Below are 111485 nucleotides of genomic sequence, written 5' to 3'. Positions count from 1 at the left end.
CGGCCTGGAGAACGCCTTCCTCGCCGCGATGACCGACCTCTTCGGGATGGTGGCGACGCTGTACGTCGTCGGCTCGGTGCTGCGGCTGCACGGCGAAGAGACCTCCGGGCGCGCCGAGCCGATCCTCGCGAACGCCGTGAGTCGCCTGCGCTGGGCGGCGGGCCACCTGCTCGTCGCCTTCGGCGGCGCGGTGCTGCTCATGGTCGCGGCGGCGACCGGGCTGACCCTCTCCTACGGTCGGGACGCCGGGCCCGTCCTGGGAGCCGCGCTCGCGCAGCTCCCGGCGGTGTGGGCCCTCGGGGGCGTGGCGGTGCTGCTGTACGGCGCCCTGCCGAAGGCAACCCCGACGGCGTGGGCGGCCGCCGGGCTGTGCCTGGCGCTGGGCTGGATCGGCCCGGCGCTGGACCTGCCGCAACCCGTCCTGAACGTCTCGCCGTTCGGTCACCTCCCGAAGCTTCCCGGCGCGGCCGTGTCCTGGCCGCCGCTGCTGATCCTCGGAGCGCTGACGGGCACGTTGGTGGCCGCGGGGCTGACCGGCCTGCGGCGACGGGACCTGGTGACCTGAACCACGGCCGTGTCACCGTTCCGCGCGCGGCTCCGGCAGGCAGAAGTCTTCTGCCCGATCGAGCCAAACCGTGTCCACACCGCGTGGTCGATGCGCTGGAGCCGCGAGCGCAGGCCACATGGCCGCGTCCGTGCGCGCCCCACGGCATGGGACACCACCGCGCCGGCCGGTCTGAAGCGCCCGCCTGCGCCTTGCCCTTGTTATCGGCTGCTGCCTACGTGATCGACCGGAGGACACCTCTAGGCACAGTCGTACTGCTTGGCCAGGTTGCCGACGCTCTCAAGGAGGATCGTGCGGGAGGAGGCGATCAGCGAGGTGGTGTTCCAGTCCTCCTCGACGAGGACGGCCGGTGAGATTTTGAGGGTCAGGGTGACGTACCGGGCGGTCGTTCCCATCTCCTTACCGCAGGCGGCCGGGAGCTGCACCTCGCTCTGCCGCGGGCCCACCCAGCCCGAGCGCCCGCCCCCGATCGGGGTGGTGTCCTTCGTCGCGGCGTTGCGCGCGTCCGCGGGCCGTACGTCCAGGGTGTACTGGATCCGGGTCGTCGCAGCGCCGGCGTTCTGACGGCCGACGAAGCAGATCGTGGAGAAGACCGGGTCTGCAGGCTTGTTGGCTTCGGCCCCCGATGCGCCACCAGTATCCTCGTCGACGACGACACGGCCGCCCTTGCCATCGTGGAGCAGACCGGCCGTCGCCTCGCTGAGCATGCCCAGGCACAGGTTGCGCGCGCGGAGCTCCTTGCGCTCCGTCGGCCAGAGGTTGACCGCGGTGATGACGGCCGCCGCGACGACGACCGCCACGGCCAGCAGCAGGTACTTCTTGTTCATCAGTACCGCTCGCCCATTTTCATGTCGGCGTCCTTGATGCCGTTCTGGTACCACTGCTCGGCAGTCGGCTGGAGGCCGTCCTCGTACTCCCCCGGGCTCAGGTCCAGCTCGCTTTCCTTGAGACCCTTCTCCATCGCCATCCTGCGCATCATGGCGTACATCTGGTTCTCGCCGTTTTCGTAGTGGTTGACCATGTTGTTGCGGGTCTCCGCGTCAACCTTGGCGTTGAGTTCGTTCATGTACGTGGCCGTACCGACGTCCACCGAGCGCTGGATCGCGTCGCCGGCGATGGGGATGGCCGTCAAGGGGGCGCCAATGATGTGGTAGTTCATCATCTTGTTCCAGCCGTTGGCGTCCTTCTGCGCCTGGCCGAGGTCGTAGATGACGTCGCCGCGCACGCCGTCGAGGTGGCCCAGTACCGACGCCGACTGCTTGACCCAGGCACGAAGCTCAGGGTCCTCCTTGCGGAACGAGTCGTCCGGAAACCGGTTCAGCCCGTCGGCGATGACCACGCTCTGTGAATGGTGGATGACACCGAACGCCCTGGGGTCCTCTGCGACGCCGCGAATGACGCGGGTGAGGTCGCCCCGGTCGATGTTGAGGTTGTTGAAGTCGGTGCGCCCGTCCATGTTCTTGCCGAGGATCTGGTGCACGTCCGAGGCGTAGTCCCCGATCATGTTGCCCATGCTCGTCCGCATGGACAAGGGCACGGCGCTCTGGTTCTTCTGTGCCTCGTCGCCGCTGTACTCCTTGACGATCCGCTCGAAGATCGCGGTCTGCGCGCCGTCGTGGTGGGCGGGGACGGGGTGCAGCGGGCTGCCCGGTTCGCGGCCGGTGGCCGCGGCCTCCAGCGCGGCGCCGAACTCCGTGCGGGCCGAGGTCTGCTTCAGCTCGTCGGGCATCTTGTCCTCGACGGCACCACCCGGCCAGTCGCGGTCCTCCAGGAAGTACGTGAGGTTGTCCGTGGTGTTCGGGTCGAAGTAGTGGGTGGCCGCGGAGGGGTTGCGGCCCATGGCGTTCATCAGACCCTTCATCGGGTCCTCCTGCGTGCCCTGCCAGTTCTTCATGACGCCGTCGTAGGCGTCCTCGTTGTTCGTCTCCCACTCGCGGATGGTGTCGCCGACCTCGGTCAGGAAGGCTTCGCTGTAGCGCGGGTCGTCCTTGTCCTTGTCGTACGCGGACGACTTCTTGTCGTTCGCGTCGTACGCCTTGTCTCCGACGTCCGCGGCCATCAGGTCCGTGAGATTCTTCAGGCTTGCGGCGCCGCCCCCGATGTACCCGGGGTGGCGGTTGGGAAGGCCGTTGCCGTCGCGGGCCGTGGTGATGAGCTTGTCGGTCCAGGCCGAGGTGACGCCGCCAGGAGAGCCGATCGAGGAGTCGGGTCCGGTGGCGGTGGCGAGGGAGCCGGAGAGGGCCTTGTAGAGGCGGGCGTCGGCACTGGAGACTTGGCCGTCGCGGCCGCCGGCCTCCAGGCTGCCCGCGAGCAGGAGCACCGCCTCCTGCTGGTCGCGGCCGCGGTAGCTGAGGTTCGTCATCAGCTGCTCGGCGAAGGCGGGCGAGTCCTTGCCGCCCTCGGCGAGCCGCAGCAGCCGCTCGCGCTCCTCGTCGTCGAGGTGGTCCCAGCGGGCATAGAGCTTGGCGGCCTCACGGCCGTTCGCGGCCTGCTGCTGCTCCTCCGCGCGCATCCGCTTGGCGTCGGCGACGCCGCCGAGGTCGGTGCTGCCGAAGTCGTTGGGGTGGTTCTTGATCAGGGCACGCAGTCCCCAGGCGCACATCTCGTCCGCTTCGGCGGCCCGCTTGAGGATGCCCTCCAGCTTCTGGCGCAGGGCGTCGAACTGCGCCTCAGTGGCCACAGGCTCGGTGCTGTCCTTCGCCCGGCGATCGGGGTGGACGCGGTGACTGATCACCCCGTCGGGGTGGATCGTGATACCCGGCGGCGGGTTCTCGTACACCGCCTTGAGGTCGTCCTGTGCGGTCTTGAACAGGGTGTGGGCGTCCTTGAGGAGGTCGCGTACGGACTCGGCCTCGGTGACGGCGTCGTCGAACTCCTTGGCCGTCTTGGTGACGAACTCCTTGGTGACGGTGGCGTTCTCGCCCTTCCAGGTGGACTTGTCGGCCTTCGACTTCATGGCCTTGGCGTCGGTCTGGAGCTGCGTCAGCTTGGTGATCATCTCGGTCCACTGGGTGACCGCGGTGCCGAGAGGCGTGAGCTTCGCGTTGAGGAGCTGCTCGAACGTGGGCATGTCGGTGCTGCTCCTTACCGGAAGTACTTGCTGATCTGCGAGGCGGGCACGGCACCGTCATCACCCGGCACCACCGGCCCGACGATGCGCATCTGGGCGCCGATCCACTCATCGTCCGCCTTGCGGGACGCCCTGGTGTAATCCAGGTGGTTGGAGATGTGCGCGCACGCCTGCAGCAGGCTCTTCACCTGGGTCTCCCAGGTGGTGTTCACCTCGCTCAGCTCAGCGCCGCACCCGTGACGAACCCGTCACCCTTCAGGCTGGATCCCGCCGTCTCGCTGGCCGCCCGCGCGTGCTTCCCGCCCGACTCCAGGCCGTTGAAGAGCCCGTGGGCCGCATGGCCGATGGCACCCAGTTCGTCATCGTGAACCACATAATCTGCGGATCCCGGCTTGGCCGACCCGCCCGGCGCCCCGTTCAGGCGCATGACAGCCGCCGCCTTCGCCTGGGCCCACTCGTCGTCGAAAGACATCTACGACTCCCCCGTTGCATTGCTCGTACATGACAGCTTTGCGCTCGCCACGCTACACAGACGAGCAGGGAATGACCACGCTCGATCTTTGGTGTGGGTGAGTCGCCGAGGGATTGGCGCTGATCACTGTGGGTTCCGCCAAGTCCCCTCAGATCTCGGGCTCTTCGCATCCGTGGTCTTCCACGGACACGTCGAGATGTACCTCCCGGGAGACGGCGTCGGTCTTGGGTCCCGGTATCTCCGTAATCGTCATGCAGTGGATGCCTTCGGTGTCGTCCGAGCCGATCTCGTACAGGTGCGTTTTATCGCCCACCTCGGACACCCGGGCCCCGAAACGCGGCCCCACACCGGTCTTCCTGATCGCGTCGTCGATGAGTGAGCTGTAGTCGCTGTGCCCGGTCCAGTCGTACTTCCGCTGCGGGGATCCGTCCAGTGTCCCGGCCGCCCGGTGGACGGCGTCGCGCAGCTCGTCCTCGCTCCATTGGGAGGAGGCCCTCAGGGAGTACATCGCGCCGGCGGCGAAGAGCAGCGAGAGCACGATGAGCGCGACGCCGACCGGGTTGCGCGGGTTGTAGACGTAGCGATTGGTTCCCCACTTGGAGCGGACGAAGACCGGCTCGTGATCGTTTTCGGTGCTCATGGCCAGATCCTCCCGTGGGGTCATGCGTCCGGGCTGTCGCGCCCTTCGCCGGCGCTCAGGATGCCGCGCAGTCCGACGCGAGCGAGCATCTTGGCCACTTGCGGGGATGCGTTGGTCACTTTCAGGTGCGTGCCGCGCGAGCGGGCCGCTCTCAGGCCGGCGAGGAACGCGCCCGCCCCGTCGGCACTCAGGTGCTCGACGCCCGAGAGATCGATCCGCAGTGTCGTCGGAGAGGCGTGGAGTGCGTCCAGCAGGGTGCGGATCGCGCGTCCGACGTTCCGTGCGTCGATCTGGCCGCGCAGCGTGACGACGACGGCGTCCGGCGCGGAGGGTGTTCCGCGGAGAAGCCTGGTCATCGACGCGACCTTCGCGGAGGTGGCGAGTGCGGCATCGGGCGGCTCCAGGGCAGGGGTGACCGTCTTGCCGACCAGGCTTCCCGGCACACCTGTCCGCAGCCTATGGGTCATCGGCAGGGATCGCCTTCCGGGCGGGCCGCATGTCGGCCGCGCGGGCGCTTCAGCCACTGGCGTGGATGCGTAGCGCGCGTGATGGCGGTGACCCGGTCGGTCGGCAGGCTGTGCGTGGAGACCGCCCGGCCAAGGAGGCCTCACCTCCGCCGCCCAGAGCTTGGGCGCCATGGCCTCGCCCTGCGGGCCCTCCGCCGACCGCATCGTGGCGCGGGCGTCCCTGTCGGCGGCCTCGTGGCGGGCCTCTGCCGCCGTCAGCTCCTCCGACGCGCGGTGGACCGCGGCCCGCTCGGCGGCCTCCACGGCCTTGCTGGGAAACACCTCAGCCAGCGGGCGTACCAGCCCCCGGGTCACACGCCACGATCCAAAGAGTGAGGCCAACAGCAGGGTGGCGCCCAGCATGTGCACCAGAGCCTCGGGCCATCCTGTACGGGCGAGAAGGATCGAAGCGGTCACGGAGAGGAACCACGACGAAGCGATCAGCAGGGACGCCGTCACCGAGACGGGGGCTCCACCGAGGCCGAACTCGTCGGTATTCACATCCGTGCCGAAGGTATCGCGGTCGGCCATGCCCAGCGGGACCAGCAACCAGAAGCCGGTGACGACCACGAGGGACGCGGTGAACATCGCGCTGGGGAGCATGGCGATGACACACAGGAACTCGTCCATGACTCTCCCCTCTCCCGTGGCATGGATGTGTTGATTTCCGGTCTCCGGCATCCTTCTCGGGCGCCTGGCCGACAGGCTCGATGATGGAGGCGCGGCACGCTTGTTCGCATTGCCGCCGACCGGCAGTCTTGACGGGCTTTTGATGCCGGTAGCCGAACCTCGGTACCCACATGCGACCCTTGTCGTCCACGGCGTCAGAGAGGCGTCATCAGTGCGTCAAGACGGGGAGGGGCCATGGCGGAGCGCGGCACAGCCGAGGGATATATGGACGGGTACGCCCAGATCCTTGCCGACTCCTGCGCCACCGGCAGACGCCTGAACCGCGACGAGCTGGAAGCGCTCCGCACGCAAGGAGAGCGGGCCGCCGAGGCGGGCATCGGCCTGCGCCTCTTGGTGCGCGCCCACCTCTCCGCCGCCCAGGACGTACGCGCGCGGCTGCGCGGCACGGCCGCCGACCACCTGCTCGCAGCGGTGGAGCAGGCCGTGGACGCCTTCGCCGAAGGACACGAGCGGGCGCAGCGGCTCGCGATCCGCCAAGAGGAGGCGGCGCGTCGCGAGTTCATCGACGACCTGCTTCACGGCCGCAGCAGCGACCTCGGCCGCCTCGCCGAACGAGCCGAGCGGTTCGGGCTGTTGCTGTCCCACGCCCACGCGGTCGCCGTGGCTCAGGGCCCGGAGCCGTACGACGACGGCTACGCGGTCACACGCGGTATCGAGGCGTTCCTCGGAGCCCGCTTCGGGAACCGCCGGATCCTGCTGACCACGAAGAACGGCCGCCTCATCTGCGTCGCGCCCGGCGACCAGGCCGACGTACTGGCCTTCTTCGCCAAGCAGGCGTACGCAGCGACCGACGGCGGCCGCGTCGCCATCGGGCGCCCCCACCCCGGCGTCGGCGGAGTCGTCCACTCCTACGAAGAGGCGCTCAATGCCCTTGATCTGGCCGAGCGCATGCAGTTGGAGGACCCGGTGCTGCACGCCGCCGACCTCCTCGTGTACCCCGTCCTCACCCGCGACCGCCAGGCCATGGCCGACCTCGTACGCACGGTCCTCGGCCCGCTGCAGCAGGCCCGCGGCGGCCCGCAGCCGCTCCTCGACACCCTCACCGCGTACTTCGACACCGGCTGCGTGGCCGCCGAGGCCGCCCGGCGCCTCTCCCTGAGCGTCCGGGCGATGACGTACCGGCTGGAGCGCATCCACAAGCTGACCGGTTCGGATCCCGCGGACCCCGTCCACCGCTACACGCTCCAGACCGCTGTCATCGGCGCCCGCCTGCTGGACTGGCCGAACCAGGAGCTCTGAGGGCAAGCGGGTAGCGGGCTTCCTGCGGGCTGATCGACTCATTCCCGCTGCCGGCCCGCGAGGTGCGTTGCTCCGAGCCAGAGCATCGACGAGGAGAGATGAAGAAGCGCGACAGCAGCACCCTCTCGCTGTACGGCTGCGGGCTTGTTCACCCGATCAATCCGAGAGCGGGCCGCTGCCCCGCCGGTGACCACCCTTGCGCTGGCTCACCATCATCACGATAAGGCCGGCCAGCAGAAGCGCGCTGCCCGTCAGGGTTCCCCACTGCCGGGTGCCGGGTGCGCTGATCAGCAGCCCGAAGAGCGCCTGACAGCAAAGGGCGAACGCGACTGTCAGCTGGCCCCAGCCGTACAGGCGAGGGCGGTGGACCGCTTTCCGGTTCGTGGGGAGCACCCAGCCGCGGGTCACTGCTGCGACACCGGAGGCGGCGATGAGCAGTGCCAGCAGAACAAGAGGTATGGCGAGGTAGAGCACCATGGCTCCTTCCCTGTGCGGCGGGCCTGTAGGCCACCGAGTCGTCCGCCAGCGACTTCCCTCTCGAGGAAGCCGGTGTCGAGTGGGGAACACCTTGGCGGCCCCTCGGACCACTTCGGCATCCCCACCCATGCACCAGCCAACGACCAGCAGCGGCTCGTCACCACGACCGCTCTTGCGGTTCCTAGTCGGTGATCTCGATCTTTCCGTTGGGTGATGCGGCTTGCTCGGGGGTCGGCGTCGTACCGCCGCCTCGGTTGGTGATGCCCTTGAGGAGCTGGGCGAGGTCAACACCTGTGGTGGAGCCGAGCAGTTCCAGGCCCTGGGCGACGTTGTCGGCGACCGCGCGGGGCAGCTTTCCCGCTCCGTCGGTGGAGATGACGGTCATCTTGTCGATGGCGCTCAGCGGTTCGGCCGCCTTGCCGACGACCTGCGGGAGCACCTCGACCAGCATCTGGAGCACGGCCGCGTCCCCGTACTGGGCGAAGGCGTCGGCCTTCTTCCGCATGGCCTCGGCCTCGGCCGCCCCCTTGGCGGCGATCGCGGCGGCCTCGGCCTCGCCCTCGATCCGTACGGCGTCGGCGAGCGCCGCCCGGTGCGCCTTCTCACCCTCACCGGTCAGCCGGGCGCGCTGCGCTTCCGCCTCGGCCTCCTTGACCTGGGCGATACGACGGGCCTCGGCCTCCTGCTCGGCCTGGTAGCGGGCGGCGTCGGCGGGCTTGCGGACCTTGGTGTCGAGCTCGCGGTCGGTGAGCGCGGCCTGCCGCTCGGCGACCTTCTCCTGCTGGCTGAGGATCTCCTGCTGCCGGTCCGCCTCGGCGAGCGGCCCGGCGGCCGCTGCCTTCGCCGCGGCCTCGTCCGTCTCGGCCTTGATCTCGGCCTGCTTGAGCGCGAACGTCCGCTGGGCGATCGCGATCTCCTCCTCGGCCTTCAGCCGGGCCTGCTCGGAGGCCCGGCGGGCGACCGCCTCGGCGATGTCGGCCTCCTGCTTGGCCCGCGCGGCCTCGGGCCGGCCGAGGTCTTCGAGGTAGGAGCCCTCGGTGGTGATGTCCTGGATCTGGAAGGCGTCCAGGACCAGGCCCTGCCCCGACAGGCTGGCCTCGGCCTCCTCGGCGACCTGCCCTGCGAACGCGGCCCGGTCGCGGATGATGTCCTCCACCGACATCCGGCCCACGATGGAGCGCAGCGCACCCGACAGCACTTCCTGGGTGAATCCGACGATGCCGTCCTGCTGCATGAGGAACCGCTGGGCGGCCGCTCGGATCGAGTCCTCACCGCCACCGACCTTGACGATGGCGACACCTTCGAGGTTGGCCTTCACCCCGCGCAGGGTGACGGCGCCGCGCACGGCGACGGGGATGTGCCGGGACGACAGGTCCAGGGTGAACTTCTGCTGGACGAAGGGCACGACGAAGACGCCGCCGCCGACCACGACCTTCTGGCCGCTGTTGTCGGTGAAGACGCGCCCCGTCTCCGGGTCGGTGGACTTCTTCCCCCGGCGGCCCGTGATGATGAACGCCTCGCTCGGACCGGCGACCTTGTATCGCGTGATCACGACGAGGGCGAGCAGTACGAGGAGTACGACGACTCCCACCACTGCGATGACGACTGGACTCATGGCGTATCCCTCCTGCCTTCCCGAGGAGGGCAGATTGAGTGGGGTGTCTAGAGGGAGGGAGGGGACGGGCCGGTCAGCGCTCGACGAGACGTACGCGAACCGAACTGGGCGACAGCGCTTCCTCGACCCAGACCTCGGCGCCCCGCTGAACGGGATCGTCCGACTTGGCGGCGAACTTCACCGGCTGGCCGGCCACCCTGAGCAGCACCTCGCCGTAGCCGTCCGCCGGGATGGCCGTGACCACGGATCCAGCGGTGCCGATGAGGTCGTCGCCACGCGGGGCGGCCGCGCTCCGATCGTTCATGAGGGCGCGGCTCAGCTTCCAGGTCAGCCATCCGGCGCCGATGCCGGTGAGCGCTCCGGCCGCCGTGGCCGGGCCCGCCCCCAGACCGGTGCTGCCGAGAACGATCGCGCCCGTGAAGCCGAGCATCGAGACGAACCCGGCGATGACCGGCAGCGACAGCCAGCCATCGAAGAGCCCGTCCAAGGCCCCGTCGAAGAAACCTTCCAGCACTCCGTCCAGGACGAGCGAGGCAGCGAGCAGCACGATCCCCGCTATGCCGAGACCGAGAAACAAGCCCATGCGCCCACCTCCCTACCGCGGGAGCTCCCCGAGGTAACCGAATGATCCCACCTGCACCCGCCCGCGTTCACTGCCATCCACCGGCAGTCTTTACGCCTCCTTGATGCCGACCTCGTGCGCCGTGGGCGCTTGTTGCGGTGAGGTCGGGCTCAGCCCTCACCGTCAGATCGACATGGCCGACGCGGTGCTCTTCATGCTCGCGGTCATCAACATCATTGGCCTGCACCTCCTCACCCTGGTCGTCAAGCGCGAGCTCGCCTCCTTCCTGGAGTTCGTCCGCGCCCGCGACGCCGGTGAGATCACCGAGGACGACGGGTCCGACGAGGACCGGGAGTCGGTGAAGACCACCGTCTGACCGCCCCCGCGGCCCGGCTCCTGAGCGGGCCCGGACACACCTCGCGCCTTGGTGTGGACGGGCCCGCTCGTCATGCCCGCACACGGCATTTCAGCACGTGAAACGGGGTCTGGCGGTATACGGAGGACGCCGTTAGTGTGTGAACAACGCGTCAACGCCCGCCACATGGGCTCGAGTGGACGCGCGGTGTGCCGGGAAGTCTGGTCGGCGTCCCAGGGGCTCGTATGCCCTCAAGCCGATCTCCCGGAGGTTCACCGATGGCTGCTGCCCCGCGCGAGCGTTCGCCCTTCCTCGGCCTGCTGCCTTTGCCGGAACGCAACGCTGTCGTGCAGGCCCTGAGGACGGAGACGGTTGGCGGGCTCGTCCTCCTCGCCGCAGCCGTGGTGGCCCTGATATGGGTCAACTCCCCGTGGGGAGACACCTACGAGCGAATACGCGACTTCCACTTCGGGATACCCGCGCTCGGCTTGGACCTCTCCGTCGGCCACTGGGCCTCCGACGGACTGCTCACCATCTTCTTCCTCGTCGCCGGCATCGAGCTCAAGCGCGAACTGGTAGTCGGCGAACTGCGCACCCCAGCCACCGCAGCCCTGCCCGTTGTCGCCGCCGTCTGCGGCATGGTCGTCCCCGCCGCCTTCTACGCCACCACCGCAGCGGCGGGCGGCGGCAGCCTGAATGGATGGGCGGTGCCCATGGCGACCGACATCGCCTTCGCCCTGGCCGTCCTCGCGGTCCTCGGCAGCCACCTGCCCGCCGCGCTGCGCGCCTTCCTGCTCACCCTCGCCGTCGTCGACGACCTGGGCGGCATCCTCGTCATCGCCGTGTTCTTCACAAGCGACCTGGACTTCGCGGCCCTCGGGGGCGCGTTGGCGGGCCTGATCGTCTTCTACATACTGCAGCGTCTGCGCGTGCGCGGCTGGTGGTGGTACGTCCCGCTCGGCCTCGCGATCTGGGTGCTGATGTACAACGGGGGCGTCCACGCCACCGTCGCGGGCGTCGCCATGGGCCTGATCCTGCGCACCACCCGCGATAAGGACGAGACCGCCTCCCCGGCCGAGCGCACCTCGCACCTCCTCCACCCTGTGTCCGCGGGTGCCGCTGTGCCGCTGTTCGCGCTCTTCGCCTCCGGAGTCAGCGTCACGGCCGCGTCTCTGGGGCACGTCTTCACCGACCCGGAGCCACTCGGGGTGGTCCTGGGCCTGGTCGCCGGCAAGACCCTCGGCATCTACGCCGGCACCTACCTCGCCGCCCGCTTCACCCGCGCCCGCCTCAACCCCGACCTCGCCTGGGCCGACGTCTTCGCCCTCGCCGTACTCGCGGGAATCGGCTTCACCGTCGCCCTGCTCATCGGCGAACTCGCCTTCCCCGACCCGGCTGCCGCTGAACACATCAAGGCCGCAGTCCTCGTCGGCTCGCTCATCGCCGCCTGCCTCGCCGCTCTCCAGATCAAGCGCCGCAACGGTATCTACCGGCGGCTGTACGAGGAGGAGACGCGCGACGACGACCACGACGGCATCCCCGACATCTACCAGCGGACCGCGGCCACCGAGCGCTGACGGGGATGCCATGGACCCCTCCGTGGTGACGGTCGCGGTTATCGCCGCCGCTCTGGTCGTCAGAACCACCGTTGCGGAGCTACGGGAACCAGGTAGCGCTCGGCGGGAATGGGCCTTCGTCACCAACTCCCACGCGATGGCGGCGGGTACGGTGGCAGCGCTCCTTCTCGGCATCGTGGGATGGCTGGCGATGGGCTACGCGGCGGTCGCGTGGTCGACGCTCGCCTGTGTACTCGTCGCCTCCATCGTGAACCGCCGCCCGCCTCAGGACTGAGCGCCGCCCGGAGGGAGCGGGTCATTAGCTGTCGGACTGGAGGAGCCGCCGGGACCGTCGCCGGAATCGAGCCCTGCCGCCTCCCCGGGTTCCGGTGAGGAACCGTGCTCCTGCCCGTGTGCATCGCCCTGCTGGTAGATGTCCGGGATACCGTCCTCGTTCTCGTCGACCGTCTCCGCCTCGTACAACCGCCGGTACTTGTTGTTCCGCAGCCTCAGCAACAGGCACGCCACGACGGCGGAGGTCAGCGACCCGAGGAGGACGCCGGCCTTGATGGGCTCCAGCTCCGCCGGGTCGGGATAGGCGAGTTCGCCGATCAGCAGGGAAACGGTGAATCCGATGCCGGCCAGCATGGCCACGGCCACGACGTCGGCCCAAGCGAGGTCCGCGCTGAGGCGGGCTCGGGTGAAGCGCACAGCCAGATAGGAGCCGCCGGCGATGCCCACGACCTTGCCGACGGTCAGGCCGAGTGCGACTCCCAGGGGTTCGGGGCGACCGACGACCTGGCCCAGGGTGTCGCCGGAGATGCTCACTCCGGCCGCGAAGAGAGCGAAGAGCGGGACCGCCACTCCCGCGGACACGGGACGTATCAGGTGGGCGATCCGTTCAGCCGGACGCCTGCCACTCTCGCCGTCCCTGGCCACGCGCAGGAGCAGCCCCATGGCGACTCCGGCCACGGTGGCGTGCACGCCGCTGGCGTGCGTCAGCCCCCAGATGACCAGCGCCAGGGGCAGGTACCAGTACCAGCCGTGCACGCGCCTCCGGTCGTGGAGGTGGAAGAACAGCCCGAGGCCGAGTACGGCGCCGATGAGTGCGGGCAGGTGGATCGTCGACGTGAAGAAAATGGCGACGACGACGATGGCCCCGAGGTCGTCGACCACCGCGAGGGTCAGCAGAAAGGCGCGCAGGGCGGAGGGCAGGTGCGTGCTGATCACCGCGAGCACGCCCAGCGCGAAGGCGATGTCCGTGGCCATGGGGACGGCCCAGCCGTTCCACGTACCGCCCACGGAGGTGGCGACGAGCCCGTAGACCAGTGCCGGTACGAGCATGCCGCTGGCGGCCGCGACGACGGGCAGAAGGGCGGTCTCCCGATGGCGCAGTTCTCCGATGACGAGCTCCCGCTTGAGTTCGGCACCGGCGACGAAGAAGAAGATGGTCAACAGCCCGTCCGCCGTCCAATGGGCCACGGAGAGGTCCAGGCCCAGTGCCTCGATGCCGAAGTGAAAGTCCCGTACCGACTCGTACGCACCGCTCAGCGGCGTGTTCGCCCACACCAGCGCGACGGCCGCCGCGGCGAGCAGGACCGTGCCACCGACGGTCTCCGTCCGCAGAGCGTCTGCCACGAAGGTGCGCTCCGGCAGAGGGAGCCGCCCGAGGAAGGTGCGGGTCTTACGGTCGTCCCGGGGCATGCGGCTGACCTCTCGGTGGCCGGGAAGCGGTCTTCCGACGCTCAGGCCGGCAGATGGCCGACAGCGGGGCGGCGCGCGTCGCGGACCCGGTCGGGACCCCAGACTTTTGGGAAGGCCGGCCAGGGCTCAGTCCGTTCGTGCCACCCGCTGCGATCCGGTCTCTCACCGCGGGGCGGCAGCCGGTGAAGCGGCGACCAGGATCAGAAAGCCGCCCACGGCGTGGAAGAGCCCGGCTCCGGCGGCGAAGACGCGGGCCTGGGCCTTGGTGGCCTCGTGGGACTCGTCCTCCGTGATCGCGACCCGTTCGCTGCGCCGCTCCATGTTGTTCCACCGGGTGTAGTAGTGCTCGTCGGTGCCGGTGTCCCGCGCCGCGCCCCCGGTCGCCAGGGCCAGCAGCAGCGCGGCGAGCACCACCGCGTAGGAGCACCTCAGACCGGTCGACAGGCTCCATGCGAACCGGCCCAGCAGGCCGATGTTCGCCTTGTCGAGCAGCGTCCTGCCGCCCTCGGATATCAGGACCCGCAACAGGGCGGCGCCGAAGAGAGGGAAGATCGAGACGAGCACGACACCCACAGCAGCGAAGGGGACCTTGCTGGGGCCGGGCAACCAGGTAGCCGCCGTGAGCAGCACCGCGAGTGCGCACAGTGCCCAGGCCAAGACGAAGTGGACACGGTGGGCACGCGGCAGCCCGGACAGCTCCACCCGGTTCATGCGTGATTCCTCCCCTGTGTGTGCCGTCACCCTCTGCTCTCGCGGCGGCCCACACAGCATCGTGTGGCTGGGCGGCAGGCGGAACATCCCGCTCTGGCAGCCTGCGGACGCGGATCCTGCGAGGCCCCGGCAACCGGACGGCATCCCGGCCCCCCGCACCGCTGCTGCCTCCGGTAGCCGGTCGGCCCCTGCCGGTCAGGCGTGCGAGGTGGTGGACGCCGGGCTCACCGGGGTCTCGACAGGAACTCGTGGAGTCGCCGGCGTCGGCCCATACGAGCGCGGAGATCCACCCCGACCCGTACGACGGATCAGCGGGGCGCGCCGTGGCGGTGGGGCTCGTGCGCCGCCGCCTCATCGGTGTGCCCGCCGCGGTGCTGCGCCGGCCTTGTACCGAGTGGGCCGGAGTGATGCCGTTCGGCGGGCCCTCGTTGTCGTCTGGTGGAGCCTGGCGGCTGAAGATCGCCGTGAGAATCATGCCGACCACCGCCACGATGGCGAAGGCGATGGCCAGCTTCCAGTGCCGGTCGTGCTGGGTCTTGTTGTCGCCACGCTCCTCGTCACCGTCGTCGGAGAGCTGGTGGTTGAGGGCGTCGATCAGCGAGGCGAGCTCGGGGTCGTCCCGGGCGAGATGCCTTTCCATTTCCGCGAGGATGTGCCGGTCGTCCATCGACGGGTTCATGTCGACCTCTCACGCATTCATGCCTGTACGGGGCGCGGTGCCTCCTGTCGGCCGTCGGGCGGCCGGAGCATGTCGACCAGGCGCAGAATCTCCATGGGCAGCGGGAAGATGAGCGTGGAGTTCCGCTCGGAGGAGACCTCCGCCATGGTGGAGAGGATCCGCAGGTGCATGGCGGCCGGGTGGCCTTCGATCCGTTCGGCGGCGTGCGCGAGGTTCTCCGCGGCCTCGAACTCGCCCTTGGCGTGAATGACTTTGGCGCGCCGGTCGCGTTCGGCCTCGGCCTGCCGGGCCATCGCGCGGCGCATGGCTTCGGGCAGCTCGACGTCCTTCACCTCGACCAGGGTGACCTTGACGCCCCACGGGTTGGTGACGTCGTCGATGATCTGCTGGAGCCGCTGGTTGATCTCGTCGCGGTTGATCAGGAGCTCGTCCAGGTCCACCTGCCCGAGGATGCTGCGCAGCGTGGTCTGGGCTATCTGCGAGGTGCCCTTGATGTGGTCCTCGATCGCCAGGACCGAGCGGTTGGGGTCGACGACGTTGAAGTACGTCACGGCGTTCACCCGCACCGTGACGTTGTCCTTGGTGATGACGTCCTGCGGCGGGATGTCCATCGTCACGGTCCGCAGCGAGACGCGCACCATACGGTCCACCACGGGAATGATGACGAACAGGCCCGGCCCCTTGGCGCCGATGATCCGTCCGAGGCGGAAGATCACCCCGCGCTCGTACTCCGGTACCACCTTCACGGCGGCCATCAGCAGCAGGAGCAGGACGGCTGCGCCAAGGATGATGCCGATCAGTCCTGAGTTCATGATCCATTCTCCTGTTCGGTGTCCCGGCCCTCCTCGGGGTCGGCGCGTTCGACGATCAGGTCGAGCCCTTCGCGGTCCACGACACGGACGCGCTGACCCGGGGTGATGGGGGACTCGCGGCCACGGACTGTCCACCAGGCGCCTTCGAGCAGCACCTGGCCGGTCCCCGTGCGGGCATCGACACGGCGCACAACGGCTTCGAGGTCCAGCAGCCCCTCGTGTCCGGTGGTGGCGGGGGCCCGGCGGGCATGCCACGCCAGCCGGCCGGCGAGCACTGCTCCGCCTCCCACCACCACGGCGGTGGGCCACAGCACGGCGGGATCCACACCCAGCTCTCCTCGGAAGAGCAGCACGCCGGCGAACACCAGCGACACGGTCCCCCCGGCGGCGAAGATCCCGACCCCTGGTGTGAGCACTTCCGCGACGAACAGCGCGGCGGCCAGCCCAAGGAGCAGCAGGCCCCCGACATTGAACGGCAGCACGCTAAGCGCGACGAACCCGAGGACCAGGAGGATCGCCCCCGTGACGCCCCCGAGGCCCATGCCGGGGCTGGCCAGCTCGTAGATCACGGCCAGCGTGCCGATCGACAGGAAGAGGAACGCCAGCTCGGGGCTGGCCAGCAGCTGCCGCAGCTCACCGAAGAACCCGAGGTCGTCCTCCACCACCTGGGCCCCGGCCGTGTGCAGGACGACCTCGTGCGCCGCATCCGCCGGACCCACGACGACCCGGCGGCCGTCCAGCTCGGCGAGGAGGGCGTCCCGGGACGGCGCCACCAGGTCGACCACGTCCGTCCGTACGGCCTCCTGGTCGGACACCGCCGTCCCCTCGCGCACCATGTCCTCGGCGAACCGCGTGCTGCGCCCTCGCTGCTCGGCGATCGACACCGCGAAGGCGACCGAGTCGTTGACGACCTTGTCGCTCGCCTCCTCGCCCTGGCCTGTCACCGGCGTGCCGGCCCCGATGTGGGTGCCGGGCGCCATGGCGGCGACGTGCGCGGCCATGGCGATGTAGGCGCCCGCGGACGCTGCTCGCGCTCCCGGCGGCGTGACGTGGACGACGACGGGGACGTCCGACGCGAGGAAGTCCTGGACGATCTCCCTGGTGGACTGCAGCAACCCGCCTGGCGTATCCACCTCGACCACATACGCCGCGTGCCGCTCCCGCTCGGCGGTACGCAGCCCTTCGGCGAGGTGATCGGCGACCACAGGGGTGATGGTGTCGTCGACCCGCGTGACGAGCACCGTCGGCGCCTGCGCCGCGCTGAAGGCCGGTGCGGCGAACAGGCAGGCCGTGACCAGCAGGAGGACCTGGGCCAGCCTCCGCATCGGGGCTGGGGAGCGGCTTCGAGGCACGGCGCGGTACCCCCTTAAGTCCGGGGCGCGGACCTCGTAGGGTGCGCGTTGTACCTCGCTGACTACCCGTGCCGGTCGGGGGGACGCCTGCCGAAGGCGCACAAGGACGGCCGTCTCGTACCGCCATATCTTGCCGACCTACGGCAAAATGGCCCTATGCCGACAGGCAAGCGACGCCTCGATCCACGTACGGCCGCAGCGCAGGATCGTCTGCCACCGACCGATGCGCTGGACCGCTACGTGGAGCAGCTCGCCGGGATCTCCCTGAGCAGACGACGACTGCGTGACGCGGACCTCGCGCCCCTCAAGGACCTGGCGGCGACTGCGGCGGCCGACAACGTGCCCCTGCGGACCCTCGTCGGCACCTACCTCACCTCGGCCTGCCGCATCTGGGCGGGGCTGCCTGGTGCGCAGCAGGCGCGGGACCTTGAAGCCCTGCAAGAGGTGGTGTCCGCACTCCTGTGGGCAGTCGGCGATACGACGGTGGCACTGACCGAGGGGTACGAGACCGCTCACCGAGCCGCCATCCGAGGGGAGGAGGCGACGCGGCGCGAGTTCGTCGACGACCTCCTGGAGGGTCGCACCGACCTCGGCCGGCTCGCCGAGCGAGCCGAGCGCTTCGGTCTCCGCCTGCTCGGCCCCCACGTCGTCGCGGTCGTGCGCGCCCGGGACGCCTTCGGAGCGGGCGATGCGGCCACCCGTTACGTCGAGGAGGCGCTGACCACCCGGTTCAGCGCCCGAGATGTGCTCACCACCACCAAGGACGACCTGCTGGTGTGCGTGTCACCGGGCGCGACGGCGGAGGTTCCGCCGTTCCTCGCCGCAGCCGTACGGAACGCGGTCGGCGAGCAGTACCGGATCGCCGTCAGCCGGCCCCGGCCCGGCCCCAGCGGCATCGTCCGCTCCTACCAGGAGGCCCGCAGCACCCTCCACCTCGCCGCCACACTCGGCCTGGGCCCCCAGGTGGTGGACGCCTCGGACGTCCTGGTCTACCAAGTGCTCGGCAGGGACCGCGCAGCCATCACCGACCTGGTCGACACGGTGCTGGGCGGGCTGGAAGACGCCCGCGGCGGCCCCCAGCCGCTTCTGGAGACACTGACCGCCTACTTCACCAGCGGTTGCCTGAACACCACCACGGCACGGCTGCTGGGGCTGAGCGTACGAGCCGTCAGCTACCGGCTCGGCCGGATCCGGCAGCTCACCGGCCACGACCCGACCGACCCCGAACAACGCTACGTGCTGCAGACCGCCGCACTCGGCGCCCGTCTCCTCGACTGGCCGTCACGCCCGCTCCAGCCTGCCGACTGACCCGGGCTCCTCCCGGCCGAAGACATCACCGGTGGAGAAGTTCTGCCGCGGTGAAGAGCACGGCGGCCAGCGGGAGCGCCCACCAGGCGAACGCCCCGCCCGTCACAGCCCGGCCAGCGTGGCCCTTGGGGCGCAGGTCGGAGCGTCTGGACAGCACCGTCAGCGTGTCCGCCGCCTGCGTGCCGACGCTGGAGCGGCGGAGCGGACGGCTCGCCCACAGGGGCAAGAAGAAGCCGGCCATGGGCGCCGTACCGGGTCCGAAGAACTCGAGGAATCCGTCGCGACGAAGCTCGACGCGACCGATCACCGACCACTGCAGGTACCGCACCGTCCAGAACCTGCGGATATGCACCCCGTCCAGGCCGGCGGTGATGCGCCACATGCCCAAGCGGCAGCACACCCACGCGGCGACCACCGAGGTCCATACAGCGAAGAACAACGGGCCGGGCTGCGGATCGGCCAGGAACCCACCGGCCGGACGATCGCCGAACGCCACGAACACGACACACCACCCCGCGGCTGCGATCCTGCCGATCCGTCCCGCGCGCCAGACGAGCGGCCCGGACGGTGCTTCCATGCCGACCGCCAGTTCCTCGATGCGCAGCCGCCGCTCCCGCCGCTTCCGCCGCTGTGCGCTGCGCCGGTCCACGGTCGTCACCGTCTATCGCCGAACAGGCCCAGGATCGCGGCGATGAGCAGAAGCACCGCTCCAGCGCCCAGCAGGGGCGAGCCCGGCCCCGGGAGTACGTACATCACGCTCCCGGCAACCAGGAGAACCACACCGGCCACGGCCAACCACCGACGGGCCGCGCGCCTCGGCCGCTCTGTCACGACGCACCGCCCTGTCTGCCGGACGTGACAGCCGACCAGGGCGTGGGAACGGCGGCCGAGGCCGCCCGCTCCGACTCCCGGCGGTTGAAGCCATCGCAGAGGGTCGCCCCCACGATGAGTCCTTGCGCCACGAAGATGGCCATGGGTACCAGGGCCATGCGCAGGAGGTTCGCGCTCTCGGCTGGCATTCCGGCCAGAGCCGTCAGGGGCGGAACCAGCAGGCCCAGGTACAGAACGAGTGCCGCGATCCCTTTCACCTTGAGCCCGCCGAGCGTGGACTGCCGCCGGATCCACCCCGGCCCACGCCCCGCCAGGAACGCCGCGGCGAGAGGCAGCATGATGGCCGACCAGAAGGCCATCCACAGCCAATAGAACATTCTTCACTCCTAAGGACACGCCGAACCAAGAGGCTGTGGGGGAACCACCGTCGCGCCTACCGTGGTGCGGCGATGGTGACACCGATTCCGCCCCCGGTCATTGCCTGTGCACGGCAGTCCTGTCCGCGGCTGGCTGCCGGACCGGTGCCTCGTCCCGGCTCTCCGGAATTCCGGCGAGGTCATCGACATGGAACAGCCGGGCGATGGGCACGTCGGTGCTGCTGTGGGCGATGATCGAGAAGGCGATGCAGACGGCGATGAGGGTGTACGCCTGCTCGCCCTGGGGAATCCCGGCTTGCAGCACCAGCAGCCCGTAGACGACCGACGCGAACCCCTTGGGCCCGAACCAGGCGGCGACCAGCCTCTCGCGGCGATCGAAGCGCGTGCCGATGAGCGACAGGAGCAGCGACGCTGGGCGGATGAGCACGATCGCGAGGAACACAGCGACGTACCCGCCGAAAGACAGATCACCGAAGAGCTGCGGCGTCAGCAACGCGCCGAAAACCAGGAGGGCGGCGAACTTCGCCAGCTCCGCCAGCGCCTCACCGAGCGGCTCGAACGCCGTCTTGGCCTCCGGTGATACGGCGACGATCACCGCGCCCGCGGAGAACGCCGCCAGGTAGGGGTTGGCGTGGGTCAGGTGGCACAGGGCGTACAGGATGATCCCGGTGGCTAGCGGCAGCAGCGGCTGCAGCTTCGGCTCCGCACCCAGCAGGCGGAAGCGGACCAGCCCGTTGACCAGCAACGGCAGCAGGACCCCGAAGGCGAGCCCGAGCCCCAGCTCCAGCGCGATCTTCCCGAAGGACGCCTCGGCGTGCCCGCTGGTCGGGCCGGCGGCGGCGATGAGAATCAGCACGACCGGAAGTGCGAGCCCGTCATTGATACCGCTCTCCACGTTCAGCAGCTGCCGCAGCTTGGCGGGGACCTCCTTGCGGCTCACGATCGCCGAGGCGAACACCGGGTCTGTCGGTGCCAGGACCGCACCGACGAGGAAGGACGTCGTCCAGTCCAGGCCGACCAAGTAGTGGGTCACCAGGGCCATGCCGACGAAGGCGAGCGGCATGCCGAGGCCCAGAGCGCGGGCCGGGTTCTTCCAGTTGGCACGCAGCTTGGGGAACGAGACGTGCATGCCGTCCGTGAACAGCACCGCGAACAGCGCCAGGTCGGCGGTGACCGCCACGATCTCGCTGTCCGGCGTGATGTGGATCAGCCCGAGGAACCCGTCGCTGACGAGCGCGCCGCCGACGAGGAAAAGGAAGGATGTGGATAGCACAGTTCGGGCCGCGAGCCCGGAGAGCAGAACCGCGACGAGCAGAGCAGCACCGAAGACGGCAACGAGCACCATGAGCAGGATCTCCCGATCGGCAAAGACAACTGTCCCTTGTTCGCCGACCAGGCTTCCCGGCACACCAGCTGCGACCTTACACGTTCCCTACGCGCTGTTGACAGGTCCTTGACGGTGCGAGGCAGCAACCTCAGCCGCCACCGCCCGTTCCCAACTGGGCCCGTCGCTCGACATTCCCGACTGAGCGCCACGATGCATGCGCCAGGACGGTAACGACGCGGTTCGTGCTGCTCCCGCCATGGGTCGATCACAGCAGTCGTCTCCCGTTCGGATGGAGACGTGGAGTCCCGCACCAATCGAGCCGACGTCGATGCCGGGGCACCAGCGGAGGAAGGGGCAGGGACGGCGTGGGCACGGCGGACCAAGCCTTTGGCGTCGATCCTTAACCCATGAATCCCTCGGACGACCACCTCGCATAATCGATTTTTCTACCATGTGTCGGCAGCCCTCACGGGGATTGGGCGGACTTCACTCAGACGCAACACACGGAAAATGGGAAACCATTTTCGATCCACCCAATAACATGCTATAGACCGTGCCACTTTGCACGACCGATCCACAATCAGCCATCTTCACCCCACTCCCGACTAGAGCCGATATAAGTCATCTGACGGCTATCCGGTTGTTACGCAGGGCTTCCTTCCCGAACAGACGCTCCATCCGCTTGCCGACCGGCCGTTTTGCGATGCGTGAGGCTCGATCATTTCCAGCCGAAGATAAAGTTTCGATTGCCTGATGATTTCATCGCTCGCACGCTGAGCTATCCAATTCATCGGACGAAGTCAGGAGGGGGACGGGCAATGGCAGACGCGCTTAACGTCCTGGACGTGGCGACCAGTGGAGCGGGCGGTCACCGGCGGGAGGGGCGAGAACACCGGCGGCCACCGCGCCTTCTTGGCTCTCCTCGACCCACACGGCGACCCCTTCCTGCTGCAGGTCATGCTGGAGGCTGCCCACAACGACAAGGAAGTCGAGGAGGCCCTGGTCAATGGCTGGAGCGCGGCGCTGGACAACACGTCGGTGCACGCCGAATGCCGTCGCCTGATCGACGGCTGGGCACATGCCAGAGCTGAAAATCTCGTACGCCCCGACCAGGTCATCGCGATCCTCAATCAGGTCATCAGGCGACACCTGATGAGCGTGCCCATCTCCGCGCTGCTCTTTGGGGATCCCGCAGCGGCCGATGGCGAGGCGGTGATCACGCTTCGCCGAGACCTGATTCTGCCGGCGCAGCTCAGGCGCTTCCAGGTCGAGTCGTCCATGGAGTCATGATCGTGAAGCCGAGCGACCAGCTCCCGAGGAAGGTCCGCAGACAGCTACGCAAGGGGTTGGCCCGGATCGAGGGCCGCGCCGGGAGCCGCCACGAAGGCATCGGCTTTCACGTGGCAATGGCTGCCACCGTACACAGTGCGCCGTCGGCCGAGCTAGACGCCACGGACATCGCGCGCGAGATCCGTATCGCACTGCGCCGTGCGGCGGCGGACGCGCTCCAGTACTGCGAGGCATTCGACTTGTCCGAAGCACAGGATGTGTGCGCCCGGGAACTGAGCCGGCGGAGATTCCTGCCAACGGACCCACCTGTGGAGTACAGCGCCTTCGACGTCCAAGTCACGCTGCTCCCGTCGGACCGAGCAGCTGCGGAGAAGCTGCTGGCGGTGAAACGCGCCCGAACAGCACAGGACGCGGTGCGCCGTCAGGAATGGGAGGCGCGCATCGCGGAGCTGTCCGATCCGGCCTCGGTGTTCCTGCTGTGGCTGGACCAGCAGACCGGGGACTGGGCGGACGAAAAGAAGGCTCCGGACGACAAGCGGCTCACGGCCATTGCGGATCTGTTCGCTCGATACCGGCCGACCGAGCGCAACGGTGCGGAGTACGCCCTGGTCGAGGTGGTCCGTCAATTCCTCGACTCCTTCGACGACCCGGCGCAGAAGAAGATGTTGTACGGCCTACTGGCCGGCGGCATGGAGGCCGCAGGTCGCCCCCTGCACGCTGACCGGGCGAGATCGCTGTACCAGCACTTCCCCGCTGAAGCGGCAGGTGTACATGAGTAACGGAACCGCGCGGTGATGGCCATGAAGACCGTCGTGTGGCGTTGGCTGCTCTCTCCCCGCACCAGCTGGCTCGCCTGGCTCCTCTCCCGGCGCAGTGACGGCAACATCCCGTTCGACACAGCCTGGCGAAGCGTCCGTGTGCGCCTCCACCCCGACGAGGCCATCTACCGCGCGGCAGGCCACCAAGGCCATGAGCAACCCAATGGCCAGCTGGCCGTCAGTCCGCCCACCTCCACGGGTACCGACACGACAATCACTCCAAAGGCCACCGCCCGCCCATGGAGGAAACCGGGCAAACAGCGTTGAACCCCTAAGCCAGCCTGTCTGCGCATCCCTGCTCTGCCAGTACAACGCGGTTCACAGCAGGCACCCAGGGTGACTGCTGTGAACCGTCCGACGAGCACGGATGGGCATGTCGCGGTGAGAACCGGCTGGTTCAGGATCGCCACGCACTCCATGTGGTGCGTCATCGGGAACGGGTGGATAGGCTGCCGCTGAGCTTCGCCCCGGCGGCACCGGCGCTAGAACTCAGCCAGGGTGCGGACAGCCGGAATGATGTCGGAGCCGTACGCGTCGATCGTCGCTTCCTTCGCGTCGTGCATGGCGTACACGGCGAACTGGTCGACGCCCAGGTCCCGCAGCGCCTTCAGTTTCGCGATGTGGGCGGCTGGCGGGCCGAGCAGGCAGAAGCGGTCGACGATCTCGTCCGGGACGAAGTCCGTGGACGGGTTTCCGGCGCGGCCGTGGTGGCTGTAGTCGTAGCCCTGGCGCTGCTTGATGTACGAGGTGAGGGCCTCGGGGACCATGGACGAGTGCTCGCCGTACCGGCCGACCAGGTCGGCGACGTGGTTGCCGACCATGCCACCGAACCAGCGGCACTGGTCGCGCGCGTGCGCCAGGTCGTCGCCGACGTACGCGGGTGCGGCGACGCAGATGGTGACCGAGGACGGGTCACGGCCGGCCTCCTCGGCGGCCCTGCGCACCGCCGCGACCATCCACTCGGTGAGGAAGGGGTCGGCGAGCTGGAGGATGAAGCCGTCCGCCTTCTGCCCGGCGAGGGCCAGCGCCTTCGGGCCGTACGCCGCCATCCACACCGGGAGCTTGCCGTTCTTGATCCACGGGATGCGGACCGGCTTGCCGTCGACGAGCGCCTCCCGCCCCTCCGCCAGGTCGCGGATGACGTCGATCGCCTCACCGAGCCGGGCCAGGGTGTTGGGCTTGCGGCCCGCGACACGCATCGCGGAGTCGCCCCGGCCGATGCCGCACACGGTCCGGTTGCCGAACATGTCGTTGAGGGTGGCGAAGGTGGAGGCGGTCACCTCCCAGGTCCGGGTGCCCGGGTTGGTGACCATCGGGCCGACGCGGAGCTTCGTCGTGTGTTCGAGGATCTGGCTGTAGACGACGAAGGGCTCCTGCCAGAGCACGGCGGAGTCGAAGGTCCAGCCGTAGCGGAAGCCGTTGCGCTCCGCGCGCCGCATGAGTCCCACGACCTGCGACGCGGGCGGGTCGGTCTGCAGGACGAGTCCGAAGTCCACGGCGGGGCCTCCTAGTCGAGGTACTGGCAGGTGGAGCGGGGGGTGTACAGGCCGTGCCCCGCCCGGCCGACGAAGCGGCGGTCCTCCAGGACCGGTTCGCCGCGGGAGAGGACGGTCTCGACGCGTCCGGTGACCCGTTTGCCCTCGTACGCCGAGTAGTCGACGCTCATGTGGTGGGTCTCGGCGGAGATGACCTGCTCGGTGTGCGGGTCGTAGATCACGATGTCGGCGTCGGCGCCGGGGGCGATCGTGCCCTTCTTCGGGTAGAGGCCGAACATGCGGGCCGGGGTGGCGCAGGCGATCTCGATCCAGCGGCGGCGGGTGAGGTGTCCGTCGACCACGCCCTGGTGCAGAAGGTCCATCCGGTTCTCGATGCCCGGCAGGCCGTTGGGGATCTTCGAGAAGTCGCCGCGGCCCAGCTCCTTCTGGCCGTTGAAGCAGAAGGGGCAGTGGTCGGTGGAGACGACCTGGAGGTCGTTGGTGCGCAGCCCGCGCCAGAGCGCCGCCTGGTGCTCGCGCGGCCTCAGCGGCGTACTGCACACGTACTTGGCGCCCTCGAAGCCCGGCTCGGCGAGGTTGTCGGTGGAGAGGAAGAGGTACTGCGGGCAGGTCTCGCCGAACACCGGCAGACCCTTGTCGCGGGCGGCGGCGAGCTCGGCGACGGCTTCCTCGGCCGATACGTGGACGACGTAGAGCGGCGCTCCGGCGACGCGCGCGAGCTGGATGGCGCGGTGCGTGGCCTCCGCCTCCAGCAGGACCTTGCGGACCTCGCCGTGGTAGCGGGGGTCGGTCTCGCCGCGGGCGAGGGCCTGTTCGACGAGGACGTCTATGGCGATGCCGTTCTCGGCGTGCATCATGATCAGGCCGCCGTTGGTGGACGCCCGCTGCATGGCGCGGAGGATCTTGCCGTCGTCGGAGTACAGGACCCCCGGGTACGCCATGAACAGTTTGAACGAGCTCACGCCTTCCTCGATCAACAGGTCCATTTCCTTGAGCGACGCGTCGTTCACGTCGGAGACGATCATGTGGAAGGCGTAGTCGATCGCGCACTTGCCGTCGGCCTTGGCGTGCCAGGCGTCCAGTCCCTCGCGCAGCGCGTGGCCCGCTGTCTGGACGGCGAAGTCCACGATGGTGGTGGTGCCGCCCCAGGCGGCGGCGCGCGTGCCGCTCTCGAAGTCGTCGGAGGAGAAGGTGCCGCCGAAGGGGAAGTCGAGGTGGGTGTGGGCGTCGACGCCGCCCGGGATGACGTACTTGCCGGTCGCGTCGATCACGCGCTCGGCGGACGCCGTCCAGGAGGCGGCGATGTCCGTGCCGTGGGCGGCGAGGGCGGCGATGCGGCCGTCCTCGATCAGGATGTCGGCGTGGGTCTCGTCGGAGGCGGTGATGACGAGGCCGTTGCGGATGAGGGTGCGGGTGGTGCTCATGGTGCGGCCCCCTTCGGCGGCTGGTTCGGCTCAGACGGAGCGCAGGGCCCGTTCGAGGATGGCGGCGCCCTCCTCGGCCTCGGCGACGGTGAGGGAGAGGGGCGGGGCGATGCGGAGCGCGGTGGTGTGGTGGCCGCCGCCCTTGCCGATGAGCAGCCCGCCCTCGCGGGCCGCTTCCAGGACGGCGGCGGCCGCCTCGGGGTGGGGCTCGTCCGTACCCGGCTTCACCAGGTCGATGCCGATCATCAGGCCCCGGCCGCGTACTTCCCGTACGCACGCGACGCCGGCGCCGATCGCGCGCAGCCGCTCGATGAGCAGGCCGCCGACGCGCCGGGCGTTACCCTGGAGGTCGTGTTCCAGGAGGTAGGAGAGGTTGGCGAGGCCGGCCGCCATGGTGATGGGCGAGCCGCCGAAGGTCGAGATGGAGTTGGCGGTCAGGCAGTTCATGACCTCGGCGCGGGCGACGACACCGCCGATGGACATGCCGTTGCCGATGCCCTTGGCGAAGGTGAGGATGTCGGGCGGGCCGCTCGCGGCGTGCGCCTGCCAGCCCCAGAAGTGCTCCCCGGTGCGGCCCCAGCCGGTCTGCACCTCGTCGGCGATCCACAGGGCGCCGTGCCGGGCGAGCACCTCGCGGAAGGCGGCGTACAGCCCGTCGGGCGGAGAGGTGAAGCCGCCGACGCCCTGGATGGGTTCGGCGATCAGCGCGGCGACGTCGCCGGTGTGCCCGAACAGGTCCTCCAGGTCGGCGACGCACGCCTCGATGAACCGCGCGTCCGTGAGGTGGGCGTACGGGCCGCGGCTGCGGACGGCGCCGTGTACGTACAGCGTCTGGAGCGGGGAGAGGGTCGTCGGGGTCCAGGCGCGGTTGCCGGTGATGGAGACGGTGGAGAAGGAGCGGCCGTGGTAGCTGTTGCGCATCGCCAGGATCTGGTTGGTGCGGCGGTACGCGGTGGCCAGGAGCAGCGCCGTGTCGTTCGCCTCCGTACCGGAGGTGGTGAAGAAGACGCGGGCGTCGGGGATGCCGGAAAGGTGAGCGACGCGCTCGGCGAGCTCCACCATGGGGCGGTTGAGGTAGAGGGTGGAGGAGTGGAGGATCCGGCCGGCCTGCTCGGTGACGGCCTTGGTGACCTCGGGGAGGGCGTGGGCGGTCATGGTGGTGAGGATGCCGCCGAAGAAGTCGAGGTAGCGCTTGCCGCTCGCGTCCCAGACGTACCGGCCCTCGCCGTGGGTGATCTCGATCGGCTCGGCGTAGTAGAGCGCGAGCCAGTCGGGGAGGACGGCCCTGTGGCGGGCGTGGAGATCGTGGCCGTTGCCCGTCGTGTTCATGGCTTCACCAGCCCGTCGTAGGCGTCGGGGCGGCGGTCGCGGTAGAACGCCCAGGTCTGGCGTACGTCGTCGATGAGGCGGAAGTCGAGGTCGCGGACGACCAGTTCCTCCACCTTGTCGGAGGCGACGTCGCCGACGAACTGGCCGCGCGGGTCGACGAAGTAGCTGCTGCCGTAGAAGTCGTTGTCGCCGTACTCCTCCTGGCCGACGCGGTTGATGGCGGCGACGTAGTAGAGGTTGGCGACGGCGGCCGCGGGCTGTTCCAGCTGCCAGAGGTGGGAGGAGAGGCCGCGGTGGGTGGCGGAGGGGTTGTAGACCAACTGCGCGCCGTTCAGCCCGAGTTGGCGCCAGCCCTCCGGGAAGTGGCGGTCGTAGCAGATGTAGACGCCGACCCGGCCGACGGCTGTGTCGAAGACCGGCCAGCCGAGGTTGCCGGGGCGGAAGTAGTACTTCTCCCAGAAGCCTTTGACCTGGGGGATGTGGTGCTTGCGGTACTTGCCGAGGTACGAGCCGTCGGCATCGATGACGGCGGCGGTGTTGTAGTAGAAGCCGGGGCCCTCGATCTCGAAGACCGGGACGACGATCACCATGCCGGTCTCGCGGGCGAGGTCCCGCATCCGGCGGACGGTCGGCCCGTCGGGGACGGGCTCGGCCCAGCGGTAGTGCTCCGGCTCCTGCACCTGGCAGAAGTACGGGGCGTTGAACACTTCTTGGAAGCCGATGACCTTGGCGCCCTGCCGGGCAGCCTCGCGGGCGTGCGCCTCATGCTTGGCGATCATGGATTCGGTGTCGCCGGTCCAGGTCGCCTGGACGAGGGCGGCGCGCACGATGTGGGACATGAGCTGCTCCTTCGGCACGGCGTCGACGAGCCTCTGTGAGTCTCTACGCACGTAGACGCGGTGCGTAGACAGTGAACGTAAGCCTCGTCACATCGCGGAGCAAGACCGCCGCCGTGAACCAACGGAGTCGATCACGTTTCGCACCCGAGTGGTCGACACCCGGTGCTTCTCGGGCGTTTTCAGGTGCGCAGCTCATGGCGGCATTGCAGCCGCCGGGCCTGGCGGACGGCCCAGTCGGGCCGCCGCTCTCCCTAGGACCCATAGCTTGTAACTAAGACCCCTAGGAAGAGACGGCCGACCATGGCCCACCCGACCGTCGGCAGTCTGCGCTTGGACGGCGCCACCCTGCTACGAAGTGGGCGGCCGGGGCCCCGCCCCTCCCGCTGACCCCTACCGCACGCCGGGCCGTGCCCTACGCGCTCGGCCACCAGGCCGCCAGGCCACCGCCGGCATTCCATCCGCGCGCATCTCTTGACGCGACCCTCGCGGGGTCCCAATACTGACCGCCACATCGATTGGCCAAATCGATTTGGCCCCCGTCCGGGCCGGACCTCAGCCGAAGTCGGAGTGCGCCGAACGGAGCTCGCCCGTGTCCAGTCCCCGCCCCACGCCCCCCGTCCCCTCGCCACCGGAGGCCACCGCCCCCGCCACCGCCTCCACCCCCGGTCCCGCCCCCTCCCCCGCCGACGCGCCCCCGACCGCGACCACGACCGCAACCGCGACCGCGAGCGCCGTGCATCCGGTGGACGAGTCGCGGCCCCTCGGCCGCATCCTGCTCTTCGGGGTGCAGCACGTGCTCGTCATGGCCGCGACCCCCATCTCGGCCATCTTCCTGATGAGCGCCACGCTGCGGCTCGACGCCGCCCTGACCGTCAACCTGCTCTCGGCCGCCTTCGTGCTCTCCGGGATCGGGTCCCTGATCCAGTCGCTCGGCCCCTGGAAGTTCGGCCCCAAGCTTCCGTTCGTCATGCTGCCGGGCGGCGCGCCGCTCATCCTCTTCCTGGCCATCGCCGAGCAGCACGGCCTGCCCACCGCCACCGGTGCGGTGATCCTCACCGCCGCGTTCTACTTCGTCGTCCTGCCCGTCTTCTCGCGCCTGCTCGCGTTCTTCCCCGCGCTCGTCATCGGCACGATGATCGTGATCGTCGGCGTCAACCTGGTGAAGGTCGGCGCCGTACTCGTCACCGGCCGCCCCGGTACCCCCGGCTTCGCCGACCCCACCAACCTGCTCCTCGGCATGGCGACGATCGGCTTCACCGTCGCCTTCTACGCCCTCTTCAGCGGCGTGCTGCGCCAGCTCGCCGTCATGCTGGGCCTGATCGCCGGCACGGTCCTCGCCTTCGCCCTCGGCAGCGTCGACTTCAGCAGGGCCGCCGAGGGCGGACTGGTGAGCCTGCCCCAGGCGCTGCCCTTCGGCTCCCCCGAGTTCAACCTGATCGCGGCGCTCCCGCTGATGCTGTACAGCCTCGCCTCCATGGCGGAGGCCACCGGCCAGACGGTGATCAACGCGGAGGCGGTCGGCAAGGAGATCGACAAGAGGGCCGACGTGCCGAAGACCATCCGCGGTGACGCGGCCACCTCCTTCATCGGCGGGTTCTTCGGCCTGCCGCTGATGGTGACGAGCGGCGAGAACATCGGCATCGTCCGCGTCACCGGCGTACGCAGCCGGTTCGTCACCGCCGCCGCGGGCGTGGTCCTCATCCTCATCGGCGTCCTGGCGCCGGTCACCCGCGCCATCAGCCTCATCCCGTCGGCCGTCGTCGGCGGCACGGCCATGGTGGTCTTCGCCGTGATCACCGTGCTGGGCGTGCAGATGCTCGGCCGGGCCGGGGAGCTGGACCGCCACACCAACACCTTCATCTGCGCCGTCGCCCTCGCGCTCGGACTGCTGCCCATCCTCATCCCCGGCGTGTACGGCGGCTTCCCGCCGAACGCCCGGATCCTCCTCGAGAGCGGCGTCGCCGTCGGCGCCACCGTCGCCGCCGTCCTCAACGTCCTGTTCCACCACGTCCGGCTGCCCCTCCCCCGTACTCGTACGCGTACCGAAAGCGACCGATGAGAGACCTGACCCCCGACCGTCTGAGCACCGACGGCACCCGCGGACTGCTGCTCGCGCCCGACGCCGTCCTCACGCCCGACGGGCTGATGGACCACTACGCGGCCGTCGTCGAGGGCGACACCTTCCGTGCCGTCGGGCCCGTACAGCAGGTGGAGCGGACGCATCCGCACCTGCGGCCGGTCCGGCTGCCCGGGTACGTCCTGATGCCCGGGTTCGTCGACACCCACCACCACCTCACGCAGAGCTTCGGCGCGGCGCTCGCCTTCGGTGAACCGTCGGAGATCTTCCGGCGCGTGTGGGTGCCGCTCGAAGGGGCGCTGGACGAGGAGGCCGTGTACGTGGCGGCGAAGCTGGCCGCCCTCGAAGCGCTGCGCGGCGGCTTCACCACCGTCGCCGAGGCGGGCACCCGCGCGTCCGTGGACGTGGAGCTGGTCGCGGCGGCGGCCCGGGACGCCGGCATCCGCTGCGTCCTCGGGCTGGTCTGCAACGACCTCGACGGCGACACCGACACCACGCTGGCGGCGGCCGAGAAGCACCTGGCGCGGTACAGCACCGAGGAGTTGGTCCACCCGTCCCTCGCGATCTCCGTGCCCGAGGCGGCGACGGAGCGCGCCCTGGCCCGTACCGCCCGGCTGGCCGCCGAGGCGGGGGCGGTCGTCCAGATCCACGTCAACGAACACCTGGCGGCCGTGGAGCGCTCGCTCGTCCAGCACGGGCTGCGGCCGCTGGAGTACCTGCACGAAGTCGGCGCCCTGGGACCGCAGTTGCTGGCCGCGCACGCCACCCTGCTGACGCCCCGCGAGGTCACCCTCCTCGCGGACAGCGGGGCGGCGGTCAGCTACAACCCGGTCGCCAGCGCCTGGAAGGGCAACGCCGTCGCCCCGGCGACGACGATGGCGGAGCGCGGCATACGCTTCGGGCTCGGCACGGACGGCACGCGCGGCGACGCGTTCCGGCTTGCGGAGGCGGCCGAGTTCGCGCAGCGCCTCACGTACGGGCTCGCCACCGGCGACTCGTCGTGCGGCGGCGGCTGGACGTGGCTGGACCGCGCCAACCGGGGCGGCGCCGACGCCGTCGGCCTCTCCGCCCGTACGGGCACGGTCACCGAGGGCGCCGCGGCCGACTTCCTGCTGGTCGACGTGGACACGCCCGAGCTGCGGCTGAGCTGGGACCTGCCGTGGGAGCTCGTGCGGCGCGGCAACCGCGACCAGATCGACGCGGTGTTCGTGGCCGGGCGGCTGCGGCTGTGGCGCGGCCGGCCGGTGGACTGGGACGGCCCGGCGCTGGTGCGGCGGGCGGCCGAGCTGGCCCAGGAGGTGCTGCTCCGGGCGCCGGTGACCCGCGTCCACCCAACGGCCGCCGAGGGGTGGGCGGCCCGGCCGTGAGCACGGAGACACTGATCGTCCTCGCCGTCACGGTGGCCGTCGCGGCGTTCGTCCAGGGAGCCAGCGGCCTGGGCTTCGCGCTGATCGTCGCGCCGGTCGCCGGGCTGCTGGACCCGGGGCTGGTCCCCGTGTTCGTCCTGGCGTCGATGATCCCGCTCAACCTGTACGTGGCGTGGCGCGAGCGCGCCTCGCTCGACCTGCGCGGCGCGGGCTGGATCACGGCGGCCCGGCTCGCGGCCACGCCCGGCGGGCTGATGCTGCTGTGGGTGATCCCGGACCGGCGGCTCGGCCTGTTCGTCGGGGCGGCGACCGTGCTGGCGGCGGTGGTGAGCCTCGCCGCGCCCGCCTTCACGCCCGGCCGGGGCGCGTACGTCGGCGCGGGCCTGGTCACCGGCCTGACGGAGACCGCGACCGGGGTCGGCGGGCCGCCGCTCGCGCTGGTGTACCAGCACCGGCCGCCGGCGGAGCTGCGCGCCACGGTCGCCGTCTGCTTCCTCGTCGGGGAAGTGGCGTCGCTGGCGCTGCTGTTCGCGACGGGCGGCGGCGACGTCGGCCAGCTGGGGTGGGCGGCCGCGCTGCTGCCCGCGCTGGCCGCCGGGGCGTGGCTGAGCCGGCTGGTGCACCACCGGCTCGACGCCCGCCGGATGCGGCTGTTCGTGCTGGTCTTCGCGCTCGTCTCCGGCGCGGTGCTCATGCTGGGGGTGTGACGCCCGGCGTGCGGCGGAGGGACGACGCGCGAGGCACCACGCGCGGCTCCGGGGGCGTGGCGACGGACGCCGTGGCCTCGCCGCGCAGCCGGCCGAGCAGCAGCTCGACGGCGTCGTCGGCGGCCCGGTCCAGGTGCAGGTCGACGGCGGTCAACGGCGGTTCGCAGGTGCGGGCGCGCAGGCCGTCGTAGCGGGTGACGACCATGATGTCGTCGGGGACGCGGCGCCCGGCGTCCCGGATGGCCCGTACGGCTCCGACGGCGAAGACGTCCACCAGCGCGCAGACGGCGTCGACGTCCGGGTGCGCGGCGAGCAGGGCGGCGCAGGCGGCGTACCCCGCCTCCTCGCCGCCCTGCTCGGACGCGGTCGCCACGACCGGCGCCCAGCCGTGCTCGGCGGCGGCGCGTTCGTACGCGGCGCGGGCGTCCACGGTGGAGTGCCGCGCGCCCGCGCCGACGATGAGGGCCGGGTGGCGCGCGCCCTGCTCGCGCAGGTGGGCGAGGAGCAGGTCGACGACGAGCCCGGCGCGCAGGTCGACGTACGGCGCCTCGTCACCGGCCGCGACGGGCCGGCCGAGCGCCACGTACGGCAGGCCGCGCTCGCGCAGCTGCGCCACGGCCACGTCGTCCTGGTCGGGCTCGACGACGATGGCGCCGTCGATGTCGACGGAGTACAGCGGGGAGCCCGTCCGCACGGGCGGGACCAGGACGAGCGCGTAGCCGTGGACGAGCGCCCGCTCGGCGGCCGCGGCGGCGACCTCCATGTAGAACCCGAGGCGCGAGGGGCCGCCCGCCACCGCGAACGGCATGGAGGAGGCGAGTGCGATCGCCTTGGCCTCGCCGCGGCGCAGCCGCTGGGCCCGTAGGTTCGGCCGGTAGCCCAGCTCCGCGGCGACCTTCTTGATGCGCTCCCGGGTCCGGGGATCGACCTTGCCCACCCCGTTGAGGGCGTGCGAGACGGTCGTGCGGGACACGGCGGCCGCCTTGGCGACGTCGGCGATCGTCGGCGGCCGGGAGACGGCCGGGCCGGCGACAGGGTCGGGAGCGGATCCGGAGGGGGGCATCTGGGTGGGGGCTCCTCGCTCAAGGTGGATGCTGCCCACATCTTCCCCGACCTCCTCCGCCACGGAAAGGCTCGCCCGAAGGCCGGCCCACAGGCTCGCCCCCGGCCGGTGCACCGGCCGGGGGCGAGAGCGTGGCGCGTCAGCGCCTCACGGGCGACGCCTCACGGGCAGCTGGCGATGGTGCTGCGCGCGCGGTCCGGGGAGGCGTGCTCGACCTTGCACTTGTCGACGTCGAGGCCGCCGTCCACGACGCCCCAGCCGGGACCGGCGGACAGGACGCCGTCGTTCGTGCCCCGGATGGTGTCGACGCCGGGGCCGCCCTGGATGGTGCCGCCCGCCTCGGGGCCGACGGCCTTGGCCTCGATGAGGTCGTTCTCCGAGCCGCCGAGGACCCGGCCGCCGAAGTCGATGGTCCCGCTGGTGATGCGGTCCGTGCCGTCGTTGCCGAAGACCTGGCCGCCGCCGCGGGCGTAGTCGCCGGGGGCGCCGTGGACGCTGCCGACGGTGATGCGGTCGTTGCCCATGTCGCCGTAGACGGTGGCGCCGTGTTCGGCCGTGCCGCGCACGGTGGCGACGATGATGGTGTCGTTGCCGCTGTTGCCGCGGACGGACGACGAGCCGTGGCGCGGCATCAGGTGGCTGGTCTGGAGGGTGTCGTCGCCGTCGCCGCCGAGCACCTGGGAGTCGAGGATGAGGCCCTTGACCCGGATGTTGTCGTCGCCACCACCGCCCCAGATGATGACGTTCTCGATGTCGTTCTCGCACTCGATCTTGTCGTCCCGGCTGGTGCCGTTGACGCGCTCGCCGGGCTCCACGGCCTTGCCGTTGACCGTGCACTGGTGGCTGGGGAGCGCGCTGTGCTGCGCGTCCTCGGCGTGGGCGGGGAAGGCCGTCAGGGACGTGGCGATGACGGAGGCGGCGAACGCTCCGCGCACGGCGACGCGGGACTTGCGGGAAGTTCTGGGCATTCCTGGATCTCCTGTGGCTGCTGGTGCCGACGAGCTCGTCCTTGCCCGGTCGGCTCGCCCGTCCCACGGCGATCCGACACACAGTCACCCGTTCATACGATCAAGTGTGTTTATTTTCCCTTTGGTCCGTCCGGGGGGAGCCGACGGGGTGCGGCGGGGCGCCCCGGCCCGGCCGGGAACACATGTCTCCGGCCTGAACGGACCTAACCGACCTACGGGAAACCGACCTACGGGAAAGCGAGCACCGGGATGACACAGACCACCACGGCGGAGACCCCGCCCGCGCGCTTCTGGGCGATCGACGACCTGCCCGGCCTGGAGTTCGACCCGCTGCTGGAGGAGTTGCTGCGCGAGGAGCCCGTGGCCCGTATCCGCCTGCCGTACGGCGAGGGCGAGGCGTGGCTCGTGACGCGGTACGAGGACGTCCGGCTGGTGACGTCGGACCCCCGCTTCAGCCGGCGGGCGCTGGTGGAGCGCACGGCGAAGGCGACCGGGATGACGGCGCACCAGATCGCCTCCAGCGCGGGCTTCAACTACGTCGACCCGCCGGACCACTCCCGGCTGCGGAAGGTCGTCGCCCGGGCGTTCACCGTGCAGGGCATGAAGCGGCTGCGCCCGCTGGCGCAGCAGACCGCGGACCGCCTGCTCGACGAGGTGGAGCGGCACGGACCGCCCGCGGACCTCATGGCGATGCTCCACGGGCCGCTGCCGCTGTCGGTGGTCAGCGACCTCCTCGGCGTACCGGAGGAGGACCGGCCGCGGCTGGCCGGCTGGCCCGACCTGATCATGTCGACCGGGCCGGGCCCGGAGCGCAGCCGCCAGGTGAAGGCGGAGCTCACGGCGTACATCGTCGAACTGCTGGAGCGGCGCCGCCGCGAGCCCCGGGAGGACCTGGCGACGGTGCTGGCGGACGCCCTGGACCGCGGGGAGCTCAACCAGGAGGAGGCCGTCTCCGTCACCACCGCGATCCAGGTCAGCGGCGCGCACGCGGTCCGCAACAACAGCGCCAACATGGTGTACGCGCTGCTCACGCACCCCGCGCACCTGGCCCGGCTGCGCGCCGAGCCGGAGCTGCTGCCGCGGGCGGTGGACGAGCTGCTGCGGTTCATCCCGCACCGCAACGGCGTGGGCCTGCCGCGCGTGGCCACGGAGGACCTCGAGGTCGGCGGTGTCCTGATCCGCGCCGGCGAGGTGGTCTACGCCTCGTACCTCGCGGCCAACCGCGACCCGGAGGTCTTCGACGACCCCGACGCGCTCGACTTCGACCGCGGCGAGCTGGGCCACCTGGCGTTCGGCCACGGACCGCACCACTGCATGGGCGCCCAGCTCACCCGGATGGAGTCGGAGGTGATGCTCTCCGGCCTGCTGAACCGCTTCCCCGGCCTCCGGCTCGCGGTGGAGCCGGAGGACATGGTGTGGCAGAGCAAGGGCCTGATCCGGGGGCCGCAGACGCTGCCCGTGGCGTGGTGAGCTTTACGACGCAGGCCTGACCACCATCGCCGAGCCGCCGCCGCGCCGGGTCTTCTCCGCGGCGGCGAGCCAGCGGCCGTCGGGCAGGCGCTGGATGCCGGTGGCCGCGCCGATCTCCGGGTTCTCGCGGAAGCGGTGGCCCAGCGCCTCCAGTTCGGCGCGCACCGGGCTGTCGTAGAGGGCGGGTTCGAGCTCGGTCGTCGTCTGGTTGCGCTGGCTGGCGCGCGGCGCCGCGATCGCCTCGACCAGTGGCAGGTCACGGTCGACCACGCCCGTCAGGGTCTGCAGGACGGTGGTGATGATGGTGGCGCCGCCCGGGGAGCCCAGGGCCAGGACCGGCCGGGCGTGGCCGTCGAGGACGATCGTCGGGGACATGGAGGAGCGCGGGCGCTTGCCGGGGCCGGGGAGGTTCGGGTCGTGGACCGCCGGGTTCGCCGGGGCGAAGGAGAAGTCCGTCAGCTCGTTGTTGAGCAGGAAGCCGCGCCCCGGCACGGTGATGCCGCTGCCGCCCGTGGACTCGAGGGTCAGGGTGTACGCGACGACGTTGCCCCACTTGTCGGACGCCGTCAGATGGGTGGTGTTCTCGCCCTCGTACGTCGTCGGGGCCGCGGTCCCGCCCGCCGCGCACGGCTCCGGGTCGCGCGGGTCGCCCGGCGCGAGGGGGCTGGTCAGTACGGCGTCGTCGCGGATGAGGCAGGCGCGCGCGTCGGCGAACCGCTGCGACAGCAGGCCGCGCACGGGGACGTCCTCGAACGCCGGGTCGCCGACCCACCGCCCCCGGTCCGCGAACGCGATGCGGCTCGCCTCGATGAACCGGTGCAGGTACTGGGCCTTGGAGAGGGACGACAGGTCGGCGCGCTCCAGGATGTTGAGCGCCTCGCCGACGGTGGTGCCGCCCGACGAGGACGGCGCCATCCCGTAGACGTCCAGGCCGCGGTAGGACATCTTCGTGGGCTTGCGCCACACCGTCTCGTACCGCGCGAGGTCACGCTCCGTCAGGTCCCCGGCCCGTACGGTGCGCTGGGCGCCCTCCCGTACCGGCGGGTCCTGCACGCTGCGGACGATGTCGCGGGCGAGGTCGCCCCGGTACAGCGCGCCGATGCCGTGCCGGCCCAGCTTCTCGTACGTCCGCGCCAGGTCGGGGTTCTTGAACGTCGAGCCGACCTCCGGCAGGCGGCCGCCCGGCAGGAAGAGCTCGGCGGAGGCGGGGAAGTCGCGGAACCGGGCCTCGTTGGCGGCGGTCTGCGCGCGGAACGTGGCGTCGACGGTGAAGCCGTCGCGGGCCAGCCGCTCGGCGGGCTTCAGCAGGTCGCGCAGGGGCTTGGTGCCCCAGGCGTCGAGCGCGGTCTTCCAGGTGGCGGGCGTGCCGGGGGTGCCGACGCTCAGCCCGCTGGTCATGGCCTCGGCGAAGGGCAGGGGCTTGCCGTCCTCGCCGAGGAAGAGGGAGGCGTCGGCGGAGAGGGGCGCGGTCTCGCGTCCGTCGATGGTGCGCACCGCGCGGGTCTTCGCGTCGTAGTGGACGAAGTAGCCGCCCCCGCCGATGCCCGCCGAGTACGGCTCGGTGACGCCGAGCGCGGCGGCCGTGGCCACGGCGGCGTCCACGGCGTTGCCCCCGCGCCGCAGGACCTCGATGCCGGCGGCCGAGGCGTCGGGGTCGACGCTGGCGACGGCGCCGCCGTACCCCACGGCCACCGGTGACTTGGCGGGAGGGGTGGTGGTGCTCTGCGTCGGCGGCGCGGCCGCGCCCACCGTGAGGGCCGTCGCGGTGACCGCGACGAGCGAGAGGTTCCGTACCGTGGGGCGACGCATCCGTACCTCCAGTCAGACGACCGTCGAACGACCGTCCGGCGAGCGTAACTTCGGGGAGGGCACCTCGCCAGGACCCCGCCGACACGGTGTCACCGGCGGGGCACCCGCTAGCATGCGCGCCCATGTATGACGACCTGCTCAACATCGTGCTCGGCGTGATAGCCACCGGGGTCAGCGCGGCGCTCGGCTGGCTGGCCCGCACGGCCCTGTGGCGTCGCGGACTGCGCCGCCAACAGGCCTTCTTCGGGCTGCCGGGGAACGCCGAGTGCCTGCTCGTCGTCAACCGCGACGCCGGCACCGACGGCGCTGTCCGGCGCTTCGACGTGTTCGCGCTGCTCGAACTGTCGGCGCTCATCAAGGACTGCGGGGCCCACGCGCGCATCGTGTCGCACGACGCGGCGCAGCAGGGCTTCGGGGAGCGCACGGAGTTCTGCCTCGGCGGGCCCTCCTCGAATCGCCGTATGGAGGCGCACCTGCGCATCCTGCTGCCGGGGGTGGCGGTCAACACGGAGAGGGAGCCGGCCGAGGAGCGCACCGCCTTCGTGATCGGTACCGAGCGCTACCGCATCGACCCGGGCTTGTGCGAGTACGTGATCCTGGCGCGGCTGACGGCGGGCGAGGGCCGGCGGCCGGTGTTCCTCTTCTGCGGGCAGCGCGCGATCAACAACCAGGCTGCCGCCCGCTACCTGGTCCGCCACCACGAGAAGCTGGCCCGCGCGTACGGCGCCGACGGCTCCTTCGTCCTCCTGCTGAAGGTGGTCAATTCGCAGGCGTACGGCCCCGACGTGGTGGAGCTGGTCGCGGATGTGACGCGGGAGGCGCGGACCGCCGTCGAAACCGCGGCATAAGTCACATCCGGCACGGGCGGAAATCTTCCGATTTAACGCAACCGGTCACCTCCGATCACCCTCTCTCTCGGCGACGAATGATCGCATCGGAGGTTTTCCCGTTGAGCCTGCTCCGCCGCACCCGCCCGCGCCGCCCCTTCCGTACCGCCGCCCTGGCCGGTACCGCGGGCCTCGCCATGGCCGCACTGACCGCGTGCTCGGGCGGCTCCGGCGCCGCCCAGGCCGCCGACGGGGGCGGCAAGGGGGCCAAGCCCGAGACCCGCATCTCGGTGAACCTCTCCGGTGAGCAGGCCCGGGCGGGCGAGCCGGTCCGGGTCACGCTCGCCGAGGGCACCCTGAAGCAGGTCACGGTCACCGACTCGCAGGGCGCCACCCTGTCGGGCACGCTCTCCGCCGACGGGAAGTCCTGGACGTCGGCGCGGAAGGCCGCCCCCGGCACCGGCTACACGGTCCAGGCGCGGGACGCGAACGGCGGTACGGCCACGGCGGGCTTCACCACCGCCGCCGCCGGCAAGGTCAACAAGCTGACGCTGGCGCCGGGCAAGAACACCACGGTCGGCGTCGGCCAGCCGCTGTCGATCGTCTTCGACCACCCGGTGAAGAACAAGGCCGAGGTGGAGAAGCACCTCAAGGTGACGACGTCGAACAGCACCGTCGGCTCCTGGGGCTGGATGCGGGACTGGTCGGGCAAGGACCGGGTCGACTGGCGCCCGAAGCAGTACTGGCAGCCCGGCACCAAGGTCACCCTGAACGCGGAGCTGAACGGCATCGACACCGGTGAGGCCGGCGGCTGGTTCGTACGCGACTACACGACGACCTTCACCATCGGCAGGAACCAGGTGGTCAAGGCGGACCTCGACACCCACCGGCTGAAGCTGCTGCGGGACGGCGAGGTGGTCGAGGACCTGCCCATGTCGGGCGGCACGCCGGGCGGCGAGAAGGCGTCGTGGCGCGGGAAGACGGTACTGATGTCGAAGGAGGGCACGATCAACATGCGCTCCGAGACGGTCGGTCTCGGGGACGCGTACGACAAGATGGTCGACTACTCGATGCGGCTGACCTGGTCGGGAATGTACGCGCACGCCGCGCCGTGGAACGCCCGCTACATGGGCAACGCCAACAAGAGCTCCGGCTGCCTCGGCATGACGACCGCCGACGCCCGGTCGCTGTACGAGAAGGTGCAGGTCGGCGACCCGTTCGAGGTGACGGGCGGCGACGCCAAGGGCACGCAGGCGCTGAACAACGGCTACGGCGAGTGGAACCTGTCCTGGGCCGACTGGCAGGCGAAGAGCGCCCTGCGCTGACCCCTCGTTGACGCGGCGTCCAACAATCGTTACCGGTGCGTAACTTACCGATGGGTTACTTCCGGTAAGTGACACGTGCTTTCCTTCGGTTCACCTTTCAATCGATGAGGGAGTGAACCGTGGGAAAGCCGCGCACAGCCCTGCGTACGACGACGACCGGCGCCGTCTCGGCCGCCCTGCTGGCCGGAACGGCCCTGGGGTTCGCCCCCACCGCCGCCGCCGGCGAGACGAGCGCCGCGACGACCGCCGGTATACGTTTCGTCGACATCACCGGTGACGGCGGCACCGTGCTCAAGGCCAACGTGGTCACACCCGCGGGCGCCGGTGCGGACGGCCGCCGCTACCCGGTGATCGTGCTCCCCACCAGCTGGTCCACCCCCCAGATCGAGTACCTCGCCCAGGCGAAGAAGCTCGCCGACGCGGGCTATGTGGTGGTCAGCTACAATTCGCGCGGTTTCTGGCAGTCGGGCGGGCACATCGAGGTGGCGGGCCCGCCGGACGTCGCCGACGCCTCCAAGGTCATCGACTGGGCGCTCGCCCACACCCCCGCCGACCCCGAGCGCGTCGGCATGGCGGGCGTCAGCTACGGCGCGGGCATCAGCCTGCTCGCCGCCGCCCACGACGAGCGCGTCAAGGCCGTGGTGGCGATGAGCGGCTGGGCCGACCTCATCGACTCCATCTACAGCGGCCGCACGCAGCACCTCCAGGCCGCCGCGATGCTCGGCGGCACCGGCTACCTCACCGGCCGCCCGAGCGCCGAACTCCAGCAGACGCTCAAGGACTTCCTCGGCTCCAACCTCGACAAGGAGGACGAGATGATCGCCTGGGGAGCGCAGCGCTCCCCCGTCACCTACCTCGACCGGCTCAACGCCCACGGCACGGCCGTCATGCTCGGCAACGCCTGGGGCGACACCATCTTCCCGCCCAACCAGTACGCCTCCTTCTACGAGAAGCTCACCGGCCCCAAGCGCCTGGAGCTGCGCCCCGGCGACCACGCCACCGCCGAGGCCACCGGCCTGCTCGGGCTGCCCAACGACACCTGGACCAACGCCCACCGCTGGTTCGACCACCACCTCAAGGGCGCGGCCAACGGCATCGACCGCGAGCGGCCGGTCCAGCTGAAGTCCCGCTCCGGCGGCGGCTACGAGGGCTACCCCGACTGGAAGTCGGTCGGCGCGACCGAGCGCAAGATCGCCCTGGCGGACGATCAGAAGGTGTACGCGAACGTCGACTCGGGAGCCAACGGCGGCGTCGTCATGCTCTCCAACGCCCTCGACCAGTTCCTCAAGCTCCCCCCGGTCGCCTCCATCCCGCTCCTCCCCCGCTCCTTCGCCGCCGTGTGGCAGTCCGAGCGGTACGACTCCGCCCAGCGCGTCCGGGGCACGGCGAAGCTGCACACCACGGTCACCAGCACCGCGTCGAGCGGCACCCTCGTCGCGTACCTCTACGACGTGGGCCCGCTCGGCGTGGGCAAGCTGGTCAGCAACGCGCCGTACACCTTCCACGACAAGGTGCCCGGCGAGCCGTTCGCCGTGGACCTGGAGTTGTTCTCCACGGCGTACGACGTGCCGGCCGGCCACCGTCTCGCGCTGGTCGTCGACACGGTCGACCCGCTGTACATCGAGCACAACCCGTCCGGCGCGCGGCTGACCTTCTCCTCACCGGCGTCCGACCCGTCGTACGTGTCGGTGCCGCTGCGCGAGGAGTGATCTCCGGCCGCCGCCGGGCGGGATTGGCCCTCTGTGCTAGGGCTTGGTGGGACCCCCGGGCAGCAGTGGCCCCGGTTCGTCCGGGGCTGCCACCTCCAGGCCCTTGGTCTTGGGGCTGCGGCGCTCCTTCCTGGCCACCCAGGTGGCGCACCAGGAGAGCAGCATGCACATCCCGATGTAGATCGGCGAGATCACCATCACCACGGGGATGAACGGCAGATCGTAGTCGAGGTTGGACGCGATCAGCTTGCCCGCGTGGAGGAACTCCTCGTAGGTGATGAGGAAGCCGAGCGAGGTGTCCTTCAGGGCGACCACCAGCTGGCTGATGATCGCGGGCAGCATGGCGCGCACGCCCTGCGGCACCAGGACGTAGGTCATGACCTGCGTCTTGCGCATGCCGAGCGAGTACGCGGCCTCCCGCTGCCCGCGCGCCACGGAGTTGACGCCGGTGCGGAACACCTCGGCGAGGACCGAGCCGTTGTAGAGCGTCAGTCCGGCGACGAGCGCGGGCAGCGGGTGCACCCGCAGCGCCACGAAGATGAAGAAGATCATCACCAGGACGGGCATCGCGCGGAAGAACTCGACCACGAGCGTGGCCGCCCAGCGGAGGACCCGGTGCTCGGAGAGGCGTCCGAGGGCGAGCACCGCGCCCAGCGCGAGCGACAGCACCGCCGCGAGCGCGAACGCCTTGAGCGTGTTGCCCAGCCCGCGCAGCAGCAGCTCCTGGATGCCCTCGTACGCGAAGGGGTTCCACTTGGCGTACGTGAACTGCTCGGTGTCGAACAGCAGGTGGACGACCCAGCCGACGAGGGCGAGGATCGCGGCGGTCGCCACCAGCCCGTAGGTGAGGTGCCGCCGCCGGGCCCTGGGGCCCGGGATGTCGTAGAGGGCGGTGGTGGTCATCGGGCGACTCCCCAGCGCTTCTCCAGCACGTTGAAGAGCGCGCTGATGGTGAGGGTGACGATCAGGTACCCCACGGCGATCCAGATGAAGGTCCAGATGATGCTGTAGCCCAGTTCGTTGAGGGTGCGGTACGTGCCCAGGAGCTCGACGACGCTGAACGCGCCCGCGATCGCGGAGTTCTTGGCGAGGGCGATGAGAGTGGAGCCGACGGGCGGGATGACCGCGCGGAAGGCCTGCGGCAGGACGACGTTTCCCAGCGTCTGGCCGAAGGTCATGCCGAGGCTCCGGGCCGCCTCCCCTTGCCCCGTCGGCACGGTGTTGATGCCGGAGCGCAGCGCCTCGCACATGAAGGCGGAGGTGTAGCAGCCGAGCGCGATGACCGCGAAGAGCGTGAAGGGAAGGACCAGCCCGAAGCGCGGCAGCCCGAGCAGGACGGCGAAGAAGAGCAGCGTGAGCGGGGTGTTGCGCAGGACGGTCACCCACGCGGCGCCGAAGACGCGCAGCGCGCGGACCGGCGCGACGCGGAACGACGCCATGACGAAGCCGAGCGCGAGGGCGAGGAGCGAGGAGTAGACGGTGAGTTCGACGGTGCCGAGGAGCCCCTCGCCGTAGACGGACCAGTTCTCTGTCAGTACGTCCATGACTGCTGCCTCCTCAGCTCGCCGGGTAGCGGTCGATGGCCGGCGGCTTCGGCGCCGGGACGCCGGAGAGGCCGAGCGTGGCGTCGTACGCCTTCTTCCAGTTGCCGTTCCTCTCGTTGGCCGCGAGGGCGTCGTCGATGGCGAACCGCAGCGCGTTGTCGGAGCGCGGGACGCCGATGCCGTACGGCTCCTGCGAGAAGGGCTTGCCGACCACCTTGAGCTCGTCGGGGGCCTTGGCGGCGAAGCCGAGGAGGATGGTGTCGTCGGTGGTGACGGCGTCGACCTGGAAGGTCAGCAGGTTGTCGACGCAGACGGCGTACGTGTCGTACGCGACGAGGTCGGCGTCCGAGTACTCGGCGGCGATGCGCTGGTAGGGGGTGGAGCCGGCGGCCGAGCAGACGCGCTTGCCCGCGAGGTCCTGGGGGCCCTTGATGTCGTCCTCGTCGGTGCGGACGAGGAGGGACTGGCCGGCCATGTAGTAGGGCCCGGCGAAGCCGACGAGCTTCTTGCGGTTGTCGTTGATGGTGTACGTACCGACGTAGTAGTCGACCTGGCCGTTCTGGAGGGCGGTCTCGCGGTTGGCGGAGGCGATGGTCCGGAACTCGATGGTGTCCGGGTCGAAGCCGAGGTGGGCGGCGGTCATCCGGGCGATCTCGATGTCGAAGCCGAAGTAGCGGCCGGTGGCCGGGTCCTTCTCCCCCAGGTACGGCTGGTCCTCCTTGGCGCCGACGACCAGGTGGCCGCGGCGCTTGGCGCGGTTCCAGGTCGGCGAGTCGGGCAGCCGGAAGCCGGTGGCCACCCGGTAGACGGGCAGTTCGTCCGGCTGGGGCCCCTTGACCGGCGGGCTGCCGTCCTTGCCGCAGGCGGTGGCCGCGGTGGCGAGCAGCACCAGCACGAGGGCCACGAGAGCGTGTCTTGCGCGCGTCATCGTCGTACTCCCTCTCAGTGCTTGAGGATCTTGGAGAGGAAGTCCCTGGCGCGCTCGCTGCTCGGGGCGGTGAAGAACTCCTCGGGGGTGCGGTCCTCGACGATCCTGCCGTCGGCCATGAAGACGACGCGGTTCGCGGCGGAGCGGGCGAAGCCCATCTCGTGGGTGACGACGACCATGGTCATGCCGTCGCGGGCGAGCTGCTGCATGACCTCCAGGACCTCGTTGATCATCTCGGGGTCGAGGGCGGAGGTCGGCTCGTCGAAGAGCATCACCTTGGGGTCCATGGCGAGGGCCCGGGCGATGGCCACCCGCTGCTGCTGGCCGCCGGAGAGCTGGGCCGGGTACTTCTCGGCGTGGGCCGACAGGCCGACGCGGTCCAGCAGTTCGCGGGAGCGGCGGTCGGCGTCCTCCTTCTTGCGCCTGCGGACCTTTATCGGGGCGAGGGAGACGTTCTCCAGCACGGTCTTGTGCGCGAAGAGATTGAACGACTGGAAGACCATGCCGACATCGGCGCGCAGCGCGGCCAGCGCCTTGCCCTCTTCGGGGAGTTTCTCCCCGTCGAGGGTGATGGTGCCCGACTCGATGGGCTCCAGCCGGTTGATGGTCCGGCACAGGGTCGACTTGCCCGAGCCGGACGGGCCGATGACGACCACCACCTCCCCGCGGCCGACGGTGAGATTGATGTCCTGCAGGACGTGCAACTGTCCGTAGTACTTGTTGACGTCCCGCAGCTCGATCAACGGATCGACGGCCATGCGCTGCCCTGCCCCTTGCTCGCTGTGTCGAGGTCAGCGCAAACTATCCAGCCCTGAAAGGGACTTAACACCACCGACACGCATAAAGGCCGCGTAAGCTACATAAGCCGTATTTACCGAAATTGTTGCCCGTCAGGCCTCGGCCGCTTCGGCGTACACCTGGGACAGCTGGGGCGAACCGCTCATCGCCCACTCCAGACCGGCCTCGACGACGTGGAGCTCTCGGCCCGAGGCGAGTCTGACCACCGGGTAGCCGGCCGGCGTCAGGTGCCAGGCCGCGCCCGGGACCGTCCGCACGATGACCGTACCGAGGTACAGGCCCGCGTCGTTGCCGAGCCAGGGCAGCTCCTCCGGGTCGTCGCGCCAGCGCGGCGGCAGCTGGTCGATCGCCTCCAGGGAGCGCGGGGTGTCGTCGAGCCGCACCCCCAACTCCTTGATCCTGGCGCGCAGCAGCGCGCACTCGGCGAACATGTTCGCCACGCCGTCCGGGTCGCCGCCGCCCACGGCGGAGGGGGCGCGCGCATCGCCACGCTCATCGCCGCGCCGCTTGCGCCAGGTGTCCAGGAAGGGGATGTTCATACCGCCCAGCGTCGCACCGAACGGGTCGGCGGCACTACAGGGCGCGCGCTACACGTGCGTGTGCGCGTCGCGCTGTACGTCGCGCTACACGTCGAGGTCGACGACGACCGGCGCGTGGTCGGACGCGCCCTTGCCCTTGCGCTCCTCGCGGTCGACGTAGCTGTCCTTGACCGCGTCGGCGAACGGCTTGTTGCCGTACACCAGGTCGATGCGCATGCCGCGGTTCTTCGGGAAGCAGAGCTGGCGGTAGTCCCAGTACGTGAACGGGTGGTTGTACTTGAGCGGGCGCGGCACGATGTCGCCGAGCCCGGTCTCGCGCAGCCCGGCGAGCGCGGCGCGCTCCGGCGGGGTGACGTGCGTGGAGCCCTCGAAGGCGGCGGCGTCGAAGACGTCGTCGTCCGTCGGGGCGATGTTGAAGTCGCCGAGCACCGCGAAGGGACGCGGGCCCGCCGCGTCCTCGGCGACCGCCGCCTGGAGCGCCTCCAGCCAGCGCAGCTTGTACGCGTAGTGGTCGTGGGCGACCTCGCGGCCGTTCGGCACGTACACCGACCAGACCCGCACGGGGCCGCAGGTGCCGGAGATCGCGCGGGGCTCGGCGACGCCCTCGTACTCCGGACCGCCCGGCAGGCCGTGGACGACGTCCTCCAGGCCGACCCGGGAGACCAGGGCCACGCCGTTCCACCGGCCGGTCGCGTGCACCGACGACTCGTAGCCGAGGGCGCGCAGCTCCTCGGTGGGGAACTGCTCGGCGGTGCACTTGGTCTCCTGGATGCACAGCACGTCCGTGCCGCTGCTCTCCAGCCAGGCCAGCAGCCGGGGCAGCCGGGCGGTGATCGAATTGACGTTCCAGGTGGCGATGCGCATGACGGCAAGCCTAACCGGGGCCACCGACAGTCGGCGGTGGCCGTCGGGTGGTGGGCGTCAGAGGTCGGTGGAGTCCCCGGGGGCGAGCCGGCCGTGGACCGTGCCGCCGAGGGCGCCGATCTGGCGGTCGTAGATCGGGCGGGCGAGGTCGGTGAGGAGGGCGTCGTGGATGTCGATGGCGCGCTGCGGGTTGACCTCGCGGACGTAGTCGATGACCTCGGAGATCTTGTTCCAGGGGGCCATGACCGGCAGCATCAGCGTCTCGACCGGCCGGTCGGGCACGGTGAGCGCGTCGCCGGGGTGGAAGAGGGAGTCCTCGACCAGGAACCCGATGTTGGTGATCCGCGGGATGTCCGGGTGGATCACGGCGTGCAGCTCGCCGTGCACCTGCACGTCGAAGCCGGCCGCGGTGAAGGTGTCGCCGTGGCCGACGGTGTGGACGCGGCCCGGGAAGGCCGCCGAGAGCTGCTCCGCCACGCTGCGCAGCGTCCAGATCTCGGCGCCCGGGTGGAACTCCAGGGCCGCGCGGAGGCGGTCCTCGTCGAAGTGGTCCGGGTGCTCATGGGTGACGAGGATCGCGTCGGCGCCGAGCGCGGCGTCGTGTTCGCTGAACCCGCCCGGGTCGATGACGAGGGTCCGCCCGTCCTTCTCCAGCCGGACGCAGGCGTGGGACTTCTTGGTCAGCTTGAGCTTCGTCTCCATGAGGGCATCCTCTTACGCCACGGAGGGTTACGCCTCGGGGGGCGTCGTCTCCTCGCGGATCACCTGCTGGGCGACCTTGAAGGCCGAGTTGGCCGCCGGGACGCCGCAGTAGACGGCGGTCTGGAGGAGCACCTCCATGATCTCGGCGGGCGACAGGCCGTTGCGCAGGGCGGCGCGGGTGTGGAAGGCGAGCTCCTCCAGGTGGCCGCCCGCGACCAGCGCGGTGAGGGTGACGACGCTGCGGGTGCGGCGGTCGAGGCCCTCGCGGGTCCACACCTCGCCCCACGCGTAGCGGGTGATCAGCTCCTGGAAGTCGCGGGTGAAGTCGTCGGCGGCGGCCGTGGCGCGGTCCACGTGCGCGTCCCCGAGGACCTCGCGGCGCACCTTCATGCCGGCGTCGTACGGGTCGGGCCGCCCGGCGGGTGCCGCTTCCGGCGACGACACGGCGGGAGCGGCGGGCGCGGCCGCGACGGGGGGCGCGACGACGGGCGCGGTGGCGACCGGGGCGGCCGGCGCGGCGGGCGCCACGACGGGTGCGGCGGTGACCGGGGCGGCGGGCGCTCCCGGTGCGGCGGCGACGGGGCCGGGCGCGGCGGGCACGGTGACGGGGGCGGGCGGCGCGAGGGGCCCGGGATGCGGGGCCGCGGGGGCGATGGCGGGCATCACGGGAGGCGCCGCGAGCGCGGCCATGGTGTCCTGCCACGAGGTCGAGAAGTGGCGCACCAGCAGGTCCGTGACGGCGGCGGGCTGCTCGACGGGCGCCAGGTGCGACGCTCCGGGCACCACCGCGAGGCGGGCGTCCGGGATGCCGGCGACCAGGGTCCGGGCCTCGGCGGGGCCGGTGACGGTGTCCTCCGAGCCGACCAGCACGAGCGTGGGCACGCCGACGCGGCCGAGTTCGGCGCGTACGTCGAAGGAGGCGAGTGCTTCGCAGGCGGCGACGTAGCAGCCCGGGTCGGTCGTACGGACCATCTGCACGGCCCACTCGACGATGGCGGGCTGGGCGGCGGCGAAGCCGGGGGTGAACCAGCGTTCGGGCGCCGTGCGGGCCATCGGGTCGAGGCCGTTGGTGCGGACGATCACGCCGCGCCGGCGGAACTCGTCGGCGGTGCCGAACCGGGGCGAGGAGGCGACCAGCGCGAGCGAGGCGAGCCGGTGCGGGGCCCGCAGGGCGAGGTCCGTGCCGATGGCGCCGCCGATGGAGCAGCCCACGTAACCGAAGCGGTGGACGCCGAGCCCGTCGAGCGTGGCGAGGAGCCGGTCGGTCAGCTCGGAGACGGCGGACGCCGGTTCGGCGGGCGCGCCGCCGTGCCCGGGCAGGTCGAACCGGAGGACCCTCCACTGGCGGGTGAGCTCGGGTATCTGCCGGTCCCACATGTGCCAGGTGGTACCGAGGGATGACCCCATGATCAGCACAGGGGCGTCTTCTGGCCCGTCAAAGCGGTATTGCAGGGTTTCGGTCTTCGTCGTACTCACCCGCTAACGCTCCCACATCTCACGATCTCCCTCGGCCGGGGGTGGGGCATCACCCGCCCGACCTCGCAGAATGCCCTGGCATGGTACAAGCGGGCCCGCGGCGGCCGTTCCGCGAAGGGCGCGTCAGTCCGCGTCCGCGCGGGACAGGGCTCCGGTGATCAGCCGGGTGGCGAAGTCGTGGTCGTCGGTGATCCGGTTGATGTGCTCCGCGAGCAGGACGGCAGTGGCTTCCAGAGGGGTCATCTCCTCCTGGGGCCACTCTCCGTACTGCTTGCGCCAGAGGCTGGGGCTCAGGTCGGTGCCCGCCGCGATGACCAGGCCCGCCATGGTGGGGATGGCCTCGGGAGGGAAGCTCTTGGGCATGTTGCGCATCGTGGCCACGAGGCTCGGCACCACGTACTCGAAGACGTCCCGGCCGTGGTCCTCGTAGGCCATCCGCAGCCACCTCATGAACATGTAGATCAGCGTGCACGCGCCGTCCAGCAGGTCCCGGAGCTCCCTGCGGCTCAAGGACGCGGTGTACTGGTTGATCAACTCGCGCTGCTCGGCGTCGATCTCGGTCCTGCCGGCGTAGATGGCCTTGAGCTGGGAGTCGATCACCATGAGCGCCGCACCCACGTCACCGGCGGGGGCGTTCTGGGGGTCGCAGGGCGATGACACAGGACGGTTCCTCCTCACGTGACCGCGGCAGGCGGCGCGGCATGCCCGTACGGTAGACCGCCGGACGGACGCGGGTCCGGCGAATCCCGAGAGACCCCCCTTCCGGGGAGTACGCCCGGCAGGACGCCGTAGGCGCAGGCACCAGATCACGCCAATCACGGGAGTCCCGGCTCCCTTCCCCTTGCCAGTGCGGGGTGCTCCGGATACACATGGCCGCCAACAACGCGGGGCTGCCGGGTCGTATGGGGCTTCGGGCCGCGAGGACGGGGGAAGTGGTGACGTACGAGCGCCTCCTCGCCCGCGTCGTCTCCGGGCTGCTGATGGAGCCGCGGAACCGGCCGAGCGTGGGCAGCAGGCTGCGGCGCAAGGGCGGGCCGCCCGTCATCGAGGTCGTGGGGCTCGACCGGACGCAGCAGAACGACCTCCTGTGGAGCCTGCGCCACACGTACGCGGAGCGGCTGCCGGTGAACGTTCCCGAGGTGCCGGTCGAGAACGGGGTCGCGGATTCCTTCTGGTACCTGTCGACGCGGATGTCCGGGCTGGGCGGGCCGGCCGGACGGCGCGCCCCGGCCTTCCCGCGCTTCCACCTCGGGCTCCTCGCCCACACCTGGGCCGCCGACCACGCCGACCTGGGCCTGGACCGGCTGCAGTACGCGCACCGCGCCCTCGTCCGCGATCTGAGCCGGCGGCGGCAGGAGGAACCTCCCCGCCGCGACCAGCTGCTGCGCGAGCTCGAGGTGCCGCTGGCGGGGACCGGCACGCTCGGCAGCCTCCTGGCGATGCTCTCCACTCTGGTGCGCTTCCTGACCGGGCGTCCCCGGCCCGACCGGGTGGCCCTGCGCTGGTGGGGGCGGGCTCTGAGGGTGCAGAAGGGAGGCGCGTTCTCCAACCGGGAGGCGATCGCCATCAGGCTGTTCTACTTCTTCCGGCCGCGCCCGCCGCGCCCCGACGACCCGGAGGACGTCCGCGAGGAGGCGGCCCGGGCGGAGGCGGCCCGCGTGGACAACCGGAACGAGTTCCTCATCGCCGCCTTCCTCGCGGACATCGACGCGCACTACGGCCTGCTGCGCCGGCTCAACAGGAACCAGCCCCCGCTGATGCTCCTGCGGGTGCACAACGCGCGGGGCCGGGCCGTCCTCGACACCTACCTCGCCGCCTACCGGACCCTGCGCCGCGTCGTGGGGCGGCGTACGGCCACCCATCCCGTGGTCCTGGTGGTCAGCGACGACGACGCGGGCGCCCGGCTCACGGCGGCGCCCCTCGACGAGCTCGAAGCCCTCCTCAACACCTGGACCCTGCGGCTGGAAGGCGACGTGCGCGAGCGGCGGCTGCTGCGGGTGACGGTGCGGGAGGCGGCATCTGCGGCACGGCCGCCCACCTCAGGGGAGGGGCAGTGACAGACACTCCGGACAGGCCCGGGCCCGGGCACGGCCCGGTGACCATGGTGGCGCTCGCCCTGGGCGTGGTCTTCGCCCTGGTGGCCGGCTGGATCCTGTGGGACCGGTACGGCCCCGAGGACCCCGACCCGTGCGGCCCGGGCCTGCACACCACCCACGGCGAGTGCATCGGGGTCAGCGACGGCGGCGGCACGCCCTTCATGGACGACCTCGCCGAGGTCATGAAGCGCGTCAAGGAGGAGAACGACCGCATCGACGGCCAACCGCACGTCACCATCGCCCTGATGATCCCGATGACCTCCGATCACGAACCGGTCAGGCGGCAGATCCTGCACGAGGTCCAGGGCGCCTACATCGCGCAGTACTTCGCCAACGGCGCCACCGCGTCCGAGAAGCAGAGCGGTGGCGAGCAGCCCAAGATCCGCCTCGTCCTCGCCAACCCCGGCAAGAACCGCGATCGGTGGCGGCCGGTCGCCGACCAGCTCGCCGCCCTCTCCCGGGACAAGAAGCACAACCTCCGCACCGTCTTCGGCTTCGACCTCAGCGTGCGGCCGACCGCCGAGGCCATCGCGTATCTGACGAAGGAGAAGAAGATACCGGTGGTCGGCGGCCCCATCACGGGCGACGAGTTCACCGGCTATCCCCTGTTCGCCCGGGTCGCGCCCACCAACAGCGACCAGGCGGACGCCCTGGTGCACTTCGACAGGAACCTGGACCTGGAGCACGCCATCCTGGTCAAGGACACCAGGCCGTCGGACCCGTACAACGAGTCCCTCCTGCAGGCCTACGAGGGGAAGCTGCGCCGGTCACCGCACGAGCCGATGCCCTTCGAGTCCGAGGGGACGGACGCCGAGGGCGCGCTGGCCGGCGAGTTCAAGCGGATGGCCACGGACATCTGCGTACTGCGGCCGCAGGTCAACACCGTCTACTTCGCCGGCCGGCCCACCCACCTGCGGCAGTTCCTCAACGAGCTGGCCCGGAACCGCCCGTGCAAGAACGAGGCCTTCACGGTGGTCAGCGGATCCGGCGCGTCCACCCTGTACGCGGACACGAAGCTGGACTGGGACGCCCTGCGCGGCCTGCGCGGAGACGGGGGCAAGTGGGAGGGCAAGGTGACCGTCCTCTACACCTCCGTCTCGCACCCCGACGGCTGGCTCAGCAAGCGGCCGCGGCCGCCGGAGACGGGTGGCTCACCGGCCGTGGTCCGCGAGCTGATGCAGAGGCTGGCGGCGCCTCCCCCCGTCGGGCCCATCGGGCCCGCCGACATCTACGACTCGCGCACGGTCTCCGTCCACGACTCCGCCAAGACCGCCATCGCGGGGATCAGGCTGCACGCGGAGGGCCGCAAGAGCGGCTACATCCCCACCCTGCGGGAGATCGGCACCGACTGGAACGCCCTCCGGGGGGTGCACAAGGTCGACGGGGCCAGCGGCTGGATCTGCATCGACAACAAGGGAAACGCCTACAACAAGGCCGTCGCCGTGGTCCGGCTCGACCCGGAAGTGCGCGGTGAGCGGCCGACGTTCGTCGGCCTCGCCTGGCCGAAGGCCTCCCCGCCGCCCATGGGCCAGGAAGGCAGCGGAGCCTGCCAGATTCCCCGGTCGTAGGCCTTGTCAGGGTGTCGCGGTGGAGACGACGTACACGCGGGGGGCCGCCGGGTCGGTGAGGTCGACCGTGATGTCGCGGGTGGGCCTCGGGTCGGGTCGCCGGTGCGTGGTTCCGGCCCAGTCGTGCGTGTCGGGGAAGTGCCAGCCGACCGTGCGGGCGTCGCGCTCGCCGATCGTGATCTGGTCCGCGACCAGTTCGGAGCGGCTGGTGCCGACGTCCTGGAGGAAGTCGTCGAGCCCCGAGGCGTCCGTCGTGAACTGCACGTACAGCCGGCTCGACTTCCAGTTGCTGGTCTCGAAGTAGGCCACGTCGGTGGCCGCGCCGGGGATCGGCACCTCGAAGACGCGGCGCTTCATCTTGGACGGCCAGCTGTCGCGCAGGCCGGAGGCGGAGGACTCGGCCTGCTTGTCGCGGCCGCTGCTTCGGCTCTGCTCGGCGGAGATGACGAGGTAGCCGGCCGGGATGCCGATGAGCAGGGCGATGACGACCGCGGTCAGCCAGCGGCGGCGGATCATGTGCCGCCGGTCCTCCCCGGGCTCGGGTGCGGGCTGGTGGGGCACGGTCATGGCTGCGGTTCCTCGGTGGAGCGGGCGCCGCGGGGGGTGCGCAGCGCCTGGGCGTAGCGTTCGTACCGCTCGTGGCGCTCGACGCGGCGGCGGTTGGCGCGGCGGAAGCGGCGGGCGACGAGCCGGGCGAGGTCGGCGGCGCCGACCATGCCGGCCTCGGGGCCGAGCTGCGCCTTGGCGATCCGGGCCTCGGGGCGGTAGCCGCGGCCGGTGAGGTGGCGGCGGAAGGCGTCCCGGGCGGGGCCGATGAGCAGGTCGTCGGCGGCGCTGACGCCTCCGCCGATGACGAAGCAGGACGGGTCGAGGGCGGCCGCGAGGTTGGCGATGCCGACGCCGAGCCACTGGCCGATGTCCTGGAACAGCTCCACGCACATGGCGTCGCCCTCGCGGGCGAGCTCGGTGATGAGCGGTCCGGTGATGTCGGGGATGGAGCCCTTGACGCGCTCGATGATGTTGTACGCGACCGGCGAGTCGGCCGCCGCGAGCTCGCGGGCCTCGCGGACCAGGGCGTTGCCGGAGCTGTACTGCTCCCAGCAGCCGCGGTTGCCGCACGGGCAGCGGTGGCCGCCGGGGACGACCTGCATGTGCCCGAACTCGCCGGCGACCCCGTACTTGCCGCGCTTGACGCGGCCGTCCTCCAGGATGGCGCCGCCGATGCCGGTGCCGAGCGTGATCATGACGAGGTGGTCCTCGCCGCGGCCGGCGCCGAAGCGCCATTCGGCCCAGGCGGCGGTGTTGGCGTCGTTGTCGACCATGACCGGGACGGCGAGGCGGGCCTGGAGGGCGTCGCGCAGCGGCTCGTTGCGCCAGGCGAGGTGCGGGGCGAACAGGACGCGGCTGCGGTCGGCGTCGACCCAGCCGGCGGCGCCGATGCCGACGGCGTGGACGTCGTGCCGGTCGGAGAGGTCGAGGACGAGCTCGGTGATGGTGTCCTCGACGACCTTGGGGCTCTTGGACTTGTCCGGGGTCTCGGTCCTGAGCTGCTCGAGGATGGTGCCGTCGGCGTCGACGACGCCCGCCATCACCTTCGTACCGCCGATGTCGATGCCGACGGTGGGCACGCGGGGGGCGGTGAGGTGGGAGCGGCGTTCGCGGGCGGAGATGGTGCGCAGGACGGTGGCGCGGGCGGAGCCGCGGTGTGCGGGGTCGCGGTACGTGCTCACGTGTCCTGTCGTCCCTGGTGGGGGGTGGGCCGGGCGGTGCGCGGGGCTCCGGAGCCGGCGGCGGACGGCGCCCGCCGCCCCCGATTCTGCCAGGTACGGGCGCGGGGGCGGCGGTGCGGCGGGGTTACGGCGCCTCGGGCCGCGGGCCGGCGGGGGTGCCGGCCGGGGAGGTGGCGGGGGGCGGGGCCGGGGCTCGTTCGAGCTCGTGGCGGAGGTCCTCCAGCTCGCTGCCGCCCGCCATCTGACGGGTCAGCTCGTCCAGCGTGACGGAGTCCTTGGTGTGGCTGCCGGCCATCGCACCGCGCTTCAGCAGCACGAACCGGTCACCGACCAGGTACGCGTGGTGAGGGTTGTGCGTGATGAGGACCACGCCGAGGCCCGCGTCGCGCGCGGCGGCCACGTACTTGAGGACCACCCCGGACTGCTTGACACCGAGCGCCGCCGTCGGCTCGTCGAGGACGAGGACCTTCGCGCCGAAGTGGACCGCGCGGGCGATGGCCACGCACTGCCGCTCGCCGCCCGACAGGGTGCCGATCGGCTGGTCGACGTCGCGCAGGTCGATGCCCATGCGCAGCAGCTCGGCACGGGTGGTCTCCCGCATGAGGTCGACGTCGAGCCGCTTGAAGGGGCCGGCGCCCTTGGTGGGCTCGGAGCCGAGGAAGAAGTTCCGCCAGACCGGCATGAGCGGGACGACGGCCAGGTCCTGGTAGACGGTGGCGATGCCCCGGTCCAGGGCGTCGCGCGGGGAGGCGAGGGAGGTCTCCTCGCCGTCGATGCGCAGGGTGCCGCCGTCGTGGGCGTGCAGACCGGCGACGATCTTGATGAGGGTGGACTTGCCGGCGCCGTTGTCGCCGAGGACGCAGGTGATCTCGCCCGCGTGGACTTCGAGGGAGACGCCCTCCAGGGCGCGGATGTTGCCGTAGTACTTGCTGACGTCGTCGAGCTGTACCAGTGCCGTCACTTGGTGGCCTCCGCACGCTTGCGGACCCAGGCGTTGAGCAGGGTCGCGAGGAGGAGCATCGCTCCGAGGAAGAACTTGAACCAGTCCGGGTTCCACTCGGCGTACACGATGCCCTTGCTGGTCATGCCGAAGATGAACGCGCCGACCGCCGAGCCGATGGCCGACCCGTACCCGCCCGTGATCAGGCAGCCGCCGATGACGGCGGCGATGATGTAGATCAGCTCGTTGCCGACGCCCTCGCCGGACTGAACGACGTCGAACGAGAACAGCAGGTGCTGTCCGGACACCCAGGCGCAGAAGGCCACGCCCATGTAGAGGCCGATCTTCGTCGTACGGACCGGAACGCCGACCGCGCGGGCGGCGTCGGCGTTGCCGCCCACCGCGAAGATCCAGTTGCCGAAGCGGGTGCGCAGCAGGATCCAGGTGGCGAGGGCGACCAGGGCGAACCACCACAGGATGGTGACCTTGAGGTCGACGCCGCCGACGGTGACGTGCGAGGCGAAGAGGGTACGGGCGGAGGAGAAGCCCTCCATGTCGGCGATGGTCTTGGTGGAGACCGTGCCGCTGATGAGCTTGGTGAAGCCGAGGTTCATGCCGGTCAGCATCAGGAAGGTGCCGAGCGTGATGATGAAGCTCGGCAGTTTGGTGCGGGTCAGCATGACGCCGTTGAACGCGCCGACGGCGAGGGTGACGAGGAGGGAGACGGCCACGCCGACCCAGACGTTGGCGGTCATCTGGTAGCTGAACATCGACGAGACGAGCGCCGACGTCGTCACCAGCACACCGGCCGACAGGTCGAACTCGCCGCCGATCATCAGCAGGGCGACGGGCACGGCCATGATGCCGATGGTGGAGGCCGCGTACAGGACCGTGCCGAAGCTGGAGGCGCGCAGGAAGCTGTCGGCGGCGAGGGCGAAGAAGAGGAAGACGGCGGCGGCGCCGACCACCGAGCCGAGTTCCGGGCGGCCGAGCAGCCTGCGCAGCGGCGAGGTGCGCAGCAGGCGCTCGTCGCCGCCGCCGGTGCCGGGGGTGCCGTCCTTGTCCTTGACGGGTGGTGCGGTCGCTGTCATCGGGTTCCCCGCTCCGTGTATTCCGTGAGCTTGGCGGCGTCCTGCTGGGTGATGATCTGCGGGCCGGTGAGGACGGGCCTGCCGCCGCCGAGTACGTCGGCGTTGTAGCGGTGCAGCCACAGCAGGTCGACGGCCTCGTACCCCTGGAGGTAGGGCTGCTGGTCGACGGCGAAGCCGAGCTGCCGGGCCTTGAGTCCGGCGGCCACCTTGGCGTTCAGGTCGAAGGTGTCGACCTCGGCGTCGGACCCGGCGGTCTTCTTCGCCTGGACGGCGGCGTCCGCGAACGGCGCGCCGAGGGTGACGACGGCGTCGATGGACCGGTCCGTCTGGAGCTTGGCCTCGATGGACGCCTGGACGTCGGGCATGTTGGTGCCGTCGACGTAGAGGTTCTGCACGTCGCCGTCGAAGGTCTTCTTCACGCCGGCGCAGCGCTGCTCGTGGCCGACGTTGCCCTGTTCGTGCAGGACGCACAGGGCCTTCTTGCGGCCGCGCCGGTCGAGCTCGTCGCCGACCGCCTCGCCCGCGATGTTCTCGTCCTGGCCGATGTGGGTGAGGGCGCCGAGGGCCTTGGACTGCTCGGCGCCGGAGTTGACGGTGATCACCGGGATGCCCGCCTTGACGGCCTTGGCGACGGCCGCCTTCATGGCGTCGGGCTTGGCGAGGGTGACGATCAGGCCGTCGACCTTCTTGTCGATGTAGGACTCGACGAGCTGGGCCTGCTGCTGTCCCTCGTCGCTGTGGGCGTAGAGGAAGGTGATGTTGTCCTTGGCGGCCGCTTGCTTGGCGCCGCTCTGGACGATGTCCCAGAAGGTGTCGCCGTCGCCGGAGTGGGTGACCATGGCGACGGTCCACCTCGGGGTGTCCACGGCGGCCCGGCCCTGGGCGGCGGCCGCCTTGCGGGCGTCCTCGGCGCGCTTGCCGCCGGTGGCGCTGCACCCGGCGAGGGCTGCGGCGAGGGAGAGCCCGAGCGCCGCCGCGAGGGCCGCGCGCAGGGCGCCGCGCCATGCTGCTTCCGAACGCCTTGAACTCCTTGGACTCCTTGGACTCCTTGCCACGACGCCGTGCCCCTTTTGCTCTGTTCGCTGTCCTTGCCGTACGACTGGGCAAGTATCGGTCATGGCGATGTGTCCGGTTTTCATCGGGTCCCGCGGGCGGTGAGGTCCTCCAGCCGCTCCACGTCCTTCTCGGTGACGAGGGCGGGGCCGGTGAGGACGGGCTTGCCGCCGCCGAGGACGTTGAGGTTGTCCTTGTGGAGCCGGAGCGCGTCGACGGCGAGGTAGCCCTGGAGGTAGGGCTGCTGGTCGACGGCGAAGCCGATCTGCCGGGCCTTGAGCTGGGCGACCACGGCCGCGTTGAGGTCGAAGGTGTCGATCTCGGCGTTGGAGCCGGCGCTCTGCCTGGCCTTGACGGAGGCGGCTGCGAAGGGGGCGCCGAGGGTGACGACGGCGTCGATGTCGTCGGCGCTCTGGAGCTTGGCCTCGATGGAGGAAGTGGCGGCGGGCATATTGGTGCCCTCGACGTTGAGGTTCTCGACGGTGCCCTTGAACGTCTTCTTCACGCCGGCGCAGCGCTCTTCGAGGGAAACGTTTCCCTGCTCGTGGATGACGCACAGGGCCTTCTTCTTGCCGCGTGCGGTGAGCTCCTCGCCGACGGCCTCGCCCGCGACGGACTCGTCCTGGCCGATGTGGGTGAGGGCGCCGTACGCGGCGGAGTGCTGCCCGCCGGAGTTGATAGTGATGACGGGGATGCCGGCGGCGACGGCCTTGGCGACGGACGCCTTGACGGCCTCGGGCTTGGCGAGGGTGACGATCAGGCCGTCCACCTTCTTCGCCACGTACGAGTCGATGAGCTGGGCCTGCTCCTTGCCTTCCTTGTTCGCGGCGTAGAGGAACGCGGCGTTGTCCTTGGCGGCGGCTTGCTTGGCGCCGTTCTGGACGATGTCCCAGAAGGTGTCGCCCTCGCCGGAGTGGGTGACCATGGCGATGGTCATGCGGTCGGTGGTGGCGGGGCTGCCGCCGCCGGCGGGGGTGGAGGGCTTGTTCTCGGCGTCCTTGCCGCCGGAGTCGCTGCATCCGGCGGCGGTGACGGTGAGTGCGACTGCGGTCAGCAGGGCCGCTGCCGCCGTGCGGGTGGTTCGCATGGTGGTCGTCCGCCTTCTGTGCCCGGCGCCGCCCGGTTGCGGCTGGGTGCGTTTCTACGGCGGTGGCGACGACCCGTCAATACTTTGTCCGAACATTCTTACGCGCTATGCGCTGAGGGAGTCACGGCCGGACGAGGAGCTGGAACTCGAACGCGTACCGCGACGCCCGGTAGAGGTGCGAGCCGAACTCCACGGGCCGACCGGTGTCGTCGAAGGTGGTGCGCTCCATGGTGAGCAGCGGCGCGCCCGGCTCCTCGGTGAGCAGCTCCGCCTCCAGCGCGGTGGCGGCGCGGGCCCCGACGGACTGGCGGGCGCTGTGCAGCGTGATGCCCGCGCCGCGCATCAGCCGGTACAGGCCGGTCTCCTCCAGCTCCTCGGTGACGGGGTCGAGCAGGCCGGGCGGCAGGTGGTTGCGCAGCCGCGCCATGGGCTCGCCGTGCGCGAAGCGCAGCCGCTCCAGGAACCGGACGTCGCCGCCCTCCGGTACGCCGAGGGCGGCGGCCACCTCCGCGGTGGCGGGCTGGAGGCGGTTGGTCAGGACGATGGTGGCGGGGCGCTGGCCGGCCGCCTCGAGGTCGTCGTACAGGCTGCTGAGCTCCAGCGGGCGCTTGACCTGGCTGTGGACGACCTGGGTGCCGACGCCGCGGCGGCGGACGAGCAGGCCCTTGTCGACGAGTGCCTGGATCGCCTGGCGGACGGTGGGCCGGGAGAGGCCGAGCCGGGTGGCCAGGTCGATCTCGTTGCCGAGGAGGCTGCCCGGGGTGAGGGCGCCGCGCTCGATGGCCGCCTCCAGCTGCTGCGAGAGCTGGAAGTAGAGCGGCACCGGGCTGGTGCGGTCGACGCTCAGGGGGAGCTGCGCGACGGGGGCGGCCTCGTCGCGGTCGCGTCCGCCGCGGCCGGCGACGCGTCCGGCGCGGGCGCGCGCGTCTCGGGCTTCTGGGGTCTGCTTGGGCACGGCCCCGAGCGTATCCGCATGCCATCATGACGGGAAGTCGTGAAGTCCGATTGTCCTGACAAACGCTTGACAGGGCACCTGGCCCGGCACCACCTTGGGGGCCATGCGCATCGGACTCATCGGAACGGGACGTATCGGCGCCTTCCACGCCGGGGTGCTCAGCCGCCACCCGGAGGTCGGGTCACTCGTGGTCGCCGACGCCGACCCGGCACGGGCGGCCGAGGTCGCCGGAATCACCGGCGCCACCGCCGCCCCCACCGTCGACGACGTCTTCGCCTGGGGCGTGGACGCCGTCGTGATCGCCTCGGCCACCGCCGCCCACCCCGATCTCATCGCCCGCGCCGCCCGCGCCGGCCTGCCCGCCTTCTGCGAGAAGCCCATCGCCCTCGACCTGCCCGGCACCCTCACCGCGCTGCGCGAGGTCGAGTCCTCCGGCACGCCGCTCCAGCTCGGCTTCATGCGCCGCTTCGACGCCGGCTACCGGGCGGCCCGCGACGCCGTACGCACCGGGCGGCTCGGCCGGCTGCACACCGTACGGGCCATCACCTCCGACCCGGCGCCGCCGCCCGCCGCGTACCTGCCGCTCTCCGGCGGCCTCTACCGCGACTGCCTGGTCCACGACTTCGACATCCTGCGCTGGGTCACCGGCCGCGAGGTCACCGAGGTGTACGCGACCGGGTCCGACACCGGGCACGCCATGTTCCGCGACGCGGGCGACGTCGACACGGCGGCCGTGCTCCTCACCCTGGACGACGGCACCCTCGCCACCGCGACCGCCACCCGCTGCAACGGCGCCGGTTACGACGTCCGCATGGAACTGGCCGGTGAACGCGACCAGATCGCGGTGGGCCTCGACGAGCGCACCCCCCTCACCTCCACCGAACCCCTCGGCCCGCCCCCGGCCGACAAACCGTGGCCGGGCTTCCTCGAACGGTTCGCCCCGGCGTACGAAGCCGAACTCGACGCCTTCGTCCGCCTGGCGCGCGGCGAGCGCGACAACCCCTGTGACGGCCACGAGGCCCTGCGGGCGCTGCGCATCGCCGAGGCGTGCGAACTGTCGCGCCGCGAGCGCCGCCCGGTACGGCTGGAGGAGATCGCGTCGGCGCTGTGAGCCTTTTCATGCTCCTATGCGCAGCCAGGCGTCACCCGCCAGTCCGTCCAAGCCGGGGACGGGGCTGGGATAGCTGGTGACGTCACCGGTGGACGGGGTGATCCGTGTGAGGAAGGTTCCGCCTCTTCGGCCGCCGGAGTGCCAGGCAAGCCATACCTGTTCGTCCTCGGTCGCGGCGGCGCAGCCTTCCAGTGGGTGGTCGGGCAGGCGGCCGTCGGGCGCCCAGGCTGCCTGGCCCTGGGTGGTCCAGCCCGCGAGGCCCGCTCCCGACTCCGGGTGGCCGCCGTAGATGCCCTCGTCGCCATAAGCCGTCCAGATGCCTCCGTGAACGTCGGTGACCAGGGCGGGAATGTCGTCACCGACGCAGAACTCCGACTCCGGTGCACCGGACGGGGAGGACACCACGGCGTTGGGCGTCCAGGGGCCCCGGCCCCACACGACCCACCCCTTGATGTGGCGGGTGTGCTCGAGGAATCGCCGGTGGACCAAGAGGACGGCGAGCTCCCCGGAGGGACCGACAGTCCACCAAAGGGCTCGGTACCCCGCACGGCATCAGCGGCGGGAAGCCTCCACACCTCGCGTATCGCGGCATCGAGGCGGAGGTCATGGGGCGAGGAATCATGGGCAGTCGCCTCTGGGACTCCGGGAGCCAGGCATTTCGAAGATCACTACATTACCCCTCCATGCGCTCGTCCGACGCCCATGGGCGGAACCCTCACACGCCGCCGCGCGCGTCAGCCACCCGTTTGCGGGGCCGACAGCACCGTGCCCTGCGCCACCGCGCAGAGCGTCTCGTCCCCGCCCTCCCCGTCGACCGTCAGCAGGTCGCAGCGCACCACCGCCTGCCGCCTTCCCGCGTGGACCACGGACGCGCGGGCGATCAGGGTGCGGCCGGTGGCGGGGCGGACGTACTGGATGGAGAAGCCGGCCGTCAGCACGGCCGGGCCGAGGGCGGCGCCGGCGGCGAAGGTGAGGGCGTTGTCGGCGGCGTACGAGAGGACTCCGCCGTGGAGGAAGCCGTTCTGCTGGTGGAGCTCCTCGCGGATGTCCAGCTCCAGCACGGCGCGGCCGTCACCGAAGGCGGTGGTGCGGGCGCCGAGGAGCCGGCTGAAGGGCTGGCTGTCGAGGGCCTTCTGGGCGAGGGTGAGGTCGAGGTCGGATCCGTTCATGGGTTGTTCGTCACCACCTGACGGGAAGGCGGCGGACGCCGCGCATGAGGAGGCCGGGCAGCCAGTCGAGCGGGCCGGCGGAGGAGTCGGGTTCGAGGGACGGGAAGCGTTCCAGCAGGGCGCGGAGCGCGATGCGGGCCTCCAGACGGGCCAGCGGGGCGCCCAGGCAGTAGTGGATGCCGTGGCCGAAGGCGAGGTGGCCGCCGGTGTCGCGGCGGATGTCGAAGCGGTCGGGGTCGGCGAACCTGGCCGGGTCGCGGTCGCCCGCGGCGAGGCCGACGAGGACGGTCGCGCCGGCGGGGACGACGGTGTCGCCGAGGGGCACGGCCTCCAGGGCGAACCGGGCCGTGGCGGTCTCGACCGGCCCGTCGTACCGCAGCATCTCCTCCACCGCGCCGTCCAGCAGCCCGAAGTCGGCGCGCAGCGCGGCCAGCTGTTCCGGATGGGCGAACAGGGCGCGCATCCCGTTGGAGACGAGGTTGACGGTCGTCTCGTGCCCCGCGATCAGCAGCAGGTACGCCATGGCCCGCAGTTCGGCGGCCGAGAGCCGGTCGCCGTCCTCGGCGCGCGTACGCAGCAGGGCGGAGAGCAGGTCGTCGGTGGGGCGGGAGGAGCGTTTGTCCTCGATGAGTGCGTCGAGGTACGCGCCGAGGGCCCGTACGGCTTCGAGCTCGGGGTCCGCGCCGGTCGGGGCGACGATCTCGGTGGACCAGGCGCGAAAGCGGGCGCGGTCGGCGGCGGGCACGCCCAGCAGTTCGCAGATGACGGTGATGGGCAGGGGGAAGGCGAGCGCGTCGACGAGGTCGGCGCGCCGGTCCGGTACGTCCATGGCGTCGAGCAGCTCGTCCGTGACCGTCTGGACGCGCGGCCGCAGCGCCTCCACGCGCCGCCCGGTGAACTCGCGGGCGATCAGCTTGCGCAGCCGCGTGTGGTCGGGTGGGTCCACGACCAGCAGGTGCGGCCCGATGAGCTGCTCGTCGAGCATGCTCGGGAGACCGGCGGCGGCGGGCGACTTGGCCAGCCTCGGGTCGGCGAGCGCGGCTCGCGCCTCGGCGTGGCCGACGATCAGCCACACCTCGTGGCCGAGGCGCGTACGGACGTGGTGGACGGGTCCGCTGTCGCGGAGCTTGGCGTAGTACGGGTACGGGTCGGCGTTGAACTCCTCGCCGTACGCGCCGAGATCGACGATGGCCATCGGCCCACCCTACGCGCCGGCGGCGGCGCGGGGCTGCTTCTCAGGAGACGGTGGCGGGCGGCGGGGTCCAGCGGTGGCGCGGGGGGACGGTGGCGCTGACGCCGTAGTCCTTCTTGAGGTGTTCGGGGATGGCGTAGTGCATGACGCGGCCCCGGGTGAGGGACGACAGCTCGAAGACGGTGGTGAGGTGTCCGAGCCGGTCCAGGGCCCAGGCGCCGAGGGGCGAGCGGTCCTCGAGGGTCTCCAGGACCCCCAGCAGGTGGGGGGCCGCCTTGACGACGGCGTCCCAGGCGGTACGCGGGACGTCGAGCCAGTCGGCGCAGGTGTCGCCGATGAGGTAGCGGATCAGGGCGGAGACCACGGGGTCGAAGAAGGTCCCGGGGACGACCTCTTCGTACAGGTCGATCAGCTGACGGGTGAGGCGGACTCCTTCCTCGCTGGGGCCCATGTGGCGGACCATGTACAGGTCCAGGAACCGGCGCCCCTCCTCCAGGGTGTGCGGGACGGCGTCCTGGTCGACGCCGAGCATGGCGCCCACCACGCGCCAGGCGTAGAAGTACGCGGCGGCCCCTTCCTCGCTCATGTGGATGCCCAGCCGGTGGAGGCTGTCCAGGACCAGCAGGGAGAAGAACATCTGCCCGCCGATCATGTCCTCCTGGCAGATCGGCACCCCCAGGGCACCGGTGTCCCAGCGGTCCTCGCGCCGGAGGTGGTGGCGGATGGAGGCGTGCAGGAGGCGCACCTTCTGGGCCGCGGGGATGAAGCGGCTGCCGGCCTCGAACGCGCCGGGCTGCATGAGGTGGACGGTGAACTGGCCGGTCTCCGCCATGCGCTTGTTGGGGTAGTTCAGCCCGTGGGTCGTCGACAGCAGCCTGGCGACGTGCGGGACGACGTAGCAGGCGGGCATGGAGGCGAACGACAGGGCGGTGGAGATGTGCACGTTGTTGTCGATGAAGAAGAGCCGCGCCTTCTCCATCTCCTCCCAGTCCACCCAGGACGGCGGCGCGGCGGTCTCCCGCAGGTAGTCGCGGGCGACGTCGGGCAGTCCGTCCGGCAGGGGGGCGCCCGCGGCGGAGACGTAGCGCATGAGGGTGTTGAACGTGCCCACCTCTCCCCGCGCGAACAACGTGGCCACGACGGCGTCGGCCGGCTCGTCGCCCTTGTCGCGCAGGGCGTCCATCGAAGCTTCGGTGTAGGTCATCGCTCTCTCCTTGCAGGGGTCCGCGCCGGCGGGGACGGGGGTGGACAGGGGTGGAGGGCCGGGGGATGTCAATGCAGGCGGTCGGTGGCCCGCCTCGCCAGGTCCGTGAGGACGCGGTGCGCGTACGGCGGGATGTCGAGCTCGTCCAGGGTCCGGACGGCCTGTTCCACGCGTCCGCGGATCAGGTGCTCGATCCGCTCCGGTGCCCCGACCCGCGCCATGAGCGCGCGTGCGGCCGCCAGGTCGATCTCGCCGGTCTCTCCGGTCTCTCCGGTCTCGGTGCCTTCGGTGCCTTCGGTGCCTTCGGTGCCTTCGAGGATGCGGGCGAGCAGCCGTCTCCCCTCGGGACCGGCGGCGCGCCAGGTCTCGGCCAGCAGCGCGGTGGGGCGGCGGGTCCGCAGGTCGTCCAGGTCCGCCTTGCCGGTACGGGAGGAGGAGCCGAACAGGCCGAGCAGGTCGTCGCGCAGCTGGAACGCCTCGCCCAGCGGCAGGCCGTAGGCGGAGTAGCCCTCGCGGAGTGCGGGGCCGGCACCGGCGAGCAGGCCGCCGATGAGGAGGGGCTGCTCGACGGTGTACTTGGCGGTCTTGTAGCGGATGACCTGCAGCGAGGCGCCGAGGTCCGGCGGGGTTCCGGTGCGCAGGATCTCCAGGCACTCCCCCGCGATCAGCTCCCGCGCGAGGGTGGTCCACAGCGGTCGGGCGCGGGAGAGGTACGCGGAGGGCAGGCCGCTGGTGGCGAACAGCTCCCCCGCCAGCGCCATGAGGTGGTCGCCCACGAGCATGGCCAGGGAGCGGGCGGTGGCGGCGGTCTCCCGGGGGCGGCCGGCGAGGGCCGCCTCCAGGGCCAGGTGGGCGGTGGGCAGGCCGTGGCGCAGGGTGCTGCCGTCGATGAGGTCGTCATGTACGACCGCCGCGGCGTGGACGAGCTCCATCGAGGCGGCCGCGCGTACGAGGGCGTCGCTGTCCGGCTGCCCGGCCGCTCTCCAGCCCCAGTAGCAGAACGCCGCCCGCAGGCGCTTGCCGTGCCGGGCGGCGGCCTGGAGCTGTTCGGCCACCGGCTTCAGGTCGTCGTCGATGTCCAGCAGCCGGGCGGCCTCCTCGGCCAGGAAGTCCCGCAGTGTGCCGTCGATACGGGCCTTGAAGACGGCCGGGTCCCACCGGTCGGACATCGTCAGACATCACCGTCAGGGGCCCGGCGGTGGGCGGTCCCGCCGTCGGCGGTTCGGCCGTCGGCGGTTCGGCCGTCGGCGGCAGCCCGCCGCTCGACCACGTGCCGGGCCAGCACCTCCAGGTACGCGGGGGGCACGTGCGCGTACCGGTCGAGGGCGAGGCGGCCCCGCGCCTCCAGGTCCCGTTCGGCGTCGCGGGCGAGATCCACCGCGTCCGACCGGCGCAGCAGGGTGCCCAGTGTGCCCGCCACCGATCCGATCGCGCTCACGGCCAGATCGGCCAGCCCGGCGACGAGCAGCACGGCGTGGCCGTCCGGGCCACTCGCCCGCCGCGTCGTGCGCGTCGTGTGCGTCATGTTCGTCATCCCACGTCTCAGGAGGGTCGAGTGAGGGCGCCTGTCCGGGCACCCCGAACCAGATCATGGCGGTGCGGAAGCGACGAAGATCAGTGAATACCCCAATGGGGACAGAGGGGAACGGGTGTCGGATACGGGACCAACAATCGGCAGTGAAGCGCGTTTCCCGGCGAAGAGGGGTGGGTAGCCCCAGAGCTGGGAGCGCTCCCATCCACCCGGCACCCCACTCAACCGGAAGATGGAGCCGCACAATGACTGGTCATGTTCTGGACAGTCCCGCCCGCACCGCGGGCCGTCCGCGCCGCCCCCGCTGGGCGGTACACCTGCTCACCCTCCTCTCCGCGGCGCTGCTCAGCCTGATCCCCTGGGCCGGTACCGCCTCGGCGCACGGGTCCGTCGTCGACCCGGCGTCCCGCAACTACGGCTGCTGGTTACGCTGGGGCAGCGACCACATGAACCCGGCCATGCAGCAGCAGGACCCGATGTGCTGGCAGGCCTGGCAGGCCAACCCGAACGCCATGTGGAACTGGAACGGCCTCTACCGCAACGGCGTCGGCGGCAACCACCAGGCGGCCATCCCCAACGGCCAGCTCTGCAGCGGCGGCCAGGCCGAAGGCGGCCGCTACAACGCCCTGGACGCCGTCGGCCCGTGGAAGACCACGAACGTCACGAGCAACTTCACGGTCAAGCTCTTCGACCAGGCCAGCCACGGCGCGGACTACTTCCTCGTCTACGTCACCAAGCAGGGCTTCAACCCCGCCACACAGGCGCTGAGCTGGAGCGACCTGCAACTGGTCAAGCAGACCGGCCGTTACGCCCCGAGCCAGAACTACGTCATCGACAACGTCAGCGCTCCGGGCCGCACGGGCCACCACGTCGTCTACACGATCTGGAAGGCCTCGCACATGGACCAGACGTACTACCTGTGCAGCGACGTGAACTTCGGCTGAGCTGCTCAGCTGCTTCGAGCTGCTGAGCCACACCTGAGCCCGGGCCCGCGGTGCCGCCGATCACCGCGGGCCCGCGGCGCTCCTCCCCCACCACGTCCCGGCGAGCACGAGCGCGGCACCGACGAGGCCCACCGCGCCCACCTGCTCCCGGGCGACCGCGATCCCGGCCGCCGCCGCCCACAAGGGCTCGGTGCCGAGCAGCAGGCTCACACGGGACGGCGAGGTGCGGCGTACCGCCCACATCTGCACGAAGAACGCGAACAGGGTGCAGAACACGGCCAGGAAGATCAGCCCGGCCCACTCGCGCGCCCCGAAGCCCGCCGCCACCGCCCACGGTGACGCGCCGCTCCCCGGCACGGCGACGGCGATCAGGGCGAAGACGGCCACAGCGCCGCCGAGTTGGACCGTCGTGAGCGAGAGCGAGTCCGCGCCCTGGACGGCTTTGATGCGGGACATGGCCAGCACATGCACCGTACGGGCGAGCGCGGCGAGCAGCATCAGCAGATCGCCGCCCGACGGGGCGGTGAAGCCCCCGCCTTGCGTCAGCAGCACCACGCCCGCCAGCGACGTCCCGGCGGCGGCCAGGAAGGAGCCGGACGGGCGGGTCCCGGTCAGCGCCGCCTCGGCGAGCGGCGTGAAGATCATGGTGAGGCTGATGATGAGCCCGGCGTTGGTGGCGGACGTGTGGACGACGCCGTACGTCTCCAGCAGGAAGATGCCGCTCAGTACGGCTCCGAGAGCTCCCGCCCCGCGCCACTGGGCCGCCGTCAGGGCGCGCAGGGCGCGCCATCCGGCGGCGACGAGCACGGGCAGGACGACCGCGAAGCGCAGCACCAGTACGGCGATGACGGTGTGCGCGGTGGTGATGCCCTTCGCGGCGAGGTAGCTGGCGCCCCAGACGGCCGCGACGAGCAGCACGGGCAGGTCGGTGAGCCAGGCCCTCCGGGCGTACGGGGGCGCGGATGCGGCGAGCGACGACATGGGCCGAGGTCTCCAACGGGCGGGGCGGTGTGGAGACTTCGGCGGCTCGCACGCGGACGATCACCGTACCGGGGCCGCGCTCACCGGTCGAGGTCGACGTCGAGCTCGAAGGAGCCGAACTGAGCGGGCCCGGCGGTCCGGTAGGTCTGGATGGTGATGCCGGTGGTGGTCGTGCGGTGGCCGGTGAGTTCGAAGGCGGTCGGGGTCCCGCCGTCGGGGAAGAGGCGGCGGCCCTTGCCGAGGAAGACGGGGTAGACCAGCAGGTTCAGCTCGTCGACGAGGCCGTGCGCGAGGAGGCTCTGGGCGAGGCGGGCGCTGCCGTGGACCTGGATCTCGCGGCCGGGGCGCTGCTTGAGGCGGTTCACCTCCTCGGTCAGGTCGCCTTTGAGCACGGTGGAGTTGTGCCAGTCGGCATGGTCGAGGGTGGTCGAGAAGACGTACTTGGGGAGGGTGTTGAGGCGGCTCGCGACGGGGTCGTTCTCGTCGGTGACCTTGGGCCAGTACGAGGCGAAGATCTCGTACGTCCGCCGGCCGAGGAGGAAGCAGTCCACGCGCTGGAAGACCTCGTCGATGAACCGGCCGAACTCCTCGTCCACGAACGGCACGCTCCAGCCGCCGTACTCGAAGCCGTCGCTGCGGTCCTCGTCGGGGCCGCCGGGGGCCTGCATGACTCCGTCGAGCGTCATGAAGGTGGTGAGGGTGAGCGTGGCCATGGCTGCGCCTTTCTCATCAGGTCCTTCTTCATCGTCCGTCACATGCTCCGACCGCGCGCGTGGCCGGAACTCATCGCTGGTCCGGCAGTGGATCTCCAGGTCCGTTTCCCGCCGGTGAGACGGCGGCTCCCCCGATGTGATGGAGCCCGCACCCACAAGCAGGGAGGTCACCATGAACGGCAGGGCAGCTCTGGTCACCGGCGGCAGCCGCGGCATCGGCGCCGCGATCGCGCTGCGGCTGGCCCGGGAGGGCGCGGACGTCGCCCTCACCTACGTACGCGACGAGGAGGCGGCCCAGGAGGTCGTGCGGAGGATCGAGGCGACCGGGCGGCGCGGGCTGGCCCTGCGCGCGGACGCGGGTGACGCGGCCGGCGCGGCGGACGCGGTGGAGCGCGCCGCCGGGGAGCTGGGCGGCGGGCGGCTCGACGTGCTCGTGAACAACGCGGGGGTCGGGGTGCTCGGCCCGCTGGAGAGCCTGACGCTCGCGGACGTGGACCGGGTCCTCGCGGTGAACGTCCGGGGCGTGTTCCTGGCCTCCCGGGCGGCGGCCGCCCGCATGGGGCGCGGCGGGCGGATCGTCACGATCGGTACGTGCATGACGCAGCGCGTCCCGGGGCCGGGCGGAACGCTCTACGCGATGAGCAAGTCCGCGCTGTCCGGCCTGACCAGGGCGCTGGCGCGGGAGCTGGGCGGCCGGGGCATCACGGCGAACATCGTCCACCCGGGGCCTGTCGACACCGACATGAACCCCGCCGACGGTCCGTACGCGGACGGCCAGAGCGCGATGACGGCGCTGGGGCGCTTCGGCGTGCCGGACGAGGTGGCGTCGATGGTGGCGTACCTCGCAGGTGAGGAGGCGGGGTACGTGACGGGCGCGGAGTTCGCGGTGGACGGCGGCCACGCGGCGTAGCGGCAGGCATGGGGCGTAGCCGTCCGTACGGCAGGCGCGCGGGCGTGAGAAGGCGCGAGGGCGCACCGGTGCTGTCGGGCCGGTGCGCCGCTCGCGTACGGGCAGGTGTCGTGCTGCCCGGGTCATGCGGTCAGCTGAGCTCCTCGTGGCGGGCCGCCAGGCGCTTCGCGCCCTCGTCCGTCAGCGAGCCGAACAGCCGCAGGCGGGAGATGCCGCCGTCGGGGTAGATGTCGATGCGGACGTGGGTGCCCACGACCGGCTCCGGCAGGACGAACCGGTGGTTCGTGTCCGGCTGGAGGCGGGTGCGCGCCATGAACTCGGTCCACTCGCCGCTCTCGCCGTCGCGTACGGAGAGGGCCGCCCAGCCGGCGCTGTTGCCCTTGAGGTACGCGGTGTCGATCTCGACCGCGCGGATCGCGGACTGCTCGACCAGCTGGTAGCGGATCCAGTCGTTGCCCTTGTCGCGCCGGCGGCGGGTCTCCCAGCCGTCGTCCATCTTGCGGGAGCGGCCCGGCTGGATGGTGTTGGTGGCCGGCGAGTAGAAGCGGTCGGAGGCGTCCTCGACGCGGCCGCCGTTCTCCAGCGCCACGACGTCGAAGGTGCCGAGCACGCCGAGCCACGCCGGGTCGGGGGCGACCTCGCCGTAGACGCGCAGGCGGGCGATGCCGCCGTCGGGGTGCTGGTTGACGCGCAGGTGCGTGAAGCGCTGCTCGACGTCGACGGCGAAGCCGTTGGCCGCGTGGCCGCCGATGGCGGTGCGCGGGACGAGCGTCGTCCACTTCACGTCGGGGGCGAGGAGGGCATCGGGCGACGGGGAGCCGGCCACCGAGGTCGCCTCGATGGAGACGGCCTGCGGGTAGTTGCCGCGGAAGTGGGCGGTGTCGACGACGATGCCGCGTACGACGCCGGGGGCGCCGAGGCGTACGAGCGCCCAGTCGTGGTCCTCGGCCGTGGGGTGCGGCTCGTCGGCGGAGACACCGCGGCGGCGGCGCGTCTCCCAGCCGTCCATGATCTTGCCTTTGTGGCCGAAGTGCTCGGGGTCGAACTCGGCGGGCTCGGGCTTGAGCATGTTCTCGCGCTCGGCGAAGAACTCGTCGTTGGCGGCGATGACGCCCGCGCCGAGGCGGCGGTCGGCCAGGTCGACCAGGCTGGTGAAGGGGAAGTCGGCGGTGCGGTAGTCGGCGTACGGGTCGCCGCCGCCGTAGGGGTTCGCGTCGCCGGTGAAGCTGGGTATGGCGGTCACGGGTGTCACTTGGTCCTTTCGAGGAGCCGGCCACTCGGCTCGGCCAGGGTGCCGTTGTCGGCGATGCGCACACCGCGCAGCCAGGTGGACTTCACGACGCCGTGCAGGGTCTTGCCCGCGTACGCCGTGACCCGGTTGCGGTGGTGCAGCTCGGCGGGGTCGACGGTGAAGGTCTCGTCGGGCGCGAGGACGGCGAAGTCGGCGTCGCGGCCCGCTTCGATGGCGCCCTTCTGGCCGAGGCCCGCGAGGCGCGCCGGGGCGGTGGACATCCAGCGGACGACGTCCTCGAGGCTGCGGCCGCGGCGCCGGGCCTCGGTCCAGATGGCGGGCAGGCCCAGCTGGAGGGAGGAGATGCCGCCCCAGGCGGTGGCGAAGTCGGGGGTCTTGAGGTCCGCGGTGGAGGGCGAGTGGTCCGAGACGATGCAGTCGATCGTCCCGTCCGCGAGGCCCTCCCACAGGGCGTCCTGGTTGCTCGCCTCGCGGATCGGCGGGCAGCACTTGAACTCCGTCGCCCCGTCCGGGACCTCCTCGGCCGTGAGGGTGAGGAAGTGCGGGCAGGTCTCGACGGTGACCTGGACGCCCTCGCGGCGGGCGGCGGCGATCATCGGCAGCGCGTCGCTGGAGGACAGGTGCAGGACATGGACGCGTGCGTTGAGCCGCCGGGCCTGGTTGATGAGGTTCTCGATGGCGGTGTTCTCGGCGTCGCGCGGCCGGGAGGCGAGGAAGTCGGCGTACTTGGCGCCGCCCTTCTGCGGGGCCGCGTCCAGGTGGTGCGGGTCCTCGGCGTGCACGATCATCAGGCCGCCGAAGCCGGCGATCTCGGCGAGCGAGGCGGCCAGCTGCTCCTGGTCGAGCTGCGGGAACTCGTCCACGCCGGACGGCGACAAGAAGCACTTGAAGCCGAAGACGCCGGCGTCGTGCAGGGGCCGCAGGTCCTTGACGTTGTCGGGCAGGGCGCCGCCCCAGAAGCCGACGTCGATGTGGGCCTTGGGCCGGGCCACCTCCTGCTTGGTACGCAGGTTGTCGACCGTCGTGGTGGGCGGGAGGGAGTTGAGCGGCATGTCGATGAGGGTGGTGATGCCGCCGGCCGCCGCCGCGCGGGTGGCGGTCCAGAAGCCCTCCCACTCGGTGCGGCCCGGGTCGTTCACGTGGACGTGGGTGTCGACGAGGCCGGGGAGGACGACGTGGTCGCCGACGTCCTCCAGGCGGGCGCCGGCGGGCACCTCGGCGTCGTACGGCAGCACCGCCGCGATCCTGCCGTCGGCGACGGCGACCGAGGCGGCGCGCGTCCCCTCGGGGGTGATGACGCGCGTCGAGCGCAGTACCAGATTCACGTCCACGTTCCCGTCGTTCTCCATCCACATCGTCCTACAGCAGAGGAACTTCAACGAACTGTTGAAGCTTGCGATGGAGTCTTCACTCCGGATCCGGCGCCGTCAAGAGGCCCCCCGGGGGCGGCCCGGGTGGCGTGCGGGCGGCTTGGATGTTTCCATAAAGTGGAAAGATAATTTCATTCAAGGGAACGTAGCTACCCACAGAGGGAGGTCCGGCGAGCAGCCCCCGATCCCGGCGAGCACCCGGACAAACGGCCCCTGACCGGCAAAGACGTCCCACTGCGGGCGATGTGCCCGGCGGGACGGCCCGGTAGGCTGCTGACTTGCCCATCCGCCCCGAAAGGACCGTGCCGTGCCGACGTCCAGCGCCAGCACCACCGACGCCGCCAAGCCCGCCCCCGCGACCGGCGGTGTGCAGTCCCTCGAGCGTGCCTTCGACCTCCTGGAGCGGATGGCCGACGCCGGGGGCGAGGTCGGCCTGAGCGAGCTCTCGTCCAGCAGCGGACTGCCGCTGCCCACCATCCACCGCCTGATGCGGACGCTGGTCGCCTGCGGCTACGTACGCCAGCAGCCCAACCGGCGGTACGCGCTGGGCCCCCGCCTCATCCGCCTCGGCGAGTCCGCGTCGCGGCTGCTCGGCACCTGGGCCCGCCCGTACCTCGCCCGCCTCGTCGAGGAGACCGGCGAGACCGCGAACATGGCACTGCTCGACGGCGACGAGATCGTGTACGTGGCGCAGGTGCCCTCCAAGCACTCGATGCGCATGTTCACCGAGGTCGGCCGGCGCGTGCTGCCGCACTCCACCGGCGTGGGCAAGGCGCTCCTCGCGCACACCCCGCCGGAGGAGGTCCGCGCGCTGCTCGCCCGTACCGGGATGCCGGCCGCGACCGAGAAGACCATCACCACGCCGGAGGGCTTCCTGGACGCCCTGGTGCAGGTGCGGGAGGCCGGGTTCGCGGTCGACGACAGCGAGCAGGAGATCGGGGTGCGCTGCATCGCGGTCTCGGTGCCCGACTCCCCCACCGCCGCCGCGATCTCCATCTCCGGCCCGGCGGGCCGGGTGACGGAGGCCGCGACGGAGAAGATCGTCCCGATCCTCCAGGAAGTCGCGCAGGACCTGTCGACGGCCCTGGCGAACACCGCCGCCGCCAACGGCCAGGGCTGAGGCCTCAGAGCCGGACCGGCCGCGGCTCGGACAGCCTGCCGTCCCGGACCGTTACCGTGCGGTCCACCCGGTCCAGGTGGGCGCGGTCGTGCGTCACCAGCACGGTGGCCGTGGAGCGTGCCCGGGTCAGCGTGACCAGCAGGTCCAGGACCGCCGCGCCCCGCTCGTGGTCGAGCGCGCTGGTCGGCTCGTCGACCAGCAGCACGGCCGGGTCGTTCATCAGCGCCCGCGCGATGTTCACGCGCTGGCGCTGACCTCCGGAGAGCTGGTGCGGCCGCCGCCCGGCCTGGTCGGCGAGACCGACGGCGTCCAGCAGTTCCAGGGCCCGCGCCCGGGCAGCCCCGCGGCTCTTCCGGCCCGAGCCCGATCGCGAGTCCGAGCCACCCGACAGGTGGGCCATCACCGTCAACTGCTCGGCGGCCGTGAGCGACGGCAGCAGGTTCGGCTGCTGGAACACGATCCCGATGCGCGTGCGCCGCAGGGCCGCCCTGCCCGCCCGGTCGAGGGTGCTGGTGTCGGTCCCGGCGACCACCACCCGCCCCCGGTCCGGGGTCACCAGCGTCGCGGCCACCGCGAGCAGGCTGGACTTGCCGGAGCCGGACGGGCCGACGACCGCCGTGAGGGTGCCGGGCGGGACGGCGAGCGAGACGGAGTCGAGCGCGGTGACCCGCCCGTCGCCGTCCGGATAGGTCAGGGTCACCTGGTCGAGAAGAAGGCTCATCGGGCGCTCCCCAGCGCGGTCAGCGGGTCGACGGCGGTGATCCGCCGGATGGACAGGGCGGCCCCGAGCATCCCCAGGGCGATCATCACGGCGGCCGGTACGAGGACGGTCGCCGGCTCCAGCACGAAGGGCACGTCGCTCCCGCTCACCAGGGCGCCGACGCCCACCGCCAGGCCCGTCCCGAGCAGCGTCCCGCCGGCCAGCATGAGCGCCGCCTGCCCGAGGGCGTCCTTCAGCAGGTACGGCGTGGAAGCGCCGAGCGCCTTCAGCACGGCCACGTCGCCGGCGCGCTGGATCGTCCACACCGTGAAGAAGGCCCCGATGACGAGCGCGGAGATCACGAACAGGAAGCCGCGCATCAGCTGGAGCGAGCCGTTCTCCGCCTGGTACGAGCCGATGGCGGTGAGCGCCTCGTCGACGCCGAGCGTCCGCGTACCGGCGGCCCGGTCCCCCGCCGCCGCGTCGATCCCCGCGCCCCGCAGGGCGACGACCGTCGCACCCGTGCGCCCCGAGGCGTGCCAGTCGGCCAGCGACGTCCACACCACCGGCGTATGGCTGTACGAGGCGTCGCCCGCGACCGCCACCACGGTCAGCTCCCGGGAGCCCAGTCGTACGCGGTCCCCCGGGCCGGCCACGCCGAGCTCGTCGGCCGCCGACCGCGACAGGACCGCCTTCCCGGGCCCGAGCTTCGCGCTCTGCGGGGCGAGCCCGGCGCCCGGCGCCGTACCGAAGGCGGAGACGGCCGCCGTGCGGCCGTCCGCGGCGGTGGCGTTCAGGGTGCTGATCCCGAGGGGCTCGGCGGCGGTGACGCCGGGCTGCCGGGACCAGGTGCGCCAGGCGCTCTCGGGGACGGCCGAGTCGGCGAAGGACACCGACCGGCCGGGGGGCGGGGCGGCGAAGGCGAGCCGGTCGGCCGGCAGCCCGGTGATCGCCGAGACGTTCTCCCGCGCGAGCCCGGCCGTCAGCCCCGACAACAGCCCCACCAGCAGGGTGATCAGCACGATCACCGTGCCCATCAGCGCGAACCGCCCCTTGGCGGACCGCAGATCTCTCCATGCCACGAACATGCCGCCCAGCCTGCCGACGTCTCGCCCGGCGCCGCATCGCGCGCCGGACGGCCCGGGCATCAAACTTTCGGTTGAGGGCGGCGGCGGCGTTGCTGCCTACCCTGGACGGGTCATGGATCCGCGTTCCCTCACCCCCGTCCTGCGCGTGCTGCGCCTCTGCCTCCATCTGCTGCTGGCGGGGCTGCTGGCCCTCGCCGCGCTGCGGTCCTCCGGCGACCCGGCCGTGGCGGCGGCCGCCGCGCTGATGGGCGCGGTGTACGCGGCGGGCTCGGTCCTGCGGCCCGTACGCACCTCGGTGCCGGCCGCCGCGCTGTGGCTGGGCGTGCTGGGCGCGGCCTGGCTGGTGCTGCTGGGCCTGACGCCCGACGGGCTGTGGGCGGCGTTCCCCCTGTACTTCCTGCACCTGCACCTGCTGCCGGTGCGGTGGTCCCTGCCCGCCGTGGCCGCCACCGCGGGCGCGGCGATCCTGTCGTACGTCCACCACGGCGCGCCGCTGAACCCCGGGGCGTTCATCGGGCCGCTGCTGGGGGCGGCGGTCGCGGTGGCGACGGTCCTCGGCTACCAGGCGCTGTACCGCGAGAGCGAGCGGCGCAGGCGGCTCATCGAGGAGCTGATCGCGACCCGGGCGGAGCTCGCGGCGGCGGAGCGGCACGCGGGCACGCTCGCGGAGCGGGAGCGGCTGGCGCGCGAGATCCACGACACGCTCGCGCAGGGCCTGTCCTCCATCCAGCTGCTGCTGCGGGCCGCCGAGCGTGCCCTGCCGGGCGGCTCCCCGGCGGCCGTGCACATCGAGCGGGCGCGCCGCGCGGCGCAGGAGAACCTGGCGGAGGCGCGGCGGTTCGTGCGGGCGCTGGCACCGGCCGACCTGGAGCGCGGCTCGCTGGCGGCGGCGCTGGAGCGGCTGTGCGAGCCGGGACCGGGACCGGAGCCGGGGCCCCGGGTGCGCTTCTCCGTGAGCGGTACGCCGCTGCCGCTGCCCAGGCCGTACGAGGTGGCGCTGTTGCGGATCGCCCAGTCGGCACTGGCGAACACGGTGCGGCACGCGGGTGCCGAGCGCGCCGAGATCACGCTCACCTTCATGGACGCCTCCGTCACGCTGGACGTGGTGGACGACGGCAAGGGCTTCGACCCCGCCGCCTCCACCCCCTCCCCCGGGGGCGGGTTCGGGCTCCCGGCGATGCGCTCGCGGGCGGAGTCGCTCGGCGGGACCTTCACCGTGGAGTCCGCGCCGGGCCAGGGCACGGCCGTGGCCGTCGCCCTTCCGCTGCCGCTGCCACTGCCTCTGCCTCGGGGGGAGGCCGCATGACGATCCGCCTGCTGCTCGCCGACGACCATCCCGTCGTACGGGCCGGCCTGCGCGCCGTCCTCGACACGGAGCCGGACTTCACGGTGGTCGCCGAGGCCGCGACGGCCGAGCGCGCCGTGGAGCTCGCCCCGGACGCGGACGTGGTCCTGATGGACCTGCGCTTCGGCCCCGGGATGGACGGTGCGGAGGCGACGGCCGCGATCACCGCGCGCGCCGGCGCGCCACGGGTGCTGGTGCTGACGACGTACGACACGGACGCCGACATCCTCGCGGCCGTCGAGGCGGGCGCGAGCGGCTACCTGCTCAAGGACGCGCCCCCGGAGGAGCTGGCGGCGGCGGTGCGGACGGCGGCGGCCGGCCAGTCCGCGCTGGCGCCGGCGGTCGCGCACCGCCTGATGGACCGGATGCGCACCCCGGCGCAGGCGCTGACGAAGCGCGAGCTGGAGGTGGTGCAGCTGGTCGGCGAGGGCCTGTCCAACCAGCAGATCAGCAAGCGGCTCTTCCTGAGCCAGGCGACGGTGAAGTCGCACCTGGTGCACGTCTTCGCGAAGCTCGGCGTGGACTCGCGCACGGCGGCGGTGGCGGCGGCGAGGGAGCGCCGCCTGATCCGCCGCTGACGCCTTCAGACGGTGGCCTGGGGCCGTTCCGGAGTGAGGTGGTGCACCCCGGTCCGGTCGGTGTGCGGGGCGAGCAGGCCGCGCAGCTCCTCGGCTGCCGACTCGAGGAGGTGGCCGTCGCGGGTGGCGTGGAGTGTTTCGAGGACGAACGCGACGCGGGCGGAGTCCTCGGTGACACGGGTGCGGTGGGCGTCGCGGTGGTTCCAGTGGCGCGTCAGGACGCCGGTGCTGTCGGCGTAGACGATCTCACCGGGCTTGGGGTGCTCGACGGTGCCGGGTTCGCCGAGCGGAGTGAACTCCTCGGAGCCGTCCGCGTACCGGATGTCGACGTCGCCGTGCACGTGGTCGAGGTCGAAGGCGCCGGCGGGCAGGCCGTGGCGCACAGAGACGGCGTTGTAGGAGTCGACGGCCGGGTTGATCCGCGGGAGGGTGCCCCTTTTGGCCATCCGGCGGCCGAGGGCGTCGACGCTGGGGCGGACGCGGCGGGGGTTGGTGCCGAAGGAGCGGTAGGCGGCGTGCCACGCCTCGATGCGCGGGTCGGTCTCGTCGGCGGGCCGCCAGGCGCCGTCGGCGAGCCGCTGTTCCAGTGCCTCCAGGGCGGCGGCTGTGCCCGGCCAGGACGCGCGGCCGCGCAGGCCGGTGGCGGTGACCAGGGCGATGCGGGTGTCGGGGAAGGCGTCCGCGACGGCGGGGGCGATGCGGAAGGTGGTCATGGGAGGGGCTGCCGTTCCTTCGTCCGTACGAGGGTGGGTGGTCAAGGCGTCCAGGGGCCGATGCGGTCCAGGCGGCGGCGCTGTTGGGCGGCGGTGGGGAGGTCGAGGCCCTCGGCGCGTGCGGTGAGGCGGTCGGCGACGGCGGCGCGGTGCTCGACGGGCTTCTGGTCGTCGTACTTGAACTTGGCGCGTACGTCGGTCACTTCCAGGCGCAGGCCGCGAATGCCCGGGAGCAGCCGACCGTACGGGGGTTGGTCGACGGTGAGGGGGGCGTGGTCGCCGTCGGGCTGGAAGTGGGCCATCTGGCGTCGCAGCAGCTCGGCCTTGGCCTCGGGCTCGTCGACGATCGTGGCGCGGCAGGTGAACTGGACGGCGGTGTAGTAGCTGGTGGGGACGCCGTCGGTGGGCGGGGTGTCCGGCTTGGCGCGCCAGGGGCCGGGGATGAAGGCGTAGTCGCCGAAGGCGGTGAAGAGGACGTTCGGGTCGTGCTCGATCGCGTGCCAGGCGGGGTTGGGGCGGGCGAGGTGGATCAGGAGGTGGCCGGGCTCGCCGGTGAAGTGCGTGGGGACGGCGGCCGGTGGCCGGCCGGGCAGACCGTTGACGCTCAGGATGCCGAAGTCATGGCCGTCGGCGATCCAGGTCTGCCATTCGGCTTCGTCCAGGCTCGCGTCCCAGGGCTGGATGAACACGCGGGGCTCCTTGCGGTGGTGCGGGGTGCGGTGGTGCGGGGTGCGGTGGTGCGGGGTGCGGTGGTGCGGCGGGTCAGGTCAGATCAGGTCAGGGCGAGGAGGCTGACGGCGACGGCGGCGGTGCCGAGGCCGACGAGCTGGCCGCGGTGGATGCGCTCGGCGAGGACGCCGCGGGCGAGCAGCACGGTGCCGGCCGGGTAGAGGGCGGTGATGACGGCGACGACGGCGAGGTCCCCGCTGCGGGCGGCGAGGAGGAACAGCAGGTTCGCCACCGAGTCCAGCACGCCGGCGGCGGCCGACATCGCGTACGCGGGCCGCTCCGTCCCGAGCCTGCGGAACATCAGCGCGGCCGCGGCCAGGGTGACGGCCGAGGAGACCGCGCGGCCGATGATCAGCGGGGCGACGCCGCTGTCGGACGGTGCCTGGTGCAGGAAGACCAGCTGGAGGGCGATGGCGGCGCCCGCGCCGAAGGCCAGCAGCAGCGCCGTACGGGACGGGCGGGCCGACCCGGCGCCGTGCCCGGCGCTGACCAGCACCACGGCGGCCAGCGCGAGCGGCAGGCCCAGAAGGCCGGCGAGGCCGAGGTGCTCGCCCTGGAGCAGGCCCACGCCGACGGGGAGCATGGCGGAGACGAGCGCGGTGATGGGCGAGAGGACGTTCATCGGGCCGATCGCCAGCGTCCGGTAGAGCAGGGCGAAGGCAGCGGCCGAGGCGACACCGGACGCGGCGCCCCAGGCCACTGCGCCGGCGCTGAACGAGGCGCCGAGCACGGGCCACAGCACCAGCTCGACGGCGAGCGAGGCGGGGGCGGCGATCATCACGGTGCGCAGGACGTGGGCCTTGCGGGCGCCGAGACCGCCGAGGAAGTCGGCGCACCCGTAGGCCAGGGAGCTGCCCAGGGCCAGGAGCAGAGCGATCACGGTACGTACATCCCTTACCATTTGCAGTGGAACGACTAGACCGTACATTGAAACGACCGCTCGTTGTCAACCAAACGACCGGACGGTGCATTCAAGTGATCCACTCGCGAGGATGGTGACCGGATGACCGAGACAGAGGCGGCCCTCCGCACGCTGGCCCACAACGTCCGTACGGCTCGCACCCGCGCGGGCCTCTCCCTGGACGAGCTCGGCCGGCGCGCGAAGGTCAGCAAGGGGGCTCTGGTCGGCTTGGAGAAGGCCCAGGGGAATCCGAACTTCGCCACCCTGGTCCGGCTCGCCGACACCCTCGGCGTCTCGGTGTCCGCCCTGCTGGAGGGGCCGGCCGAAGGCCGCGTCCGCGTGGTGTCCGCCGACGCCGTGAGGCCCCTGTGGGTGGGCGAACAGGGCAGCGAGGCCCGGCTCATGCTGACGACGTCGGGCGCCGCCCCGGTCGAGGTCTGGCGCTGGCGGCTCCACCCGGGCGAGGAGTACCCGAGCCACCCCCACCAGGCGGGGGTCGTCGAAACGGTCAGCGTGACGTCAGGGCGGATGACCCTGATCGTCGACGGCGTCGAGCATCCGGTCGAGGCCGGGCAGACCGCCGCCTTCGACGGCGACGCCCCCCACACCTACCGCGGCGCGGGCGACGGCCCCTGCCACCTGATCATGACCGTCCACCTGCCGCCCGGCCCGGCCTCTCCGAGCTGACCCGCGGGCCGCGGGGCAAGGCCTCGCCTCGATATGGCGGTGCCGCCGGCGCGGAGGAGGACAGGCCGACGGCATCCCCGATGAGACGGGTTCTCCGTCACTCCCTCGCCGACCCCGGCGGTCCCCCGAAGAGCTCCACGGCGTTGCGTACGCCCGTGAGGGCGGCGCCGAGGGCGCTGACCGAGCCGACGGCGCCGGCGATCAGCAGCAGGGAGCGGCGCAGGCGCGGGACCTCGGGGGCGCCGTCGCGGGCCATCGCGGCGAGCGCGGCCAGTTCCTCCTCGGCGATCCCGCGGTCCAGGAACTCGGCGGGATGGGCGGCCAGTTCCCGCCGCAGGCGGGCGACGGCGGAGCGCAGCTCCGTGACCCTCGGGTCCTCGGCGCCCTCGCCGGTGCCGCCGCCGGTCGCACCCTTCTGCCCCATGCTTCGCAACACTGCTCTCTTCCCCCTCACACGCACACCCCTGTGCGGTCTCGCAAACCCGCCGCGGTGGTGGTCGGATACCGGACGGTTGCGGACAGATTAACGGTCCGCGCACCGGCGCGCGCCACACGGGGGGAGGTCCCTCAGCTCGCCTGTTCGACGTCCAACGCGCCGCGCCAGACCGTCAGGTCCAGGGTGATGTAGTCGCTGGGGTCGGACTCGGGCGGGAAGCCCTGGATCGTGATGAGGGCCACGTCCCCGGCGCCCGACTGGAGGCAGAGGCGGGAGCCCTTGGTCAGCATGTCCTGGGAGATGTAGGTGGCGAACCGCGTCTCGGTCGTGCACGTCTCCAGCGACGGGTCCTGGCCGTTGCGCAGGAGGACGAGGCGGCCGCCGTCGTTCGAGGAGAGGCCGAGGCTGTAGCTGAGGTCGTAACCGGTGCTGTTGTCCTTGGGCTTCACGGGGTCGTCGGCGAGGGACACCTCGTAGCCGCTGGGCAGGTCGATCGCCTTGTACGTGACCGGCTCGGGCGCCTTGGGCGGGGTGGCGGGGCCGGAGGGCTTGGCGGAATCGGCCGCCTTGGGGGTCTCGTTGCCGGCGGCGGCGCCGTCGCCCGTCCCGGTGTCGCCGCCTTGGGCCGACGTATCCCGCGCCTGCGTGCGTTTCGTGGCGTCGTCGTCCTGGAGCAGGAAGAAGGCGGTGACGCCGCCCGCGACGGCGAACGCGAGCACCGCGGCCACGACGGCGAAGAGGACGGTACGCGAGGACGACTTGCGCGCGGGCGCGGGCGCGGGCGCGGGCACCGGCGGGGGCGTGGGCGCGTGCACCGCCATCGGTGCCGCCATGGGCGCGGGCGTGGGCGCGTGCACGTGCTGCTGCGGCGGCGGGGGCACGGGCGGGCCGAAGCCCTGCGGAGGCGCGGAGGGAGTCGCCGGGGCCGTCGGCGGGTGCGGCGCGTGCGGCGCGGCGACCGGAGCAGCCGGAGCCGCAGGAGCGCTCGACGGCACGACGGTCGGCGGCGTCGCCGGGGGCGGCGGAGTCGTGGCCGCCGCCGGGGCCGGGGCCGCGGTACGGGTGGTGATGTCCGCGGCGACCGCGCCGGGCAGCCACTCGTCGGGGCGGCGCAGCGCGGTCTGGTCGCTGGCCCCCTGGCACAGGGCGAGCAGGTCGGTGACGGACGGCCGGGCGGCCGGGTCCTTGTCCAGGCAGCGGGTCACCAACTCCCGCAGCCGGTCGGGCAGTCCGGTGAGGTCGGGCTCCTCGTGGACGATCCGGTACAGCACGCCGTGCGAGGTGCCCTCGCCGAAGGCGGGGCTGCCGGTCGCCGCGTACGCCGCCACCTGGCCGAGCGCGAAGATGTCGGTGGCCGCGGTGACCTCGCGGCCCGCCGCCTGTTCCGGCGCCATGAAGGACGGGGTGCCGATGGTGACGCCGCTGCCGGTGAGCGAGGTGGCGTCGGCGGCGCGCGCGATGCCGAAGTCGATGACGCGCGGACCGTCCGCGGCGAGCAGGACGTTGGCGGGCTTGAGGTCGCGGTGGACGATGCCCGCGCCGTGGATGACCTGGAGGGCCTCGGCGATCCCGGCGACCAGCAGCAGGACGGTGTCGACGGGCAGCGGCCCGTGGCTCCGTACGGCGTCGGCGAGGGAGGGCCCGGGCACGTACGCCGTGGCGAGCCAGGGGCGGCGCGCGTCGGTGTCGGCGTCGATGACGGGCGCGGTGTACAGCCCCTGGACACGCTGCGCCGCGCGCACCTCCTGGGCGAAGCGGCGCCGGAACTCGGCGTCTTCGGCGAAGTCGGGCCGGATCACCTTGATGGCGACCGGCCGGCCGCCCGGGGTGTACGACAGGTACACGGCCCCCATGCCGCCGGCGCCGAGCCGGGCCGACAGCCGGTAGCCGGCCACGGACCGCGGATCGCCCTCCTCGAGCGGCTGGAAGACCGTTCCGCCGCTTCCCCCACGCGGAGCACCACTCATCAACCCATGTCTCCTGACCAGGACTTGGCACCGCACACACGCCAATGCCGAAAGCCGCACCCTATCCAAGCCGGGCCGGGACCGCGCCATGAGGTATGCACTCCCCATGGAAGAGACCAGGGAAGAGACGACGGAAGAGACGACGGGCACGGGGCCCGTCGTCGTCGGGCTGCTGCTCGCCGCGGGCGGCGGCCGCAGGCTCGGCGGGCGCCCCAAGGCGCTGCTGGAGCACCGGGGCCGCCCCCTGGTGGAGCACGCGGTGCGGGTGCTGCGCGAGGGCGGCTGCGCGGTGGTGCACGTGGTGCTGGGGGCGGCCGCCGGCGCCGTACGGGAACGGGCGTCGCTGCCCGGGTGCGTCCTGGTGGACAACCCGGAGTGGGAGCGGGGCATGGGCTCGTCGCTGCGCGCCGGGCTGGAGTCGCTGGCCGGTTCGGGCGCGGACGCGGCCGTGGTGTCGCTGGTGGACCAGCCGGGGATCGGGGCGGAGGCGGTGGCCCGGGTGGTGGGCGCGTACCGCTCGCGGGACGCGTTGGCGGCGGCCGCGTACGACGGGAAGCGCGGCCATCCGGTGCTGTTCGGGGCGGACAGGTGGGCGGAGGTGGGGGCGAGTGCGGAGGGCGACCGGGGGGCACGCGCCTATCTGAGGGAGCACGAGGCGGTCATCACTCTCGTGGAGTGCGGGGACGTCGCGGAGCCCTACGACATCGACACGGCGGCGGATCTCGCGCGGTTGGAGTGAACGCCGTGTGTATGAGGTGGCACCCAGAGCCACGTTGTGTCGACCCAGAGAATCTCGACATCAACAGACCATTGAACTTCCACTATGAGGAAACTAGTATCCACTGTTCAGAAGCACCCGACCGTCAGAAGGCGCCCGTGACCGTATCTCGGCTCCCACGGCACTCAGTGCCGCGCGCGTACGCCCGGCGGCCGCGGCATGGCGCCGCGCCAAAGCCCCCGCTGAAGGAAGTGACAGCTCATGTCCGCACCAGCGCCGTCTCCGCTGGCCATCGTCGAAGCCGAGCCCCTGCCCCGGCAGGACGAGGTCCTGACCGACGCGGCCCTGGCCTTCGTGGCCGAGCTGCACCGGCGGTTCACGCCCCGGCGTGACGAGCTCCTCGCCCGCCGCGCGGAGCGCCGCGCCGAGATCGCCCGCACCAGCACGCTCGACTTCCTCCCGGAGACCGCACAGCTCCGTGAGGACGACAGCTGGAAGGTCGCGCCGGCCCCGGCCGCGCTGAACGACCGCCGCGTCGAGATCACCGGCCCGACCGACCGCAAGATGACCATCAACGCCCTCAACTCGGGCGCCAAGGTCTGGCTCGCCGACTTCGAGGACGCCTCCGCTCCCACCTGGGAGAACGTCGTCCTCGGCCAGCTCAACCTGATCGACGCCTACGAGCGGCGCATCGACTTCACCGACCCGCGCACCGGCAAGTCGTACGCCCTCAAGCCCGCCGACCAGCTCGCGACGGTCGTCATGCGCCCGCGCGGCTGGCACCTGGAGGAGCGCCACCTGCGCTTCGACGGGCGGCCGGTCCCCGGCGCGCTGGTCGACTTCGGCCTGTACTTCTTCCACAACGCCCAGCGCCTGATCGACCTGGGCAAGGGTCCGTACTTCTACCTCCCGAAGACGGAGTCGCACCTGGAGGCCCGCCTCTGGAACGACATCTTCGTCTTCGCGCAGGACTACGTCGGCATCCCGCGGGGCACCGTCCGCGCGACCGTCCTGATCGAGACGATCACGGCGGCGTACGAGATGGAGGAGATCCTCTACGAGCTCCGCGACCACGCCGCGGGCCTCAACGCGGGCCGCTGGGACTACCTGTTCTCCATCGTCAAGAACTTCCGTGACGGCGGGGCCAAGTTCGTCCTGCCGGACCGCAACGCGGTGACGATGACGGCGCCGTTCATGCGCGCGTACACCGAGCTGCTGGTGCGGACCTGCCACAAGCGGGGCGCGCACGCGATCGGCGGCATGGCGGCGTTCATCCCGTCCCGCAAGGACCCCGAAGTCAACAAGGTCGCCTTCGAGAAGGTCAAGGCGGACAAGGACCGCGAGGCGAACGACGGCTTCGACGGCTCCTGGGTCGCCCACCCCGACCTGGTCCCGATCGCGATGGCCTCCTTCGACGCGGTGCTCGGCGACAAGCCCAACCAGAAGGACCGCCTCCGCGAGGACGTCTCCGTGGCGCCGGGCGACCTCATCGCCATCGACTCGCTCGACGCGAAGCCGACGTACGAGGGCCTGCGCAACGCCGTCCAGGTCGGCATCCGCTACATCGAGGCGTGGCTGCGCGGCCTCGGCGCGGTGGCCATCTTCAACCTGATGGAGGACGCGGCGACGGCCGAGATCTCGCGCTCGCAGATCTGGCAGTGGATCAACGCCGGTGTCGTCTTCGAGAACGGCGAGGAGGCCACCGCCGAGCTGGCCCGCAAGGTCGCCGCCGAGGAACTCGCCGCCATCCGCGAGGAGATCGGCGAGGAGGCCTTCGCGGCCGGCCGGTGGCAGGAGGCGCACGACCTGCTCCTGAAGGTCTCGCTGGACGCGGACTACGCGGACTTCCTCACGCTGCCCGCGTACGAGCAGCTGGTCGGCTGACGCCGCCACCCGATCGCTCCGCCCCCCGGCGCCGCACAGCGCCGGGGGGCGGAGGCATGTCCGGGGCCGGAGCCGGGGCGGGAGCCGGGGCCGGTGGTCGCTCAGGGCGCCGAGCGTCCAGGCGACGAACGGCGTCTCGGAGTCGGTCGCCAACGCACTGCTGTCGGGGGTTGTCTGACGACCGGGCCCGTCAGGCGACGGTCACCGTGCGCTGGGCGGAGAAGTCGCCCCAGGTGCCGTCCGGCAGCTTGGCGCGGAGCTTCACGCTGTAGCGGGTACCGGGCGGATCGGTGACGGTGAAGGTGTACGTCGCCGTCCCGGGCGGCGGCTCGGCGCCCCAGACGATCGTGGTGGCGAACCGCCCGTTGAGGTACAGCTGGTGCTCCTTGACCGGAGCGCCCCCGTCGATACGGGGCGGGGTCCAGGTGAGCCGGATCTCGCCGCCCTTGAGCGGGGTGGCCGCGAGGTCGGTGGGGGCGGTGACGGGGCCGGCGCCGGGCGCGGGGGCGGTGGTGAGGTCGACGGCGTCGCTGTCGGGCGAGGAGTTCTCGGCGGCGTCACGGGCGCGGACGGTGAAGGTGTAGACCGTTCCGGGGCGCAGGCCGGTGAGGCGTGCCGTGGTCGCGGTGCCGGCGACGCTGTGGATGCGGGAGTCCTCCTGGTAGACGTCGTACGCCGTGACCGCCCGGTCGTCCGAGGCGGGCCGCCAGGTCAGGGTCGCCGCCCGGCTGCCGTCGGCGGTGCCGCGCAGGCCCGAGGGGCGGGAGGGCGCGGTGCGGTCGTCGGGCGTGGGCGCGGGGGTGGTGACCGGGACGGGGGCGCTGGGCTCGGAGACGTTCCCGGCGGCGTCGCGGGCGCGGACGGTGAAGGTGTACGCGGTCGAGGGCGCGAGGCGGTCGACGTCCACCATGGTCCTGGTGCCCGGCAGGGTCGTGACCTTGCGGCCCCGCTCGTAGACGTCGTAGCCGGTGACGGCGGTGTCGTCGACGGCCGGCTGCCACATCACGTGGACGGAGGTGGCGCTTCCGGCCTGCGCCGTCACCCCGGTGGGCGCCGAGGGGCGCCCGGTGTCCTTGTCCTGGGGGGTCGCGGAGGTGCACGCGCTCAGCAGGAGGGCGGCCACGCAGACCGGGGCGGCGGCGAGGGGGGAGGGGCGTCGCACGGTCGGGCCTCCAGGTCCGGAGTATTGGTCCAGACCTATATGGCACAGGTGCGGCGGGGCGGCAAGACCCTGGAGCCCCTCGGAATCTCAGGCGCGGGTCGAGGCGACGGGGGTCGACGGGGCCGAGGAGGCCGAGGGTGACGCCATCGGCGCCGTGAAGACCGTCGACGCGGAGTTCTCCCGCAGTGCCGCGTAGGCCCGCTCGACGGCGTCGGCCCGTACGGGCCGGGCCTCGGCGACCGCGGTCAGATCACCGGCGCACTGGAGCTCCCAGCGGGGGAAGCGCCGGCGCACGCGCGCGACACGGGCGCTGGGCGCGAAGTACAGCATGGTGGTGTTCTCGTGGGGGTTGTGCGCGGAGCCCTCGTAGACCATCGAGCCCGCACCCTCCAGCCGGTCCGCCAGGGCGGCGAGCGCCGCGGGCTCGGGCTGGTCCAGGAAGAGTCCCACGTGGTTCTCGAAGCCGTGGGCGCGCTCCTCATCGGCGACCTCCGGGCGGTATCCCGGACTGGACCGCGGAAAGAGGAATATCTCGACCTGGGGCCCTGGATTGGCGGTCGCACTGAGGCGCGTGACGAGTATTCGCGCGTCTTCCGGCAGTGCGTGGCGCTCGACGAGCCGACGCCTCACCAGAACGCTCGGGATTACCGCCGAAGCCCGCCAGCCATTTTCCTCGAAGTACTCGACGGCTGATTCTTCGGAGGCGGGGAACAACAGGGTCGCACAGTGCGACACAATGCACTGGCTCTTGATTTCCTGTTTCAGCGCGCCGGGCATCCAGGGCGGGAGAAGAGTCTCCAGGGAGCTCCGGGACGCATGATGCGCGTAGTCAACAGCATGCTGGAGGCGCTGGATGTCGCACGCGTCGAATGCCACGTGATTCATGTCGCAGCCTTTCTGTTGCCGACGCTCAATTAAAAGCACGTCACACGTTAGGCGGCACTCGGTTCTAGCCCGATCGGGTGAATGACCCCTGGGTGGCGGGCGCGTACGCCGGGTTGGTCCGTTCTGCGTTTGTGCCTTTTCGGATCCACCCGCATTTTTGTTGGGGGACGTCCTGGGAGGGCTGTTGAAAATGACGCCATACAGCGGAAAGAATTCTCCCCGGATTCTGATCGCGGGTGCCGGAATCGGCGGGCTGACGACCGCACTCAGCCTCCACGCCGCAGGTCTGGACAACGTCGTGGTCGTGGAGTCGTGCCCGCGCCTGCGGGCCGTCGGCGCGGGCATCAACCTCCAGCCCGCCGCCGTCCGGGAGCTCACCGAACTCGGCCTGTGCGACGACCTCGCCGCACGGGCGGTGGCCACGGCCCGGCTGGAGTACCACCACCGCTACGGCGGCCTGATCTGGTCGGAGCCGCGCGGCCGGGCGGCCGGCTACCACTGGCCGCAGTACTCGGTGCACCGCGCCCACCTCCAGGAGGTGCTGCTGCGGGAGGTGCGGCGGCGGCTGGGGCCGCACGCCGTGCTCACCGGCAGACGCCTGACCGGCTACGAGCAGGACCCGGCCGGCGGAACGCGACGGCGCGTGCGGGCGTACGCGGCCGGCGACCCGGCCCCGTACACCTGCGATCTGCTCATCGGCGCGGACGGCATCAACTCGGCCGTGCGGGCGGTGATGTACCCGCACGAGGGGCCGCCGATCTGGAACGGCGTGTGCATGTGGCGCGGCCTGAGCCACGCCCCGCCGTTCCTGGACGGGCGGACGATGGTCATCGTGGGCTGCAACTCCCGCGTGAAGGCCGTCGTCTACCCGGTCTCGCCGCCGGACGCGTCGGGCCGGTCCACGCTGAACTGGGTCGTGGAGACCCGCCCCGGCGGCGGCCCCGCCACGGTCCCGCCCGCCGACTGGGACGCGGCCGTGCCCCCCGGCGTCGTCCTGCCGCACCTGGACGGCTGGCGCGTCCCCTTCCTCGACCTCCACGGCACGATCGCGGCGGCGCCGCGCGTGCTGCGCTACCCGATGATCGACCGCGACCCGCTGCCGACCTGGGTCGACGGCCGGGTCGTCCTGCTGGGCGACGCGGCCCACCCGCTGTACCCGACCGGCTCCAACGGCGCGTCCCAGGCCATCGTCGACGCGCGCGTCCTGGCGTACCTGCTCGCCCACCACCACATGGACGAGGCGCTGGACCGGTACGACCGCACACGCCGCCCGGAGACCACACGGCTGCTGGCCGCCCACCGGCGGCTGGAGCCGGACCCGCTGCTCCATCAGGTGGAGATGCTTGCCCCGGACGGCTTCTCCGACATTCGCGAGGTCCTGCCGGATCACAAGCTGGCGGACATCAGGTCCTGCACGCGCAAGGTCACCGGCGTGGACGCGGCGGGGCTCAACGCACGCTCCTCCTGGAGCGTCCCGGCACGAACGGCTTCCGCATGCGCTTCGTCCCCCCTCTCCGCTCGCTCCCCTCGCTCGGGACGGGGCTGACGTCGGCCGCCCTGCTGCTCGCGCTGCTCCCGGCGGCGGCGATGACGCTTCCGGCGCGGCAGCCCGTACCCGGGGCCGCGGTGGTGGAGGGGACCGGCACCCGGTACGGCCCGGCGGCGCGGCTCGGCGACGGCCGGATCCGGGTCTTCACCGACTACGCGGGCGGGCGGCCGCGCTCCGTGGGCGTCGTCCTCACCGCCTCCGCCCTCGCCGGCCTGCCCACGGCGCCGACCGATGGCGAGCACTGCGTGGACGCGGACGGCGACGGGCGCGTCCACCCGTCGCACGAGTGCGTCGGCGGCCACGGCCTGGAGCTGGCGCTGCCGTCCGGCGGCCGGCCGGACCTGCCGTTCCGGTGGGTCCTGTTCAACTGGAACCCCGAGGGCCACCAACCCCACGGCCGCTACGACGTCCCCCACTTCGACGTGCACTTCTACCTCGTACCGCGGGAGGTCCGCGACCGCATCCGCCTCGGCCGCTGCGCCCTGCTCATCGACTGCGCCCAGCTGCCCACGGCCGCCGCGCCCGTGCCCGCCGACCACCTCCCGCCCGGCTATCCGCCCTCCAGCCCGGAGACGGCGGAGGGCGCCATGGGCGAACACCTGGACAGCCGCCCGCCGGACTCCGGCGCCCTGTCCGGGCACACCTTCATCTACGGCGCCTACGCGGGCGAGATCATCTTCATGGAGCCGATGCTCACGAAGGCCTTCCTCGAGGGTCTGCGCACAGCGCCCGGTCACCACGTCTGCGCCCCGGTACCCCAGCCGCGCTCCTGGCAGGTCCCGGGCCGGTACCCGACGCGCTACTGCATGGCGTACCGGCCCGGCCGCGACGACTACACCGTCACGCTGACCGGCTTCAGGCCCTGACCGCCGGGCGGCGCGCGTTCTTCACCGCGCGGGCGGCGAGGGACGCGACGCGGCTGTCGGGGTGGCGGGCACGCAGGTCGTCGAGGAGGACGAAGGCGGAGGGGTGGGCGGCGGCGAGGGCGTCGACGAGGGCGGCCGCGCCGCCCGGCCAGGCCACGGCGGCCGCGTCGAAGGCGTCGAGCAGGGCCGTCGGGGCGGGCTCGGGTTCGCGTGCCGCCTCCTTCTTCCCTTCCTCCTCGGCGGCGGCCGCGTCGATGAGGGCGCGCATGTCCTGCGTCCAGCTCGTGTGCAGCTCGTCCAGGAGGAGCAGCGCGCGGGCGCTGAGCGGGACGGGGTCCAGCGGGGCGTCCTCGCCGCGGTCGCGGAGGAGGCGGTGGGCGTAGGCGCCCACGACCGGGTCGGTCAGCGCGGCCCGGAGCGGGGCGTCGGGGATACCGGCGAGCGCCAGGTGCGAGAAGAGGGTGGTGCTGGGGTGGGCGGACGCGGAGACGGCGGCGAGCAGCTCGCTCCAGGCGTCGTCGGCGCCGGCCCCGTCTCCGGCCCGGCTTGCCGTCCAGGCGGTGAGGGTCGCGGCGGCGATGGCCGGCGGCCAGTACTCGACGGCGGCGGCGACCCGGTCCGCGTGCCAGGTCAGGACGGTGTCCCGGTCGGGGGCAGCGATATGGGCCACCGTCAGCAGGTGGCGCATGACGGCGTCGCCGAGCGGGGTGAGGCCGTAGGCGTCGCCGGTGCGGAAGACACAGCCGGTCTCGGCGAGCCGGTCCACGACGGCGGCCAGCGAGCGGGCGTGGCCGTCGAGTCCGGCGCGGTCGGCTTCGGTGAGGCCGGGGCGGTGGAGCAGGGCGGACAGCTCCTGCGGTGACGGCGTGGCGTAGGCGGCGGGAGCCGTCTCGGGGACCTCGGCCGGGGCGTCCTCCAGCTCCGTCGGGAGCGGCGGCCCGCCGGCGACGTCGGAGGCCTTGCGAGCGACGGACTCGGGGGTGCCGCCGCGTTCGTAGAGGGAGTAGAGGACGTGCGCCGCGTCGAGGGCGTACTCGTCCTCGGCCTCCCCCTCCTCGTTGTCGGCGGCGATGCGTTCCACCGTGGCGGCCAGGATGTCGGCGGCGAGTTCGGTGAGCTCCTGCGGGGTGCCCTCGTTCCAGACGGAGGTGGCCGGGTCGGGAAAGCCGCAGCGCTCGGCGAGCTCGCTCAGGTCGCCGTCGGCGCCCGCGGCGAGGGCGGCCGGGAGCGGGGCCGCGTGCAGCAGGTCACGGAGCTCCTCCGGGGCGGGGAGCGCGGGCGGCGGAGGCAGCGGGAGGCCGGTGTCGCCGTAGTAGTCGAGGTGCTCGTCGAGCAGCCGGTCCGCGAGGGCCACGTGCGGCAGGGACTCGGGGCCGGGCGCGAGGTCGGCGTACGGGCCGGCGAGCGCCTCGGCGAGCCCCGCGGCGGTCCAGCGCTCGATCAGCTCGGCGGCGAGGCGCTCCAGTTCGTCGGGGCCCGCCGCGTCGAAGGCCGCCCCGGGCAGCAGGCGGCCCGCGGGCGACGCGCCCTCGGCGTCGCGGGCGGACGCGTCCAGGAGCGCCTCGGTGAGCAGCGCCTGGGCGGCGAAGGTGCGGGCGGCCACGTCGGCGCGCCGCACCTCCGGGGGGAGGGGCCGCCGCTCGGGGCGCGGGGTGCGCGCGTACGCGGCGAGCCAGTCCCGTACGGCTCCGGGGTCGTCGGGGTCGACGCCGTCGGCCTGGAGGAGGGACGCGTACCAGCGGGGCCAGGTCAGGTTGAGGGGGTCGTGCACGGCCCGCTCGTACTCCGGTACGGCCTCCTGTACGGCCTCGAGGAGGCGGGCGTGGCGCTTGGCGTTCAGGCGGTGCGCGGCACGGACCCGGTCGGCGAGGGCCGTGAGCACGCGGGGTACGGCGGCGAGCTCGTCCGGGGTCGCGTGGAGCAGCACCGGCAGGTCCTCGTGCAGGACGTGGCGCAGCAGCTGCGGCGTCGGCTCGGGCACGCCCGCGCGACGGTCGGCGCCGCGCAGGGCGAGCAGCGTCAGGACGGCGTCGGCCGGGCGTAGAGGCAGGGTGACGCCCTGCTCCGTCTCCGCCCAGCTGAGGAAGTCGTCACGTCCGGTGTTCAGGGCAGTGGTACGGGTCACTCGGGTCACTCCCGGAGCGTATGGGCGCCCGGCGGGAGGGAGTGGCGTACTCACGTGTTGTTGGTTCGAATGGGCGATCAGAGTCCGTTGTCAGTGGCGTGCGCTTCACTGGGTTCATCACTCTCCGTGACGATGTAGGAACCGAGGGAGAGGGACGGGGGGACGACGTGAGGGGGGACGACATGGTGTCGGTGCTGACGTATGTGACGCCTGCCGGGCTGCGGGAGCGCGGGTGGACGGACGCGATGGTGCGCGAACTGCTCGGTGAGCCGGATGTGCAGGGGCGCGATCCGCGGCGCTGGTCGGTCGCGCCGGTGCGGCTCTATCTGCTGGCGCGGGTGGAGGCGGTGGAGCGGGCGCCGGAGTTCGCGGCGTGCGCGGCGGCGGCCGGGCCGGGCTCGGCGGCGGCCCGGGCCGCGGCGGACAAGCGCCGCCGGGCGGTGCTGGCGGCGATCCGGGCGGAGCCGATCCGGGTGCCGATGCTGCCCGGCCCGGAGCTGGAGCGGCGGGCGGTTCGGCACCGGCGGCTGACGGCCGAGGACCGGCCGGGCGATGGCGGGGGCGGCGGCCCGGGGCCCGGTCGCGGCCCCGGTCCCGGGCCCGGTCCGGCGGGGGCGCTGGTGCGGTGGCAGGTGGACTATCTGCGCCATGCGCTGGGGCGGTACGACACGCTGCTGGACGGGCTGTTCGGGGCGACCGGGCGGGCGGAGGCCGAGCGGCTGCTGCGGCGGCGGGTGTACGAGGCGATCGCCCAGGCGTACCCCCGGCTGGCGCCCGAGTGCCGGCGGCGGATCCGGTGAGGGCGGGACGGCGATGAGTTCCGGGGCCCGTGCCGGTCGAACACCACGGAAACCCAAGGGAATCCCTATGAAGGAGGAAGCCATGTTCGATCTGGGACCCACGGCCCGGCGGGTGGCGGCGCTGCTGGACGGTGTCGGCGACGACCGGCTGGACGCGCCGACGCCCTGCCCCGACTACGCCGTGCGGCATCTGCTGGGCCATCTCGCAGGGCTGGCGCTCGCCTTCCGGGACGCCGCCCGGAAGGACTTCGGGCCCACCACCGACACGAGCCCGGAGGGCGCCCTGCCGACGCTCGACGGGGACTGGCGCACCGCGCTCCCGCGCCGGCTCGACGAGCTCGCCGCCGCCTGGCGGGCCCCCGAGGCGTGGGAGGGCACCACGCGGGCGGGCGGTGTCACCCTGCCGGGCGAGGTGGCGGGCATGGTGGCCCTCGACGAACTGCTCCTCCACGGCTGGGACCTGGCCCGCGCGAGCGGCCAGGAGTACGCCGCCGACGAGGAGGCCCTGCGCGTGTGCGAGGCGCTGCTGGCACCGACGGCCGACAGCCCGGATGAGCGGGGCCCGTTCGGGCCGCCGGTGAAGGTGTCCGACGGGGCGCCGCTGCTCGACCGCGTGGTGGGGCTGAGCGGGCGGCGCCCGGACTGGCCGGGGGCGTAAGGGAGGGAGGGGCGGTGGACGGCACACCTCGGCCCCGTAAGGAGATCTCCCTACGGGGCCGAGGTGGGGACGGCCTGCCCGGGCGGGCTGGTGGTCGGAGGTGCTGGTCGGGTGAAAGTGCCGGGCGTAAGGCTCGGGCTACGTACAGTCGGGCTTGGTGCGGTCGGGCTAAGTGCACCGGTCAGTGCACCGGTGCCGTCTTGGCCGTGCGGCTCTCGGAGATCTCCTCGCCCGGCTCCATCGGCGCCGTCACCTCGTCGTCGTCGCGGCGGCCGCCGAGGTGGTTGAAGACCAGGTTCAGCAGGACGGCGGCGACACAGCCGGTGGAGATGCCGGAGTCCAGGATGATCTTCGCGGTCTCCGGGAAGGCGTGGTAGAACTCCGGCGCCGTGATCGGGATGATGCCGACGGCCAGCGAGACGGCCACGATCAGGACGTTGTTGTCCTTCTCCAGGCCGGCCTTGACCAGCGTCTGGATGCCGCTCGCGGCGACCGAGCCGAAGAGGACCACGCCCGCGCCGCCCAGCACGGGGCGGGGCACGACCGAGATGAGCGAGGCGGCGACCGGGGACAGGCCCATCAGGACCAGGAAGCCGCCGCCCGCCGCGACCACGAAACGGCTGCGGATGCGGGTCATCGCGACCAGGCCGATGTTCTGCGCGAAGGCGCTGCACATGAAGCCGTTGAAGAAGGGGCTGATCGCCGAGCCGAGGGTGTCGGCGCGCAGACCGGCGGCGATGGTCTTCTCCTCGGCGGGCCTGTCGACGATCTCACCGAGCGCCAGCATGTCGGCGGTCGACTCGGTCATCGACACGAGCATCACCACGCACATGGAGATGATCGCGGCGAGCGCGAACTGCGGGGCGCCGAAGTGGAAGGGGGTGGGGAAGCCGATGACGTCGGCCTCGGTGACGGGGCTGAAGTCGGTGACGCCGAAGGGTATGGCGATCAGCGTGCCCAGCACCAGGCCGATGAGGACGGCGATCTGCTTGACGAAGCCGCGTGTGAAGCGGCGCAGCACCAGGACCAGGACGAGCGTGATCGCCGCGAGGGTGAGGTAGGTGGTCGAACCGTAGTCCTTGGCGGCCGGATTGGGTCCTTGGGCCCAGCCGAAGGCGACCGGCAGCAGCGAGACACCGATCAGGGTGATGACCGTGCCGGTGACGACCGGCGGGAAGAAGCGGACCAGCTTGCTGAAGAACGGCGCGGCGATGAAGCCCAGCAGACCGGCGACGATGATCGCGCCGAAGATGACCGGCAGGGCGTCGGCCTTGTCGTCGGTGGTGGCGACGATCGCGAGCATCGGTGCCACGCCGGCGAAGGTGACGCCGTTGACGAACGGCAGCCGGGCGCCGATCTTCCAGATCCCGAGGGTCTGGAGGAAGGTGGCGAGGCCGGCGGTGAAGAGGCTGGCGCCGGTCAGGAAGGTGAGTTCGGTGCCGGAGAGGCCGACGGCCGCTCCGACGATCAGGGGCGGGGCCACCACACCCGCGTACATGGCGGCCACGTGCTGGAGGCCGCTGGTGAGCATCTTGGCGGGCGGAAGCGTTTCGTCGACCGGATGCTTCCGGTCCGCGGCGGCGGCTCCCACGTCCGGGGACTCGGGGTCGGGGGTGTTGTCGGGGTTGCGAAACCTGGGCTTGGCGGCCACGGCGGTTCCTCCGGTCGGTTACACGTGCGACGACGTGGATTTCAGGGAGGTGGTGCGGTGTTGCAGGTGGTGCGCCCGGTGCGTGTCGTCGGGACGTGGGGGAGGAGACACGCGTTCACCGTTCCGGGGGGTGCGAGTACCACTCTTGGTACGCACCCCCCGGCCCGGCTGCCGTGGACCCCGCTCGGGTCCACGGCGACCGGTCGAGGGCCGTCCCCCTCGACCGGACTTCGTGGATCGCCCGCCCGGCCGGGAGAACCGGCCGGGTGGCGATGTCCGCCCGGGTGTCAGGTACCCGGCCGGAGTGCCGTGCCAGGGGTTCAGCCCTGGGCGGCGATCCGGGCGAGGCGCTGGGCCTCGTCCCGGGTGGAGCGCGCGATGGCGTCCTCGTCGACCGTCAGCAGGCGGTTGTCCTCGACGATCTGCTTGCCGTTGACGAAGGACGCGGTGACCGGGGCCGCCGCGCCGAAGACGAGGGCGGTCACCGGGTCGGCGATGGAGGCGTGCGCGAGGGTGTCCAGCTTCCACAGCACCAGGTCGGCGAGCTTGCCGGCCTCCAGGGAGCCGATCTGCGAGGCCCGGCCGAGGACCTGGGCGCCGCCGTAGGTGCCGAGGCGCAGCGCCTGACGGGCGTTCAGGGCCGCCTCGCGGTGCGCGCCGAGACGGTTGATCAGCAGGGCGTTGCGCAGCTCGGTGTGGAGCTCACCGGACTCGTTGGAGGCGGTGCCGTCGACGCCGAGGCCGACCGGGACGCCGGCCTTCAGCATGTCCGGTACGCGGGCGATGCCGGCGGCGAGGCGGGCGTTGGACGACGGGCAGTGGGCGACGCCGGTCTTGGTGCGGGCGAAGGCCGCGATGTCGGAGTCGTTCATGTGGACGCAGTGCGCCATCCACACGTCCTCGCCGAGGAAGCCGGTCGACTCGAAGTAGTCGGTCGGGCCCATCCCGAAGAGCTCGTGGCAGAACTTCTCCTCCTCCACGGTCTCCGAGCCGTGGGTGTGCATGCGCACGCCGAGGCGGCGGGCGAGCTGGGCGCCCTCCCGCAGCAGCTCGGTGGAGACGGAGAAGGGGGAGCACGGCGCGACGGCGACCTGCGTCATCGCGTCGAAGGAGGCGTCGTGGTGCTTCTTGACGGTCTCCTCGGTCGCGGCGAGCGCGCCCTCGGTGGTCTCGACGGCGAAGTCCGGCGGCAGGAAGCCGTCCTTCTCGCTCTTGTCCATGGAGCCGCGGGCCAGCGTGAAGCGGACGCCCATCTCGGACGCGGCCTTGATGATGGCGCCGGACAGGTCGCCGGAGTTCTTCGGGTAGACGTAGTGGTGGTCCATGGCGGTGGTGACGCCACCGCGGGCCATCATGGCCAGGGAGCCCTGGGCAGCCGCGTACCCCATCTGCTCGTCGATGCGCGCCCACGTCGGGTAGAGGGCGACGAGCCAGTTGAAGAGGTTGTGGTCGGTGGCCAGGCCCCGGGTGATCCACTGGTAGAAGTGGTGGTGCGTGTTGATCAGGCCGGGGGTGACGAGGTGGCCGGTGGCGTCGATGCGCCGGACCACGTTCTCCAGGCCCTCGGGGGCCTTGCCTGCTCCGATCGACTCGATCCTGTTGTCCGCGATGACGAGGTGACCCGAGGCGTACTCGGTGTCATTGGCGTCGACGGTCGCGATCGCGCAGTTCTCGATCACGATGCGCTGGGCTGCCGAAGGTGCCATGGTGCTTCCTTCTTCGTTCAGTGGCGGTGTGGGCACGGCAGGACCCTAGGAGGATTTGAGTGCCGGGGCCGCGTGACGGCTCCGGGTGCCGAGATGGTGGAAGAAAAGGTTGAGCAGGACCGCGACGAGCGCTCCCGCGCTGATCCCGGAGCCGAGCACGGTCTGTGCCCACGCGGGGAATCCGGCGTAGAAGGTGGGCGCGGCGAGCGGGATGATGCCGGCTCCGAGTGCGACGGCCACCAGGATGATGTTGGAGCTGTCGTCCAGTCCGGCCTCGGAGAGCGTACGGATGCCGCTGACCGCGATCGAACCGAAGAGCACGATACCGGCACCCCCCAGGACGGGCATAGGGACCAGCGAGACGACCGCGCCCAGCACCGGGAAGGCACCGAGGACGAGCAGCGCGCCGCCCGCGACCGCGACGACGTAGCGGCTGCGTACGCGGGTGAGGGAGACGACTCCGACGTTCTGGGCGAAGGCCGAGGTCGGGAACCCGCCGAAGACGGGGCCGATGAGGGTGGCGATGCCGTCCGTGCGCAGACCGCGGGTGATGGTCTTCCCGTCGGTGCGCCGCTCGCAGATCTCGCCCAGGGCGAGCATGCCGGCGCTGGACTCGGTCATCAGCACCAGCATCACGATGCACAGGGAGAGGATCGCGGCGGGCTGGAACTCGGGCGCGCCGAAGGCGAACGGCGCGGGCAGCGCGGCGACCGGTGCCTCGCGCAGCGAGGTGAAGTCGGCCATCCCGAACGGGATCGCGGCGAGCGTGCCGATGAACAGGCCCAGCAGCAGGGCGATCTGCTTGACGAAGCCCTTGCCGAAGCGCTGGAAGAGCAGGATCACGACGAGCGTGAAGGCGGCGAGCGCCAGGTACTTCATGGCGCCGAAGTCGGCGGCGTGCGCGTCCCCGCCCTGCGCCCAGCCGACCGGTACGGGCATCAGGGTCACCCCGATGAGGGTGATGACGACGCCGGTGACCAGGGGCGGGAAGAAGCGCAGCAGCCGGCCGAAGAAGGGCCCGACGGCGAGGCAGAAGACTCCGGCGACCATCACCGCACCGTAGATGGCGGGCAGTTGGCGGCCGGGGGCGCTGGTCTCGGCGATGGCGAGCATCGGCGCGATGCCGGCGGAGGAGGCGGCGTTCACGAACGGCAGCCGGTTTCCGGCGAAGTTGGTGATGCCGATGGTCTGGAGGATGGTCGCGAGCCCCGCGATGAGCAGGCTCGCGGCGATGAGGCGGGTCATGCCGGCCGCGTCCAGGCCGACGGCCTGCCCGATGATGAGCGGAGGGGTGACGACACCCGCGTACATGGCGGCGATGTGCTGGAGCGCGGCGGGGACGAGCCGCGAGAAGGGCAGTTTCTCGTCGACGGGGTGGCAGTCGACGACGCCGTCCGGTCCGGCGGCGCTCTCGGGTGCGCGGTGGGCCGTGGAGGTGAGCACCTCCGGGGCGGCACCGGGCGGCGCGGTGGTGTCCGGCGGGGTGGAACACGGGCCTTCGGATGCCGGCCCTGCAGGCTGTGCCATTGCTGGTCCCTCCGGTCCGGTGCCGCCCCGCCCGACCGGGGTCGGTCGGGCGGGGCGGTCAGCGGCCTGGCTCAGAGGTTGGTCATGTCGACCGGGATCTGGGGCTCGACGCCGTCCCGAAGGATGGTGGCCTCGATCAGGCCGTAGGGGCGGTCGGCCGCGAAGTAGACCTCGTTGTCGTTCTTGAGCCCGAACGGCTCGAGGTCGACCAGGAAGTGGTGCTTGTTCGGCAGGGAGAAGCGCACCTCGTCGATCTCCGACCGGTTGTTGATGATGCGCGCGCCCATCTGGTACAGCGTCTGCTGCAGCGAGAGGGAGTAGGTCTCCGCGAAGGCCTGGAGCATGTGCTTCCGGACCTGCGCGTAGGACTTCTCCCAGTTGGGCATCCGCTGCTCGTCGTCGGTCCAGTTGAACCGCCAGCGGCCGGAGACCTGGGTCGCCAGGATGCGGTCGTACGCCTCCTGGAGGGTCGTGTACTTGTCCTTCACGTAGCCCCAGAACTCCGAGTTGGTGGAGTTCATGACGACCAGGTCCTTCAGACCGGAGATGACCTGCCAGTTCTCACCGTCGTAGGTGATCTCGCTGACGCGGGTCTCCTGGCCCTTGCGGACGAAGGAGTGCTTGACCTCGTCGGCGCCGATGAACTTGGAGTTGGCGTCCGAGGTCTCGATGCGCTCCCAGGCGTACTCCTCGATGCGGATGCGCGCCCGGTGGATCGGCTCCTGCGACGTCACGAAGTGACGGGCGAGGTGGATGCCGAACTGCTCGGCGGACTCGATGCCGTACTCCTTGGCGAACGCGTACACCGTGTTCTTGGTGGTGTCGGTCGGCAGGACGTTGGCGTTGGAACCCGAGTAGTGCACCTCGTCCATGTCGCCGGAGAGGGCGACCGAGACGTTCAGGTCCTTGATGTGGTGGGTGTCGCCGTCCCGCGTGATCTTGACGACGCGGTTCTCTGCTTTGCCGTACTGGTTCTGGCCGAGAATCGTGGGCATGTGTCTGCTAGCTCCCTCGGTAAACGGAGTAGCCGAACGGGTTGAGCAGCAGCGGTACGTGGTAGTGCTCGCCCGGTACGACGGCGAACGTGATCGCCACCTCCGGGAAGAACGCGCCGCTGTCCCTTACGCGGGGGGCGTCCTGCTGCGCCTCGGCTTGCTTCTTGTCGAAGTACGCCTCGGTCTCGAAGTCGAGACGTACGTGGGTGGTGCCTTCCGGCAGGGCCGGCAGGTCCTTGCAGCGCCCGTCCGCATCGGTCCGCGAACCGCCGAGCGCCACCCACTCCGCGTCGGAGCCGCTGCGGGCCGCGAGGGAGATGGCGACGCCCTCGGCGGGGCGACCGATGCTGGTGTCCAGGATGTGCGTGGACACCGAGGCGGTGGTTTCCGTGCTCATGCTTGGTGTGCTTCCTCTACGAGACGGGTCAGGCGGATGCGGTTGATCTTGCCCAGTTCGGTGCGGACGATCTCCCGCTCCTGCTCGGGCGAGTTCTCGATCCGCTCGCGGACCGCGTCGCGCATCTGCTCTCCGGTCCGGCCGGTGGCGCAGATCAGGAAGACGTGCCCGAACTTCTCCTGGTAGGCCAGGTTCAGCTCGAGCATTTCCGCTTTGAGCGCCTCGGAGGCGCCGGCCATCCCGCTCTGCTCCCGGGAGGAGGTGGGGTCACCAGGCTTCGGGCGGCCGATCGGCGGGTGCCCCGCCATCGCCTCGGCCAGGTCCTCCGCGGTGAGCTCGGCCATGGCGGCGTCGCTGGCGAGGAGGAGGGCTTCGGTGGTGGCGTACGGGCGCTGGGCCAGCAGCTTGCTGCCCCACGCCGAACTGGCGCACACCTCGTGCAGGGCGGCGAGCGCGTCGCTGTCCGCCGAGGTGTTGAACCGGGTGAGGCCCGCGGGGGTCTCGGGGGTGCTGTCGTCCCCCGAAAGGCGCTGTGAACTCGAGGTCACGGGAGCCTCCGTGGCTGTTTTTCGCTGTGCTTTGACGGGCTGCGGATAGCTAACGCCCTCCGCCAACGCCCCGTCAACACTTTGTTGAAACTTCGGTGACACAAAAGCCGCCGTCCCGACATGCGGACGGCGGCTTTCTACCGACTGTGTTCAGCTACTCACTCTTCGCGGCGTTTTCCCTGTTCAGGTAGTTGTAGACGGTGAAACGACTGACGCCGAGGGCGTTCGCCACCGTCTCCACGCCGTGCCGCACCGAGAAGGCGCCGCGCGCCTCCAGGGTCCGGACCACCGACTGCTTCGTCTTGCGGTCCAGCGCGGACAGCGGCATGCCGTGGCGTCGCTCCATCGCCGCCAGGATGCGCTCCAGCGAGTCGGCGAGCTGCGGAAGCCGTACGGCGAGGATCTCCTCGCCCTCCCACGTGAGGACGACGTCGTCGGCCGCGGCCTGCTGAGGGGTCAGTAGCTCGGCGCCCATCGCGTCCACCAGCGGCTTCACCGCGGTGACCAGGGGGTGATCTCCCGGCTCGGTCACTTGTCGTCCTCTCCGGCGTCGCCGAGTACGTTGACCTGCAGCGACACCCGGGTGGCGCCCGCGCCGAGAGCGCGTCGCAGGAGCGCGTCGACGGCGGTGAGCACCGCGTCCGCGCCGCCCTCGGCGGTGTTGCCGAAGGGCCCCACGTCCACGGCGTCCAGGTCGGCCGCCTCGATGACCTCGCGGGCCACCAGCGCGTGCGCGGGGGCCTCGTCCAGGTCGAACGGCTCGGTCGTGAACTCCACTCTCAGTCGCTGCATGCCCCCACGGTAAGGCCCGCCCGGCCGCCTTCCGCCGCCCGGTCCCGAAAATCGCCTTCTCCGTGCGACGGACCGGCCCCTTCGCCCCGTAGAGCCGGTGACAGGACGGAAAGGGCAGGAAGGGGCGTACGCGGTGACCGGACGTGGACACAAGGGAAGAGCCGTCAGGGGCACGGCGCTCGCGGCGGCGGCGATGGCGGCGCTGACCGCCTCGCAGGCGCCGGGGGCGGTGGCCTCGGCCACGGAGGAACCCCGGGGGCGGGACCGCATCGCGGCGGGGCCGAGCGTGACGGGTGACTCGCCGTACCGCACGGAGCTTCCGCCGCTGCGGGCGGGGAAGGGGACGGCCGCCCCCGCGGGCACGGCCACCGGTACGGACACGGGCTCGGGCGGCCTCGGCGGAACGCTGCCCGCCGCGGTGCTGGCCGCCTACCGGCACGCCGAGACCGCGCTCGCGGGCAGCGCCCCGGGGTGCGGACTGCGCTGGCAGCTGCTCGCGGCGATCGGCCAGGTCGAGTCGGGCCAGGCGCGCGGCGGACGCCTCACCGCCGACGGCACGACCGTGCGGCCGATCCTCGGCCCCCGGCTCGACGGCAACGGCTTCGCGCTGATCAGGGACACGGACGGCGGGGCGTACGACGGGGACGCGGTGTACGACCGCGCGGTGGGGCCGATGCAGTTCATCCCCTCGACCTGGGCCGCCTGGGGCGCCGACGGCAGCGGCGACGGCCGCGCCGACCCGGGCAACATTTACGACGCGGCGCTGGCGGCCGGGCGCTACCTCTGCGCGGGCGGGCGCGACCTGGCCGACCCGTCCGACCTGGACCGGGCGATCCTCGGCTACAACCACTCGACGGCGTACCTGCGGACGGTCAGGGCCTGGTACGCGTACTTCCTCGGCGGGGACCCCGTGGTGGTCGCCGGGCCCGTGGTGGTCCCGGAGCCGCCGCGTACGCCGTCGTCGGAGCCGCCCCGCTCCCCCGGCCCGGCGCGGCCGGGCGGCTCCTCGAAGGCCGGGCCCGGACCCGTACCACCGCGGGGTGCGCAGCCGTCGCGGCCTTCGGAGCCGTCGGAGCCGGCCCGGCCGCGGCCGACGGGCGCACCCGAAGCACCGGAAGCACCGGCTTCGGAATCAGGCCTTCCGATTCCGGATGCCGATGCCGTCCTCCCAGGTCCGCCGCTCGGCAACGGTCAGGACTCGATGCCCGCAGCCCCCTCCACAATTCCGGATACCGGGCGGTAATGTCGCGCCCGCCGGGCGGCAGGTACCGGCGGGTAGCGCGAAGGGGCCCTCATGGGAACGGACGTGTCCGATGACCGCTGGCAGCGGGCGTGGAGCCACCGCGAGCACCTGCTCAAGGTGGCCCGGCGCAGGTCCATGAGCCTGGAGGACGCCGAGGACGCCGTGCACGAGGCGATGCTGCGCGCCGCCGAGCAGCCGCACCTGGACGACGAGCGCCTCGGCGCCTGGCTGACCACGGTCACGATGCGGCTGTGCGTCGACCGGTACCGCCAGGTCCACCGCGACGCCGACCCCGGCCGGACCGCCGCGCTGGTCCCGCCCGGCCCGGCGCCGGTCGACGAGCTGGTGTGCGACCGCGCCGAGGCGAAGTGGCTCGCGGTACGGAGCGGGGAGCTGCCCGCGCGCCAGGCGGAGGCCCTCTGGCTGAAGTCCGAGGACCTGGACGTCGGGCAGGTCGCCCACAAGATGGGCCTGAGCTACCGCACGGTCGAGTCGTTGCTCGCCCGCGCCCGCCGCACCCTGCGCAACTCGCTCGCCGCCACCCTGGGGCTGCTGCTGTGGCTCTGCGGGCGCGGCCGCCCGCGCTCCACCCAGGTGGCGGTGGCCGCCGCCTCGACCGCCGCGACCCTCGCCGTGGCCGGGTTCGTGCTGCCGCACGCCCAGGACCGGCCGGCCCGGGAGCGGCCCGCGTCGGCCCCGGTGACCTCCGGGGCGGCGGACGTCCGCGCCCCAAGCCGGCAGCCGTCGCCGTCGCCTTCCGCCACGCCGACGCACACGCCGTCTCCGGCGGCCTCCACGAGGACACCTGCGGACCGTACGGCTCCGCCGCAGCCGCCGCTGCCGTCCCTGCCGCTGCCCACACCGACGCTTCCGGAGGTTCCGCCGCTCCCTGAGGTCCCGCCGCTCCCCGGGGTCCCCGAGGTCCCCGAGGTCACGAAGGTCGCCGAGGTGCCGAAGGTCCGCGTTCCGGAGTTGCCGCTCCCGCCGGTGGAGCTCCCCGTACCCGTACCGACCTCGGACGTCGAGCTCCCCACCCCCTGACGGAGAAGCCCTCCGGAAAAAATTCCGGTTCCGCGCGACGGACGCCCCGCCCCTCCCCGTAGAGCAGATGTCGGAGCTGCTCACGGTCTGAAGGGTGAACCGGATGGGTGTCGAGATCTGCGTGGAAGGGCTGACGAAGTCCTTCGGCCACCAGGTCATCTGGCAGGACGTCTCGCTGACACTGCCCGCCGGGGAGATCTCGGTGATGCTGGGCCCCTCGGGCACGGGCAAGTCGGTCTTCCTCAAGACGCTCGTCGGGCTGCTCAAGCCCGAGCGGGGCTCGATCCGCATCGCGGGACGGGACATCACCGCCCTCCGGGAACACGACCTCTACGAGGTGCGCAAGCTCTTCGGGGTGCTGTTCCAGGACGGCGCGCTGTTCGGGTCGATGAACCTGTACGACAACATCGCCTTCCCCCTCCGCGAGCACACCCGCAAGTCCGAGAGCGAGATCAGGCGCGTCGTCCTCGAGAAGATGGACATGGTCGGCCTGATCGGCGCCGAGGAGAAGCTCCCCGGCGAGATATCCGGCGGCATGCGCAAACGCGCGGGGCTGGCCCGGGCGCTGGTCCTGGACCCGGAGATCATCCTCTTCGACGAGCCCGACTCCGGCCTCGACCCGGTCCGGGTCGCCTATCTCAACCAGCTGATCGTCGACCTCAACGCCCAGATCGACGCGACCTTCCTCATCGTCACGCACGACATCGCCTCGGCCCGCCAGGTCCCCGACAACATCGGGCTGCTCTTCCGCCGCGAGCTGGTGATGTTCGGCCCCCGCGACAAGCTGCTGACCAGCACCGAACCGGTCGTGCGGCAGTTCCTGAACGGCCGCATGCAGGGCCCGATCGGCATGGCGGAGGAGAAGGACGCCGCGCAGGTCGAGCAGGAGCTGGCCCAGATCGACGCCTCGGGCGACGACGCCCCGACGCCTCTGACGCCCCGGCTGCTGCCGAGCGCCGGGATCGACCGGCCGGAGCGCTGGCAGGCCATCGCCGAGCGCGAGCAAGCGGTGAAGGAGGCGGTGGCCAAGTGAGCCTCTCCCCCCTCGGCGCCCTGCGCCACTCCGGCAGCCTCTTCGCGATGGCCCTGGACGTGCTGCGCACGCTGCCCCGCCGCCCCTTCCAGGTGCGGGAGTTCATCCAGCAGGCGTGGTTCATCGCGAGTGTGACGATCCTCCCCACCGCCCTCGTCTCGATCCCCTTCGGCGCGGTCATCGCCCTCCAGATCGGCAGCCTCACCCGGCAGCTGGGCGCCCAGTCGTTCTCCGGCGCCGCCTCCGTCCTCGCCGTCCTGCGCGAGGCGTCGCCCATCGTCACGGCGCTGCTGATCGCCGGCGCGGGCGGCACCGCGATCTGCGCGGACCTCGGGGCGCGCAAGATCCGCGAGGAGATCGACGCGATGCAGGTGCTGGGCATCGACCCGATCCACCGGCTCGTCGTCCCGCGGGTCCTCGCCTCGATGCTGGTCGCGGTGCTCCTCAACGGCCTGGTCTCCGTCGTCGGCGTCGCGGGCGGCTACTTCTTCAACGTCGTCCTCCAGAACGGCACGCCGGGCGCGTACCTCGCCTCCTTCACCTCCCTCGCGCAGATCTCCGACCTGTGGGCCGCCGAGTTCAAGGCCCTGGTCTTCGGCGCGATCTCGGCGATCGTCGCCTCGTACAAGGGCCTCACGGCGAAGGGCGGTCCGAAGGGCGTCGGCGACGCCGTGAACCAGTCCGTGGTGATCACCTTCATGTTGCTCTTCGTGACGAACTTCGTGCTGACCGCCGTGTACTTCCAAGTCGTTCCGCAGAAGGGGTGACCGCATGGCTCGCATGGCTCTGTTGCACAGCCTGGAGGAGCTGGGCGCCCAACTGGCCTTCTACGGCCGGTCGCTCGCCTGGACCGGCCGCACCCTGCGCCGCTACAAGAAGGAGATCCTGCGGCTGCTCGCCGAGGTGAGCTTCGGGCGCGGCGCGCTCGCCGTCGTCGGCGGCACCGTCGGCGTCATCGCGTTCCTCTCCTTCTTCACCGGCACCGAGGTGGGCCTCCAGGGGTACGCGGCGCTCAACCAGCTGGGCACGTCGAACTTCGTGGCGTTCCTCTCCGCGTACTTCAACACCCGCGAGATCGCCCCGCTCGTCGCCGGGCTCGCGCTCTCCGCCACCGTCGGCGCGGGCTTCACGGCGCAGCTCGGCGCGATGCGGATCAGCGAGGAGACGGACGCCCTGGAGGTCATGGGCGTCCCGTCGCTGCCCTTCCTCGTCACCACCCGCATGATCGCCGGGTTCGTCGCCGTCGTCCCGCTGTACGTCGTCGGCCTGCTGTCCTCGTACTTCGCCGCCCGCACCATCACCACCGGCTACTACGGCCAGTCGGCGGGGACGTACGACCACTACTTCCAGCAGTACCTGCCGCCGGTCGACGTGCTGTGGTCGTTCGGCAAGGTGATCGTCTTCGCGGTCGTGATCATCCTGGTGCACTGCTACTACGGCTACTACGCGCGCGGCGGCCCGGCCGGGGTCGGCGTCGCCGTCGGCCGCGCGGTGCGCACGTCCATCGTGGCGATCAACGTCCTGGACTTCTTCCTGAGCCTGGCGATCTGGGGCGCCAGCACGACCGTACGGATTGCGGGGTAGGGGCCGATGCGCACACCGGTGAAACTGCGGCTGTACGGCGTCGTCTTCCTCGCCGTCCTGGCCCTCCTCCTCTCCCTCTCCGTCGCCGTCTACCAGCAGGTCTTCACCTCCGTCGTACGCATCACGCTGGAGGCGGACACCCTCGGCAACCAGCTGGAGCCGCGCGCCGACGTCAAGCTGCGCGGCCTGCTGGTGGGCGAGGTCAGGGACGTACGGGCCGACGGCGAGAAGGCGGTGCTCGACATCGCGCTCAAGCCGGAGCACACGGCGCGCATCCCGGCGGACGTGCACGCGCGGTTGCTGCCCAAGACGCTGTTCGGCGAGAAGTACGTCGATCTCGTCGCCCCCGCCGGCTCGACGGCGCGCCCCATCCGCGCCGGGGACGTCATCGGCCAGGACCGCACCAAGGTCGGCATGGAGGTGCAGCAGCTGATGAACGACCTGCTGCCGCTGCTGCGCACCGTACGGCCCGCCGAGCTGAACGCGACGCTGTCGGCGTTCGCGACGGCGCTGGAGGGGCGCGGCGACCGCATCGGCGACAACCTGGTCCGCGTCGAGGACTACCTGCGCCGCCTCAACCCGCACATGCCGTCCATCAAGGAGAACATCACGCGGTTCGCCGACGTGGCCGAGGTGTACGGGGACGCGGCGCCCGATCTGCTGCGCATCCTGCGCAACACCCTCACCACCAGCCGCACGATCGTCGAGAAGCAGGACCAGCTGGCCGCCCTGTTCACCTCCACGGCCACGGTCTCCGGCACCGCCGAGGGCTTCCTCGACGAGAACGGCGAACGGCTCATCACCCTGGGCCGTGTCTCCCGCCCCACCCTGGCGCTGTTCGCCCGATACGCGCCCGAGTACCCGTGCCTCCTCAAGGGGCTGGTGAGGCAGGAGGCCGCGGCCGAAGAGACCTTCAGAGGCGGAAAGATGCGCATCACCCTGGAAATCGTCCGCCAGCGGCCGGGTTACGCACCCGGCGAGGAGCCCCGCTACCGCGAGCGGTCGGGCCCGGACTGCCGGGGGCTCCCCGGGCCGCGGGTCCCGGCCGGGCACACCAAGCTCGACGACGGTACGCGCGACGCGCACCCCGGCCACGGTGGGAACGGCGCCCGCCAGTCGTCCGCCACCGCCGCCGAGCAGCGCGCCGTGGGCGCACTGGTGGCGCCCGTCATGGGCGTACCGGCGGACGAGGTGCCGGCGGTGGCGACGCTGCTCTTCGGCCCGATGGCGCGCGGGACGGCGGTGAGCGTCGCATGAGCCCGGTGAAGAACGCGCGCAGCGCCGCGGCGCCGCTGATCAAGTTCGGTCTCTTCGCCGTGGTGACGGTCCTGGCGACCACGCTGCTGGCGGCGACGATCGTCGGCATCTCCTTCACCCCCGAGCACACGTACAGGGCGGTGTTCAGCGATGTCACCAGCCTGGAGGAGGGCGACGACATCCGCGTCGCGGGCGTACGCGTCGGTGAGGTCGAGGAGATCGAGATCAAGGACCGCACACTCGCGGAGGTGACCTTCACCGTCACCCGGGACCGGCCGCTGCTGACGAGCACCGGCGCCGTCATCCGCTACCGCAGCCTGGTCGGCCAGCGCTACATCGCACTGACGGAGGGCGCCGGCGACGGCACCAGGCTGCGGCCCGGGGGCACCATCCCCCTCGCCCGCACCCAGCCCGCGCTGGACCTCAACGCGCTGCTGAACGGCTTCAAGCCGCTGTTCGCGGCGCTCAGCCCGAAGGACGTCAACCAGCTCGCCACCGAGATCATCAAGACGCTCCAGGGCGAGGGCGGCACGGTCAACAGCCTGCTCGCGCACACGGCGTCGCTCACCACCACGCTCGCCGACCGCGACCAGTTGATCGGCTCGGTGATCGACAACCTCAACACCACGCTGGCGACGCTGGACCAGCGCGGTGCCCGCTTCTCGGGGCTGATCCAGCAGCTCCAGCGGCTGATCTCCGGACTGGCCGCCGACCGCAAGCCCATCGGCGAGTCGCTGGTGAACATCAACAACCTGACCGAGGCCACCTCCGGCCTGCTCGCGGAGGCCCGGCCGCCACTGAAGGACGACATCGCCGAACTGACCGAGCTCACCGGAACGCTGAACGAGAACGAGAAGACCGTGGAGGGCGTGCTGAAGCGGCTGCCGAACAAGCTCAACAAGCTGACGAGGACCGCCTCGTACGGCTCGTGGTTCAACTTCTACCTCTGCGACTTCGACGGCCGGATCGTGCTGCCGAAGACGCGGGAGGTCATCACCCCCGAGCTCCACGTCGCCCGGGCGAGGTGCTCATGAAACCCCGCATGATCCCGTTCCGCGACCGCAACCCCGTCACCATCGGCGCCGCCGGCCTCACGGCCCTCGCGCTCCTCACCGTCGCCGCCTTCAACGCCGACAGCCTGCCGCTGATCGGCGACGGCGAGACGTACAGCGCCGCCTTCTCGGAGGCGGGCGGCCTCAAGCCCGGCGACGAGGTGCGTATCGCCGGGGTGAAGGTCGGCAAGGTCGACGAGGTGGACCTGGACGGAGACCACGTCAAGGTGGTGTTCCGGGTCAAGGGCGACCCCGCGTTCGGTACGCGCACCGGGGCCGCCATCCGCATCAAGACGATCCTCGGCGCGAAGTACCTCGCCCTGGAGCCGAAGGGTTCCGGGCAGCTGGCGCCCGGCAGCGAGATCCCGCTGAGCCGTACGACTCCCGCGTACGACGTCGTCGCGGCCTTCAGCGATCTGACGACCACGACCGAGCAGGTCGACACGGAGCGGCTGGCCAAGGCGCTCGACACCCTCTCCGCCACCTTCGAGGACTCCCCCGCCGAGGTGCGGGCGTCCCTCGAGGGGCTGTCGCGGATCTCCCGCACGGTCGCCTCCCGGGACCAGCAGCTGCGCGAGCTCCTCGCCCACGCCAACGGGGTGAGCGGGGTGCTCGCCGCGCGCTCCGGCGAGTTCTCGAAGCTCGTCAAGGACGGTGACGCGCTCTTCACGGAGATCGCCCGGCGCCGGGCGGCGATCCACGCGCTGCTCAAGAGCTCCGCCGCCCTCGGCATCCAGCTCTCGGGCCTGGTCCGGGACAACAAGGCGGAGATCGGCCCGGCCCTGGAGGGCCTGAACCAGGTGGTCGCGATGCTCGAACGCAACCAGGCGAGTCTGGACCGCTCCATCAAGCTCATGGCGCCGTACGTCCGGGTCTTCACCAACACCCTCGGCAACGGCCGCTGGTTCGACAGCTACATCCAGAACATGGTCGCCGCACCGGTGGTCCCGCGCACGGGAGGTCCGTCATGAAGACGCGTCGAGTCCTGGCCCTCGCCGTCGCCCTCGCGGTCGTCGCCGCCGCCACCGTGGTGCTCTGGCCCCGCTCGGAGCCGGTCCGCGTCACCGCGTACTTCCCGCGCACCGTCGGCATCTACCCCGGCTCCGACGTCCGCGTGCTGGGCGTGCGCATCGGCGAGGTGAAGGAGATCACCCCGGAGGGCCGGCGGGTGCGGGTCACGCTGGAGTACGACTCCGAGCGCGCGGTCCCGGCCGACGCCCGGGCCGCGATCATCAACTCCTCCGTCGTCAGCGACCGTTACGTCCAGCTGCTTCCGGTGTACCGGGGCGGCGAGCGGCTGCGCGACGGCGACGTCATCCCGGAGGCGCGGACGGCCGTGCCCGTCGAGCTGGACCGCGTCTTCGACAGCCTGCACACGACGGCGGAGGCGCTCGGCCCGCGCGGCGCGAACCAGGACGGGTCCCTCTCCCGGCTGCTGGGCGTGAGCGCGGACAACCTCGAAGGGCAGGGCGCCAAGCTGCACCAGACGGTGGAGGACCTGTCCCTGGCGGTGACCACGCTCTCCGACGGCCGGCAGGACCTGTTCTCCACCGTCCGCAACCTCCAGGTGTTCACGGCGGCGCTGGCGGCCGACGACAAGAGCGTGCGGTCGTTCAACGACAGCCTGGCGCAGGTCGCCGACCAGCTCGCCGCCGAGCGCAAGGACCTGGCGGCCGCACTGCGGCACCTGGGCGTGGCGCTCGCCGACGTCTCCGCGTTCGTACGGGACAACAAGAAGGCGCTGACCACGAACGTCGAGGGGCTCGCCAAGGTCACCAAGGTGCTGGTCACCCAGCGCGCCGCGCTCGCGGAGCTGCTGGAGGTGGCGCCGACCGGCCTGTCGAACCTCCAGAACGCCTACAACCCGTCCTCCGGGACCCTCGACACCCGCAACAACCCCGACCATCCCCAGGACCCGGCCTCGCTGCTGTGCTCCCTGCTCTCCACGGCGGGCGAGGCGAAGGCGAAGGACTGCGCGGAGCTCAAGCGGCTGTTCGACTCGCTGCCGGAGCCGCTGACGTCCGCGGCGCCGGTCGCCGGGAGCGGCTCGGTCGACCGGACGCTCGGCGGGATCCTGGAGGCGGACGCATGAGGGCACCGCGTGTGACCGCCGTCGTGTGGACGGCCGCCGGTTCGCTGCTGCTGTCGGGCTGCGGCTTCGACGGTCTGTACAACGTCGGCCTGCCGGGCGGCGCGGCCGCCGACGGCGACGCGTACCGCGTCACGGTCGAGTTCCGGGACGTCCTGGACTTGGTGCCGCAGTCCGCGGTGAAGGTGAACAACGTGACCGTGGGCGCGGTCGAGAAGGTCGAGCTCGACGGCTGGCACGCGCGCGTGCGGCTGCGCGTCGACGACGCGGTGAAGCTGCCGGCCAACGCCGTCGCCGAGCTCCGCCAGACCAGCATGCTCGGCGAGAAGTACGTGGCGCTGTCGGCGCCCGTGGACGCGGCGCCGTCCGGGCGGCTGAAGGACGGGGCGCGCATCCCGCTGTCGCGCTCCGGGCGCAACCCGGAGATCGAGGAGGTGCTGTCCGCGCTGTCGGCGCTGCTCAACGGCGGCGGGGTCGCCCAGCTCAAGACGATCACCACGGAGCTCAACAAGGCCCTGGAGGGCCGTGAGAACCGGGTGAAGTCGCTGCTGAAGGAGCTGGACACCTTCATCGGCGGGCTCGACGCGCAGCGCGCCGAGATCGTCCGCGCCCTGGCCGGCCTCGACCGGCTCTCGCAGCGGCTCGCGGCGGAGAAGAAGACCATCGCCCAGGCCGTCGACACCCTGCCGCCCGCGCTGAAGGTGCTGGCGGACCAGCGGACCAAGCTGACGGCGATGCTCACCTCCCTGTCGGCGCTGAGCACCACCGGCACGCAGGTGATCAACGCCTCGCGCTCCGACGTCGTCGCCAACCTGCGCAGCCTGCGGCCGGTCCTGGAGCAGCTGAACAAGGCGGGCGACGATCTGCCGAACTCCCTGGAGCTGCTGACGACGTACCCCTTCCCGCGCAACGCCGTGGACGCGATCAAGGGCGACTACGTCAACCTCGGCGTCACCGCCGACCTGGACCTGGCGAGCATCTACGGAAACCTCGACGACGAGCCGCCGGCCGCGCCCGGTCTCCCGGAGGTGCCGGGCGTACCGGGGCTCCCGGAGACGCCCGGGCTGCCGGAGGTGCCGGAGGTTCCGGAGGTGCCGGAGGTGCCCGGCGTACCGGAGGTGCCCGGCGCGCCGCGGCCACCGGGCGGGCCCGCTCCATCGGGCCCTCCGGAGCCGCTCTGCCCGCCGGTCTGCACCGGTACGCAGGTCACGTACGGGAGAGCGCACGCGGGCTCGCACCCGGCCTCGTACGACATCGCGCTCGCGGAACTGCTGCTGAAGGGGATGCAACCGTGATCACCCGTACGGTCAAGGCCCAGCTCCTCGCCTTCGCCACCGTCACCGCCGTCGGCGTGTCGTACGTCGGCGCCCAGTACACGGGGCTCGTCGACGCGATCCTCGACCGCGGTTACCGCGTCCACGCCGACTTCGCCGACTCCGGGGGCGTCTTCGAGGGCGCCGAGGTGACCTACCGGGGCGTGCCGGTGGGCCGGGTGGGCGAGCTGCGGCTCACCCGCGGCGACGGGGTCACGGTGGAGCTGGACATCGAGGACGGGGCGCGGATCCCGGCGGACACGGTCGCGGTCGTGGCGAACCGTTCCGCCGTCGGCGAGCAGTACGTCGACCTCCAGCCCCGCGGCGCGGGCGGCCCGTACCTGCGCGACGGCTCCACCATCCCGCGCCGCGACACGCGCGTACCGCTGCCGGCGACCGAGCTCGTGCTGAGCCTGGACCGGCTGGTGAACTCCGTCGGCAAGGAGGACCTGCGCGTCACGGTCGACGAGCTGGGCAAGGCGTTCGCGGGCACGGGCCCGGAGCTGAGCCGGCTGGTGGACTCCGGCAACAAGCTCGTGGAGTCGGCGTCGGACTCCCTCCCGCAGACGATCGCGCTGATCGAGGACTCGCGGACGGTCCTGAAGACCCAGGCGGACCAGGGCTCGGCCATCAAGGCCTTCTCCAAGGACCTGGCGGCCCTGACCGCCGAGCTGAAGTCGAGCGACGGCGACCTCCGCCGCCTGATCGGCGCGGGCGCGCCCGCCGCCCAGGAGCTCGACTCGCTGCTGACCTCGACCCGGCCCCATGTGCCGGTCCTGCTCGGCAACCTCATCAGCGGCGGCCAGGTCACGGTGGCCCGGCTGCCCGGCGTGGAGCAGGCGCTGGTCACCTTCCCGGTGGTGGTGGCCGGCAGCTACACGGTGATCCCCGGAGACGGCACCACCCACTTCGGGCTCGTCGTCGGCGCCGACGACCCGCCGGCCTGCCGCCAGGGCTACGGCACGCAGCGCCGCGACCCCGCCGACACGAGCGAGCGCCCGGCGAACACGCGGGCGCACTGTTCGGCCCCGCGGGGCTCGAAGACCTCGGTGCGCGGCGCGCAGAACGCGCCGGGGCCCTCGGGGCGGGGGCGTACCGACTCCGGAGGTGCGGATCCCGCCGCGTACGTCACCCCGTACGACCCCGCGACCGGCACCGTCGCCGGTCCGGGCGGAAGGCTCGTCGAGATCGGCTCGACGGGCGGCGAACAGAGCGTGTTCGGAAAGGACTCT

The 111485-nt window shown here is 71.7% G+C and carries 108 protein-coding genes and 2 pseudogenes (2 of these 110 cut by a window edge); 42 read left to right on the top strand and 68 right to left on the bottom strand.

The genetic code is table 11. The features are described from left to right. On the top strand, positions 1–565 hold the 3' end of the coding sequence (locus tag ABZX67_RS02390; protein ID WP_355353167.1) for an ABC transporter permease. 995 nt of this gene lie to the left of the window's left edge; the window shows 565 of its 1560 coding nt (coding positions 996–1560); the start codon falls outside the window, past its left edge; its stop codon occupies positions 563–565. A gap of 239 nt (positions 566–804) precedes the next feature. Here the strand turns inward: ABZX67_RS02390 and ABZX67_RS02385 are convergent, their stop codons facing one another. The 6 genes from ABZX67_RS02385 to ABZX67_RS02360 form a co-directional block, all read right to left on the bottom strand. Next, a complete protein-coding gene (locus tag ABZX67_RS02385) occupies positions 805–1392 on the bottom strand; it encodes a hypothetical protein (protein ID WP_355353164.1) in 588 nt (195 codons plus the stop codon). Beyond that, a complete protein-coding gene (locus ABZX67_RS02380) occupies positions 1392–3635 on the bottom strand; it encodes a DUF6571 family protein (RefSeq protein ID WP_355353162.1) in 2244 nt (747 codons plus the stop codon). The genes ABZX67_RS02385 and ABZX67_RS02380 overlap by 1 nt, the downstream gene beginning before the upstream one ends. Before the next feature lie 14 nt (positions 3636–3649). After that, positions 3650–3847: a hypothetical protein gene (locus ABZX67_RS02375; protein WP_355353159.1), complete on the bottom strand. Its 198-nt coding sequence runs from the start codon at positions 3845–3847 to the stop codon at positions 3650–3652. 5 nt (positions 3848–3852) lie between these two features. Next, positions 3853–4107, bottom strand: a complete 255-nt coding sequence (locus tag ABZX67_RS02370) for a hypothetical protein (protein ID WP_355353156.1) — start codon at positions 4105–4107, stop codon at positions 3853–3855. Positions 4108–4255: 148 nt separating this feature from the next. Then, positions 4256–4747 carry a hypothetical protein gene (locus ABZX67_RS02365; RefSeq protein ID WP_355353153.1) on the bottom strand — a complete coding sequence of 164 codons (492 nt, stop codon included), beginning with the start codon at positions 4745–4747 and terminating at the stop codon, positions 4256–4258. A gap of 20 nt (positions 4748–4767) precedes the next feature. Continuing rightward, positions 4768–5883, bottom strand: coding sequence for an STAS domain-containing protein (locus ABZX67_RS02360; RefSeq protein WP_355353150.1), 1116 nt, complete (start codon positions 5881–5883; stop codon positions 4768–4770). Positions 5884–6117: 234 nt separating this feature from the next. On the opposite strand from ABZX67_RS02360, the gene ABZX67_RS02355 reads away from it, so the two are divergent. After that, the gene (locus ABZX67_RS02355) at positions 6118–7182 is read left to right on the top strand and encodes a helix-turn-helix domain-containing protein (RefSeq protein WP_355353147.1); all 1065 of its coding nucleotides are present in this window, start codon (positions 6118–6120) and stop codon (positions 7180–7182) included. A 156-nt stretch (positions 7183–7338) separates the two neighbouring features. Here the strand turns inward: ABZX67_RS02355 and ABZX67_RS02350 are convergent, their stop codons facing one another. The 3 genes from ABZX67_RS02350 to ABZX67_RS02340 form a co-directional block, all read right to left on the bottom strand. Next, the gene (locus tag ABZX67_RS02350; protein WP_355353144.1) at positions 7339–7659 is read right to left on the bottom strand and encodes a hypothetical protein; all 321 of its coding nucleotides are present in this window, start codon (positions 7657–7659) and stop codon (positions 7339–7341) included. Between the two features lie 181 nt (positions 7660–7840). Then, positions 7841–9274 carry an SPFH domain-containing protein gene (locus tag ABZX67_RS02345; RefSeq protein ID WP_355353141.1) on the bottom strand — a complete coding sequence of 478 codons (1434 nt, stop codon included), beginning with the start codon at positions 9272–9274 and terminating at the stop codon, positions 7841–7843. Positions 9275–9347: 73 nt separating this feature from the next. Next, positions 9348–9857, bottom strand: a complete 510-nt coding sequence (locus ABZX67_RS02340; RefSeq protein ID WP_355353138.1) for a hypothetical protein — start codon at positions 9855–9857, stop codon at positions 9348–9350. Between the two features lie 166 nt (positions 9858–10023). On the opposite strand from ABZX67_RS02340, the pseudogene ABZX67_RS02335 reads away from it, so the two are divergent. The 3 genes and pseudogenes from ABZX67_RS02335 to ABZX67_RS02325 all read left to right on the top strand — a co-directional run. Next, positions 10024–10212 (top strand): annotated as a pseudogene (locus ABZX67_RS02335) (D-alanine glycine permease); the annotation flags it as partial. Between the two features lie 257 nt (positions 10213–10469). Then, on the top strand, positions 10470–11768 hold the full coding sequence (gene nhaA / locus ABZX67_RS02330) for a Na+/H+ antiporter NhaA (protein ID WP_355353135.1): 1299 nt from the start codon (positions 10470–10472) through the stop codon (positions 11766–11768). A gap of 10 nt (positions 11769–11778) precedes the next feature. Beyond that, complete coding sequence (locus tag ABZX67_RS02325) at positions 11779–12042, top strand: hypothetical protein (protein WP_355353132.1); 264 nt, start codon at positions 11779–11781, stop codon at positions 12040–12042. Here the strand turns inward: ABZX67_RS02325 and nhaA (ABZX67_RS02320) are convergent. From nhaA (ABZX67_RS02320) to ABZX67_RS02300, 5 genes and pseudogenes are all read right to left on the bottom strand, one after another. Continuing rightward, on the bottom strand, positions 12033–13451 hold the full coding sequence (nhaA, locus tag ABZX67_RS02320; RefSeq protein ID WP_355353129.1) for a Na+/H+ antiporter NhaA: 1419 nt from the start codon (positions 13449–13451) through the stop codon (positions 12033–12035). The two genes, ABZX67_RS02325 and nhaA (ABZX67_RS02320), sit on opposite strands and share 10 nt — an antisense overlap. Positions 13452–13613: 162 nt before the next feature. Next, the gene (locus ABZX67_RS02315; protein ID WP_355353126.1) at positions 13614–14162 is read right to left on the bottom strand and encodes a hypothetical protein; all 549 of its coding nucleotides are present in this window, start codon (positions 14160–14162) and stop codon (positions 13614–13616) included. A gap of 475 nt (positions 14163–14637) precedes the next feature. Continuing rightward, positions 14638–14829: pseudogene (locus tag ABZX67_RS02310) on the bottom strand (DUF3040 domain-containing protein); the annotation flags it as partial. Between the two features lie 29 nt (positions 14830–14858). Further along, the gene (locus ABZX67_RS02305) at positions 14859–15653 is read right to left on the bottom strand and encodes a slipin family protein (protein ID WP_355353123.1); all 795 of its coding nucleotides are present in this window, start codon (positions 15651–15653) and stop codon (positions 14859–14861) included. Then, positions 15650–16978, bottom strand: coding sequence for a nodulation protein NfeD (locus ABZX67_RS02300; RefSeq protein WP_355353120.1), 1329 nt, complete (start codon positions 16976–16978; stop codon positions 15650–15652). Before ABZX67_RS02300 ends, ABZX67_RS02305 begins: the two co-directional genes overlap by 4 nt. 183 nt (positions 16979–17161) lie before the next feature. On the opposite strand from ABZX67_RS02300, the gene ABZX67_RS02295 reads away from it, so the two are divergent. After that, a complete protein-coding gene (locus ABZX67_RS02295; RefSeq protein ID WP_355353117.1) occupies positions 17162–18313 on the top strand; it encodes a helix-turn-helix domain-containing protein in 1152 nt (383 codons plus the stop codon). Between the two features lie 25 nt (positions 18314–18338). On the opposite strand, the gene ABZX67_RS02290 is transcribed toward ABZX67_RS02295, so the two are convergent. The 3 genes from ABZX67_RS02290 to ABZX67_RS02280 form a co-directional block, all read right to left on the bottom strand. Then, complete coding sequence (locus ABZX67_RS02290; RefSeq protein WP_355353114.1) at positions 18339–18962, bottom strand: hypothetical protein; 624 nt, start codon at positions 18960–18962, stop codon at positions 18339–18341. A 178-nt stretch (positions 18963–19140) separates the two neighbouring features. Then, positions 19141–19521: a hypothetical protein gene (locus tag ABZX67_RS02285; protein WP_355353111.1), complete on the bottom strand. Its 381-nt coding sequence runs from the start codon at positions 19519–19521 to the stop codon at positions 19141–19143. A 97-nt stretch (positions 19522–19618) separates the two neighbouring features. After that, positions 19619–20866: a cation:proton antiporter gene (locus tag ABZX67_RS02280; RefSeq protein ID WP_355353461.1), complete on the bottom strand. Its 1248-nt coding sequence runs from the start codon at positions 20864–20866 to the stop codon at positions 19619–19621. Between the two features lie 894 nt (positions 20867–21760). Here ABZX67_RS02280 and ABZX67_RS02275 point away from each other — a divergent pair. Both ABZX67_RS02275 and ABZX67_RS02270 read left to right on the top strand, forming a co-directional pair. Then, on the top strand, positions 21761–22138 hold the full coding sequence (locus ABZX67_RS02275) for a hypothetical protein (protein WP_355353108.1): 378 nt from the start codon (positions 21761–21763) through the stop codon (positions 22136–22138). Beyond that, the gene (locus tag ABZX67_RS02270; protein WP_355353105.1) at positions 22135–22917 is read left to right on the top strand and encodes a hypothetical protein; all 783 of its coding nucleotides are present in this window, start codon (positions 22135–22137) and stop codon (positions 22915–22917) included. The genes ABZX67_RS02275 and ABZX67_RS02270 overlap by 4 nt, the downstream gene beginning before the upstream one ends. A 521-nt stretch (positions 22918–23438) precedes the next feature. Here ABZX67_RS02270 and ABZX67_RS02265 read toward each other — a convergent pair. From ABZX67_RS02265 to ABZX67_RS02250, 4 genes are read right to left on the bottom strand one after another with little or no spacing between them, the layout of a single operon-like run. Next, positions 23439–24452, bottom strand: coding sequence for a TIGR03842 family LLM class F420-dependent oxidoreductase (locus tag ABZX67_RS02265; RefSeq protein ID WP_355353102.1), 1014 nt, complete (start codon positions 24450–24452; stop codon positions 23439–23441). 11 nt (positions 24453–24463) lie between these two features. Beyond that, positions 24464–25876: a dihydropyrimidinase gene (hydA, locus tag ABZX67_RS02260; RefSeq protein ID WP_355353099.1), complete on the bottom strand. Its 1413-nt coding sequence runs from the start codon at positions 25874–25876 to the stop codon at positions 24464–24466. A gap of 30 nt (positions 25877–25906) precedes the next feature. Continuing rightward, positions 25907–27205: an aspartate aminotransferase family protein gene (locus ABZX67_RS02255; protein WP_355353096.1), complete on the bottom strand. Its 1299-nt coding sequence runs from the start codon at positions 27203–27205 to the stop codon at positions 25907–25909. Further along, positions 27202–28044 carry a nitrilase-related carbon-nitrogen hydrolase gene (locus tag ABZX67_RS02250; protein ID WP_355353093.1) on the bottom strand — a complete coding sequence of 281 codons (843 nt, stop codon included), beginning with the start codon at positions 28042–28044 and terminating at the stop codon, positions 27202–27204. Before ABZX67_RS02250 ends, ABZX67_RS02255 begins: the two co-directional genes overlap by 4 nt. Positions 28045–28633: 589 nt before the next feature. Here ABZX67_RS02250 and ABZX67_RS02245 point away from each other — a divergent pair. The 3 genes from ABZX67_RS02245 to ABZX67_RS02235 are packed head-to-tail and all read left to right on the top strand — an operon-like array spanning position 28634 to position 32195. Beyond that, positions 28634–30103: a uracil-xanthine permease family protein gene (locus ABZX67_RS02245; protein WP_355353090.1), complete on the top strand. Its 1470-nt coding sequence runs from the start codon at positions 28634–28636 to the stop codon at positions 30101–30103. Further along, the gene (locus ABZX67_RS02240) at positions 30100–31488 is read left to right on the top strand and encodes an amidohydrolase family protein (RefSeq protein WP_355353087.1); all 1389 of its coding nucleotides are present in this window, start codon (positions 30100–30102) and stop codon (positions 31486–31488) included. Before ABZX67_RS02245 ends, ABZX67_RS02240 begins: the two co-directional genes overlap by 4 nt. Further along, entirely contained in the window at positions 31485–32195 is a 711-nt protein-coding gene (locus ABZX67_RS02235) for a sulfite exporter TauE/SafE family protein (protein WP_355353084.1), read from the top strand. The genes ABZX67_RS02240 and ABZX67_RS02235 overlap by 4 nt, the downstream gene beginning before the upstream one ends. Here ABZX67_RS02235 and ABZX67_RS02230 read toward each other — a convergent pair. Beyond that, the gene (locus ABZX67_RS02230; RefSeq protein WP_355353081.1) at positions 32179–33258 is read right to left on the bottom strand and encodes a LacI family DNA-binding transcriptional regulator; all 1080 of its coding nucleotides are present in this window, start codon (positions 33256–33258) and stop codon (positions 32179–32181) included. The genes ABZX67_RS02235 and ABZX67_RS02230 overlap by 17 nt on opposite strands. 161 nt (positions 33259–33419) lie before the next feature. Beyond that, the gene (locus ABZX67_RS02225; protein WP_355353078.1) at positions 33420–34226 is read right to left on the bottom strand and encodes a hypothetical protein; all 807 of its coding nucleotides are present in this window, start codon (positions 34224–34226) and stop codon (positions 33420–33422) included. A 249-nt stretch (positions 34227–34475) separates the two neighbouring features. Between ABZX67_RS02225 and ABZX67_RS02220 the strand changes: the two genes are divergently transcribed. Beyond that, positions 34476–35696 (top strand): cytochrome P450, encoded by a 1221-nt coding sequence (locus ABZX67_RS02220; protein WP_355353075.1) that lies wholly within the window; start codon positions 34476–34478, stop codon positions 35694–35696. A 3-nt stretch (positions 35697–35699) separates the two neighbouring features. Here the strand turns inward: ABZX67_RS02220 and ggt are convergent, their stop codons facing one another. Beyond that, on the bottom strand, positions 35700–37505 hold the full coding sequence (gene ggt, locus ABZX67_RS02215) for a gamma-glutamyltransferase (protein WP_355353072.1): 1806 nt from the start codon (positions 37503–37505) through the stop codon (positions 35700–35702). A gap of 122 nt (positions 37506–37627) precedes the next feature. On the opposite strand from ggt, the gene ABZX67_RS02210 reads away from it, so the two are divergent. The 3 genes from ABZX67_RS02210 to ABZX67_RS02200 all read left to right on the top strand — a co-directional run bounded on the left by ABZX67_RS02210 (position 37628) and on the right by ABZX67_RS02200 (position 41366). Continuing rightward, entirely contained in the window at positions 37628–38353 is a 726-nt protein-coding gene (locus ABZX67_RS02210) for a hypothetical protein (protein WP_355353069.1), read from the top strand. Between the two features lie 77 nt (positions 38354–38430). Further along, positions 38431–39657, top strand: a complete 1227-nt coding sequence (locus ABZX67_RS02205) for an Ig-like domain-containing protein (protein WP_355353066.1) — start codon at positions 38431–38433, stop codon at positions 39655–39657. 119 nt (positions 39658–39776) lie between these two features. Then, positions 39777–41366, top strand: a complete 1590-nt coding sequence (locus tag ABZX67_RS02200; RefSeq protein WP_355353063.1) for a CocE/NonD family hydrolase — start codon at positions 39777–39779, stop codon at positions 41364–41366. A 36-nt stretch (positions 41367–41402) separates the two neighbouring features. Here ABZX67_RS02200 and ABZX67_RS02195 read toward each other — a convergent pair whose 3' ends face one another. The 9 genes from ABZX67_RS02195 to ABZX67_RS02155 all read right to left on the bottom strand — a co-directional run bounded on the left by ABZX67_RS02195 (position 41403) and on the right by ABZX67_RS02155 (position 48877). Continuing rightward, on the bottom strand, positions 41403–42269 hold the full coding sequence (locus tag ABZX67_RS02195; RefSeq protein ID WP_355353060.1) for an amino acid ABC transporter permease: 867 nt from the start codon (positions 42267–42269) through the stop codon (positions 41403–41405). Beyond that, complete coding sequence (locus ABZX67_RS02190) at positions 42266–42910, bottom strand: amino acid ABC transporter permease (protein WP_355353057.1); 645 nt, start codon at positions 42908–42910, stop codon at positions 42266–42268. Before ABZX67_RS02190 ends, ABZX67_RS02195 begins: the two co-directional genes overlap by 4 nt. A gap of 13 nt (positions 42911–42923) precedes the next feature. Next, entirely contained in the window at positions 42924–43838 is a 915-nt protein-coding gene (locus ABZX67_RS02185) for a glutamate ABC transporter substrate-binding protein (RefSeq protein ID WP_355353054.1), read from the bottom strand. Between the two features lie 14 nt (positions 43839–43852). After that, positions 43853–44596: an amino acid ABC transporter ATP-binding protein gene (locus ABZX67_RS02180; protein ID WP_355353051.1), complete on the bottom strand. Its 744-nt coding sequence runs from the start codon at positions 44594–44596 to the stop codon at positions 43853–43855. Between the two features lie 132 nt (positions 44597–44728). Next, complete coding sequence (locus ABZX67_RS02175) at positions 44729–45175, bottom strand: DUF6278 family protein (RefSeq protein ID WP_355353048.1); 447 nt, start codon at positions 45173–45175, stop codon at positions 44729–44731. Between the two features lie 84 nt (positions 45176–45259). Then, positions 45260–46039, bottom strand: coding sequence for an exodeoxyribonuclease III (locus ABZX67_RS02170; RefSeq protein ID WP_355353045.1), 780 nt, complete (start codon positions 46037–46039; stop codon positions 45260–45262). Positions 46040–46096: 57 nt separating this feature from the next. Continuing rightward, positions 46097–46741 (bottom strand): MBL fold metallo-hydrolase, encoded by a 645-nt coding sequence (locus ABZX67_RS02165; RefSeq protein WP_355353042.1) that lies wholly within the window; start codon positions 46739–46741, stop codon positions 46097–46099. 27 nt (positions 46742–46768) lie between these two features. After that, positions 46769–48217 (bottom strand): 4-carboxymuconolactone decarboxylase, encoded by a 1449-nt coding sequence (pcaC, locus tag ABZX67_RS02160; protein ID WP_355353039.1) that lies wholly within the window; start codon positions 48215–48217, stop codon positions 46769–46771. A gap of 123 nt (positions 48218–48340) precedes the next feature. Continuing rightward, complete coding sequence (locus ABZX67_RS02155; RefSeq protein WP_355353036.1) at positions 48341–48877, bottom strand: hypothetical protein; 537 nt, start codon at positions 48875–48877, stop codon at positions 48341–48343. Positions 48878–49152: 275 nt separating this feature from the next. On the opposite strand from ABZX67_RS02155, the gene ABZX67_RS02150 reads away from it, so the two are divergent. Continuing rightward, positions 49153–50274 (top strand): hypothetical protein, encoded by a 1122-nt coding sequence (locus tag ABZX67_RS02150; RefSeq protein WP_355353033.1) that lies wholly within the window; start codon positions 49153–49155, stop codon positions 50272–50274. Next, positions 50271–51881: an ABC transporter substrate-binding protein gene (locus ABZX67_RS02145; protein ID WP_355353030.1), complete on the top strand. Its 1611-nt coding sequence runs from the start codon at positions 50271–50273 to the stop codon at positions 51879–51881. The genes ABZX67_RS02150 and ABZX67_RS02145 overlap by 4 nt, the downstream gene beginning before the upstream one ends. A 6-nt stretch (positions 51882–51887) precedes the next feature. Here the strand turns inward: ABZX67_RS02145 and ABZX67_RS02140 are convergent, their stop codons facing one another. From ABZX67_RS02140 to ABZX67_RS02110, 7 genes are all read right to left on the bottom strand, one after another. After that, positions 51888–52448 carry a hypothetical protein gene (locus tag ABZX67_RS02140; protein WP_355353027.1) on the bottom strand — a complete coding sequence of 187 codons (561 nt, stop codon included), beginning with the start codon at positions 52446–52448 and terminating at the stop codon, positions 51888–51890. Next, a complete protein-coding gene (locus ABZX67_RS02135) occupies positions 52445–53611 on the bottom strand; it encodes an ROK family glucokinase (RefSeq protein ID WP_355353024.1) in 1167 nt (388 codons plus the stop codon). Before ABZX67_RS02135 ends, ABZX67_RS02140 begins: the two co-directional genes overlap by 4 nt. Before the next feature lie 124 nt (positions 53612–53735). Continuing rightward, complete coding sequence (locus ABZX67_RS02130) at positions 53736–54572, bottom strand: ATP-binding cassette domain-containing protein (protein ID WP_355353020.1); 837 nt, start codon at positions 54570–54572, stop codon at positions 53736–53738. Beyond that, positions 54569–55642 carry an ABC transporter permease gene (locus tag ABZX67_RS02125; protein WP_355353017.1) on the bottom strand — a complete coding sequence of 358 codons (1074 nt, stop codon included), beginning with the start codon at positions 55640–55642 and terminating at the stop codon, positions 54569–54571. Before ABZX67_RS02125 ends, ABZX67_RS02130 begins: the two co-directional genes overlap by 4 nt. Further along, positions 55639–56634 (bottom strand): substrate-binding domain-containing protein, encoded by a 996-nt coding sequence (locus ABZX67_RS02120; RefSeq protein ID WP_355353458.1) that lies wholly within the window; start codon positions 56632–56634, stop codon positions 55639–55641. Before ABZX67_RS02120 ends, ABZX67_RS02125 begins: the two co-directional genes overlap by 4 nt. Positions 56635–56777: 143 nt before the next feature. Continuing rightward, on the bottom strand, positions 56778–57782 hold the full coding sequence (locus ABZX67_RS02115) for a substrate-binding domain-containing protein (protein ID WP_355353014.1): 1005 nt from the start codon (positions 57780–57782) through the stop codon (positions 56778–56780). Between the two features lie 121 nt (positions 57783–57903). Continuing rightward, positions 57904–58629, bottom strand: a complete 726-nt coding sequence (locus ABZX67_RS02110; protein WP_355353455.1) for a GntR family transcriptional regulator — start codon at positions 58627–58629, stop codon at positions 57904–57906. Between the two features lie 211 nt (positions 58630–58840). Between ABZX67_RS02110 and ABZX67_RS02105 the strand changes: the two genes are divergently transcribed. Next, complete coding sequence (locus tag ABZX67_RS02105; protein ID WP_355353011.1) at positions 58841–59848, top strand: Gfo/Idh/MocA family oxidoreductase; 1008 nt, start codon at positions 58841–58843, stop codon at positions 59846–59848. 6 nt (positions 59849–59854) lie between these two features. On the opposite strand, the gene ABZX67_RS02100 is transcribed toward ABZX67_RS02105, so the two are convergent. The 6 genes from ABZX67_RS02100 to ABZX67_RS02075 form a co-directional block, all read right to left on the bottom strand. Further along, positions 59855–60337, bottom strand: coding sequence for a hypothetical protein (locus ABZX67_RS02100; RefSeq protein WP_355353009.1), 483 nt, complete (start codon positions 60335–60337; stop codon positions 59855–59857). Between the two features lie 245 nt (positions 60338–60582). Continuing rightward, positions 60583–61017, bottom strand: a complete 435-nt coding sequence (locus ABZX67_RS02095; protein ID WP_355353006.1) for a PaaI family thioesterase — start codon at positions 61015–61017, stop codon at positions 60583–60585. Positions 61018–61027: 10 nt separating this feature from the next. Then, a complete protein-coding gene (locus tag ABZX67_RS02090) occupies positions 61028–62212 on the bottom strand; it encodes a cytochrome P450 (protein WP_355353003.1) in 1185 nt (394 codons plus the stop codon). A 40-nt stretch (positions 62213–62252) separates the two neighbouring features. Next, complete coding sequence (locus ABZX67_RS02085) at positions 62253–63413, bottom strand: oxygenase MpaB family protein (protein WP_355353000.1); 1161 nt, start codon at positions 63411–63413, stop codon at positions 62253–62255. Between the two features lie 68 nt (positions 63414–63481). Then, positions 63482–64582: a polyprenyl synthetase family protein gene (locus tag ABZX67_RS02080; protein WP_355352997.1), complete on the bottom strand. Its 1101-nt coding sequence runs from the start codon at positions 64580–64582 to the stop codon at positions 63482–63484. A gap of 2 nt (positions 64583–64584) precedes the next feature. After that, positions 64585–64938: a polyprenyl synthetase gene (locus ABZX67_RS02075; protein ID WP_355352994.1), complete on the bottom strand. Its 354-nt coding sequence runs from the start codon at positions 64936–64938 to the stop codon at positions 64585–64587. 251 nt (positions 64939–65189) lie between these two features. Between ABZX67_RS02075 and ABZX67_RS02070 the strand changes: the two genes are divergently transcribed. Further along, complete coding sequence (locus ABZX67_RS02070; RefSeq protein WP_355352991.1) at positions 65190–65888, top strand: lytic polysaccharide monooxygenase; 699 nt, start codon at positions 65190–65192, stop codon at positions 65886–65888. A gap of 60 nt (positions 65889–65948) precedes the next feature. Here ABZX67_RS02070 and ABZX67_RS02065 read toward each other — a convergent pair whose 3' ends face one another. Beyond that, positions 65949–66869 (bottom strand): DMT family transporter, encoded by a 921-nt coding sequence (locus tag ABZX67_RS02065; RefSeq protein WP_355352988.1) that lies wholly within the window; start codon positions 66867–66869, stop codon positions 65949–65951. 80 nt (positions 66870–66949) lie between these two features. Next, the gene (locus ABZX67_RS02060) at positions 66950–67582 is read right to left on the bottom strand and encodes a dihydrofolate reductase family protein (protein WP_355352985.1); all 633 of its coding nucleotides are present in this window, start codon (positions 67580–67582) and stop codon (positions 66950–66952) included. 172 nt (positions 67583–67754) lie between these two features. Between ABZX67_RS02060 and ABZX67_RS02055 the strand changes: the two genes are divergently transcribed. Next, on the top strand, positions 67755–68492 hold the full coding sequence (locus tag ABZX67_RS02055; protein ID WP_355352982.1) for an SDR family oxidoreductase: 738 nt from the start codon (positions 67755–67757) through the stop codon (positions 68490–68492). Between the two features lie 130 nt (positions 68493–68622). Here the strand turns inward: ABZX67_RS02055 and alc are convergent, their stop codons facing one another. After that, the gene (gene alc, locus ABZX67_RS02050) at positions 68623–69735 is read right to left on the bottom strand and encodes an allantoicase (RefSeq protein ID WP_355352979.1); all 1113 of its coding nucleotides are present in this window, start codon (positions 69733–69735) and stop codon (positions 68623–68625) included. Between the two features lie 5 nt (positions 69736–69740). Continuing rightward, positions 69741–71093: an allantoinase AllB gene (gene allB, locus ABZX67_RS02045; RefSeq protein ID WP_355352976.1), complete on the bottom strand. Its 1353-nt coding sequence runs from the start codon at positions 71091–71093 to the stop codon at positions 69741–69743. Between the two features lie 328 nt (positions 71094–71421). Here allB and ABZX67_RS02040 point away from each other — a divergent pair, with 328 nt between their 5' ends. After that, positions 71422–72234 (top strand): IclR family transcriptional regulator, encoded by an 813-nt coding sequence (locus tag ABZX67_RS02040; protein WP_355352973.1) that lies wholly within the window; start codon positions 71422–71424, stop codon positions 72232–72234. A gap of 4 nt (positions 72235–72238) precedes the next feature. Here the strand turns inward: ABZX67_RS02040 and ABZX67_RS02035 are convergent, their stop codons facing one another. Together ABZX67_RS02035 and ABZX67_RS02030 are read right to left on the bottom strand one after the other, a co-directional pair. Beyond that, positions 72239–72955, bottom strand: coding sequence for an ABC transporter ATP-binding protein (locus ABZX67_RS02035; protein ID WP_355352970.1), 717 nt, complete (start codon positions 72953–72955; stop codon positions 72239–72241). Continuing rightward, complete coding sequence (locus tag ABZX67_RS02030) at positions 72952–74022, bottom strand: ABC transporter permease (protein WP_355352967.1); 1071 nt, start codon at positions 74020–74022, stop codon at positions 72952–72954. The genes ABZX67_RS02035 and ABZX67_RS02030 overlap by 4 nt, the downstream gene beginning before the upstream one ends. Before the next feature lie 112 nt (positions 74023–74134). Between ABZX67_RS02030 and ABZX67_RS02025 the strand changes: the two genes are divergently transcribed. Both ABZX67_RS02025 and ABZX67_RS02020 read left to right on the top strand, forming a co-directional pair. Beyond that, positions 74135–75328 (top strand): sensor histidine kinase, encoded by a 1194-nt coding sequence (locus ABZX67_RS02025; protein ID WP_355352964.1) that lies wholly within the window; start codon positions 74135–74137, stop codon positions 75326–75328. Then, positions 75325–75945: a response regulator transcription factor gene (locus ABZX67_RS02020; RefSeq protein ID WP_355352961.1), complete on the top strand. Its 621-nt coding sequence runs from the start codon at positions 75325–75327 to the stop codon at positions 75943–75945. Before ABZX67_RS02025 ends, ABZX67_RS02020 begins: the two co-directional genes overlap by 4 nt. Before the next feature lie 5 nt (positions 75946–75950). Here ABZX67_RS02020 and ABZX67_RS02015 read toward each other — a convergent pair whose 3' ends face one another. From ABZX67_RS02015 to ABZX67_RS02005, 3 genes are all read right to left on the bottom strand, one after another. Further along, positions 75951–76658 (bottom strand): phenylalanine--tRNA ligase beta subunit-related protein, encoded by a 708-nt coding sequence (locus ABZX67_RS02015; RefSeq protein ID WP_355352958.1) that lies wholly within the window; start codon positions 76656–76658, stop codon positions 75951–75953. Positions 76659–76699: 41 nt separating this feature from the next. Beyond that, complete coding sequence (locus tag ABZX67_RS02010; RefSeq protein WP_355352955.1) at positions 76700–77347, bottom strand: FMN-binding negative transcriptional regulator; 648 nt, start codon at positions 77345–77347, stop codon at positions 76700–76702. Positions 77348–77430: 83 nt separating this feature from the next. Next, on the bottom strand, positions 77431–78267 hold the full coding sequence (locus tag ABZX67_RS02005; RefSeq protein WP_355352952.1) for an EamA family transporter: 837 nt from the start codon (positions 78265–78267) through the stop codon (positions 77431–77433). Positions 78268–78390: 123 nt separating this feature from the next. Between ABZX67_RS02005 and ABZX67_RS02000 the strand changes: the two genes are divergently transcribed. Continuing rightward, positions 78391–78975, top strand: coding sequence for an XRE family transcriptional regulator (locus tag ABZX67_RS02000; protein WP_355352949.1), 585 nt, complete (start codon positions 78391–78393; stop codon positions 78973–78975). Positions 78976–79072: 97 nt separating this feature from the next. On the opposite strand, the gene ABZX67_RS01995 is transcribed toward ABZX67_RS02000, so the two are convergent. Further along, entirely contained in the window at positions 79073–79399 is a 327-nt protein-coding gene (locus ABZX67_RS01995) for a DUF5955 family protein (protein ID WP_355352946.1), read from the bottom strand. A gap of 143 nt (positions 79400–79542) precedes the next feature. Next, a complete protein-coding gene (locus tag ABZX67_RS01990; protein ID WP_355352943.1) occupies positions 79543–81378 on the bottom strand; it encodes a serine/threonine-protein kinase in 1836 nt (611 codons plus the stop codon). Between the two features lie 106 nt (positions 81379–81484). Between ABZX67_RS01990 and ABZX67_RS01985 the strand changes: the two genes are divergently transcribed. Both ABZX67_RS01985 and aceB read left to right on the top strand, forming a co-directional pair. After that, positions 81485–82117, top strand: a complete 633-nt coding sequence (locus ABZX67_RS01985) for a nucleotidyltransferase family protein (protein WP_355352940.1) — start codon at positions 81485–81487, stop codon at positions 82115–82117. Between the two features lie 240 nt (positions 82118–82357). Then, positions 82358–83980: a malate synthase A gene (aceB, locus tag ABZX67_RS01980; protein WP_355352937.1), complete on the top strand. Its 1623-nt coding sequence runs from the start codon at positions 82358–82360 to the stop codon at positions 83978–83980. A 190-nt stretch (positions 83981–84170) separates the two neighbouring features. On the opposite strand, the gene ABZX67_RS01975 is transcribed toward aceB, so the two are convergent. Both ABZX67_RS01975 and ABZX67_RS01970 read right to left on the bottom strand, forming a co-directional pair. After that, on the bottom strand, positions 84171–85142 hold the full coding sequence (locus ABZX67_RS01975) for a fibronectin type III domain-containing protein (RefSeq protein WP_355352934.1): 972 nt from the start codon (positions 85140–85142) through the stop codon (positions 84171–84173). Between the two features lie 87 nt (positions 85143–85229). Continuing rightward, positions 85230–85592: a hypothetical protein gene (locus ABZX67_RS01970; RefSeq protein WP_355352931.1), complete on the bottom strand. Its 363-nt coding sequence runs from the start codon at positions 85590–85592 to the stop codon at positions 85230–85232. Between ABZX67_RS01970 and ABZX67_RS01965 the strand changes: the two genes are divergently transcribed. The 3 genes from ABZX67_RS01965 (at position 85593) to ABZX67_RS01955 (ending at position 88442) form a co-directional block, all read left to right on the top strand. Then, positions 85593–85835 (top strand): hypothetical protein, encoded by a 243-nt coding sequence (locus tag ABZX67_RS01965; protein WP_355352928.1) that lies wholly within the window; start codon positions 85593–85595, stop codon positions 85833–85835. Between the two features lie 382 nt (positions 85836–86217). Next, entirely contained in the window at positions 86218–87573 is a 1356-nt protein-coding gene (locus ABZX67_RS01960; RefSeq protein ID WP_355352925.1) for a flavin-dependent oxidoreductase, read from the top strand. Beyond that, a complete protein-coding gene (locus tag ABZX67_RS01955; protein ID WP_355352922.1) occupies positions 87522–88442 on the top strand; it encodes a hypothetical protein in 921 nt (306 codons plus the stop codon). Before ABZX67_RS01960 ends, ABZX67_RS01955 begins: the two co-directional genes overlap by 52 nt. On the opposite strand, the gene ABZX67_RS01950 is transcribed toward ABZX67_RS01955, so the two are convergent. Beyond that, on the bottom strand, positions 88432–90567 hold the full coding sequence (locus ABZX67_RS01950) for a hypothetical protein (RefSeq protein WP_355352920.1): 2136 nt from the start codon (positions 90565–90567) through the stop codon (positions 88432–88434). The genes ABZX67_RS01955 and ABZX67_RS01950 overlap by 11 nt on opposite strands. A gap of 167 nt (positions 90568–90734) precedes the next feature. On the opposite strand from ABZX67_RS01950, the gene ABZX67_RS01945 reads away from it, so the two are divergent. Together ABZX67_RS01945 and ABZX67_RS01940 are read left to right on the top strand one after the other, a co-directional pair. Further along, positions 90735–91367 (top strand): hypothetical protein, encoded by a 633-nt coding sequence (locus tag ABZX67_RS01945; protein ID WP_355352917.1) that lies wholly within the window; start codon positions 90735–90737, stop codon positions 91365–91367. Between the two features lie 82 nt (positions 91368–91449). Continuing rightward, positions 91450–92025, top strand: a complete 576-nt coding sequence (locus ABZX67_RS01940; RefSeq protein ID WP_355352914.1) for a TIGR03086 family metal-binding protein — start codon at positions 91450–91452, stop codon at positions 92023–92025. Positions 92026–92206: 181 nt separating this feature from the next. Here ABZX67_RS01940 and ABZX67_RS01935 read toward each other — a convergent pair whose 3' ends face one another. From ABZX67_RS01935 to ABZX67_RS01900, 8 genes are all read right to left on the bottom strand, one after another. After that, the gene (locus tag ABZX67_RS01935) at positions 92207–93676 is read right to left on the bottom strand and encodes a nucleobase:cation symporter-2 family protein (RefSeq protein ID WP_355352911.1); all 1470 of its coding nucleotides are present in this window, start codon (positions 93674–93676) and stop codon (positions 92207–92209) included. Between the two features lie 320 nt (positions 93677–93996). Then, positions 93997–95382: an 8-oxoguanine deaminase gene (locus tag ABZX67_RS01930; protein WP_355352908.1), complete on the bottom strand. Its 1386-nt coding sequence runs from the start codon at positions 95380–95382 to the stop codon at positions 93997–93999. 45 nt (positions 95383–95427) lie between these two features. Then, entirely contained in the window at positions 95428–96909 is a 1482-nt protein-coding gene (locus tag ABZX67_RS01925) for a nucleobase:cation symporter-2 family protein (protein WP_355352905.1), read from the bottom strand. 71 nt (positions 96910–96980) lie between these two features. After that, entirely contained in the window at positions 96981–97904 is a 924-nt protein-coding gene (gene pucL / locus ABZX67_RS01920) for a factor-independent urate hydroxylase (RefSeq protein ID WP_355352902.1), read from the bottom strand. A 7-nt stretch (positions 97905–97911) separates the two neighbouring features. After that, complete coding sequence (gene uraH, locus ABZX67_RS01915; protein ID WP_355352899.1) at positions 97912–98301, bottom strand: hydroxyisourate hydrolase; 390 nt, start codon at positions 98299–98301, stop codon at positions 97912–97914. Next, positions 98298–98849 (bottom strand): 2-oxo-4-hydroxy-4-carboxy-5-ureidoimidazoline decarboxylase, encoded by a 552-nt coding sequence (gene uraD / locus ABZX67_RS01910; RefSeq protein WP_355352896.1) that lies wholly within the window; start codon positions 98847–98849, stop codon positions 98298–98300. Before uraD ends, uraH begins: the two co-directional genes overlap by 4 nt. A 154-nt stretch (positions 98850–99003) precedes the next feature. Next, the gene (locus tag ABZX67_RS01905; RefSeq protein WP_355352893.1) at positions 99004–99381 is read right to left on the bottom strand and encodes a helix-turn-helix domain-containing protein; all 378 of its coding nucleotides are present in this window, start codon (positions 99379–99381) and stop codon (positions 99004–99006) included. Further along, entirely contained in the window at positions 99378–99641 is a 264-nt protein-coding gene (locus tag ABZX67_RS01900; protein ID WP_355352890.1) for a hypothetical protein, read from the bottom strand. The genes ABZX67_RS01905 and ABZX67_RS01900 overlap by 4 nt, the downstream gene beginning before the upstream one ends. A gap of 193 nt (positions 99642–99834) precedes the next feature. Between ABZX67_RS01900 and ABZX67_RS01895 the strand changes: the two genes are divergently transcribed. From ABZX67_RS01895 to ABZX67_RS01845, 11 genes are all read left to right on the top strand, one after another. Continuing rightward, positions 99835–100884, top strand: a complete 1050-nt coding sequence (locus ABZX67_RS01895; protein WP_355353452.1) for a lytic murein transglycosylase — start codon at positions 99835–99837, stop codon at positions 100882–100884. Positions 100885–100935: 51 nt separating this feature from the next. Continuing rightward, positions 100936–101925 carry a sigma-70 family RNA polymerase sigma factor gene (locus tag ABZX67_RS01890; protein WP_355352887.1) on the top strand — a complete coding sequence of 330 codons (990 nt, stop codon included), beginning with the start codon at positions 100936–100938 and terminating at the stop codon, positions 101923–101925. Between the two features lie 103 nt (positions 101926–102028). Further along, positions 102029–102958: an ABC transporter ATP-binding protein gene (locus ABZX67_RS01885; protein ID WP_355353449.1), complete on the top strand. Its 930-nt coding sequence runs from the start codon at positions 102029–102031 to the stop codon at positions 102956–102958. Next, the gene (locus tag ABZX67_RS01880) at positions 102955–103725 is read left to right on the top strand and encodes an ABC transporter permease (RefSeq protein ID WP_355352884.1); all 771 of its coding nucleotides are present in this window, start codon (positions 102955–102957) and stop codon (positions 103723–103725) included. The genes ABZX67_RS01885 and ABZX67_RS01880 overlap by 4 nt, the downstream gene beginning before the upstream one ends. Before the next feature lie 13 nt (positions 103726–103738). Next, entirely contained in the window at positions 103739–104542 is an 804-nt protein-coding gene (locus ABZX67_RS01875) for an ABC transporter permease (protein ID WP_355353446.1), read from the top strand. A 6-nt stretch (positions 104543–104548) separates the two neighbouring features. Beyond that, positions 104549–105799, top strand: a complete 1251-nt coding sequence (locus tag ABZX67_RS01870; protein ID WP_355352881.1) for an MCE family protein — start codon at positions 104549–104551, stop codon at positions 105797–105799. Beyond that, a complete protein-coding gene (locus ABZX67_RS01865) occupies positions 105796–106833 on the top strand; it encodes an MlaD family protein (RefSeq protein ID WP_355352878.1) in 1038 nt (345 codons plus the stop codon). The genes ABZX67_RS01870 and ABZX67_RS01865 overlap by 4 nt, the downstream gene beginning before the upstream one ends. Positions 106834–106841: 8 nt before the next feature. Further along, complete coding sequence (locus ABZX67_RS01860; protein WP_355352875.1) at positions 106842–107822, top strand: MCE family protein; 981 nt, start codon at positions 106842–106844, stop codon at positions 107820–107822. Further along, complete coding sequence (locus ABZX67_RS01855) at positions 107819–108943, top strand: MCE family protein (protein WP_355352872.1); 1125 nt, start codon at positions 107819–107821, stop codon at positions 108941–108943. Before ABZX67_RS01860 ends, ABZX67_RS01855 begins: the two co-directional genes overlap by 4 nt. Then, positions 108940–110235 (top strand): MCE family protein, encoded by a 1296-nt coding sequence (locus ABZX67_RS01850; protein ID WP_355352869.1) that lies wholly within the window; start codon positions 108940–108942, stop codon positions 110233–110235. Before ABZX67_RS01855 ends, ABZX67_RS01850 begins: the two co-directional genes overlap by 4 nt. Continuing rightward, positions 110232–111485 carry the 5' portion of an MlaD family protein gene (locus ABZX67_RS01845; protein ID WP_355352866.1) on the top strand. 33 nt of this gene lie beyond the right edge of the window, so the window shows 1254 of its 1287 coding nt (coding positions 1–1254); it begins with the start codon at positions 110232–110234; its stop codon lies off the right edge, out of view. The genes ABZX67_RS01850 and ABZX67_RS01845 overlap by 4 nt, the downstream gene beginning before the upstream one ends.

It is taken from the genome of Streptomyces sp. NPDC003036 (genome assembly GCF_040611175.1).
GTDB lineage: Bacteria > Actinomycetota > Actinomycetes > Streptomycetales > Streptomycetaceae > Streptomyces.
Note: the sequence above shows the minus strand (reverse complement) of the source record. Positions and strands in the feature narration are given on the sequence as shown.

What these genes read in the sequence shown, in the direction of transcription:
- ABZX67_RS02220 (WP_355353075.1), top strand. Translation starts at nt 34,476, where the DNA reads ATGACACAGACCACCACGGCGGAGACCCCGCCCGCGCGCTTCTGGGCG.
- ABZX67_RS01895 (WP_355353452.1), top strand. Translation starts at nt 99,835, where the DNA reads ATGGCGGCGCTGACCGCCTCGCAGGCGCCGGGGGCGGTGGCCTCGGCC.
- ABZX67_RS02085 (WP_355353000.1), bottom strand. Translation starts at nt 63,413, where the DNA reads ATGACCTACACCGAAGCTTCGATGGACGCCCTGCGCGACAAGGGCGAC.
- ggt (WP_355353072.1), bottom strand. Translation starts at nt 37,505, where the DNA reads ATGCGTCGCCCCACGGTACGGAACCTCTCGCTCGTCGCGGTCACCGCG.
- ABZX67_RS02170 (WP_355353045.1), bottom strand. Translation starts at nt 46,039, where the DNA reads ATGCGCATCGCCACCTGGAACGTCAATTCGATCACCGCCCGGCTGCCC.
- ABZX67_RS01890 (WP_355352887.1), top strand. Translation starts at nt 100,936, where the DNA reads ATGGGAACGGACGTGTCCGATGACCGCTGGCAGCGGGCGTGGAGCCAC.
- ABZX67_RS02185 (WP_355353054.1), bottom strand. Translation starts at nt 43,838, where the DNA reads ATGACGCGCGCAAGACACGCTCTCGTGGCCCTCGTGCTGGTGCTGCTC.
- ABZX67_RS02295 (WP_355353117.1), top strand. Translation starts at nt 17,162, where the DNA reads ATGCCGACAGGCAAGCGACGCCTCGATCCACGTACGGCCGCAGCGCAG.
- ABZX67_RS02125 (WP_355353017.1), bottom strand. Translation starts at nt 55,642, where the DNA reads ATGACAGCGACCGCACCACCCGTCAAGGACAAGGACGGCACCCCCGGC.
- nhaA (WP_355353135.1), top strand. Translation starts at nt 10,470, where the DNA reads ATGGCTGCTGCCCCGCGCGAGCGTTCGCCCTTCCTCGGCCTGCTGCCT.
- ABZX67_RS02355 (WP_355353147.1), top strand. Translation starts at nt 6,118, where the DNA reads ATGGCGGAGCGCGGCACAGCCGAGGGATATATGGACGGGTACGCCCAG.
- ABZX67_RS01995 (WP_355352946.1), bottom strand. Translation starts at nt 79,399, where the DNA reads ATGGGGCAGAAGGGTGCGACCGGCGGCGGCACCGGCGAGGGCGCCGAG.
- ABZX67_RS02240 (WP_355353087.1), top strand. Translation starts at nt 30,100, where the DNA reads ATGAGAGACCTGACCCCCGACCGTCTGAGCACCGACGGCACCCGCGGA.
- ABZX67_RS02350 (WP_355353144.1), bottom strand. Translation starts at nt 7,659, where the DNA reads ATGGTGCTCTACCTCGCCATACCTCTTGTTCTGCTGGCACTGCTCATC.
- ABZX67_RS01885 (WP_355353449.1), top strand. Translation starts at nt 102,029, where the DNA reads ATGGGTGTCGAGATCTGCGTGGAAGGGCTGACGAAGTCCTTCGGCCAC.
- allB (WP_355352976.1), bottom strand. Translation starts at nt 71,093, where the DNA reads ATGGAGAACGACGGGAACGTGGACGTGAATCTGGTACTGCGCTCGACG.
- ABZX67_RS02250 (WP_355353093.1), bottom strand. Translation starts at nt 28,044, where the DNA reads ATGTCCCACATCGTGCGCGCCGCCCTCGTCCAGGCGACCTGGACCGGC.
- ABZX67_RS02380 (WP_355353162.1), bottom strand. Translation starts at nt 3,635, where the DNA reads ATGCCCACGTTCGAGCAGCTCCTCAACGCGAAGCTCACGCCTCTCGGC.
- ABZX67_RS02180 (WP_355353051.1), bottom strand. Translation starts at nt 44,596, where the DNA reads ATGGCCGTCGATCCGTTGATCGAGCTGCGGGACGTCAACAAGTACTAC.
- ABZX67_RS01855 (WP_355352872.1), top strand. Translation starts at nt 107,819, where the DNA reads ATGAAGACGCGTCGAGTCCTGGCCCTCGCCGTCGCCCTCGCGGTCGTC.
- ABZX67_RS02175 (WP_355353048.1), bottom strand. Translation starts at nt 45,175, where the DNA reads ATGAACATCCCCTTCCTGGACACCTGGCGCAAGCGGCGCGGCGATGAG.
- ABZX67_RS01990 (WP_355352943.1), bottom strand. Translation starts at nt 81,378, where the DNA reads ATGAGTGGTGCTCCGCGTGGGGGAAGCGGCGGAACGGTCTTCCAGCCG.
- ABZX67_RS01860 (WP_355352875.1), top strand. Translation starts at nt 106,842, where the DNA reads ATGATCCCGTTCCGCGACCGCAACCCCGTCACCATCGGCGCCGCCGGC.
- ABZX67_RS02370 (WP_355353156.1), bottom strand. Translation starts at nt 4,107, where the DNA reads ATGTCTTTCGACGACGAGTGGGCCCAGGCGAAGGCGGCGGCTGTCATG.
- ABZX67_RS02255 (WP_355353096.1), bottom strand. Translation starts at nt 27,205, where the DNA reads ATGAACACGACGGGCAACGGCCACGATCTCCACGCCCGCCACAGGGCC.
- ABZX67_RS02140 (WP_355353027.1), bottom strand. Translation starts at nt 52,448, where the DNA reads ATGACCGTGCCCCACCAGCCCGCACCCGAGCCCGGGGAGGACCGGCGG.
- ABZX67_RS02065 (WP_355352988.1), bottom strand. Translation starts at nt 66,869, where the DNA reads ATGTCGTCGCTCGCCGCATCCGCGCCCCCGTACGCCCGGAGGGCCTGG.
- ABZX67_RS02315 (WP_355353126.1), bottom strand. Translation starts at nt 14,162, where the DNA reads ATGAACCGGGTGGAGCTGTCCGGGCTGCCGCGTGCCCACCGTGTCCAC.
- ABZX67_RS02225 (WP_355353078.1), bottom strand. Translation starts at nt 34,226, where the DNA reads ATGCCCAGAACTTCCCGCAAGTCCCGCGTCGCCGTGCGCGGAGCGTTC.
- ABZX67_RS01940 (WP_355352914.1), top strand. Translation starts at nt 91,450, where the DNA reads ATGTTCGATCTGGGACCCACGGCCCGGCGGGTGGCGGCGCTGCTGGAC.
- ABZX67_RS02325 (WP_355353132.1), top strand. Translation starts at nt 11,779, where the DNA reads ATGGACCCCTCCGTGGTGACGGTCGCGGTTATCGCCGCCGCTCTGGTC.
- ABZX67_RS02080 (WP_355352997.1), bottom strand. Translation starts at nt 64,582, where the DNA reads ATGTCCGACCGGTGGGACCCGGCCGTCTTCAAGGCCCGTATCGACGGC.
- ABZX67_RS02210 (WP_355353069.1), top strand. Translation starts at nt 37,628, where the DNA reads ATGTATGACGACCTGCTCAACATCGTGCTCGGCGTGATAGCCACCGGG.
- ABZX67_RS02285 (WP_355353111.1), bottom strand. Translation starts at nt 19,521, where the DNA reads ATGTTCTATTGGCTGTGGATGGCCTTCTGGTCGGCCATCATGCTGCCT.
- ABZX67_RS02230 (WP_355353081.1), bottom strand. Translation starts at nt 33,258, where the DNA reads ATGCCCCCCTCCGGATCCGCTCCCGACCCTGTCGCCGGCCCGGCCGTC.
- ABZX67_RS02340 (WP_355353138.1), bottom strand. Translation starts at nt 9,857, where the DNA reads ATGGGCTTGTTTCTCGGTCTCGGCATAGCGGGGATCGTGCTGCTCGCT.
- ABZX67_RS02025 (WP_355352964.1), top strand. Translation starts at nt 74,135, where the DNA reads ATGGATCCGCGTTCCCTCACCCCCGTCCTGCGCGTGCTGCGCCTCTGC.
- ABZX67_RS02365 (WP_355353153.1), bottom strand. Translation starts at nt 4,747, where the DNA reads ATGAGCACCGAAAACGATCACGAGCCGGTCTTCGTCCGCTCCAAGTGG.
- ABZX67_RS02070 (WP_355352991.1), top strand. Translation starts at nt 65,190, where the DNA reads ATGACTGGTCATGTTCTGGACAGTCCCGCCCGCACCGCGGGCCGTCCG.
- ABZX67_RS02075 (WP_355352994.1), bottom strand. Translation starts at nt 64,938, where the DNA reads ATGACGCACACGACGCGCACGACGCGGCGGGCGAGTGGCCCGGACGGC.
- ABZX67_RS01960 (WP_355352925.1), top strand. Translation starts at nt 86,218, where the DNA reads ATGACGCCATACAGCGGAAAGAATTCTCCCCGGATTCTGATCGCGGGT.
- hydA (WP_355353099.1), bottom strand. Translation starts at nt 25,876, where the DNA reads ATGAGCACCACCCGCACCCTCATCCGCAACGGCCTCGTCATCACCGCC.
- ABZX67_RS02115 (WP_355353014.1), bottom strand. Translation starts at nt 57,782, where the DNA reads ATGCGAACCACCCGCACGGCGGCAGCGGCCCTGCTGACCGCAGTCGCA.
- ABZX67_RS02030 (WP_355352967.1), bottom strand. Translation starts at nt 74,022, where the DNA reads ATGTTCGTGGCATGGAGAGATCTGCGGTCCGCCAAGGGGCGGTTCGCG.
- ABZX67_RS02280 (WP_355353461.1), bottom strand. Translation starts at nt 20,866, where the DNA reads ATGGTGCTCGTTGCCGTCTTCGGTGCTGCTCTGCTCGTCGCGGTTCTG.
- ABZX67_RS02015 (WP_355352958.1), bottom strand. Translation starts at nt 76,658, where the DNA reads ATGACCACCTTCCGCATCGCCCCCGCCGTCGCGGACGCCTTCCCCGAC.
- ABZX67_RS01925 (WP_355352905.1), bottom strand. Translation starts at nt 96,909, where the DNA reads ATGGCACAGCCTGCAGGGCCGGCATCCGAAGGCCCGTGTTCCACCCCG.
- ABZX67_RS02270 (WP_355353105.1), top strand. Translation starts at nt 22,135, where the DNA reads ATGATCGTGAAGCCGAGCGACCAGCTCCCGAGGAAGGTCCGCAGACAG.
- ABZX67_RS02300 (WP_355353120.1), bottom strand. Translation starts at nt 16,978, where the DNA reads ATGCGGAGGCTGGCCCAGGTCCTCCTGCTGGTCACGGCCTGCCTGTTC.
- ABZX67_RS02035 (WP_355352970.1), bottom strand. Translation starts at nt 72,955, where the DNA reads ATGAGCCTTCTTCTCGACCAGGTGACCCTGACCTATCCGGACGGCGAC.
- pucL (WP_355352902.1), bottom strand. Translation starts at nt 97,904, where the DNA reads ATGCCCACGATTCTCGGCCAGAACCAGTACGGCAAAGCAGAGAACCGC.
- ABZX67_RS01930 (WP_355352908.1), bottom strand. Translation starts at nt 95,382, where the DNA reads ATGGCACCTTCGGCAGCCCAGCGCATCGTGATCGAGAACTGCGCGATC.
- ABZX67_RS01870 (WP_355352881.1), top strand. Translation starts at nt 104,549, where the DNA reads ATGCGCACACCGGTGAAACTGCGGCTGTACGGCGTCGTCTTCCTCGCC.
- ABZX67_RS01955 (WP_355352922.1), top strand. Translation starts at nt 87,522, where the DNA reads ATGCGCTTCGTCCCCCCTCTCCGCTCGCTCCCCTCGCTCGGGACGGGG.
- ABZX67_RS02020 (WP_355352961.1), top strand. Translation starts at nt 75,325, where the DNA reads ATGACGATCCGCCTGCTGCTCGCCGACGACCATCCCGTCGTACGGGCC.
- nhaA (WP_355353129.1), bottom strand. Translation starts at nt 13,451, where the DNA reads ATGCCCCGGGACGACCGTAAGACCCGCACCTTCCTCGGGCGGCTCCCT.
- ABZX67_RS02205 (WP_355353066.1), top strand. Translation starts at nt 38,431, where the DNA reads ATGATCGCATCGGAGGTTTTCCCGTTGAGCCTGCTCCGCCGCACCCGC.
- uraH (WP_355352899.1), bottom strand. Translation starts at nt 98,301, where the DNA reads ATGAGCACGGAAACCACCGCCTCGGTGTCCACGCACATCCTGGACACC.
- ABZX67_RS01865 (WP_355352878.1), top strand. Translation starts at nt 105,796, where the DNA reads ATGAGCCCGGTGAAGAACGCGCGCAGCGCCGCGGCGCCGCTGATCAAG.
- ABZX67_RS02055 (WP_355352982.1), top strand. Translation starts at nt 67,755, where the DNA reads ATGAACGGCAGGGCAGCTCTGGTCACCGGCGGCAGCCGCGGCATCGGC.
- ABZX67_RS02165 (WP_355353042.1), bottom strand. Translation starts at nt 46,741, where the DNA reads ATGGAGACGAAGCTCAAGCTGACCAAGAAGTCCCACGCCTGCGTCCGG.
- ABZX67_RS02000 (WP_355352949.1), top strand. Translation starts at nt 78,391, where the DNA reads ATGACCGAGACAGAGGCGGCCCTCCGCACGCTGGCCCACAACGTCCGT.
- ABZX67_RS02060 (WP_355352985.1), bottom strand. Translation starts at nt 67,582, where the DNA reads ATGGCCACGCTCACCCTCACCACCTTCATGACGCTCGACGGAGTCATG.
- ABZX67_RS02305 (WP_355353123.1), bottom strand. Translation starts at nt 15,653, where the DNA reads ATGAACTCAGGACTGATCGGCATCATCCTTGGCGCAGCCGTCCTGCTC.
- ABZX67_RS02385 (WP_355353164.1), bottom strand. Translation starts at nt 1,392, where the DNA reads ATGAACAAGAAGTACCTGCTGCTGGCCGTGGCGGTCGTCGTCGCGGCG.
- ABZX67_RS02090 (WP_355353003.1), bottom strand. Translation starts at nt 62,212, where the DNA reads ATGGCCATCGTCGATCTCGGCGCGTACGGCGAGGAGTTCAACGCCGAC.
- ABZX67_RS02195 (WP_355353060.1), bottom strand. Translation starts at nt 42,269, where the DNA reads ATGACCACCACCGCCCTCTACGACATCCCGGGCCCCAGGGCCCGGCGG.
- ABZX67_RS02190 (WP_355353057.1), bottom strand. Translation starts at nt 42,910, where the DNA reads ATGGACGTACTGACAGAGAACTGGTCCGTCTACGGCGAGGGGCTCCTC.
- ABZX67_RS02095 (WP_355353006.1), bottom strand. Translation starts at nt 61,017, where the DNA reads ATGAACGGATCCGACCTCGACCTCACCCTCGCCCAGAAGGCCCTCGAC.
- ABZX67_RS01850 (WP_355352869.1), top strand. Translation starts at nt 108,940, where the DNA reads ATGAGGGCACCGCGTGTGACCGCCGTCGTGTGGACGGCCGCCGGTTCG.
- ABZX67_RS02105 (WP_355353011.1), top strand. Translation starts at nt 58,841, where the DNA reads ATGCGCATCGGACTCATCGGAACGGGACGTATCGGCGCCTTCCACGCC.
- ABZX67_RS01900 (WP_355352890.1), bottom strand. Translation starts at nt 99,641, where the DNA reads ATGCAGCGACTGAGAGTGGAGTTCACGACCGAGCCGTTCGACCTGGAC.
- ABZX67_RS01985 (WP_355352940.1), top strand. Translation starts at nt 81,485, where the DNA reads ATGGAAGAGACCAGGGAAGAGACGACGGAAGAGACGACGGGCACGGGG.
- aceB (WP_355352937.1), top strand. Translation starts at nt 82,358, where the DNA reads ATGTCCGCACCAGCGCCGTCTCCGCTGGCCATCGTCGAAGCCGAGCCC.
- ABZX67_RS02360 (WP_355353150.1), bottom strand. Translation starts at nt 5,883, where the DNA reads ATGGACGAGTTCCTGTGTGTCATCGCCATGCTCCCCAGCGCGATGTTC.
- ABZX67_RS01875 (WP_355353446.1), top strand. Translation starts at nt 103,739, where the DNA reads ATGGCTCTGTTGCACAGCCTGGAGGAGCTGGGCGCCCAACTGGCCTTC.
- ABZX67_RS02345 (WP_355353141.1), bottom strand. Translation starts at nt 9,274, where the DNA reads ATGAGTCCAGTCGTCATCGCAGTGGTGGGAGTCGTCGTACTCCTCGTA.